The sequence below is a fragment of the Lentzea sp. NPDC005914 genome (assembly GCF_040629405.1).
GTDB lineage: Bacteria > Actinomycetota > Actinomycetes > Mycobacteriales > Pseudonocardiaceae > Lentzea.
Genome location: NZ_JBEXVQ010000003.1, coordinates 315,281 through 430,623, shown reverse-complemented (window position 1 = coordinate 430,623; position 115,343 = coordinate 315,281). Strand labels below are relative to the sequence as shown.

Annotated in this window: 96 protein-coding genes (2 of these 96 running past the window's edge); 41 read left to right on the top strand and 55 right to left on the bottom strand. The window is 69.4% G+C overall.

The window, feature by feature from the left end; all coding sequences use genetic code 11:
- The 3 genes in view from ABZ345_RS06940 to ABZ345_RS06930 are tightly spaced (at most 27 nt apart) and all read left to right on the top strand, a layout consistent with a single transcriptional unit that may run on beyond the window.
- Positions 1-701, top strand: partial view of an acyl-CoA dehydrogenase family protein gene (locus tag ABZ345_RS06940; RefSeq protein ID WP_359843785.1) — the 3' portion only. Its footprint begins 514 nt before the window's first position; the window shows 701 of its 1,215 coding nt (coding positions 515-1,215); its start codon lies off the left edge, out of view; it ends in the stop codon at positions 699-701.
- 27 nt (positions 702-728) lie between these two features.
- Positions 729-2,414 (top strand): tryptophan 2-C-methyltransferase, encoded by a 1,686-nt coding sequence (gene tsrT / locus ABZ345_RS06935; protein ID WP_359843783.1) that lies wholly within the window; start codon positions 729-731, stop codon positions 2,412-2,414.
- Complete coding sequence (locus ABZ345_RS06930; protein WP_359843781.1) at positions 2,411-3,751, top strand: FAD-binding oxidoreductase; 1,341 nt, start codon at positions 2,411-2,413, stop codon at positions 3,749-3,751. Before tsrT ends, ABZ345_RS06930 begins: the two co-directional genes overlap by 4 nt.
- Here the strand turns inward: ABZ345_RS06930 and ABZ345_RS06925 are convergent.
- Positions 3,681-4,232: a hypothetical protein gene (locus ABZ345_RS06925; protein ID WP_359843779.1), complete on the bottom strand. Its 552-nt coding sequence runs from the start codon at positions 4,230-4,232 to the stop codon at positions 3,681-3,683. The genes ABZ345_RS06930 and ABZ345_RS06925 overlap by 71 nt on opposite strands.
- A gap of 62 nt (positions 4,233-4,294) precedes the next feature.
- On the opposite strand from ABZ345_RS06925, the gene ABZ345_RS06920 reads away from it, so the two are divergent.
- Positions 4,295-4,732: a GyrI-like domain-containing protein gene (locus ABZ345_RS06920; protein ID WP_359843777.1), complete on the top strand. Its 438-nt coding sequence runs from the start codon at positions 4,295-4,297 to the stop codon at positions 4,730-4,732.
- Here the strand turns inward: ABZ345_RS06920 and ABZ345_RS06915 are convergent.
- From ABZ345_RS06915 to ABZ345_RS06905, 3 genes are all read right to left on the bottom strand, one after another.
- Complete coding sequence (locus tag ABZ345_RS06915) at positions 4,717-7,431, bottom strand: GH92 family glycosyl hydrolase (protein ID WP_359843775.1); 2,715 nt, start codon at positions 7,429-7,431, stop codon at positions 4,717-4,719. The genes ABZ345_RS06920 and ABZ345_RS06915 overlap by 16 nt on opposite strands.
- 99 nt (positions 7,432-7,530) lie before the next feature.
- Complete coding sequence (locus tag ABZ345_RS06910) at positions 7,531-8,799, bottom strand: hypothetical protein (RefSeq protein ID WP_359843773.1); 1,269 nt, start codon at positions 8,797-8,799, stop codon at positions 7,531-7,533.
- Positions 8,800-8,912: 113 nt separating this feature from the next.
- On the bottom strand, positions 8,913-10,529 hold the full coding sequence (locus ABZ345_RS06905) for a glucosaminidase domain-containing protein (RefSeq protein WP_359843771.1): 1,617 nt from the start codon (positions 10,527-10,529) through the stop codon (positions 8,913-8,915).
- 95 nt (positions 10,530-10,624) lie between these two features.
- On the opposite strand from ABZ345_RS06905, the gene ABZ345_RS06900 reads away from it, so the two are divergent.
- Both ABZ345_RS06900 and ABZ345_RS06895 read left to right on the top strand, forming a co-directional pair.
- Positions 10,625-12,232, top strand: coding sequence for a hypothetical protein (locus ABZ345_RS06900; protein ID WP_359843769.1), 1,608 nt, complete (start codon positions 10,625-10,627; stop codon positions 12,230-12,232).
- 115 nt (positions 12,233-12,347) lie between these two features.
- The gene (locus ABZ345_RS06895; RefSeq protein ID WP_359843767.1) at positions 12,348-15,239 is read left to right on the top strand and encodes a BTAD domain-containing putative transcriptional regulator; all 2,892 of its coding nucleotides are present in this window, start codon (positions 12,348-12,350) and stop codon (positions 15,237-15,239) included.
- Here the strand turns inward: ABZ345_RS06895 and ABZ345_RS06890 are convergent.
- From ABZ345_RS06890 to ABZ345_RS06855, 8 genes are all read right to left on the bottom strand, one after another.
- Positions 15,184-16,131: a hypothetical protein gene (locus ABZ345_RS06890; protein ID WP_359843765.1), complete on the bottom strand. Its 948-nt coding sequence runs from the start codon at positions 16,129-16,131 to the stop codon at positions 15,184-15,186. The two genes, ABZ345_RS06895 and ABZ345_RS06890, sit on opposite strands and share 56 nt — an antisense overlap.
- Positions 16,128-16,598 carry a hypothetical protein gene (locus tag ABZ345_RS06885; RefSeq protein WP_359843763.1) on the bottom strand — a complete coding sequence of 157 codons (471 nt, stop codon included), beginning with the start codon at positions 16,596-16,598 and terminating at the stop codon, positions 16,128-16,130. The genes ABZ345_RS06890 and ABZ345_RS06885 overlap by 4 nt, the downstream gene beginning before the upstream one ends.
- A gap of 164 nt (positions 16,599-16,762) precedes the next feature.
- A complete protein-coding gene (locus ABZ345_RS06880; RefSeq protein WP_359843761.1) occupies positions 16,763-18,421 on the bottom strand; it encodes a cellulose binding domain-containing protein in 1,659 nt (552 codons plus the stop codon).
- Positions 18,421-20,700: a cellulose binding domain-containing protein gene (locus ABZ345_RS06875; protein ID WP_359843759.1), complete on the bottom strand. Its 2,280-nt coding sequence runs from the start codon at positions 20,698-20,700 to the stop codon at positions 18,421-18,423. Before ABZ345_RS06875 ends, ABZ345_RS06880 begins: the two co-directional genes overlap by 1 nt.
- Before the next feature lie 166 nt (positions 20,701-20,866).
- Positions 20,867-21,832 carry a hypothetical protein gene (locus ABZ345_RS06870; protein WP_359843757.1) on the bottom strand — a complete coding sequence of 322 codons (966 nt, stop codon included), beginning with the start codon at positions 21,830-21,832 and terminating at the stop codon, positions 20,867-20,869.
- A 10-nt stretch (positions 21,833-21,842) separates the two neighbouring features.
- On the bottom strand, positions 21,843-22,325 hold the full coding sequence (locus ABZ345_RS06865; RefSeq protein WP_359843755.1) for a poly-gamma-glutamate biosynthesis protein PgsC/CapC: 483 nt from the start codon (positions 22,323-22,325) through the stop codon (positions 21,843-21,845).
- Positions 22,322-24,160 carry a poly-gamma-glutamate synthase PgsB gene (gene pgsB / locus ABZ345_RS06860; protein ID WP_359843753.1) on the bottom strand — a complete coding sequence of 613 codons (1,839 nt, stop codon included), beginning with the start codon at positions 24,158-24,160 and terminating at the stop codon, positions 22,322-22,324. Before pgsB ends, ABZ345_RS06865 begins: the two co-directional genes overlap by 4 nt.
- Positions 24,160-26,235, bottom strand: a complete 2,076-nt coding sequence (locus tag ABZ345_RS06855) for a HAMP domain-containing protein (protein WP_359843751.1) — start codon at positions 26,233-26,235, stop codon at positions 24,160-24,162. Before ABZ345_RS06855 ends, pgsB begins: the two co-directional genes overlap by 1 nt.
- Before the next feature lie 26 nt (positions 26,236-26,261).
- Between ABZ345_RS06855 and ABZ345_RS06850 the strand changes: the two genes are divergently transcribed.
- A complete protein-coding gene (locus tag ABZ345_RS06850) occupies positions 26,262-27,116 on the top strand; it encodes a hypothetical protein (protein WP_359843750.1) in 855 nt (284 codons plus the stop codon).
- Between the two features lie 9 nt (positions 27,117-27,125).
- Here the strand turns inward: ABZ345_RS06850 and ABZ345_RS06845 are convergent, their stop codons facing one another.
- Positions 27,126-29,558, bottom strand: a complete 2,433-nt coding sequence (locus tag ABZ345_RS06845; RefSeq protein WP_359843748.1) for a CapA family protein — start codon at positions 29,556-29,558, stop codon at positions 27,126-27,128.
- A gap of 334 nt (positions 29,559-29,892) precedes the next feature.
- Between ABZ345_RS06845 and ABZ345_RS06840 the strand changes: the two genes are divergently transcribed.
- The gene (locus ABZ345_RS06840) at positions 29,893-30,840 is read left to right on the top strand and encodes a hypothetical protein (RefSeq protein ID WP_359843746.1); all 948 of its coding nucleotides are present in this window, start codon (positions 29,893-29,895) and stop codon (positions 30,838-30,840) included.
- Positions 30,841-30,903: 63 nt separating this feature from the next.
- Here the strand turns inward: ABZ345_RS06840 and ABZ345_RS06835 are convergent, their stop codons facing one another.
- The 3 genes from ABZ345_RS06835 to ABZ345_RS06825 form a co-directional block, all read right to left on the bottom strand.
- Positions 30,904-32,190 (bottom strand): hypothetical protein, encoded by a 1,287-nt coding sequence (locus tag ABZ345_RS06835; protein ID WP_359843744.1) that lies wholly within the window; start codon positions 32,188-32,190, stop codon positions 30,904-30,906.
- 27 nt (positions 32,191-32,217) lie between these two features.
- Positions 32,218-33,501 carry a hypothetical protein gene (locus tag ABZ345_RS06830; RefSeq protein ID WP_359843742.1) on the bottom strand — a complete coding sequence of 428 codons (1,284 nt, stop codon included), beginning with the start codon at positions 33,499-33,501 and terminating at the stop codon, positions 32,218-32,220.
- An 87-nt stretch (positions 33,502-33,588) separates the two neighbouring features.
- Positions 33,589-36,390 carry a BTAD domain-containing putative transcriptional regulator gene (locus ABZ345_RS06825; protein WP_359843740.1) on the bottom strand — a complete coding sequence of 934 codons (2,802 nt, stop codon included), beginning with the start codon at positions 36,388-36,390 and terminating at the stop codon, positions 33,589-33,591.
- 65 nt (positions 36,391-36,455) lie between these two features.
- Here ABZ345_RS06825 and ABZ345_RS06820 point away from each other — a divergent pair, with 65 nt between their 5' ends.
- Positions 36,456-37,580, top strand: a complete 1,125-nt coding sequence (locus tag ABZ345_RS06820; protein WP_359843738.1) for a hypothetical protein — start codon at positions 36,456-36,458, stop codon at positions 37,578-37,580.
- Between the two features lie 47 nt (positions 37,581-37,627).
- Complete coding sequence (locus ABZ345_RS06815) at positions 37,628-38,362, top strand: type 1 glutamine amidotransferase domain-containing protein (protein ID WP_359843736.1); 735 nt, start codon at positions 37,628-37,630, stop codon at positions 38,360-38,362.
- 7 nt (positions 38,363-38,369) lie between these two features.
- Here ABZ345_RS06815 and ABZ345_RS06810 read toward each other — a convergent pair whose 3' ends face one another.
- Entirely contained in the window at positions 38,370-38,876 is a 507-nt protein-coding gene (locus ABZ345_RS06810) for a group II truncated hemoglobin (RefSeq protein WP_359843734.1), read from the bottom strand.
- A 27-nt stretch (positions 38,877-38,903) separates the two neighbouring features.
- On the opposite strand from ABZ345_RS06810, the gene ABZ345_RS06805 reads away from it, so the two are divergent.
- Entirely contained in the window at positions 38,904-39,221 is a 318-nt protein-coding gene (locus tag ABZ345_RS06805; RefSeq protein WP_359843732.1) for a helix-turn-helix domain-containing protein, read from the top strand.
- A 45-nt stretch (positions 39,222-39,266) separates the two neighbouring features.
- Here the strand turns inward: ABZ345_RS06805 and ABZ345_RS06800 are convergent, their stop codons facing one another.
- Positions 39,267-40,604 (bottom strand): S8/S53 family peptidase, encoded by a 1,338-nt coding sequence (locus tag ABZ345_RS06800; protein WP_359843730.1) that lies wholly within the window; start codon positions 40,602-40,604, stop codon positions 39,267-39,269.
- Positions 40,605-40,857: 253 nt separating this feature from the next.
- On the opposite strand from ABZ345_RS06800, the gene ABZ345_RS06795 reads away from it, so the two are divergent.
- On the top strand, positions 40,858-41,418 hold the full coding sequence (locus tag ABZ345_RS06795; protein WP_359843728.1) for a sigma-70 family RNA polymerase sigma factor: 561 nt from the start codon (positions 40,858-40,860) through the stop codon (positions 41,416-41,418).
- Here the strand turns inward: ABZ345_RS06795 and ABZ345_RS06790 are convergent.
- Entirely contained in the window at positions 41,400-44,375 is a 2,976-nt protein-coding gene (locus ABZ345_RS06790) for a tetratricopeptide repeat protein (protein WP_359843726.1), read from the bottom strand. The two genes, ABZ345_RS06795 and ABZ345_RS06790, sit on opposite strands and share 19 nt — an antisense overlap.
- 193 nt (positions 44,376-44,568) lie before the next feature.
- Here ABZ345_RS06790 and ABZ345_RS06785 point away from each other — a divergent pair, with 193 nt between their 5' ends.
- Positions 44,569-45,540: a patatin-like phospholipase family protein gene (locus tag ABZ345_RS06785; RefSeq protein WP_359843724.1), complete on the top strand. Its 972-nt coding sequence runs from the start codon at positions 44,569-44,571 to the stop codon at positions 45,538-45,540.
- Between the two features lie 27 nt (positions 45,541-45,567).
- On the opposite strand, the gene ABZ345_RS06780 is transcribed toward ABZ345_RS06785, so the two are convergent.
- From ABZ345_RS06780 to ABZ345_RS06770, 3 genes are read right to left on the bottom strand one after another with little or no spacing between them, the layout of a single operon-like run.
- Positions 45,568-45,933, bottom strand: coding sequence for a hypothetical protein (locus tag ABZ345_RS06780; protein ID WP_359843722.1), 366 nt, complete (start codon positions 45,931-45,933; stop codon positions 45,568-45,570).
- A gap of 14 nt (positions 45,934-45,947) precedes the next feature.
- Positions 45,948-47,588 carry a hypothetical protein gene (locus ABZ345_RS06775; protein ID WP_359843721.1) on the bottom strand — a complete coding sequence of 547 codons (1,641 nt, stop codon included), beginning with the start codon at positions 47,586-47,588 and terminating at the stop codon, positions 45,948-45,950.
- A gap of 9 nt (positions 47,589-47,597) precedes the next feature.
- The gene (locus ABZ345_RS06770) at positions 47,598-48,146 is read right to left on the bottom strand and encodes a hypothetical protein (protein ID WP_359843719.1); all 549 of its coding nucleotides are present in this window, start codon (positions 48,144-48,146) and stop codon (positions 47,598-47,600) included.
- Positions 48,147-48,581: 435 nt separating this feature from the next.
- On the opposite strand from ABZ345_RS06770, the gene ABZ345_RS06765 reads away from it, so the two are divergent.
- On the top strand, positions 48,582-50,426 hold the full coding sequence (locus ABZ345_RS06765; protein ID WP_359843717.1) for a S8 family serine peptidase: 1,845 nt from the start codon (positions 48,582-48,584) through the stop codon (positions 50,424-50,426).
- A gap of 54 nt (positions 50,427-50,480) precedes the next feature.
- On the opposite strand, the gene ABZ345_RS06760 is transcribed toward ABZ345_RS06765, so the two are convergent.
- The gene (locus ABZ345_RS06760; RefSeq protein ID WP_359843716.1) at positions 50,481-50,927 is read right to left on the bottom strand and encodes a hypothetical protein; all 447 of its coding nucleotides are present in this window, start codon (positions 50,925-50,927) and stop codon (positions 50,481-50,483) included.
- Positions 50,928-51,100: 173 nt separating this feature from the next.
- Here ABZ345_RS06760 and ABZ345_RS06755 point away from each other — a divergent pair, with 173 nt between their 5' ends.
- Positions 51,101-52,021 carry a winged helix-turn-helix domain-containing protein gene (locus tag ABZ345_RS06755; RefSeq protein WP_359843714.1) on the top strand — a complete coding sequence of 307 codons (921 nt, stop codon included), beginning with the start codon at positions 51,101-51,103 and terminating at the stop codon, positions 52,019-52,021.
- Here the strand turns inward: ABZ345_RS06755 and ABZ345_RS06750 are convergent.
- Positions 52,018-52,413 carry a helix-turn-helix domain-containing protein gene (locus ABZ345_RS06750; RefSeq protein ID WP_359843713.1) on the bottom strand — a complete coding sequence of 132 codons (396 nt, stop codon included), beginning with the start codon at positions 52,411-52,413 and terminating at the stop codon, positions 52,018-52,020. The two genes, ABZ345_RS06755 and ABZ345_RS06750, sit on opposite strands and share 4 nt — an antisense overlap.
- Positions 52,414-52,804: 391 nt before the next feature.
- Here ABZ345_RS06750 and ABZ345_RS06745 point away from each other — a divergent pair, with 391 nt between their 5' ends.
- Together ABZ345_RS06745 and ABZ345_RS06740 are read left to right on the top strand one after the other, a co-directional pair.
- A complete protein-coding gene (locus ABZ345_RS06745) occupies positions 52,805-53,980 on the top strand; it encodes a hypothetical protein (protein ID WP_359843711.1) in 1,176 nt (391 codons plus the stop codon).
- A gap of 1 nt (position 53,981) precedes the next feature.
- Positions 53,982-56,054 carry a tetratricopeptide repeat protein gene (locus ABZ345_RS06740; protein WP_359843709.1) on the top strand — a complete coding sequence of 691 codons (2,073 nt, stop codon included), beginning with the start codon at positions 53,982-53,984 and terminating at the stop codon, positions 56,052-56,054.
- On the opposite strand, the gene ABZ345_RS06735 is transcribed toward ABZ345_RS06740, so the two are convergent.
- Positions 56,051-57,526: an FAD-dependent oxidoreductase gene (locus ABZ345_RS06735; protein WP_359843707.1), complete on the bottom strand. Its 1,476-nt coding sequence runs from the start codon at positions 57,524-57,526 to the stop codon at positions 56,051-56,053. The two genes, ABZ345_RS06740 and ABZ345_RS06735, sit on opposite strands and share 4 nt — an antisense overlap.
- A 144-nt stretch (positions 57,527-57,670) precedes the next feature.
- Here ABZ345_RS06735 and ABZ345_RS06730 point away from each other — a divergent pair, with 144 nt between their 5' ends.
- Positions 57,671-58,102: an SRPBCC family protein gene (locus ABZ345_RS06730; RefSeq protein ID WP_359843705.1), complete on the top strand. Its 432-nt coding sequence runs from the start codon at positions 57,671-57,673 to the stop codon at positions 58,100-58,102.
- A 33-nt stretch (positions 58,103-58,135) separates the two neighbouring features.
- On the opposite strand, the gene ABZ345_RS06725 is transcribed toward ABZ345_RS06730, so the two are convergent.
- A complete protein-coding gene (locus ABZ345_RS06725) occupies positions 58,136-58,861 on the bottom strand; it encodes a TetR/AcrR family transcriptional regulator (protein ID WP_359843703.1) in 726 nt (241 codons plus the stop codon).
- A gap of 56 nt (positions 58,862-58,917) precedes the next feature.
- Between ABZ345_RS06725 and ABZ345_RS06720 the strand changes: the two genes are divergently transcribed.
- Entirely contained in the window at positions 58,918-59,820 is a 903-nt protein-coding gene (locus tag ABZ345_RS06720) for an NAD(P)H-binding protein (protein ID WP_359843701.1), read from the top strand.
- Positions 59,821-59,894: 74 nt separating this feature from the next.
- Positions 59,895-60,371: a carboxymuconolactone decarboxylase family protein gene (locus ABZ345_RS06715; RefSeq protein WP_359843699.1), complete on the top strand. Its 477-nt coding sequence runs from the start codon at positions 59,895-59,897 to the stop codon at positions 60,369-60,371.
- 12 nt (positions 60,372-60,383) lie between these two features.
- Here ABZ345_RS06715 and ABZ345_RS06710 read toward each other — a convergent pair whose 3' ends face one another.
- From ABZ345_RS06710 to ABZ345_RS06680, 7 genes are all read right to left on the bottom strand, one after another.
- Positions 60,384-61,121 carry an aminotransferase class IV gene (locus ABZ345_RS06710; protein ID WP_359843698.1) on the bottom strand — a complete coding sequence of 246 codons (738 nt, stop codon included), beginning with the start codon at positions 61,119-61,121 and terminating at the stop codon, positions 60,384-60,386.
- On the bottom strand, positions 61,122-62,318 hold the full coding sequence (locus ABZ345_RS06705; protein ID WP_359843696.1) for an FAD-dependent monooxygenase: 1,197 nt from the start codon (positions 62,316-62,318) through the stop codon (positions 61,122-61,124).
- Positions 62,311-63,867: an AMP-binding protein gene (locus tag ABZ345_RS06700; protein ID WP_359843694.1), complete on the bottom strand. Its 1,557-nt coding sequence runs from the start codon at positions 63,865-63,867 to the stop codon at positions 62,311-62,313. Before ABZ345_RS06700 ends, ABZ345_RS06705 begins: the two co-directional genes overlap by 8 nt.
- 15 nt (positions 63,868-63,882) lie before the next feature.
- Complete coding sequence (locus ABZ345_RS06695) at positions 63,883-65,349, bottom strand: AMP-binding protein (protein WP_359843692.1); 1,467 nt, start codon at positions 65,347-65,349, stop codon at positions 63,883-63,885.
- Positions 65,346-67,535, bottom strand: coding sequence for an aminodeoxychorismate synthase component I (gene pabB / locus ABZ345_RS06690; protein WP_359843690.1), 2,190 nt, complete (start codon positions 67,533-67,535; stop codon positions 65,346-65,348). The genes ABZ345_RS06695 and pabB overlap by 4 nt, the downstream gene beginning before the upstream one ends.
- Before the next feature lie 31 nt (positions 67,536-67,566).
- Positions 67,567-68,211: a hypothetical protein gene (locus ABZ345_RS06685; RefSeq protein ID WP_359843688.1), complete on the bottom strand. Its 645-nt coding sequence runs from the start codon at positions 68,209-68,211 to the stop codon at positions 67,567-67,569.
- Positions 68,212-68,513: 302 nt separating this feature from the next.
- Positions 68,514-69,239 (bottom strand): phosphatase PAP2 family protein, encoded by a 726-nt coding sequence (locus ABZ345_RS06680; protein WP_359843686.1) that lies wholly within the window; start codon positions 69,237-69,239, stop codon positions 68,514-68,516.
- A gap of 113 nt (positions 69,240-69,352) precedes the next feature.
- On the opposite strand from ABZ345_RS06680, the gene ABZ345_RS06675 reads away from it, so the two are divergent.
- Positions 69,353-70,342 carry an ADP-ribosylglycohydrolase family protein gene (locus tag ABZ345_RS06675; protein WP_359843684.1) on the top strand — a complete coding sequence of 330 codons (990 nt, stop codon included), beginning with the start codon at positions 69,353-69,355 and terminating at the stop codon, positions 70,340-70,342.
- Positions 70,343-70,485: 143 nt separating this feature from the next.
- On the top strand, positions 70,486-71,937 hold the full coding sequence (locus tag ABZ345_RS06670; RefSeq protein WP_359843682.1) for an amidase: 1,452 nt from the start codon (positions 70,486-70,488) through the stop codon (positions 71,935-71,937).
- A 5-nt stretch (positions 71,938-71,942) separates the two neighbouring features.
- On the opposite strand, the gene ABZ345_RS06665 is transcribed toward ABZ345_RS06670, so the two are convergent.
- Entirely contained in the window at positions 71,943-73,004 is a 1,062-nt protein-coding gene (locus ABZ345_RS06665) for a questin oxidase family protein (protein ID WP_359843680.1), read from the bottom strand.
- A gap of 85 nt (positions 73,005-73,089) precedes the next feature.
- On the opposite strand from ABZ345_RS06665, the gene ABZ345_RS06660 reads away from it, so the two are divergent.
- On the top strand, positions 73,090-74,088 hold the full coding sequence (locus tag ABZ345_RS06660; RefSeq protein WP_359843678.1) for a DUF5937 family protein: 999 nt from the start codon (positions 73,090-73,092) through the stop codon (positions 74,086-74,088).
- 13 nt (positions 74,089-74,101) lie between these two features.
- Here the strand turns inward: ABZ345_RS06660 and ABZ345_RS06655 are convergent, their stop codons facing one another.
- The 4 genes from ABZ345_RS06655 to ABZ345_RS06640 all read right to left on the bottom strand — a co-directional run bounded on the left by ABZ345_RS06655 (position 74,102) and on the right by ABZ345_RS06640 (position 77,232).
- On the bottom strand, positions 74,102-74,605 hold the full coding sequence (locus tag ABZ345_RS06655) for a GNAT family N-acetyltransferase (RefSeq protein ID WP_359843862.1): 504 nt from the start codon (positions 74,603-74,605) through the stop codon (positions 74,102-74,104).
- A gap of 122 nt (positions 74,606-74,727) precedes the next feature.
- Entirely contained in the window at positions 74,728-75,192 is a 465-nt protein-coding gene (locus ABZ345_RS06650) for a YdeI/OmpD-associated family protein (protein WP_359843677.1), read from the bottom strand.
- Between the two features lie 14 nt (positions 75,193-75,206).
- Positions 75,207-75,929: a hypothetical protein gene (locus tag ABZ345_RS06645; RefSeq protein WP_359843675.1), complete on the bottom strand. Its 723-nt coding sequence runs from the start codon at positions 75,927-75,929 to the stop codon at positions 75,207-75,209.
- Positions 75,930-76,020: 91 nt separating this feature from the next.
- The gene (locus ABZ345_RS06640) at positions 76,021-77,232 is read right to left on the bottom strand and encodes an ROK family transcriptional regulator (RefSeq protein WP_359843673.1); all 1,212 of its coding nucleotides are present in this window, start codon (positions 77,230-77,232) and stop codon (positions 76,021-76,023) included.
- Between the two features lie 170 nt (positions 77,233-77,402).
- Between ABZ345_RS06640 and ABZ345_RS06635 the strand changes: the two genes are divergently transcribed.
- Both ABZ345_RS06635 and ABZ345_RS06630 read left to right on the top strand, forming a co-directional pair.
- Positions 77,403-81,044, top strand: coding sequence for a glycoside hydrolase family 3 C-terminal domain-containing protein (locus ABZ345_RS06635; RefSeq protein ID WP_359843671.1), 3,642 nt, complete (start codon positions 77,403-77,405; stop codon positions 81,042-81,044).
- Positions 81,045-81,074: 30 nt separating this feature from the next.
- Positions 81,075-82,211, top strand: coding sequence for a cellulose-binding domain-containing protein (locus ABZ345_RS06630; protein ID WP_359843669.1), 1,137 nt, complete (start codon positions 81,075-81,077; stop codon positions 82,209-82,211).
- A gap of 65 nt (positions 82,212-82,276) precedes the next feature.
- On the opposite strand, the gene ABZ345_RS06625 is transcribed toward ABZ345_RS06630, so the two are convergent.
- From ABZ345_RS06625 to ABZ345_RS06605, 5 genes are all read right to left on the bottom strand, one after another.
- The gene (locus ABZ345_RS06625) at positions 82,277-83,023 is read right to left on the bottom strand and encodes a glycoside hydrolase (protein ID WP_359843667.1); all 747 of its coding nucleotides are present in this window, start codon (positions 83,021-83,023) and stop codon (positions 82,277-82,279) included.
- 69 nt (positions 83,024-83,092) lie between these two features.
- Positions 83,093-83,482: a hypothetical protein gene (locus ABZ345_RS06620; protein ID WP_359843666.1), complete on the bottom strand. Its 390-nt coding sequence runs from the start codon at positions 83,480-83,482 to the stop codon at positions 83,093-83,095.
- Positions 83,479-84,465 (bottom strand): hypothetical protein, encoded by a 987-nt coding sequence (locus ABZ345_RS06615; protein ID WP_359843664.1) that lies wholly within the window; start codon positions 84,463-84,465, stop codon positions 83,479-83,481. The genes ABZ345_RS06620 and ABZ345_RS06615 overlap by 4 nt, the downstream gene beginning before the upstream one ends.
- A 90-nt stretch (positions 84,466-84,555) precedes the next feature.
- Positions 84,556-85,056 carry a MarR family transcriptional regulator gene (locus tag ABZ345_RS06610; RefSeq protein ID WP_359843662.1) on the bottom strand — a complete coding sequence of 167 codons (501 nt, stop codon included), beginning with the start codon at positions 85,054-85,056 and terminating at the stop codon, positions 84,556-84,558.
- A 35-nt stretch (positions 85,057-85,091) separates the two neighbouring features.
- Positions 85,092-85,559 carry a PPOX class F420-dependent oxidoreductase gene (locus ABZ345_RS06605; RefSeq protein WP_359843860.1) on the bottom strand — a complete coding sequence of 156 codons (468 nt, stop codon included), beginning with the start codon at positions 85,557-85,559 and terminating at the stop codon, positions 85,092-85,094.
- 120 nt (positions 85,560-85,679) lie between these two features.
- Here ABZ345_RS06605 and ABZ345_RS06600 point away from each other — a divergent pair, with 120 nt between their 5' ends.
- Positions 85,680-85,865, top strand: a complete 186-nt coding sequence (locus tag ABZ345_RS06600; RefSeq protein WP_359843660.1) for a hypothetical protein — start codon at positions 85,680-85,682, stop codon at positions 85,863-85,865.
- A 57-nt stretch (positions 85,866-85,922) separates the two neighbouring features.
- Here ABZ345_RS06600 and ABZ345_RS06595 read toward each other — a convergent pair whose 3' ends face one another.
- Positions 85,923-86,381, bottom strand: a complete 459-nt coding sequence (locus ABZ345_RS06595; RefSeq protein WP_359843658.1) for a DUF2076 family protein — start codon at positions 86,379-86,381, stop codon at positions 85,923-85,925.
- Positions 86,382-86,707: 326 nt separating this feature from the next.
- On the opposite strand from ABZ345_RS06595, the gene ABZ345_RS06590 reads away from it, so the two are divergent.
- Entirely contained in the window at positions 86,708-86,998 is a 291-nt protein-coding gene (locus ABZ345_RS06590) for a DUF4342 domain-containing protein (protein WP_359843657.1), read from the top strand.
- A gap of 86 nt (positions 86,999-87,084) precedes the next feature.
- On the opposite strand, the gene ABZ345_RS06585 is transcribed toward ABZ345_RS06590, so the two are convergent.
- On the bottom strand, positions 87,085-88,983 hold the full coding sequence (locus tag ABZ345_RS06585) for a hypothetical protein (RefSeq protein ID WP_359843655.1): 1,899 nt from the start codon (positions 88,981-88,983) through the stop codon (positions 87,085-87,087).
- A gap of 463 nt (positions 88,984-89,446) precedes the next feature.
- On the opposite strand from ABZ345_RS06585, the gene ABZ345_RS06580 reads away from it, so the two are divergent.
- Complete coding sequence (locus ABZ345_RS06580; protein ID WP_359843653.1) at positions 89,447-90,019, top strand: helix-turn-helix domain-containing protein; 573 nt, start codon at positions 89,447-89,449, stop codon at positions 90,017-90,019.
- Between the two features lie 6 nt (positions 90,020-90,025).
- A complete protein-coding gene (locus ABZ345_RS06575; protein WP_359843651.1) occupies positions 90,026-92,125 on the top strand; it encodes a tetratricopeptide repeat protein in 2,100 nt (699 codons plus the stop codon).
- On the opposite strand, the gene ABZ345_RS06570 is transcribed toward ABZ345_RS06575, so the two are convergent.
- The gene (locus ABZ345_RS06570; protein ID WP_359843649.1) at positions 92,038-92,391 is read right to left on the bottom strand and encodes a hypothetical protein; all 354 of its coding nucleotides are present in this window, start codon (positions 92,389-92,391) and stop codon (positions 92,038-92,040) included. The two genes, ABZ345_RS06575 and ABZ345_RS06570, sit on opposite strands and share 88 nt — an antisense overlap.
- A complete protein-coding gene (locus ABZ345_RS06565; protein WP_359843647.1) occupies positions 92,388-93,578 on the bottom strand; it encodes a hypothetical protein in 1,191 nt (396 codons plus the stop codon). Before ABZ345_RS06565 ends, ABZ345_RS06570 begins: the two co-directional genes overlap by 4 nt.
- 154 nt (positions 93,579-93,732) lie before the next feature.
- On the opposite strand from ABZ345_RS06565, the gene ABZ345_RS06560 reads away from it, so the two are divergent.
- Positions 93,733-96,651: a BTAD domain-containing putative transcriptional regulator gene (locus tag ABZ345_RS06560; RefSeq protein ID WP_359843645.1), complete on the top strand. Its 2,919-nt coding sequence runs from the start codon at positions 93,733-93,735 to the stop codon at positions 96,649-96,651.
- Positions 96,652-96,938: 287 nt separating this feature from the next.
- On the opposite strand, the gene ABZ345_RS06555 is transcribed toward ABZ345_RS06560, so the two are convergent.
- Positions 96,939-97,148, bottom strand: a complete 210-nt coding sequence (locus tag ABZ345_RS06555; RefSeq protein ID WP_359843643.1) for a hypothetical protein — start codon at positions 97,146-97,148, stop codon at positions 96,939-96,941.
- Between the two features lie 7 nt (positions 97,149-97,155).
- The gene (locus ABZ345_RS06550; protein WP_359843641.1) at positions 97,156-99,213 is read right to left on the bottom strand and encodes an NACHT domain-containing protein; all 2,058 of its coding nucleotides are present in this window, start codon (positions 99,211-99,213) and stop codon (positions 97,156-97,158) included.
- A gap of 388 nt (positions 99,214-99,601) precedes the next feature.
- On the opposite strand from ABZ345_RS06550, the gene ABZ345_RS06545 reads away from it, so the two are divergent.
- From ABZ345_RS06545 to ABZ345_RS06530, 4 genes are all read left to right on the top strand, one after another.
- Positions 99,602-101,167: a protein kinase gene (locus ABZ345_RS06545; protein WP_359843639.1), complete on the top strand. Its 1,566-nt coding sequence runs from the start codon at positions 99,602-99,604 to the stop codon at positions 101,165-101,167.
- Positions 101,168-101,237: 70 nt separating this feature from the next.
- Positions 101,238-102,272: an MFS transporter gene (locus tag ABZ345_RS06540; protein WP_359843637.1), complete on the top strand. Its 1,035-nt coding sequence runs from the start codon at positions 101,238-101,240 to the stop codon at positions 102,270-102,272.
- A 3-nt stretch (positions 102,273-102,275) separates the two neighbouring features.
- The gene (locus tag ABZ345_RS06535; RefSeq protein WP_359843635.1) at positions 102,276-102,479 is read left to right on the top strand and encodes a hypothetical protein; all 204 of its coding nucleotides are present in this window, start codon (positions 102,276-102,278) and stop codon (positions 102,477-102,479) included.
- A gap of 592 nt (positions 102,480-103,071) precedes the next feature.
- On the top strand, positions 103,072-103,350 hold the full coding sequence (locus ABZ345_RS06530) for a hypothetical protein (RefSeq protein ID WP_359843633.1): 279 nt from the start codon (positions 103,072-103,074) through the stop codon (positions 103,348-103,350).
- 7 nt (positions 103,351-103,357) lie between these two features.
- On the opposite strand, the gene ABZ345_RS06525 is transcribed toward ABZ345_RS06530, so the two are convergent.
- Positions 103,358-104,164: an SDR family oxidoreductase gene (locus ABZ345_RS06525; protein WP_359843631.1), complete on the bottom strand. Its 807-nt coding sequence runs from the start codon at positions 104,162-104,164 to the stop codon at positions 103,358-103,360.
- 66 nt (positions 104,165-104,230) lie between these two features.
- Here ABZ345_RS06525 and ABZ345_RS06520 point away from each other — a divergent pair, with 66 nt between their 5' ends.
- Positions 104,231-105,013: a helix-turn-helix domain-containing protein gene (locus tag ABZ345_RS06520; protein ID WP_359843629.1), complete on the top strand. Its 783-nt coding sequence runs from the start codon at positions 104,231-104,233 to the stop codon at positions 105,011-105,013.
- A gap of 5 nt (positions 105,014-105,018) precedes the next feature.
- On the opposite strand, the gene ABZ345_RS06515 is transcribed toward ABZ345_RS06520, so the two are convergent.
- Positions 105,019-105,837: a glutaminyl-peptide cyclotransferase gene (locus ABZ345_RS06515; RefSeq protein ID WP_359843627.1), complete on the bottom strand. Its 819-nt coding sequence runs from the start codon at positions 105,835-105,837 to the stop codon at positions 105,019-105,021.
- Between the two features lie 57 nt (positions 105,838-105,894).
- Between ABZ345_RS06515 and ABZ345_RS06510 the strand changes: the two genes are divergently transcribed.
- Both ABZ345_RS06510 and ABZ345_RS06505 read left to right on the top strand, forming a co-directional pair.
- Complete coding sequence (locus ABZ345_RS06510) at positions 105,895-106,797, top strand: class II glutamine amidotransferase (RefSeq protein ID WP_359843625.1); 903 nt, start codon at positions 105,895-105,897, stop codon at positions 106,795-106,797.
- 88 nt (positions 106,798-106,885) lie between these two features.
- A complete protein-coding gene (locus tag ABZ345_RS06505) occupies positions 106,886-107,101 on the top strand; it encodes a hypothetical protein (RefSeq protein ID WP_359843623.1) in 216 nt (71 codons plus the stop codon).
- On the opposite strand, the gene ABZ345_RS06500 is transcribed toward ABZ345_RS06505, so the two are convergent.
- The 3 genes from ABZ345_RS06500 to ABZ345_RS06490 form a co-directional block, all read right to left on the bottom strand.
- Positions 107,050-108,096: a hypothetical protein gene (locus ABZ345_RS06500; protein WP_359843621.1), complete on the bottom strand. Its 1,047-nt coding sequence runs from the start codon at positions 108,094-108,096 to the stop codon at positions 107,050-107,052. The two genes, ABZ345_RS06505 and ABZ345_RS06500, sit on opposite strands and share 52 nt — an antisense overlap.
- Before the next feature lie 11 nt (positions 108,097-108,107).
- A complete protein-coding gene (locus tag ABZ345_RS06495) occupies positions 108,108-108,662 on the bottom strand; it encodes an RNA polymerase sigma factor (RefSeq protein ID WP_359843619.1) in 555 nt (184 codons plus the stop codon).
- Positions 108,663-108,746: 84 nt separating this feature from the next.
- Positions 108,747-109,259, bottom strand: a complete 513-nt coding sequence (locus tag ABZ345_RS06490) for an RICIN domain-containing protein (protein ID WP_359843617.1) — start codon at positions 109,257-109,259, stop codon at positions 108,747-108,749.
- A 188-nt stretch (positions 109,260-109,447) separates the two neighbouring features.
- Here ABZ345_RS06490 and ABZ345_RS06485 point away from each other — a divergent pair, with 188 nt between their 5' ends.
- On the top strand, positions 109,448-111,994 hold the full coding sequence (locus ABZ345_RS06485; protein WP_359843615.1) for a tetratricopeptide repeat protein: 2,547 nt from the start codon (positions 109,448-109,450) through the stop codon (positions 111,992-111,994).
- A gap of 4 nt (positions 111,995-111,998) precedes the next feature.
- Here ABZ345_RS06485 and ABZ345_RS06480 read toward each other — a convergent pair whose 3' ends face one another.
- A complete protein-coding gene (locus tag ABZ345_RS06480) occupies positions 111,999-114,116 on the bottom strand; it encodes an FG-GAP-like repeat-containing protein (protein ID WP_359843613.1) in 2,118 nt (705 codons plus the stop codon).
- A gap of 108 nt (positions 114,117-114,224) precedes the next feature.
- Between ABZ345_RS06480 and ABZ345_RS06475 the strand changes: the two genes are divergently transcribed.
- The 3 genes from ABZ345_RS06475 to chvE form a co-directional block, all read left to right on the top strand.
- Positions 114,225-114,512: a hypothetical protein gene (locus tag ABZ345_RS06475; protein WP_359843612.1), complete on the top strand. Its 288-nt coding sequence runs from the start codon at positions 114,225-114,227 to the stop codon at positions 114,510-114,512.
- Positions 114,513-114,559: 47 nt separating this feature from the next.
- A complete protein-coding gene (locus ABZ345_RS06470) occupies positions 114,560-114,991 on the top strand; it encodes a nitroreductase family deazaflavin-dependent oxidoreductase (protein ID WP_359843858.1) in 432 nt (143 codons plus the stop codon).
- A 104-nt stretch (positions 114,992-115,095) separates the two neighbouring features.
- Positions 115,096-115,343, top strand: partial view of a multiple monosaccharide ABC transporter substrate-binding protein gene (gene chvE / locus ABZ345_RS06465; RefSeq protein WP_359843610.1) — the 5' portion only. Its footprint extends 835 nt past the window's final position; the window shows 248 of its 1,083 coding nt (coding positions 1-248); the start codon lies at positions 115,096-115,098; the stop codon falls past the right edge of the window.

The following is a 115,343-nucleotide window of genomic DNA, read 5'->3' as shown; positions in this document are numbered from 1 at the left end:
CGAGCCCCGACGGCAGCAACCCGCACGAGTCGCGCCAGTTCCTCCTGCCGCGCCACGAGGTCGAGCTGATCGACAACTGGGACACCACGGGTCTGCGCGGCAGTGGCAGCTGCGACTACACGGTCAAAGACGTGTTCGTGCCGGAGGAACACTCGTTCAGCTTCGACAACGTCCGCGGCCGCCGCGGTCCGCTCGCCCAGCCCGACGCGTTCACGCGCACGATGTGCGGTGTCTCGCTCGGCGTCGCGCGTGCCGCTCTGGACTACGCCCGTGAGTGCGTGTTGCAGCGCGTCGACCGGATGACCGGCACGGACTGGGCGGACATCTGGCGCGTGCAGGTGACGCTCGCCGAGTGCGAGGCGGACTTCAACGCGACCCGCGCGGGCGTCTACGGCGCGCTGGAACGGCAGTGGGAGGTGCTGGCCGCCGGTGGCGTGCTGGACGACCTCGACCCGATCGACCGCGCCGCCTGCCCGCTGTCGTGGGTGCACGCGTTCCGCATGTCGCGCTCGATCGTGAACCGCCTGTTCGACCTGCTGCAGACGTGGTCGATCCACAAGTCCTCACCGATGGACCGCTGGATGCGCGACACCGCCACGATCTGCCAGCACCTCGCCGCCCAGGACCGGATCCTCCAGTCCGCCGGCGCGTACCTGCTCAACGCCAAGCCCGAGTTCGGCATCGCCCTCGGCATCGTCTAGTTGCACCGACCAGCGGGGGAAGAACCGATGAGCAGAGGCCTGGTAACACTCGTCAACCCGAACAAGGTGCATCCGCCGATCGCGCCGTACGCGCTCGACGTGCTCACCACGTCGCTGGAGAGCGCCGGGTTCGAGGTCGAGGTGGTGGACCTGACGTTCCACCGCGACGACTGGAAGACGTTCCTGACGGAGTACTTCACCACGCGCGAACCGATGCTGGTCGGCATCACGGTGCGCAACACCGACACCGTCTATGCGTTCGAGCAGCGCCCTTTTGTGGGTGAGCACAAGGAGATCATCACCGAGATCACCCGCCTGACCGACGCGCCGCTGGTCGCGGGCGGCATCGGCTTCTCCACGATGCCGTTCGCGCTCGTCGACTACTTCGGTGTCGACTACGGCGTGAAGGGGCCGGGCGAGGTGATCGTCGTCGACCTCGCCGACGCCATCGCAACCGGCCGCGACACGTCCACTGTGGACGGACTGATCCGCAACACGACGAACGGGATCGTGCGGACCTCCAGTGTTCTCACGCCTGTTCTGCACGTCGGGCCGACCGTGGTCAAGACGTGGCAGGTCGACGGTGCCGGGGTGTACATCAGAAGATCCGGCGACAAGTACAAGGTGGACAACGGCGAGTACTACCGGCGTGGTGGTCTCGCGGGCATCCTGACCAAGTCCGGCTGCGTCTACCGGTGCGCGCACTGCGTCGAGCCCGACGCCAAGGGCGGTGCCATCGCACGCCGTGACGTCGCCGCCGTTGTCGACGAGATGCAGTCCCTTGCCGCGCAGGGAATTCTCGACCAGCACACCACCGACAGCGAGTTCAACCTGTCGATCTCGCACGCCAAGAACGTGTTGCGCGAGATCGTACGACGCAAGCACGCCAGTGCCGCCAACCCGTTGAACAACCTGCGGCTGTGGGTGTACTGCCAGCCCTCGCCGTTCGACGAGGAGTTCGCGGACCTCCTGGCCGCGGCGGGGTGCCAGGGCGTGAACGTCGGCAGCGACCACATCCGCCAGGACGTGCTCGCGAACTGGAAGGTCACCGGCAAGGGCACGACGTACTACACGTTCGAGGACACCGAACGACTCGTGCGGCTGTGCCGGGAGCGCGGCATCAAGACCATGGTCGAGGCGCTGTTCGCCATGCCCGGCGAGACCTGGGAGACCATGCGGGACTGCGTGCAGGCGTTCATGGCGCTGGAGGCGACGGTGACCGCGTTCTCCTTGGGGCTGCGGCTCTTCCCGCATCACCCGCTCGGCATCTCGATCGCCGAGCAGTGCGCCGGCGTCCGCACGATCCCGGGCCTGCAGTCGAACACCGCGACCGGCCCGATCATCCTCAAACCGTTGTCGATGTGCTCCGGCCTGGTCGAGTACGAGAAGCAGTTCATGTGGGACGACCGCGGCGAGTTCCGGCTCGTCTGCTACTTCTCGCCGGACCTGCTCGAGGACACGGGCACGAACACCGACCCGAACGGCCGTTGGTCGCGCACGGTGGAGTACCTCTGGTCGCTCGTGGACCCGGCTGACTACCACCGCGTGATGCTGCCGACGCTCGCGGGCATGAGCGAGTCGGAGAACAACTACGCCGACAACCCGTTCCTCATCGGCCTGACCGGCCTCGGCTACAAGGGCGCGTTCTGGTCGCACTGGCGGGAACGCGAGGAGATTCTGCGCGAGGCCCAGCTGGCGGGAGTCGAGGCGTGACGTTCGACGGCCTCGCGGCCCAGGTGGGCGGACGGGTGCTGCTGCCGGGTGACGACGCCTTCACCTCGAGCAGCAAGCCGTTCAACGAACGCTACGCCTCCACGATCCCGGCGGCGGTGCTGTCCGCCGCCGGTGCGGACGACGTCGTCACGGCGATCACGTGGGCGCGGGAGAACGATGTGCCACTCGTGGCGCGCGGCGGCGGCCACAGCTACGCCGGAACGTCCGTCTGCACCGGGCTGGTCCTGGACCTGCGCGGACTCGACGAAGTGCGGGTCGATCCGTCCACCGCGCTGGTCACGGTCGGCGGCGGAACGCGGATGCGCGCGCTGTACGAGGCGTTGCGGCCGCACGACATCGCGTTCCCGCTGGGCAACTCCGACGAGGTCGGGGTGGCCGGCCTGACCCTGGGCGGGGGAGTGGCGGCGGTGTCGCGGGCGTTCGGCCTGACGTGCGACTCGCTCGTCAGCACCGACGTCGTGCTCGCCGACGGCAGCACGGTGACGTGTTCGGCCTCCGAGAACCCGGACCTGTTCTGGGCGTGCCGGGGCGGTGGTGGCGGCAACTTCGGCGTCAACACGTCGTTCACGTTTCAGGCGCGCCCGGTCGTGGACAGCGCGACCTGTCTGCTGCTGTGGGAGTGGGAGCAGGCGGTCGACGTGATGCTGCTGGTGCAGGAGATCCAGCGGACCGCGCCGGACGCGCTGTCGTTGCGCATCGGCCTGGCCAGCGGCGGGATGGTGTCCGTGATCGGCTGGCACCTCGGTTCGGCGGACGAGCTGCGCGCGTTGCTCGGCCCCGTGCTGGCTCGCACCCGGCCGTTCCGCTGTGACATCGAGGACCGGACGTACTGGGAAGCCGTGGAGTACGTCCACCACGAGACGGCCGGTGGCGCGTTCGCGGGCCGCACCCGCACGACGTCCGTTCCGCTGCCCGAAGAAGGAGTGCGGACGCTCGTCACGGCCGTCGACAAGTGGCCCGGCAGTGGCAACCCGGACGGCGGTGGCGCGGCACTGTTCGGCTGGGGTGGCGCGATCAACGCGTTGAGCGCGACCGAGACGGCGTTCCCGCACCGCGACGCGTTGTTCCTGGTGTCACTGGACACCTCGTGGCTGTCGTCGGACAGCCCGCAGGTCGTGCGCGACAACCTGGAGTGGCTCACAGCGTTGCACGAGGACATCGGCGAGCACACGGACAACGCGTCCTACCTGAACTTCACCGATCCGGACCTGCCGGACTGGCGTCAGGCCTACCACGGCCCGAACCTCACCCGGCTGGCGGAGGTGAAGCGCCGGTACGATCCTGATCGCTTCTTCGACTTCCCTCAGGCGATCTGAGGTCGTCCAGCTCCTGCAAGGCGGTCTCGAGACGTACGCGGCGCCTGCGCTCGGCACGCCCGGCGATCCACAGGCACAGAACGCCGAGCGGCAGCTCGACGAACAGCGCTTGAGCCCAGGCGAGCGGCCGGTCACGGCGCGCGCTCGACATCGTGTCGAACCAGGCGTCGACGAACAACAGCGCGCCCGTCACCGCCGCGGGCAGCTGCACGTGGTCGCGCCGCCGCATGGCCAGCCAGCCCGTGACGACCAGCATCGTCGCGAGGGCGATGTCGAACACGACCCAGGAGAGCGTGTACTGGCGCAGCGAGGTCGTCAGGAAGGCGCCGCAGCGGATTTTGGTGTCCGGGCAGCGGGTGGGCACGTTCAGGAAGTCGGTGAACAGCACTCCCGCCCAGACGAGGGTGATCACGCCGGCGGCCAGGTAGAACGGGCCCGCCCAGCGCGGCAGCTCGATCGCACGCTTCTTCTTGCCGAACACGCGGCCAGCCTAGTGAAATCGCCACCGGGCCGCCGCGCAACCGCGCTACTAGGCTGGCGACCGTGCACCGGGAGGTGAGCGTCAGCGAAGTCGCGGCCCGGCCGACCGCGGTGGTCGCCGCGACGACGACCTGGGCCGAGTTCCCGCGGCTGTGGCAGCCCGCGCTGGACGAGGTGTGGGCCTGTCTGCGGGCGGGCGGCATCACCCGCGGCTGCCGCAACATCATGCTGTACCGCGACGACGTGCCCAACGTGGAGATCGGCGTGGAGCTGACGGTGCCGTGCCCGCTGACCGGCAGGGTGGTGGCGTCACAGCTCCCGGCCGCCCGCGTGGCCACCACCGTCCACATCGGATCGTACGCGGAGCTCGATGCGGCGCACCGGGCCGTGCTGGCCTGGTGCGCCGCGAAGGGCCTGCGGACCACAGGAACCCGTTGGGAGATCTACGGGCCTCACGATCCGGCCGAGTCGTGGACCGAGATCTGCTACGAGCTGGCGTAGACCTCGAACTCGTAGATCCGCGCGGCGGTGTTGCCGTTGTTGGTCGGCGTGGTGACGTTCAGCCGGACGTACCGCGCCTGCCGTTGCGTGATCGGGTGGTAGGAACGACTCGACCGCACCGAGGACACGTCCACGACCGTGGTCCAGTTCGTCCCGTCGACCGACGTCTGAACCGTGTAGGCACCGGTGTTCAGGCCGGTGCTCTCTCCTCCGAGCCCGGCGTGCTTCAGGACGAACGATCCGACGTTCTGCGCCGAACCGAGGTCGACCTGGAGGAACTTCGTGCCGGCCGCGAGCGAGCACCACTTGCCGGACAGGCTGCCGTCGAACGCCTTCGCCGCGGCCTCGGCCGCGTTGCAGGGTGCCGACGCCGTGGCGGGCTTGCCCAGCGCGAGGTTCGTGCCGAGCGCGGGGGCGGCCGGCGGGGGAGTGAACCCGTCGTTGTACGACGGCGGCACGTCCGCCGCGTTCGTACCCCAGGCGCTGGGCGACGATCCCATGGTGAAGTTCAGCGTCGCGCTGCCGGAGATGTCCCCGTAACGCAGCCAGCTCCGCGTCGTGGAGACCCCGTTGCGGTTGAAGCCCTGCACGTACTGGGCAGTCGGCCCGGCGCCGGAAGCGTTGATCTGCACGGTGCCGCCGGGCCGGGTGATCGTGACGGACGGGAACAGCGGTCCGTGCAACGCGAGCACGTCCGAGCCCGGCGTGGGCGGATACAGGCCCATCGCGGACCAGACGTACCACGCGGAGGTGGCGCCGAGGTCGTCGTTGCCGGGCAGCCCACCGGCGGCCGTCGTGAACGACTCGGTCATCACCCGCCGCACCGCAGCGCTCGTGCCCTGCGGGTAGGCGGCGTAGTGGTAGGCCCACGGCACGCCGTGCTCCGGCTCGTTGCCGATGTAGAAGTACGGCAGGCTCAGTCCGCCGTTGAGCTGCGTGAAGTGGTGGTCGAGGCGCTGGACCGCCGTCTTCGGGCCGCCCATCAGGTTGATCAGGCTGCCGAAGTTGTACGGCACCATCCACGTGTACTGCGACGCGTTGCCCTCGGTGTAGCCGCTCGGGCTCGCCGGGCTGACCGGCCACGCCCACGAGCCGTCGGCGTTGCGCTTCTGCACGTAGCCGGACTCCGGGTTGTACACGTTGGCCCACCACTGGGCACGCGTCATGTAGGTGTTGTACTTCGCCGTGTCACCAACGGCTTTGGCGAACTGGGCGATGGCGAAGTCGGACGACGAGTACTCCAGCGAGTCCGACGGGTCCTCGGTGACGTAGTGCCGGCTGAGGTACCCGGCCTGGCGGCCGCGGATCGTCTGGCCCTGCGTGGTGCCGCCGTTGGAGCTCTTGTCCATCAACGTCAGCGCGGCGGCCGTGTCGAACCCGCGCACGCCGAACGCGTACAGGCTGGACACGATGATCGGCCCGGGGTCTCCGGTCATCACGAAGTGCTCGTTGCTGTTGTGCGACCACTTCGGCAGCAGTCCGCCCTGCTGGCCGTCGAGGACCATGGACTTGGCTATGTCACTGGCTTCCGCGGGTGCGAGCAGGCCGATCAGCGAGGCCCACGAGCGGTAGATGTCCCAGCCCGAGTAGTTCTGGTACACGGTGTGGGACGCCGTGCGCACGGTCTGGTCGAAGCCGCGGTACTGGCCGTTCACGTCGCTGGCGATGTTGGGGTTCTGGAACACGTGGTACAGCGCCGTGTAGAACTTCTGCAGGTCCGCGGCGGATCCGCCCGTCGCCTGCACCCTGTTGAGCACGTCGTTCCACGCGGTGTCGGCCGCGGTCCGGACGCCGGGAAAGTCGAAGCCCGCGTTCTCGGCGGCGAGGTTCGCCTGCGCACCCGCGACGCTGACGTACGAGATGCCGACCTTCAGCTGCACCACGGGGTTCGCGGACGTGTCGAACGTGACGTAGCCGCCGGAGTTCACGCCGCTGGTGCTCGCGGACCCGGCGTTCACCGTGCCGCCGAGCCAGGTGCCGAACCCGGTCGGCGCGCGGTCGAACTGGATGGCGTAGAAGAGCTGGTAGGTCTTGGACGAGCCGCAGAAGCCACCGCCGGTGAACGTCCCGGTGAGCTGGCTGCCGTTGATCGCGATCGAGCCGGTGCGGTTGCCCGTGGCGCTGCGGCTGCTGTTGATCAGCACCCTGGCCGTGGGCGTGCTCGGGTAGGTCAGGCGCATGAACCCGGTGCGCTTGGTGGCGGAGAGCTCGACACCGGTGTTGTAGGTGTCGAGCCGGTTCTTGTAGTAGCCGGGCGAGGCCGACTCGCTGGCCTTCGTGTACCCGGCCGCGTAGCCGGTCCAGTTCGTGCCGGGAGAGGTCGCGAGGTTGCCGGTGACCGGCAGGATCCCGAGGTCCTCGTTGTTGGCACAGCCCGCGCCGTTGAAGTGGGTGAGGCTGAACTCCTGGATGCTGGTGTCGCTGTAGCGGTAGCCGGACGGCGAGGCGGTCGGCGTGTCCGGGCTGAACTGCACCATGCCGAACGGCACCACGGCGCCGGGATAGGTGCTGCCGCCCGCGCCGCCGGGGACGGGGTTGGGCGAGTTGCTGTTGTCGGTGCCGATGAACGGGTTCACGTGCTGGGTCAGGGCGAGCGGCGCCGCTGTGGCGGGCGTGGCGGTGACCACGCCCGCGGCCAGCAGGCCGATGAGGATCACGGGGAACGAGCGTCTGGCGTGTCGGTGCAGGGAGCCGAACATGACGATCCTTTCTCGGTTTGGACAACGTTGTCAGAGCGCAGGCGGGCACGGGATCGTGACACGCCGAACTTCGCAGGGGTAGCGCTTGGACCTGCGTTGTCAGCAGGCGGGGAAGAGCTTGCGGGTGCCGTCGGTGGCCAGGTGGTCGGTGAAGCGGCATCCGTAGCGCGGATCGTCCGTGCGCCGCACGTCGTCACCGGACGGCCGCTTGCCCCGATCGACCCACGCGGTCAGGTCCCGCCAGGCGGTCCCGACCTCGGTGGCGGAGAACTCGCAGTGGTCGATCGTGCGGATGGCGCGTTGCACCAGCAGGTGGGTGCGGCCGAACCGCGCGGCGTCGTCGCGGTAGTCCTGCTCCATCGCGAACGGCACGAACAGGTCGCCGATCCCGTGCAGCGACACGACGGGAGCGCTCGGCAGGCCCTGCACGGCGGGGATCTGGGTCAGGGCCCAGGTGTAGCGCGCTCCCGGGTTCGCGGGACGAACCCGTTGCACGGCGGCGTTCACGTCCACCGGTTCGTCGGGCCGGTACCGGGTGCCCGCGTTCGTGGCGATCTGCAGCGGGTTGGTCGCGAGGGTGTCACCCGGCGGTGTGGCGACGAGGTTGAACAGGAAGTTCTGCCAGTAGGCGTAGGCCGCCTCGGTGCCGGGCCGGGCGCCGCCGGACAGCGTCGCGACGATGGCGCGGAACTGGTCGTCGTGGCCTTTCAGCGCCTGCTGGATGCGCGGCACCACGACAGTGGCGTAGTCCTGCGGCAGCGGATAGGCGCGGATGCCGGTCAGCGCCTGCGCGACGAGGTGGTAGCTCAGCAGGTAGTCGAACATCTCGTGGTCGCCCACCACACCGCACATCGGCAACGCGCCCGCGTAGAACCCCGGGTACTGCTCCAGCGACCGGGCGATGACGTGCCCACCCATGGACACGCCGGCCAGGAAGACCTTCTTCGGCCGCTGCACCTTCTGCCCGAACAACGCAGCGAGCTCACGAGTCGTCGTCACGCCCGCACGGACGTCGTAGCTGTTGCCGTAGTAAGAAGACGCGGCCCAGGCGTAGCCCTCGTCCAACCACTGCTGCCGCAGCCCGTACGGCGGCGCGTCGACGGTGAGGACCTTGCCCTCGCCGCGGTAGCCGTGCGCCCACATCGCGAGCCGGCCGTTCCAGCGCGGCGGCACCTCGATGATGTAACCGGCGTGGCTGTGGACGCCCTGCAGGACCTTCGTGGGCTTGCCGCCGACCACGGCCGGGGTGAGGGGTGGGTTGACGATCGTGTAGCCGGGCAACGGCTTGTCGCCACCGGTCGCGACCGCGGGGTGCGCGGCGGCGAACACCAGGAGGAACGACAACGCGACGCTGAGCAGTCGTCTCATGGCTCCGGACGCTACTAGCGGTGCGCGTCTGGCGACAGAAATCTGTCCGGTGGCCAAACGGTAAGGTCGCGGGTCTCCTCTTGCCGAGGAGGCCCGCGACCTGATGGTGGGTGTCAGTTGGTGGCGGCGATGGGGGTGTTGTCGATCGGCAGCCAGTCGCTCCAGGCGTTGGTGTTGGCGGCGATGTAGGCGTGGGTGAGGTTGCCGTTGGTGTTGCGGGCGAAGGCTTCGGTGACGTTGCCGGTGTTCTTGTAGACCACCGACGGGGTGCCGGTGATGGTGCCGGTGCCGATGCCGGACCAGGCGGCCCAGTTGGACATGCCGTCGGCGAGGTAGGTGTGGGTGAGGTGGTTGGTGGTGTCGCGGGCGAACACCTCGGTCACGTTGCCCTGTGGCTTGTAGATCACCACCGGGTCGGACGCGAGTGAGGCGCCGGGCATGCCGAGCAGGTCGGACCAGCCGCCGGAGTTGTCGGCGATGTAGGTGTGCACCGGCGCGCCGGTGGCGTTGCGGGTGAAGACCTCGGTGACGTTGCCCAGCGGCTTGTAGACCGCAGCGGGAGTGCCGGTGATCGTGCCCGAGCCGATGCCGCTCCACGCCGACCAGTTCGACATGCCGTCGCCCAGGTAGGTGTGGACGAGGTGGTTGGCTGTGTCGCGGCCGAAGACCTCGGTCACGTTGCCCTGCGGCTTGTAGACGACCACCGGGTCGGACGCGAGGGCGGCGGCGGGCATGCCGAGCAGGTCGCTCCAGCCTTCGGAGTTGTCGGAGATGTAGGCGTGGACCGGCGCACCTGAGCTGGTGCGGGCGAACACCTCGGTCACGTTGCCCAGCGGCTTGTAGACGACGGCCGGGGTACCGGTGATGGTGCTGGTGCCGATCACCGACCACGGCGACCAGGTGGACATGCCGTCAGCGAAGTAGGTGTGCACGAGCCGGTTCGCCGTGTCCCGGGCGAAGACCTCGGTGACGTTGCCCGCGTTCTTGTGCACTGCCACCGGGTCGGACGCCAGCTGCACGTCACCGTGTGGCAACCACTGCGACCAGCCACTCATCCCGTCAGACAGATAGGTGTGGATCAGCTTGTTGTCCACACTGCGGGCGAACGCCTGCGTGGTGTTCCCGACCTCATGCCATGTCGTACGCCCGCCCGGGACGCCGACACCGGCGGTCGGCACGGGCACCGAGGAGTCGAAGCGGTACAGGTTGTAGGTCCGCATCTGGGTGAGGACCTTGTCGGCGTAGGACGGGTCGGTGGCGTAGTGCGGCGCCACCTTGCGGATGAACGCGTCCGGATCGTGGCGGTACGGCAGCGCGTCGGCGTACGTCGAGCTCGTCGTCAGCAGACGGCCGTAGTCGCGGAACGAGTCCTCCATGGACCTGTACACGCGGAAGTAGGCGTTCACGGTGTGGCACGGCGCCGGTACGCACTCGGTCGTCGGGTAGTTGTGGCAGCCGATCGCGATCGGGCCCGGCGACGACGCCGAGGTGCACTTGAAGCCGAAGTAGTTCTTGTCGTTGACCGACAGGCCGCTGCGTCCCCAGTTCGACTCCAGGGTCGCCTGGCCGACCGTCACCGACGCCGGGATGTCGTAGTCGGCACGCACGCGCTGCGCGGCCGGCCCGGCGGCGGCGAGGAAGTCGTCCCGGTAGTCGGCCTGCGCGGGAGTGGCGACGACGAGCAGCCCGAGCAGGGCGGCGATGCTCGCTCCGATGATCCTTCGAGTCATGCCGGTGAGTCTTGGAGCCGCTCCTTCAGACTCGCTTCAGATCGGGGCCGCGGCACTTGAAGCGGTTCTGAAGAGCCGCGATCGAACCTTTGGCCATGACGACAACACTGAGCCGCAGAGGTCTGGCTCGTCTTGTGCTCGCCGCCGCCTTCACGGTGGCCGCGGCCGCTGGGGCGGTCGCCACTCCCGTCAGCGCACAGGCATCCGACCTGGACGGGCCCATCACACGCAGCGAGGTGATCCAGCGCGCGCAGTACTGGGTCGACCACCAGCCCGGCCCGTACGACCAGGGTGGCTGGTCACCCGGTCCCGGTGACGGTCACATGTACCGCAGAGACTGCTCCGGGTACGTGTCGATGGCGCTGCACCTCAAGGACGTCCCGGCGACCGCGAGCTTCGCGAACTGGGGCAACCCGATCTCGCGCAACGACCTCAAGGCCGGCGACTTCATGTTGTACCCCGGCACCCACATGTTCCTGTTCGACCGCTGGGACGACGCCAACGGCACCTTCTGGTACTACTCGTTCGGCTCCACGCCCGTCCGGCACCTGCGCACCAACATCAACAACGCCAGCCTCGACGGCCACCCGAACAGCAGCTACCGCGCCTACCGGTACAAGAAGATCGTTGACGACGCGCCGCCGCCCGTGGCCGCTGGTGTGCAGGGTGGTCGTACGACGTGGCACGAGGTCGGGAACACGACTCAGGCGTTCGCTCGTGGCGTGGACAACAAGCTGATCCACACCTATCTGTCTGACGGGATGAGTGGCTGGTCGCAGTGGTTGCCGCATGGTGACGTGCAGCTGGCTTCCGATCCGGTCGCGGTGCACAAGAACGCGGGCAACGTCACCGAGGTCTTCGCTCGCGACACGGCGAACCGGCTGGTGCACACCTACTTCGGTGACGGCATGTCCACCTGGTCGCCGTGGGCGGTGATCGGCAACTCGACCATCACGGGTACCCCGGCAGTGGTCTACAAGCCGCTGGGCAACGTGACCGAGGTGTTCGCCCGTAATGCCGATGGCGCTCCGGTGCACGCTTACATCGCGGACAACTCGGGCGGTTGGTCTGATCTGCTGGGCATGCCAGGTGCGTCGCTCGCGTCGGACCCGGTGGCGGTGTACAAGCCGCAGGGCAACGTGACCGAGGTGTTCGCCCGCGACACCGCCAACCACCTCGTCCACACCTACCTGGGCGACGGCATGTCGAACTGGTCGGCGTGGGCCGGGATCGGCTCGGGCACGATCACCGGCACCCCGGCCGCGGTCTACAAGCCGCTCGGCAACGTCACCGAGGTGTTTGTTCGCAACGGCTCTGGCGCGCCGGTGCACGCTTACATCGCCGACAACTCGGGCGGCTGGTCCGATCTGCTGGGCATGCCGGGTGTGTCGCTCGCCTCCGACCCGGTGGTGGTCTACAAGCCGCAGGGCAACGTGACCGAGGTGTTCGCCCGCGACACCACCAACCACCTGACCCACACCTACCTCGGCGACGGCATGTCGAACTGGGCCGCGTGGTCCGGTATCGGCAGCGGCACGATCACCGGCACCCCGTCGGTCGTCTACAAGAACACCGGCAACGTCACCGAAGCCTTCGCCCGCAACACCAACGGCAACCTCACCCACGCCTACATCGCCGCCAACACCAACGCCTGGTCCGACTGGCTGCCCATCGACAACACCCCCATCGCCACCACCAACTGACACCTCAGCCGAACGAAGACCGCGGGCCTCCTCACCACGTGAGGAGGCCCGCGGCCGTGGAAACAGGCGACTCCCGCCCTCCCATCACGTAGCCTCAGCGCGCTGGGGGAGGCAGATGGAGCTGAGGCTACTGGGGTCGGTCGAAGCCGTTCAAAACGGTCAGACCGTGGCGTTGGGCGGACCGAAACCGCGATTGGTGCTGGCCGCGTTGGTGCTCGCGCGTGGACGTCTGGTGTCCGCGCACAGGTTGATCGACCTGTTGTGGGAGGACGATCCGCCCAAGAGCGCGTTGGGTTTGCTGCACACCTACATGTCCGGTTTGCGCAGAGCACTGGGACCAGAGGCCATCGTCACCGACGAGGGCAGCTACCGGCTCGACAGCACCGGGATGCGGGTCGACGTCTACGAGTTCGAACGCAAGGCGCAGGACCCCGCCGAGGACGCCGAGGCGGAGTGGCGGGGTCCCGCGCTCGCCGGGCTGACGGGGTCGTTCGCGCGATCTCAGGCCAAGCTGCTCGAAGAGGCGCGGCTGGCCGTGGTCGAGCGGCGCGTCGTCGCCGGTCTCGACCGGCCGGGAGAGGTGCTCACCGAGCTTCGGCAGTTGGTCGAGCAGCACCCGTTCCACGAACGGCTGCGCGCGCACCTCATCACCGCGCTCGACCGCACGGGGCGCAGGCGTGACGCGATGGCCGTCTTCCACGAGACACGGCGGTTGCTCGCGGAGGAGCTGGGCGTCGAGCCCGGCCGTGAGCTGCAGGAGGCGTACCGGGCGCTGCTCGAGGAGCACGAGCCGCAGGCGGTGCCGGACCTGCTGCCCGCGGACATCCCGGACTTCGTCGGGCGCGAGGACGAGGTGCGCCGGATTCACCAGGCGCGGATCGTCGCGATCTCCGGGCCGCCGGGCGCGGGCAAGACGACACTGGCCGTCCACGCCGCACGGACGTTTCCGGTGAACTTCCCCGGTGGCCGGTTGTACGCCGACCTGCGCGGGACCCTGCGGCCGCTCGACCCGTTCGACGTGCTGGGCCGGTTCCTGCGCGCTCTCGGTGTGGCCGCGGGAGATCTGCCCGCGACGCTCGACGAACGGGTCGAGTCGTACCGGATGCTCACCGCAGCCTGCGGTGTGGTGGTCGTGCTGGACGACGCGGCCGACGAGCGGCAGGTGCGGCCGTTGCTGCCGGGCGGAACCGCGTCCCGGTGCCTCATCGCGAGCCGGGCACGGCTGGCCGCCCTGGAACCCGCCGAGCAGATCGGGATGCCGCTGCTGGGCGAGGAGGAGGGTCTGGCGTTGCTCACCGCGACGGCCGGCGGTGGTGCCGATCCGGCTGCCGCGCGCGAGATCCTGCGGCTGTGCGGCCATCTTCCGCTGGCGGTGCGGATCATGGCCGCCCGGCTCGCGGCACGACCGGACCGGCCGATGTCGTCCATGGTGGCGCGGTTGCGGGAGCAGCGCAGAATCCTCGACGAGCTGCGGGTGGGCGACCTCGAGGTGCGCGGCAGTGTGGCGTTGAGCTACGACGCCCTGCCCGCGCCCGCGCGCCGGGCACTGCGGCTGCTCGGGTGGCTCGGCGTCGCCGACTTCGCGCCGTGGGTCGTGGCGGTGCTGATGGACGTGACCCTGATCGACGCCGACGACGTGATCGACACGCTGGTGCACGCTCATCTGCTGGACGTGAGCGGTGGACTGCGGTTCCGGCTGCACGACCTGGTGCGAGTCTTCGCGTGGGAGCGCGCTCATGCCGAGGAGGAACGCGAGGAGCTGACGTCGGTCGCGACCCGCGCCGGTGAGCTGTGCCTGCTGCTCGTGGAACACGCTTCCGGTGGCACGCCGATGAGAACGCTGCGGCCACCGCGCTCGGGTGAGACCTCCGGCCTGGACCGCTGGCAGGCGTTGCTGCCCAAGCACCCGCTCGACTGGCTGGACGTCGAGCAGGGCACGCTGGTGCACGTCGTCGAACGGGCCGGCGAGCTCGACCTCGCAAACGTGGCGACCCGGCTCGCGACCGCGCTGTGCTCGTCGTCGTTCGCCGTCGAGAACCGGTTCCACCACTGGTGGCGCACCCACACCGCGGCCCTGGAGTCGGCTCGCCGCGCGGGCGACCGGTCCGGGGAGGCACTGGTGCTGTCCGGGCTCGGCTGGCTGCGCGCCGAGCAGGACCGGCTCGACGAGGCCATCGACTACTACCGCCAGGCGCTGGAGTGCGACGAGAACCCGGTCACGCGGCTGCTGCTGGCCAGTGTGCTGCGAGAACGCGGTGACCTGGTCGCCGCCCTGGCCACCGCGGACGAGGTGCTGCCCGCGCTGACCGACCCCCGTGCGGTGGCCCGCGCCGAGCACGGCCGGGCGATGACACTGCTGGAACTGGGCGACTTCGCCGCCGCCCGCGCGGGCCACGAGAAGGCCCTCGCGGCCTACCAGGCGCTCGGCGACGATCACGGTGTCGGGCTGGTGCGGCGCTCGATCGGCATCGTCTTCCGCGCGGAGGGCCGGCTCGACGAGGCGGCGCGCGAGAGCGAGGAGTCCTTGCGTCAGCTCAGTGCCGCGGGCGACCGTCTGATGATCGTCTACGCCACGCAGTCGCTCGCGAAGGTCCGGATCCGGCAGGGCCGCGGCGAGGAGGTGCGGGCCGAGCTGCTGTCCGCATTGGACACCTGCCACGAGATGCAGGACGGCTTCGGCGAGGCGCTCGTCCGCCGGACGCTGGGTGAACTGGAACTGGCGGCCGGGCGGTTCACCGAGGCGATCGGCCACCTGCGGCAGGCGCTCGACTGGTGGGAGTCGCTGAACCTGACGCTGTGGCGGGCGAGAACGTTGCGGGACCTGGCCACCGCGCTCGCCGGTCGAGGTGCGGCAGCGGAGGCCGACGCGACACACCTCGAGGCGCAGCGCCTGTTCATGCACCACGGCAGCCGGGAGGCAGGGGAGCCGCGCCGGGTCGTGGGTCACGCGACTAGGACGGCCGCAGTTCCGCGCATCGTCGAACGACCTGGTCGTACTCCGCGGTGAGCCTCGAGTCCTCGGGTCGCTCGCCGTACGGATGCACCTGGTTGTGGAAATCGGCGAGCAGCCGGTAGCGAACGAGGTTCGTCGCCGCGACGAGCCACGGCTCGATCCGCTCGGGCCTCGTCGGCGGGAACTGGCCGAGCGCGTTCTCGAACCAGGTGGGAAGGATGAGATCGCGGGAGATCGCCTCCTCGATGCGCTCCCGGATCGTCTCGCATGCGGAGTTGTCCGCTTCTCTCGATCGTGCGGCGACCACCTCGGCGGACTCATGAGCGCGAGCCGCGTCGTCACGCTGCCGGCGTGCGCGCTCCTCGTCCTTCACCGGTCGTGGCCCGCGGTCGCGGAAGGCGAGCCAGGTCCGTGCTTCCTTGCGCCACGCGCGTTCCGCCACAGGAGGCATGTCCGCCAGCATCCGAGCGGCCCGGATCGCTGCCCGCTGTGCCTCGTCCCAGTCGGCGAGCTTTTTCTTCGCCCGTTCCTGTTTTGTGCGCAACTGCTGCACGTCTGCGGCGGACACCGGCGCCGAAGCCAGCCCCGCCAGGATCGACTTGATCATCTCGGGCGGGATCTCCTGCTGCCAGTTGTCGAAGTCGGCTCGGGGCAACCCGCTGCTCACGCGGATTTTCCGGTGCAAGGCTTCAACGTTGCGGCGCAGTTCCGCGGCCTCCCTGGTCAGTCGTTTGTCGGTCGTGCGGAGATTCGTCCCGACGGTGTCGATCTTGGCCTGGACCGCGCTGATCGAGTGGTCACCGACCTTGGTCTCCAGCTTGCGCAACCGCTCGCGGATGTCGCTGAGGTTGCCTGATTTGTCGCGCAGCTTCTGCTCGATCGTCTCGAGGCGCCGATGATGGCCGTCGGCTTTCGTCGCCAACTCGAGGTACGGGTCGTTGTTCATCTCCGGTACCTCCAGGCCCACCATCCGATTCCCGCGAGGACGAGCAGCACCGACCAACCGCCCACCAGCGGCGTCAGCAGCCCGCTCAGCACCGCCGCGACTCCCGCGAGTCTGCGGGCACTGGGCTCCCAGTCGCCGTGCAAGGGCGGGTTGATCACGAGCGCGCTGCCGACAGCGAGACTCAGCAGGAGCGGCACCACGTTCCACGCGCTGAACCAGAAGACGAGTCCGACAACCGCGATCACCACCGCGGCCGCGCCGAGGACGAGGGTGTGGAGCCGAAGCTCGGCCGCGTCGATGTCGCGTCGCGCCTGGAGAAGCCTCCGCACCTCGTCGTGCACCTCGTCGGTGAGCTTGGCGCAGCGCGGGTCGTCGGGAGCCGTCGCCACGAGGGCTTCGAGGGCGTCGAGCTGTGTTCGCAGGGTTGTCTGGCTGGTCGTCAACCGGGAACGGGAATCATCCGCCATGGCAGACGATGGTCAGTCGCCGCGCCGGGCTGATCCAAGGCCTACTGGGCGGAATAGGCCGCTTGCCGATCAACGTCACCCTTGCAGCCGCCCCCTGACCCGATGTGCTCGTGATCCTCGGCCGTGGTGGAGCCGGACGCCCGGCGGTGCCGGGCGTCCGGGCGCTACGGGGTGACCGGCGCGTTGGTCAGGCCTTTCACCGCCCCTGTCACGGTGTTCGAGGCGTAGACGACGTTGGGCATCGCCGAGCACTTCGACACCGAGGTGATGTTGATGGCGTACTGGCCGACGCCGCCGAGGTCCGAACGGTTGTTGCGCCAGACGTTGCCGCAGCCGTTGGGCAGGCTGGGGGTGGTGCTGGTGTTGTGGGTCTCGTAGCCGTTGGCGAACGTGCCGGGGCTCGAGAACGTACCGGTGTTGTCCTCGATGAGGTAGCCGATGCCCTTGACATCGATCCAGGAGTCGGCCGAGTTCTCGCCGGTGATGCCCTGACCGTCGAAGGTGTTGCCGCGGATGATGCCCTCGTAGGTGCCCTCCTTGACGTCGATCGGCTCGGCCGCGATGTTCGGGCCGATCCTGTTGCCGAGCACCTGGACGCGGTCACTGCGGTCGATGCCGCCGCTGTTGCCGTGGCAGGCCCAGTTGGAGTTGGCGGAACCGAGGTACACGCCCTCGCCGTAGCCGGGCTGGACCAGGCCGGTGTCGGTGATGGTGGAGTTGCGGATGACGCTGTCGGCGGAGGAACGGCGGAAGTGGACCGCCTCCTCGTCGACGTGGTGCACCGAGACCGAGTCGATCGTGGTGTGGTGCGAGTTGTCGAGGACGATGCCCTTCTTCGACTCCTGCACGGTGAACCCGGTGAGGTTCCAGTGCGGGGAGTTGAAGATCCACAGGCCGTAGCCGGAGTCCCAGCCCGCGGTGGGCGCGGGGCAGGACGGCGGGTCGCCGGACGGGCCGTCGTTGATGAGGACGGCGTCGCGCGGGCCGGTGAGAGCGATGGGTTGGGACGCGGTGCCCGCACGGCCGTTGACGACGAACGAGCCGTGGTAGGTGCCGGCGGCGAGCTTGATCGTCTGGCCGGGGGTGGCCGCGGCCAGTGCCGACTGGAGCTGGGCAGGTGTGGAGACGTTGATGGTGTCGCCGCCGCCGGTGTCCGGACTGGTCGTGACGCTGACCGCCGTGCTGGCCGCGGACCTGTTGCCCGCGGCGTCCCTGGCGCGCACGGAGAACGAGTACGCGGTGGCGGGGGACAGGCCGCTGACCGTGGCCGAGGTGCCGGTGACGGTCGCACTCACGGCGCCGCTCTGGAGCACCTCGTAGCCGGTGACGCCGACGTTGTCCGTGGAGGCCGTCCACGACAGCGTCACCGAGCTGGATGTGACGCCCGTGGAACGCAGACCTGTTGGCACGGTGGGAGGTTGCGTGTCAGCGGGTGGGGTGGTGCCGCTGCACGAAACACCGTTGATCGTGCAGTTCGTCGGGAGGCTTCCGCCGGATGCGTTGAAGCCGAACTTCGCGGAACCCCCTGGCTTGATGGCGCCGTTGAAGCTCGCGTTGGTGAACTTGTGGTGCTGGCCGGTGGAAGTGCGGACGGAGCTCCACGAGCTGGTGATCGTGGTGCCGGACGGCAGGTCGAACTCGAGCGTCCACGAGGTCGTCGTGGCGTCACCGGAGTTGGTGATCGTCACGTCTGCGCCGTACCCGCTGTCCCACACCGAGGTCTGGGTGACCGCCGCCTTCAGCACCGGTGCCGCCTGGGCGGTCGCGCCGCTCAGCAGTGCCGCGACCGTCGCGGTTGCCGCGGCAAGTGCCAGTGTTCTCATCAGTTGCCTCCGCAGGGGTTGCCGTTCACGGTGCAGCCGGTGGGAAGACCGGCACCCGAGGCGTTGAAGCCGAACTTCGTGGAGGCGCCGGGTTTGACGGCACCGTTGAAGCTCGCGTTGGTGAACTTGTGGTGCTGGCCCGTGGAAGTGCGGACGGAGCTCCACGAGCTGCTGACCTTGGTGCCCGGCGGCAGGTCGAACTCGACCGTCCACGACGTCGTCGCGGTGGCACAGCCGTTGGTCAGGGTCACGTCGGCGCCGTAGCCGCCGTTCCACACCGAGGTCTGGGTGACCTTGGCGGTGAGGCACGAGCCCGACGGCGGAGTGGTCGTCGTGGTCGTGGTCGTGCTGCTGGTGGTGGAGGTGGTGGTGCTGGTCGGCGGAGTTCCGTCCACAGAGGACAGGAACAGCGACGCCGCCGATTCCGTCTTCGTGGCGTCCACGCCGTGACCGCCGGTGTAGTCGCGCTGCTCGTTCAGCGCCCAGTCCGCGATCGGCGTGCCCCCGGCGTCCAAGTGCTGGTACGACGTGCCGTTCCAGCCGAACTGGTAGATCCTCGAGTGGTCGGCGTAGTAGTCGTTGAATGGGCCGCCGGTCGCGGTTTGCTTGGTCATCGTGTTGTTGAAGAAGACGTTGCGCGGACCGGACGCGCCGGACCACTTGACCGCCTTCTTGCCCGCGCCCCACCAGATCGGGAACCAGTTGGACGTGTCGGGACCGCCGCCGCCCTCCTCGCCGCAGTTGGCACGGCAGTTGGCCGAGCGGTGGGCGTAGGGAACCCGGACGGTGTTGAGCTCGAACAGGTTGTTGCGCTCCCAGCCGCCGTGCAGGTTGAGGTCGGAGTCGAAGTCGTTGCCGATCACGACGTTGCCCGACGCGGACCACTGGAAGGTGAAGTGGCGCAGGTTGCTGGAGGTGTTGCCGGCGTAGAGCGAGTCCCACACCCGCGAGCCGCGGAAGTAACCGTTGCCGCCCTTGCCCTTGTTCCACGACCCGTTGAGCTCGTTGTTCACGATCTGGAGGTTCTTGGCCTCCTGGGTGACGATCGGGTGCGACCCGGTCATCTCCGCCTTGATGCCGCGCACCCACGAGTTGGCCGCCCACTTGAAGACGATGCCGTGCATCTCGGCGTTGGGGGCCATGTTGCCGTAGTTGTTGATCGCGTCGGCCTGGTTGAGGCCGGGCATCGCCTGCGTGAAGCCGAAGTCCTCGAAGCCGACGCCGACGACCGGGTCCAGCAGCGGCGACACCTTGGAGTCGTACGTGGTCCCGTCGATCGGCGCGGAACCGTCCGAAGTGGAGTTGACGGGAACGTCGAACTCCAGCGGCTTGTCGAGCGTCACCGTGGTGCCCGACACCGAGACGACGGTGAAGATCTGCTGCCGCATGTGCATGTTCAGCAACGGGAACTCGGTGCCGGTCGCCTGCTGCTGCTCGTAGAACTTGACCGAGTTCGCGGCACGGACGTTCACGAACTCGCCGGCCTTGATCTTGGCGGCCGACTGCACGCTGATCGTGCGGTCTCCGATCTTGGCGGCGGCACTGACCTTCGCGCCCGCCTTCCAGTGCACGTTGACCGTGCCCTCGAAGATGTCCTTGCGGTTGGCGGGCGCCGAAGCGTAGTCGCTCGCGTAGCTCGGGTCGACGCCCCGCGACTGCACCCGGAACAGGCCGCGGCCGGGCCACAGCCAGCCGCCCTTGCCCGCGCCCGAGGTCATGCCGTCCTCGTCCCAGTCCGAGCCGTCCGGGGTGAGGGTGTCGTAGAGGGTGTTCGCGTCCGGCCGATAGGTGATCTTCGTGGCGTCCTTGCCAGCGCCGCGCAGGATCAGGTAGTCCGCGTCCACCTTGAGCTCGCGCGACACGGCCAGCTCACCGGCGGGCAGCGTGATCAGGCTCAGCTTGGTGTAGCTGGCGGACGGCGAACAGGTCGTCCTGATCGAGTCGATGGCCGACTGCAGTCCCGCCGAGTCGTCCTGGCCGTCGTCCGGCTTCACGCCGAACTGGCTCGCCAGCTCGGCCGCGGTGATCTGGCAGGCCGCGCTGGGGTTGACCTCGTTCGCGCCGGGCAGGTTCTGCCCACCCCGGTACCCGGCCCTGCTCCAGTCGTACAGTCCGCCCACGGGCGCCCGGCGGTTGGCCGCCGAGGTGTCCAGCCCGGTGAGCGCGCCGGGGCCGGGAGCCGCGTCGGCCGCGTTCACCAGCACGACGATGCCCGCCGCCGCGAGTGCGCCGACGAGGCCCTGCACCGCGCCTCGACGTAAGCCTTGTCTTCTGGACACGAATTCCTCCAGGGGATACGCGGCGGCGTACACATCGGGCTGGAATTGTTAATAGCTTCGCGCGCCCTCGTCAATGATTGGCGATAAAGTCGTGACGAGGTTCGAGTATGTGAAAATCAGATCTGTGAAATAGGGAATCAGAAACGTTTGCAAAAATCCGGTTCTGCTAAAGGCGGCGCACGCTGCGCAGGACCGGGCCCTTCCTGGTGCCCTGGTCGAAGAGAGGCATGTCGTCGCTGAACGCCGGTCCGTCGGTGCGCTTGCGGCTGGACAGGAACCGCGGCCGGCCGTTCTGGTCGAGGCCGAAGAAGATGCCGACGTGGTCGACTTCGGTGCCCGTTCCGGAGCGCGAGAAGAACAACAGATCACCGGGTTGCAACGCGAGGCGGTCGGCGGGAACAGCTGCGCCCGCGTCGAGTGCGGCCATTGCCGCCGGGGTGCGGGGAAGGCCCGTTCCGGCGCCGGACGCGGAGCGCAGCGGATAACCCGCGCGATAGCCGTAGACCAGCCGGACATAGCCCGCAGGATCGAGTGCGCCGTAGCCGTCCGGCGCGGGCTTTTCCGTCGGTCCGCCGGGAAACGACCACGTGACCCCGAGATAGTCGGAGAAGTCGGCGTGACCGAAGCGCGCGTCCCCGCGAAAACGGACCGCCTTCGCGTCCGTGGCCGCGGCCGCGCCGTTGAGGTACTGCGTAGCCACGGCGAGCACGTCGTCACTGCGGTCCGCCACCGCCGCGTCCAGCCAGGGACGCAGCCACGCGGCGCGGTCAGCGCTCGCCGTCCACGGTTCGGGTGTCAGGCGGACCCACGCGGGAGTGGTCACCTGGGCCTGCGTGCGGGTGGGGTTCTGGAACGTCCGGGTGGGCCCGTTGATCACGGCGGTGCGGGCCCCGTCGGTGAACGTCGCGACGATGACCCCTCGCTCGTCACGGACGACCGTGCGCGCGGGAGCCGTGAGCCGTTCGAAGCGGTACGCGCGGGCCGGGTCCGCGGTAGGCGTGATGCGGATGCCGGCCCCGGTCTGCCGGAACGCCCGGTGCCGGTCCTCGGTAGCGAGGTGCGCGACCGCCGCGGCGGACGACGCGATCACCGTGCACAGCACGACGACGTGGATTGCGAGTCGACGGGACACCACGCCTCCTTCAGGTGGCAGGGACGAGACCGACGAGGACACCGCTGGCGAGCACGCCGTAGGTGACGAGGCTGACCGACCCGGTGGCCACCACGGTCGCGCCCGCGGGTTGCCGGACGAGCTGGTAGGCGATCAGGCCGGGCACCACGAACCCGAGCGTCTCGTGCACGTAGAGCAGCGGGTAGTCGTTCTGGATGAGGATGAACAACGACGTCTGCAACAGCACGCTGAGCAGCACGACGGCCGCGAACAGCCGCTTGCCGTAGAGGATCACGACGCGCTGCAAACCCTTGGTGCCCAAGTAGGTCAGCGCCGTCATCAGCACGACGATCGCCGCGCGCCGGTAGTCCTCGACCAGCGTCAGCGCGAGCCAGCCGGGCGTGATCATGCCGCCGGGGGAGAGGTTCGACGTCAGGTAGCACAGCAGCGAGAACACCAGCCCGATCGCGAGGCCGAGCGTGGCCACCTCGGGCTGAAGGGTGCCGGTGATCATGGGGTGGTCCGTTCTGGGCGGGTGGGCTGATCGGGTTGGGGTGGCGGGGTGGAGGTGGTGGTCCGTTCGGTGCGGAGGTGCTGGCTTGGGCGGGGCTGCAAGATGTTGTCGTGGCTGGGGCTGCTGGGTTCGGCACGGGTGGGTTGGCCTGGTTGGGGTGGGGTCTGGTTGTGGCTGGGGGCGTTCGGTTCGGCGCGCGTGGGTTGGCTGGGGCGCGACGGAGAGACGTTGCCGGGGGTGGGGGTGCTGGGTTGGGCGCGTGTGGGTCGGCTGGGTCGGGGTGGCGAGGTGTGGTTGGGGGTGCTGGGTTCGGCGCGGAGGTGCCTGTTGAGGCGGGGCGGTAAGACGTTGCCGGGGTTGGAGGAGCTGGGTTCGGCTTGGGTGGGTTGGCCTGGTTGGGGTGGGGTCTGGTTGTGACCGGGGGCGCTTCGTTCGGCGCGGTGGCGCTGGCCGGGGTGAGGCGGCGGGATGTCGCCCTGGTTGGGGCTGCTGGGTTCGGTGCGTGCGGGCCGGCTGGGTCGAGGTGGTGGGGTCTCGTTGTGGCTCGGGGCGCTTCGTTCGGTCCGGAGGTGCTGGCTGCGGCGGGTCGGCAAAACTTCGCTGTGGCCAGGCGAGTTCGACTCGGCGCGGAGGATCCCGTCGTGGTCAGCGGCGGTCCGTTCTGCGCGCGTGAGCCGGTCGAGTTGCGCGAGCAGCACCTCACCGTGGCCGTGGATGTTCCCGATGGCGGCGAGCGAGATCGACTCGCCGTCCGAGCCCAGCACGCCCCGCAGCAGCTCGTCGGGATCGCGCCGCCCGCCCAGGTCGTCGAGGCGGCCCCGCCACGAGCGCGGGATGGCGAGTGCCGCGCTGCGGGTGGGTTCGCCGATGAGCACCACCCGTTGCGGGTCGAGTTTGCCGACCAGGGCGCCCATCTGGCCGTTGCGCTCGACGCGGTCCGGGCGGCAGTTGATCAGCAGGTGCAGCGGGCGTTCGATCACGCCGCGTTCGAGCAGGAGTTCGATGTTCATCAGCGTCGACTCGGGGTCGTTGGCGGCGAAGACGTTCGCGAACCGGACCTGTCGTGAGTCCACTGTGTACCGGTGCACCTGCAGCACGCCGGGGTCCGGTGGGGCGTCCCACATTCCTTTGACGGCTTGGTTCCGGTCGACCCCGCACAGCTCCGCCACGGCGATCGCGATAGCGACGTTCTCCTTGAACGTGATCCAGCTGAACCCGCTCATCTCGGCGTCGGTCACCGACTCGGGGTCGACCTCGACCAGCTCGCACCGCCTAAGAGAGGCCTCCGCGCGCAGGATCTCGATCCGTTCCGTCTCGGCGGTGACGCAGATCCCGCCGACCGGCATCGAGCGGCACAACGAGCGGGCGACGTCGTCGAGTGTTGGGCCCATCTCGGCCAGGTGGTCCTCGCGGACGTTGCACAGCACGCCGATCGTCGACCGGATCAGCTTGCTCTGGTTGATCTCCTGCAGGTCCGGCATCACCGCCATGCACTCCATCACCAGCGCGTCGGGGCGGTACGCGGCCGCGCGCCGGACGATGCCTATCTGCTCGACGACGTTCGCGATGCCGAACTTGCGGTGGACGGGTTCCTCGGTCGCGTCCGGGTGGATGAACCGCGCGGCGGTGCCGGTGGTCTTCGCTACGGTGACAAGAGATCCGCCGCGCAACGCCCCCGCGCACAGCCGGGTGATCGAGCTCTTCCCGCGGATGCCGTTGACCAGGATCCTGGTCCGGATCTGGCGCAGGTTCCGGTAGTGCCTGCGCTGCTCGACGACACCGCCGGCGAGGAGGGTGACGCAGGCGAAGAGGTAGACAGCGTGCAGGAAGTGCATCACGACCGCCTTTGTTCGACCGACTGGCGACGGAGTTCTAGACAGCGGGCGACGGTGCCGATCTCGTCGGGCCGCTGCGGGTGGACGACGGTGCCGAGGTCGCCCGCGGCGAACCGGTCCGCCGAGGCCGCGAGCCTGCGCAACGGCAGCACGAGCACGAGCAGGAACCAGCCGAACCCGCCCAGCGCGGTCACCGTCGCGACCAGTGCCGCTAGCCACGCCGTGCGCCGGATGTGGTTGCCCGGCAACGGAAGCTGGCTCACCGGCTGCTCCACGACGACGGCCCACTGCAGGTCGTTGAAGTCCTTCGAGCCGTAGAGAGCGGCCGAGGCGACCACGGACGTCCGCCCGTCGACCTCCCAGACCGCCGGGTCGGGGACACCCTTGAGCGCCTCGCTCACGCTGGCGCGCAACGGGTCCGCGGCGAGCGGCTCGTACGCCTGGTAGCCGACGGTCGCGGCCACGGTGCGCAGCTCCGTGTCGACGAGGCGGCCGACCCCGCCCGGCAGGCGCACCAGTGCTGACAGCTTCACCACGTCCAGCTCACCGACCACGACATACCGAGTGCCCGGCAACGGCGCGGTCGCGTAGATCACCGGCACCCGGTGCGAGACGCTCTGCTGGTGCAGGCCAGAGCCGGGTGGCGGCGGTTCCTCGGTGCGCAGCGGCGCCCGTCCCGCCTGAACCTGGGACCGCCCGTCCTGGTCGACGACGTAGACGCTGCGGTACCGGTCGCGCCGCGAGGTCAGCTCCTGCAACGCGGGCCGCAGGTCCGCGAGATCCGTCCCGCCGACCAGCGCCGCGAACGACCGCAGATCCGTCAGGCTCTGCTGCAGGCTGCGCCGCAACGCGGTCGCGGTGGTCGCCGCCAGCCGCTGGGTGACCTGCACGGCCTGTCCCGGCACCTGCACCTCGTGGCGCCCGATCGTGCCGAGCACGGCCCCGGACCACGCGAGCAGCGCCGCCGTGGCGAGCACCACCGCGACCACCGCGGACGGCCGCCGGCGTACCTCCGGTGCGCCGGAACGGAAAGCGACCGCGATCCGGTGCGTCTCGGAGATCCACTGCCGCCGCATCCGCGCGCCGGGCTGCCCGGACGCGACCGCCAGCGCGTCCTCGCGCAGCCTCCGCACCGGACCGACCAGCCCCGCGACGAGCAACGTCGCCGCGAGCACCAGCACGCCGAGCAGCGCCGCCACCGCGAGCAGACCCGTGCCGGCCCCGGTTGCCTCCGCCTGCGGGGTGGCACCGACCAGCAGCAACGACATGCCGAGACTGATCCGCCCCCTGGTCAGCGGCGCGTACGCCACGATCGGCACGGTCGCGCGGGCGTCCGGTGCGGGTGGTCCGGTGCCCGCCGTGCCCACGAGATGACCGCTCTCGCCCTTCGCGGCCACCGCGGCGGCCCGCCGGACCAGGTCGTCGTCGCCGTAGTCGACGACGGCGGTCCCGCTGTGCGGCTTGACCACCTCGCCGCCGTCCGTCACGAGCAGCACCGTCTCCGGCAGCCGCAGGCTGTCCACGGAGACCGGGGGAATGATGAGATCACTCGACACCACGACCACCCGGTCGCCGCCGGGCAGCGCGCTGGCGGTCACCGCCTGCACCCCGCCGTACCGGTCGGCCATCACCCGCACCGGCACGGACGCGATGTCGTCGAGCGGCACCGACTCGATCGGCACCGGCTCACCGGCCGTGGCGCGCAGCCCGCCCGCGGTGTCCACGACCGCGACTCCCCGCGCGTGCGGGCAGTTCTTCGCGAAGAACGCGATCGTCTGCTCGTCGGTGCGGTCGGCCTTGCCGCTGTACAGCTTCACCGCGGTGGCGAGGTCCGCGACGGCCTCGTTCACCGACGCACCGGCCGAATGGGCGAGGTTGGCGGCGAACCACTGGTGCGACCGGGCGACGACCTCGACCGGCGAGCCGTCCGGCGTACCGGACAACCTGATGGCGCAGAAGCCCATGAGCAGGGCGAGAACGACCACCATCATGACGAGCGGCACGCGCACTCCCGACGGGAAGCCCGCTTCCGCGCACTGCCTCTCCAAACTGGTCCGGTCGACGGTGGTGCGCACTACCTCACCGCCCTACGTTGGGACACGTGAAGATCGCGCTGCTGGCCCTGCTGCTCGCCGGGTGCACGGCGGCCTCCCAGCCGAGAACCGACCTCGAGCAGCGTGTCGTGACCTTCGCCGAAGGTCTGTCGCCCGGTGCGCCCTACCGTGCGCCCGACCCAGGCGAACGCGACACCGCGCTGGCGGGCCTGATCCCGCTGCTGGACGGCACCGAGACCTCGGCAGAGGGGTTGCGCCCCTTGGGTTTCACAGTTGACTCCGGAGTGGACGAGGTGAGCGGTCGTTCGTTCGTGCTCGCCACCACGAAGCCCGGAGCCGAACAGGGCTGGGGCATGTACATCGCGGACCGGTCCACCGCTCCCAGACTCGTGATCGAGGTGCCGCACCCGAACGCGGACCTCCACACCGAGGCGCTCGGCATCGAGCTCTACCGGCGGACACCGGGTGCGGTCGTGCTGATCGCGGGAGCACACCGCCGTGCCGCGGGGGAGCAGGCGGACGTCGCCCACCACACCGACGCGCTTTTTCACGCCGTCGCAACGGAACTCGCCCAGCGCGGGCTGCCGCAGGTGCAGCTGCACGGCTTCGACGAGCAGAGCCTGCCCGGCTCCGACGTCGTCGTGTCGACGGGTCAGGCGCGCCCGGGACCGGCCGCCCGGCGGGTCGCCGACCGGGTCGCCGCCGCGGGCCTGGCAGCCTGCCGCGGCTGGGACGACGAGTGCGGCAAGCTCGAGGGAACGAGGAACGTGCAGGGGAAAGCTGCTGCTGAACACGGCTTTGTGTTCCTCCACATCGAAGTGACGGGACGACTGCGCGAGTCGGTTGCATCGCGCGCCGAACTCGCACGAGCACTGGCGGAAGCGGACGTTCCGGCGGCGTGATCAGTCCACTCAGGACGGACGTCTGACCTCGGCGGAGAACTGTCTCGGCGCGTCCGTCAGGTTGCGCGCCAGGTCGAACGCGCCGAACGAGCCGGTCATCCCGCTCGCGGCGCGCCACTCGACGAAGCGCACGTCGTCGAGGTCCAGCGCGCCCGCCCGCCCGTCGGGAGCGCGGTTCAGGCCCGTGTACATCATGATCATGTTGCCCGTGCCGTCCGGCGTGGTCAGGTCGCTCGTGGTCAGGTCGATCGCGACCTGGTGCCAGCCGCCGTCGGACGGCACGTCCACGGCGCGGGTGATCGTCGTGAGGACGACCGACTCCGGGTCCTCGGTCGGGTCGCTGTCGTCGAAGTGGTAGACGTCGAACCGGAAGTAAGCGGTCTCCGAACCCGTGCCGCGCACCATCGCGCGGGCCGAGTACGACGGTTCCGGATCAGCCGGCACGGAACCGCCGGGCGCGTAGAACCTGTGTCGGGGGACCGGGATCCGCGCGATGGCGCGGGTCTGCACCGCCTTGCCGGCGGCCGCGCTCAGCCGCAGGAACCGCTGTCCCTGCGGAGTCGGCCCGACCTGCGAGGTCTCGGTCGTGCCACCGGTCTTCCAGTGCGTGGCCGAGTCGACGCCACCGTCGGCTGTCTCGTCCTCGAACCGGCCCCAGCCGAAGAGGTCGCGGCCCACCTCGATGCCGTCACCACCGACCGGCCGGGTAAGCGTCCCCGGCGCGGCGAGATCCACCACCCCGTGTGCCGGTACCTGCACCGTTCTGGTCTCCGCGACGGTGCTCGCGGCGGTGATCCGTCCGGTGTTGTGCTCGACGACCACCTGCGCGGGCACCACGTCCGGCGCCGGCTGTTTCAGATAGGCGCGCACGGCACCGGTGCGGTCGCGGTCGGTGGACGCGGGCTGCAGACCGAGCTCCCAGATCCGGCCGAGCACCCGCCGTGCGGCGTCGCCGGTCAGCGGCACAGGACGGTAGTCGACGAGCTCCAGCGGCAGCAGTCGTGCCTCCAGCAGGTGGTCGCCGTCCCACACCGTGCGCACGACGACGCTAGCGAAGGTGGCCAGGAAGTTCTGGTCGAAGACGAAGTTGCCCAGGCTGTAGACGATCAGATGGCCCTTGTACCACTCGATGCCTTGCAGCACATGGGGGTGATGCCCGATCACGATGTCCGCGCCCGCGTCGATCGCCGCGTGGGCCATGGCCCGCACGTTGTCCGACGCCACGTCCTGGAACTGGAAGCCCGCGTGCAGCTGCACGACGACGAGCTGGTTGCGCGCCGCGAGCCCGGCGATCTGGGCGGGCGAGGTCACCGGGTCCCACCGGGTGGCGCCGCCGTGGCCGCGGCGGGCGACCCAGTCCTGCAGCTCGGGGTAGACAATGACCAGCGACTTCCACATCTCGGCCTGGTCCGGCGCCCTGCTCTCGGCCTTCTGGTAGGCCTCCCAGGCCTGGCCGATGGTCCGCCGCGCGGTCGTCACGCCGCCGAACCCCCACAGCCGCTCCTGGTAGCGCCAGGCGTCGTCCGGCGTCGAGTCCGGCGGCCGGGGCGCGGCCGGGTACGCGCCGTTGACGAAGTCGCCGTCAACGCTGGTGAAGCCGGCCACGGCCACCCCGGTGCCGTTGACTGTTTTGAGGAACGGCACCGCGGCACCTTCCGCCGTCACGTCGGCGCCGGCCATCCCGATGCCCGCTTTCGTGAGCGCGGCACGGGTGTCGGCGACGCCCTGCTCGAGGAAGTCGCGCGAGTGGTTGTTGGCCAGCACCGCGCAGTCGACGCCGAGCGCGCGCAAACCGGACGTCGTCGCCGAGGCGGACTTCAGGATGAACCGCTTCTGGGGATAGGCCCTGTCCGCGGGCAGGTCGCTGACGACGCTCTCCAGGTTGACTGTGCGCAGGTCCGCCGCGGCGAACGCTGGTGCGACCGCGGACACGACGCGTTCCGCGCCGCGAGCCGCGTCCTGGTCGGGGACGAGTGCCGCAGCGCCGCCGTCGTCCGGTTCCGCGTACCGCCGCCCGAACATGACGTCACCGGCCGAGTGCATCGCGAAGCGGCCCTGCTTGCGGCTGAACAACTTCACGGTCACGGGACCATCCACATCGGACTTGCCGAGCGGTACCGGTTCCGGGAGGTGGCCGGGCGCCTCCACGACGGCGAGCACCGGCCCGCGCAGCACCGGCGTGCTGACCGTTCCACTCGCATCACCGTTGAGGTGTATGGTCTTCTGGTCGTGCAACGTCACCGTCGCATCGGGAACACCTCTGCCGGACTCGTCGACCACGTTGAGCCGCAAGGAAAACCCGAGCACGCTGCCCGGGTCCTCGCACGGGTCACATCCGCTCACGACGTCTATCGCGCGGAACGCGGCGACGAGAACCATGATCAGAAAAACGACCAGTGCCAGCGAGAGCATCGCGGACCTGGTACGCCAGAGTCGACTCATCCGACCTGTCCAAACTGTCGACTTTCGTTCTGGCGGCGTGCTTCACATGGTGGCGCTTCGCCGTCTCGAAAGCACCGGCCGTCCGGGGGTGCCGGAAATAGGATACTTCCAGTACTATTCCCGCGCGTTCGCGCGTTTCCGCAGGTAGAGGCCATGTTCGGCGCGAATGCGACACGGCGGAAATGACCTGCTCGTCCATTGTGGACGGCTGATGGCCCCTCTGTTTCCCGGTCTTGAATCCGAGGCGAGTGCTTCTTGACCGAGGTCGCCACAGCGAGTATAGGTCTTTGTTAGGAAACTTTCCTAACGGTTGCGAAGGGGTGAGGCAGAGGTCATGAAAACGTTGCCATTGCTCGTTCTCGCTGCTCTCGTCGCACTCCCGCTGCCGGCCGCGAGAGCGGAACTGTCACGCCGCTACGACTTCGTGCGCGTCGACGACCCTCCACGCACGTTGGTCCTCACCGCACTCGGGGACCGGGTCGCGACCCTCACCGACGGCGCGCGCACCGGCGTCTTCCGCGGTCCTGCCCGTATTTTCGCCGAGCCCGAGGTCACCACGGCGACGGTCACCACACAGGACTGGGTCCGCGTCGCTCCTCAGCCGTGGCGGCCCGGCGGTGAACAGGACCCGGTGCTCGGACCCTGGGTCATGAACGCGCTGAACGACCGCACGCCGGACGTGCTCGACATCTCGATGCAGTACCGCAGAAACACCCCGGATCTCCACGACGACAAGGGAATCCGCTACGCCGGCCGCGCGTTCTTCGGCCCGCTCGTCAACGGCGAGCGCGTCAGCGACGCCGACTTCAGCGACTACCTCCGCGTCCCGTGGACCTACGACGACGGCACCGTGCGCCCACCCGACCCCCTCCGCAAGGACTCGCTGGACTGCAGCGGCTATCTCCGGATGGTGTTCGGCTACCGCTCGGGCTACCCGCTGGGATGGGAACCTTCGCGCCTGCGCCTTCCCAGACAGGCCAAGGACTTCGCGGCGGGGTCTCCCGGCGCGCTGATCGTCGCGGACACCGGCGCTCGGCCACCGGCCGAGCAGCTGGAACGTCTGCAGGCAGGCGACGTCCTGGCGTTCGACCTCGACCCGTTGGACGGCCCGCTGCTGGACCACTCGGCGATCTACCTCGGCGCCGACTCGGCGGGGCAGCCGCGGTTCATCTCCAGCAGGAAGACCTACAACGCGCCGACCATGGGGGACAAGTACGGAGCCTCGACGCTGACCGGGGACGGCGTGCTCGCGCAGGCCTTCCGGTTGGCCAGAAGGCTGTGATCCCCTGGTGACAAGCGAAAGGGGCGCGTCCACCGAGGTGAACGCGCCCCTTCTGGTTTTCAGTTACACGGGCCGGTGGTTGCTGTCGCCGAGCCGCCAGGTCGGCTCGTACAGGCCACCGTTGTCGAACAGGACGTGGAACGAGCCGTCGGCCGGGTTGTAGACGCCGTAGTCGCTGTTCCCGTTGCCGTTCCAGTCACCCGAGACGGGCAGGTAGCCGGGGCCACCGAGACGCCATTCCGGGTGGTAGGCCGCACCGCCGGTGTCGAACAGAACGTGGAACGAGCCGTCCGCCTGGTTGTAGACCCCGTAGTCGGAGTTGCCGTTGCCGTTCCAGTCGCCACCGACCGGGACCGAGCCCGGTCCACCCAGTCGCCACGTGGGTTCGTAGAGACCACCGTTGTCGAACAGGACGTGGAAGGAACCGTCGGCGGGGTTGTAGACGCCGTAGTCGCTGCTGCCGTTGCCGTTCCAGTCACCCGAGACGGGCAGGTAACCGGGGCCGCCGAGCCGCCAGGTGGGGTCGTAGCTGCCGCCGTTGTCGAACAGGATGTGGAACGAGCCGTCCGACGGGCGGTACACGCCGTAGTCCGAGCTGCCGTTGCCGTTCCAGTCACCGGTGACGGGCACATCGCCGGGCTGACCGAGACGCCACGTCGGGTGGTAGGCCGCGCCGCCGGTGTCGAACAGGACGTGGAACGAACCGTCCGAGGCGTTGTAGCTGGCGTAGTCGCTGCTGCCGTTGCCGTTGAAGTCGGACGAGTACTTGGCCGCACGGGCGTTCTGCGCCGCACCATCCCACAACGCGTCGGCGATGACCTCACCGTCGTGTGCCTGCGGGTAGTAGGCGTCCGGCGTACCGGAGTGCTGCACGTCCTGGCAGACCTGACCGATCGGTTTCCCGTGCCAGTCCGCCACCTTGAGCAGGTGGTTCACGAACTCGTTGGTGGCGTGCACCGGGTCGACCACCTGCTCGGGCGTGCCCCAGCCCATGCTGGGTCTCTGCTGGAACAGGCCGCGCGAGTCGCGGTCGCCGCCGTCCAGGTTCTTGATGTTGGACTCCACGATCGTCGTGGTGATCGCGATGGCCGCGGCGTGCTCGTCGAGCCCGCGGGACTTCACGGTGCCGACCACGGCACGGGCGCAGGAGACCTGGTAGGCGTTGACCCCGGCGCGCAGACGGCCGTTCAGCTTGCCGTTCAACGAGGTGGCTGTCGCCTGGTCGGACTGGGTCGGGTTGCCGGACTGGCAGGGCAGGTTGTTCCAGGCCAGTGCGGCCGGGGCGGTGGTGAGCGTGAGGCCCGTGGCGAGCGCGGTCGCGGCGAGGCCCAAAGCGAGTGCGGATTTCATCGGAGTTCTCCGTGGGTCTCGGGAAGGTCAGACGGGCCGGTGGTTGCTGTCGCCGAGGCGCCAGGTCGGCTCGTAGAGGCCGCCGTTGTCGAAGAGCACGTGGAACGAGCCGTCCGCGGGGTTGTAGACGCCGTAGTCGGAGTTGCCGTTGCCGTTCCAGTCACCGCTCACCGGCAGGTAGCCCGGTCCGCCGAGACGCCATTCCGGGTGGTAGGCCGCGCCGCCGGTGTCGAAGAGGACGTGGAAGGACCCGTCGGCGGGGTTGTAGACGCCGTAGTCGGAGTTGCCGTTGCCGTTCCAGTCGCCGCCGACCGGGACGGAGCCGGGGCCGCCGAGCCGCCAGGTGGGGTCGTAGTTGCCACCGTTGTCGAACAGGATGTGGAACGAGCCGTCGGCCGGGTTGTAGACGCCGTAGTCGCTGTTGCCGTTGCCGTTCCAGTCACCCGAGACCGGGAGGAAGCCGGGGCCGCCGAGGCGCCAGGTCGGCTCGTACAGACCACCGTTGTCGAACAGGATGTGGAACGAGCCGTCCGACGGGCGGTACACGCCGTAGTCCGAGCTGCCGTTGCCGTTCCAGTCACCGGTGATGGGCAGGTCACCGGCCTGGCCGAGGCGCCATTCCGGGTGGTACGCGGCGCCGCCGGTGTCGAACAGGACGTGGAACGAGCCGTCCGAGGCGCTGTAGGTGGCGTAGTCGGAGTTGCCGTTGCCGTTGAAGTCCGAGGAGTACTTGGCGGCACGGGACTTCGGCGGCGCGGACTCGACGATGTTCTTGTAGCGCTTGGCCACGTACTGGCTCGTCGGGTGCCCGTCGAGGCTGGAACCGGTGAACGTGCCGACGCTCTCGCGGACCGGCGTGGAACCGAAGGTGAAGAAAGTGAAATGGACGCCGTCGGCGTGGTATCCGCCGAACAGGAAAGCGTGGCCGTCGAGGACCAGGAAATCGCCGGCCTTCAGGTCCGCGCGGCTGATGGTGAAGAAACGGGAGTCGGTGAGCATCGCCGTCGAGTTCGGCGAGTTGGTCAGGTGCAGTGCCATCGACACGTAACCCGAGCAGTCCGTCCGGTACAGCTTGCCCGACGAGTCGGCGACCCAGCCGCCCTGGTCGTACTTGAGCCCCTTGTTCAGCCAGAACCTGGCCCGCTGGATCGTCTCGTCACGGCTGATCTGGCCGCCGACGTCGGACGCCTGAGCAACACCCGCCATGACCGTCGAGGTGACCGCGGTGGCGGCGATGGTGGTGCCGGTCAGAGCCAGAACCAGTGGCAGCGCGGCCGCTCCGAGCCAGCGCATCTTGTTTCGCAGTCGCATTTCTCTTCCTTCCCCAGTTGCCCTCTCGGGCTGACAGGAAGAAATCTAGAAATGCGTTCTGGCGATAACCTGGTGACAACCTGGCAGTCAGGACCGGGCTCGTGCCAGACCGGCGAGGGCCGCCTCCAGCTCGGCGCGGAACTCGATGCGCTCGGCCAGCTCGCGGGCCCGCGTGTGGTGCGCGACCGAGGCCGGCAGGTCGCCGCGGTCGAACGCGATGTCGCCCAGCACGTTGTGCGCGGTGGCGAGGAAGTCCGCGCTGCGGCCGTGGCCGAGCATCGTCATCGCCTGCTCGCCGAACGCCGACGCCGCCGCGACGTCACCGGCACGGCGGCGCGCGTCCGCCGACTTGATCAGCGCGCGCATCTCGTAGTGGGTGTTGCCCGCTTCCCGTGCCAGCGTCAACGCCTCCTCGAGCAACGCGGCCGCGCGGTCGTGCTCACCCAGCCTGGAGTGCACCGCGCCGAGTGCCGCGAGCACCGAGCCCTCCTCGTTGTGCTCGCCGATCTCCCGGCTCTTGATGAGCGCCTTCTCCAGCTGCTCGCGCGCGTCGGTGAGCTTACCGAGACTCAGGTGGACGCGGCCCTGGTTCGCGATGCAGATCGCGGCGTGCCGGTAGTTGTTCTGGTGCTGCTGGATCGGCAGCGCGGACTCGTACGCGGCCAGCGCGCCCGCGTGGTCGCCGAGCCGGTGCCGGAGCATGCCCTGCACGACCAGCGCCATGCTCTCCCGCATCGGGTCGCCGGCCTGCCTGGCCAGCGTGAGCGTGCGGTCCGCGTGGGTGAGGCCCGCCCGGTACCGGCACTGCACGTACCGGGTGAGCGCGAGGTGGTACTGGCTGCGCGACTCGGCCACCGGGTCGCCGAGCCTGCGCGCGGCCACCCCGGCGGGCTCCTGCAGCGCCACCAGGTCGTCGACGCGTTCGGTGATCATCAGGAAGTGGCCGGTGTGCACCGGCAGCTCGGCGGCCACCCGGTCGAACCCGGACGACACCGCTAAGCGGGCCGCGGCGATGAGGTTCGGATGCTCGGCGGTGAACCAGTCCATCGCGGTCCTGTTGTCGCGCAACCGGGGGAGCCGGTCCGGGACGTGGGCGACCTCGGGTCCCGGCTCGCGGCGACCCGGCTGCAGCAGGTCGGCGGCGAAGTGCGCGACGTGCAGGTAGTAGTCGAGCAGTCGGGCGGTGGCCCCGGCGTCCGGCTCGGTCAGCGTGCGCACGTGGTCGCGAACGAGGTCGTGCAGCGTGTACCGGCCGCGCGTGCGTTGCTCGACGAGGTGCAGGTCGAGGAGATCCTCCAGTACGTAGTCGGCCTCGCGGAACGGCACGCCCGCGAGTGCCGCGGCGGTGTACGCGTCGATGTCGGTGCCGGGATGCAGGCCCAGCAACCGGAACATCCGCTGGTGCGCCGCGCCGAGGTCCCGATAGGACAGTGCGAACGCGGCGGCGACCTCGTCCGCGCCGGAGTCGCGCAGCCGGTCGACCACGTCCTCGATCATCCACTGTGGACGGTGCTGCAGCCGGGCCGCCGCGATGCGCAACGCCAGCGGCAGACGACCGCACAACCGGATGAGCTCGCCCGCCGCCTCGGGCTCGGCCACGACCCGGTCGCCGAGCATCCGGGAGAGCAACGCCAGCGCGTCGTCCTCCGGCAGCACGTCCAGCGACAACAGCGCGGCGCCGTGCACGGTTCTCAGCCGCCGCCTGCTCGTGACGATCACCAGGCAGTCGCGCGCACCGGAGATCAACGGCCGCACCTGCTCCGAGTCGGCCGCGTTGTCCAGCACCACCACGGCTTTTCGCCCGGACAGCTCGGTGCGCCACGCCGTCATGCGCTGGTCGAGGTCGTTCGGGATCTCCGCGGCGGGCACGCCCAGCGACCGCAGCAGCACGTCCAGCGCCGCGAAGGGATCGACCGGCTCACGACCGGCCGTGAACCCGTGCAGGTCGGCGAACAGCTGCGCATCGGGATACCGGTCGCGCAGCTGTTGTGCCAGATGCACCGCGAGGGTCGTCTTGCCGACGCCGGCCATGCCGTCGATCAGCACGACTGCCGTGGCACCGGGTCCCGGCAGCTCGTCCAGCACGTGGCCGAGCTCGCGCGAACGTCCGGTGAAGTCGGCGACGTCCAGGGGTAACGCGCTGCGCGGCCGCACCGGTTCGGGTGCCGGCACCTTGTCCGGGTGGAGCAGGTCCTCGTCGCCGCGCAGGATCCGTTCGTGCACCGACCGAAGCTCGCCGCACGGGTCGAGGCCCAGTTCGTCGGCCAGCCGGGCGCGGGTGACGTCGTAGCACCGCAACGCGTCCGCCTGCCTGCCGTCGCGGTACAGCGTGCGCATCAACGCCGCGACGAGCTTTTCCCGCAACGGGTTCTCGGTCACGAGCGCGGAGAGCTCCGGAAGCACCTCCCGATGCCTGCCCGCCGCCAGCTCCTGGTCCACCCACTGCTCGGCGGCGACGAGGCGTTCCTCGGTCAGCGTGGTCCGCATGCCGTCGAAGAACGTGGTGTGCGGCGTGCCGGCGAGGGGTTCGCCCCGCCACAACGCCAGCGCGTCCCGCAACCGCCCCTGGGCCACGAGCGAGCGGAACAGCAGGACGTCCACGTCGTCGCGTTCGGCTTCGAGGACATATCCGGGACCACGCCGGGAAATCTCGACTCCGGCGGGGCGGATCATCTTGCGCAAAGCGGAGACGTAGCCGTGGACGAGACCGCGTGCGTCCTCCGACGACGCCTCGTCCCACACGACGTCGATGATCCGTTCAACCCCGACCGGTTCCCCGGCCTGCAGAGCGAGTAGCGCGAACACTCCGCGCACCAACGGCCGGTTGACGGTGAACGCCGTCCCGTCGCGATGCGCTTCGACGGCCCCCAGCAGCCTGATTCGCGTCACAAGCCCACACAGTAGGTGATTCGCGTTAGCATCGTCCGGCTCAATTCATGAACTGGGGGAATTGCGTGTACAGACGTATTGTGATGTCCGTTTTGCCGTTGATGGCCGCCTTGCTCGTCGTCCCCGCGCCCGGCGCGGTCGCGAGCGAGGAAGGCCCCGAGATCTGCGCGAAGCACGCCCAGAAGGCCGGCTTCCGCGGTGAGGATCTGGTCGAGGCCATCGCCGTCGGCATGGCCGAGTCGAAGTGCAAGACCTACTTCTACGATCCGCAGCCGGCGGACCAGGGGATGTGGCAGATCCAGGTCGACCGCAACGACCCGTGGCGCAACGGCACCAACGGCAACCTGCAGGACCCGGCCTACAACGCCGTGGTGGCGAACCGCATGTCGTCGGGCGGTGCGAACTGGAACGCCTGGAGCACCTACAAGAACGGCACGTACCGCCAGTACCTGGCCGTGGCCAGGGACGCGGCGAACGACTACTTCCCGTCGCGGCACTCGGCGGACTTCAACGGCAACTCCAGCTCCGACTACGCGACCTACCGGCCGTCGGACGGGTCGTTCCACGTCCTGTTCGACACCGGTGGCCTCTACGAGCCGAGCTGGCGTCTCGGCCAGGCCGGCGACCTGCCCGTCACGGGTGACTGGAACGGCAACGGCCTCAGCGACTACGGGGTCTACCGGCCGGCGGACGGCTCGTTCCACGTGCTGTTCGACAACGGCGGCAGCTACGAGCCCACCTGGCGGCTCGGCGGTCCCGGCTTCGTCCCGGTCGCGGGGGACTGGAACGGCAACGGCAACTCCGACTACGGCGTTTACAACCCGGCCGACGGGTCGTTCCACATCCTGTTCGACAACGGTGGCCTGTACGAGCCGAGCTGGCGTCTGGGCGGGCCGGGTGACCTGCCGGTGGCCGGCGACTTCAACGGCAACGGTCTCAGCGACTACGGCGTCTACCGGCCTGCCGACGCGTCGTTCCACATCCTGTTCGACGGGGGTGGCCGTTACGACCCCACGTGGCGTCTCGGCGGACCGGGCTACCTGCCGGTGAGCGGTGACTGGAACGGCAACGGCAACTCCGACTACGGGGTCTACAACCCGGCGGACGCGTCGTTCCACGTCCTGTTCGACAACGGTGGCCTGTACGAGCCGAGCTGGCGTCTGGGCGGCGCGGACCAGAGGCCGGTCTAGCGTTTCGCGGCGGTGATTCTTCACCTGGCTGGTGGAGAATCACCGCCGTGCGCATCCTGATCCCGCTGCCCGACCACGACTTCGACGTGACCGAGGTCGCCGTGCCGTGGCGCCTGCTGACCGACGCCGGCCACGAGCTCGTCTTCGCGACCGAACACGGCGGCCGCCCGCCTCAGGCCGATCCTCTGCTGCTGACCGGTGTCCTCTTCGGACAGTTGGGTGCCGAGCCCGAGGCGAGGAGCTTCTACCACCAGCTGACCGAGGCTGCGGCCTACCGCGCACCGATCGCCTGGTCGTCGATCGATCCTCAGTCTTACGACGGACTGGTCCTGCCCGGCGGCCACGCTCCCGGCATGCGCCAGTACCTCGGTTCCACCGCGCTGCAGGCGAAGGTCGCCGAGTTCTGGGCCTTGGAACGCCCCGTCGGCGCCATCTGCCACGGCGTACTGGTGCTGGCGCGGGCAACGGACCCCGGCACCGGCCGCAGCCTCCTGGCCGGCCGCCGCACGACGTGCCTGCCGAAGTACATGGAACGCTCGGCGTACTACCTCACGGCCTGGCGCCGCGGCCGCTACTACCGCACCTACCCGGCGTACGTGCAGGACGAGGTGACGGCAGCCGGGGCGACCTTCGAACGCGGTCCGACCGAGCTCTCCCGCCGCGGCACCGCGACCGACGACACACCAGCTTTCGTCGTCCAGGACGGCAACTACGTGTCCGCGCGCTGGCCGGGCGACGCCTACCTGTTCGCCAGGACGTTCGCCGGCCTGCTCGAACCGTGAACGACCGTCATCCCCGGTACGGCGGCGCCTCGCCCCAGCCCCACTTCGGCACGGGCGCCCCGTGGAAGGGCTTGGCGTCCGGCGCGGAGTTCTGCACCGCCAGCCGCGTGCCCCACTCCAGATAGGACACGAACGCGGAACGGAACTCGGGGTCGGCGGGCAGTCCGACCTCGTCCGCCGCGTCCATGATCAGGTTCAGCCAGCGGCGGCGCTGCTCCTCGGTGATGGCCCGGCCGAGGTGCTTGGCCAGCATGAACTCGTACCCGCCCCGCTCCTCGCTGTAGGCGGCGGGCCCGCCGAACACCTCACCCAGCCACAACGCCACGTAGCGGGCGTGCCCGGGATCCATGCCAGCGAACACCGGCGCGAGCAGCTCGTCCTCGGCGACGTGCCGGTAGAACGCCTCGGTCAGCCGCAGCAGTGCCTCCGCGCCACCGGCCCAGGTGTAGAGAGAAGGTGTTGACTGGTCGTTGATCACGACGCCCACTCCAGCATCCAGCGCGAGACCCGGCAAGTACGCACCTTTTGGTGAGGAGCGCCCATGTACCACTGTCCTGTCGAGCTCGCCCTCGACGTCATCGGCGGCAAGTGGCGCGCGGTCATCCTCGCCCACCTCAAGGAGCGCCCGCACCACTACGGCGAGCTGCGCCGCAAGGTGCACGGCATCAGCGAGAAGATGTTCGTGCAGCGGTTGCGGGAGCTGCAGGACGCGGGGTTGGTGGCGCGGGCCGAGGTGCGGCCGCACGTCGAGTACTCGCTCACCGAGGAGGGGCGGAGTCTGGGGCCCGCTCTGCAGGCCCTCTACGACTGGGGTCTCCAACGCGCTGCCCGCACCGGTGTCGTCATCGCCGAGTCGTAGCCGAGTGAGTCCGGCGGTGTGGCGCCGGACCCACTCGATGCGCGTTCAGCTCACGCGGACGGGCGGCGGCTTCAGGCTTCCGTACCACCCGATGCCACCGTTCTCATCGGGGGACGTGCCCTTCAGCTCCTCGATCACGTCGGCGGCGGACTTCTCGACACCTTCGGCTTGCGCGGCGATGAGCTTCGCGGCGATCGCACCACCGACCGTGGCCGTGGCGAACGAGCTGCCGCTCCACATGGCGTAGCCGGTGAACTTGGGGTGCCAGTCGTCGGGCTTCGGAATGCCCTCGATCTCCACGTACTCGATCTCGCCCGTCACGGACGTGCTCACCACGTCGATTCCGGGGCCGGCCAGCTGGATCCAGGAATCGGCACGCTTGGGGCTGAAGGTCGCCTGGAACTCGCCCTTCGTGTCCGTTGCCCCCACCGAGGTGGCCCCGGCGCAAGCGGCGGGGTAGCCCTTCCACGTGTTCGTCGGCTTGCCGTCCTGCGGAGGGTTCTCGCCGTGGTTGCCCGCCGCGGCGATCACGGAGATGCCGTGGCGGACCAGCAGTGTGACTGCCCGCTGCAGGACGAGCGGCGGTTTCATGTCAGCGGTGAAGCACAGCAGCGGCAGGACGACCAGTTCCACGTTCTGGTCGAGGAACTCCGTCAGCACCGAGGCGACGTCCCAGACCGTTGCTTTCGCGAGGTCGTGGCGCAGCACCGACTTCACGACGACTTCGGCTGTCGGTGCCTTTTCGAGGATCAGTCCCACCGTGAACGTCCCGTGGAGGTCCAGGTGGTTGAACGGCTCGACCGGACGAAGCTCGCCGAGGCCGATGAACTTCAGCCGATCGCCGAAATTTTCGTGCTGAAAGATCCGTGTGTCGACCAGGCCGACCCTCACCTTCGAGTGCGGCTGGGTTTCGGGACCGAGCGTGAACGCACAGAGTTGCGTCGGGTCGGGTGCCGTCGGGTAGCCGCCGCCCCCGATGTGCGGTGTGCCGTGCACGCCCTGGACGGTGCGGCACTTTCCGATCGGGATGTCCCATTCTGGATCAATGCGCCGGAACTCCTGGCGAAGCCAGACGAGGACTTTGTCGAGATTCGACTTGGGAGTGTCTCTCGGTTTGAACAGCTTGAGCCTTTCCGGGGTATCAATCTCGACCCGGTCGGCCACTTGCTTGATGTCCCGCACGACGACCACGCCGAGGCCGAGGGCGGGGCTCACTCTCTCCAGGTCCGGGTCGGCATCCACGTCGAGCTGGCGAAGGAGACGGGCGGTGAGGCCGACGTAGGGCAGGTCGACGACGATGTCCTCCTGTCCCGCGTCGGTCAATTCGCCCTCCGTCCTGTCGACGTCGACGGCGTTGGACTTGGTCGTGCCGGTATCTCCCATGGTGTGACACCTCCACCTTTCCTGGTGGCCGCGGCGGCCCCACTGGTATGTAGCGCCGCGTTGTCGCCGTGATACAGGCATAGGTGTGAGAAGTGGCGGTGTATCGGTCCAGTGACCCATTGGTGACGTTCCCGTAGCGGAGCGCACAACAACATCAGGACAAGACCACGGCAAGTTTTTTGCAGGACAGGCGCACGACCCTGAGACATCGGTGATCGAGGAAACCGAAATATTCCGTCTGAGGGTGGAAAACATGCGCGACGAGATGGCCATGAAAATTCTGGTGGACGACGCTGTTCAGGGTGACGAGTCGGCCTGGAACACGATTGTGCGGTCGTACACGCCGCTGATCCGGTCGATCTGCCGCCGGTACTGCCTGTCTCCGGAGGACAGGGACGACGTGGCGAGCAGAGTCTGGATGCACCTGCTGGCCGACATCAGACGCATCCGCGAGCCGGCGGCGTTGCCGGGCTGGTTGCGGACGACGGCGCGGCGGGAGTGCCTGGCGGTGGTGTGGAGGACGACCAGGGACATGCCGTTCGGCGAGGACGAGTTCGTGCACCTCGCTCTGCTGCCCGCCGACGCCGGGTTGCTCGCGGAGGAGCAGCGGATCGTGTTGCGCGAAGCCATTTCCTCGTTGACCGAGCAGGACCGCAGGCTGCTGTCGATGTTGTTCTGCGACCCGCCGATGTCCTACGAGGAGATCAGCGTGGTGCTGGGCATCAAGCGGGGTTCGATCGGCCCGACCAGGCAGCGGATCCTGCTGAGGCTGCGCAAGGCCGAGGTCTGGAGGGCTTACGAGCCGACTTTCTGATGAACCGCGTCGAGTGCGGCGAGCTGGGCCTGTATCGCATCCGCCTCAGGTACCCCCAGGCTGCGGTACATGGCCAGCGCCGTCTCCCAGTGGCGGCGGGCCTGGTCGAGGTCCCCGACGGACTCGCGGACGACGGCGATGCCCGTGTGCGCTCCGGCCTGTTCGTAGCGTTCGCCGATCTCGGTCGCCACGGCGAGCGCTTCGGCGTGCCGGGCGACCGCGTCGTCGAACGCTCCGCTGGCGCAGAGCACTCGCCCGAGGCCGTTGAGCGCCTCCGCCTCTCCCGCGCGTTGACCGATCTGACGGAAGCGGTCGAGCGCCTGCTCGAGCTGCCGCACCGCCTCCGAGGGCTGGCCGAGCAGCAGGTGCACGGTGCCCAGATCGTTCAACGCGTAGGCCTCTCCGAGCCGGTAGCCCACCTGCTCGAAGCGGGTGAGCGCCTGCCGGTGGTGGTCCAGCGCGGCTTCGAGCTGACCGAGCCGCTCGTACACCAGTCCGAGGTTGCCGAGGGCTTCGGCCTGCCCGAGTACGTCGTCGAGCCGCCGGTAGGTGTGCAGCGCCTCGGTCAGGTGTTCCGCGGCACGGTCGAAATGCCCCTGGCGCCAGAACACCACGCCCAGGTTCTTGTGGGCGGCGGCCTGTCCGTCGTCGGCGCTGAGGTCGGCGTAGTGGCCGAGAGCCTGCTGCAGGTGTTCCACCGCCTCGGTGTGGCGGCCGTGGTGCCAGTGGATGAGCCCGAGGTTGATCAGGGTGCGGGCCTCACCGGCGCTGTCCCCGATCCGCACGGCCGCCTGCCTGCCGAGGCTGTGGATGACGAGCGCGTCCGCGTTCAGCCCTCGGGTGTCGAGGTAGCGGAACAGCGTGCTCGAGAGGCGGACGGCGTGTGAGGGCCAGGCATGTGCCTCGGCGTGGACGCACATGGCGACGAGGTTGGCCCGTTCGGCGTCCAGCCAGGCCTTCGCCAGCTTGGACGTGGTGAAGTCGGGCGTGGGCGTGCTCGGAGCGGCGATGCGCGGGCGCCGGTGGCGCTCGGCGGGATGGAGCTTGTCCATTGCGGACGCCGCCGTGGCGAGGTAGAAGTCGAACAACCGGGTGCGCGCGGCGTCTCGCTCGGCCGCCGAGCACACCGCGTTGGCGAGGTCGTTCGCGTAGGCCCGCAACAGATCGTGCATCTTGTAACGGCCGTGCGGATGTCCGTCGATCAGGTGCACGCGTGCGAGTCGGTCGAGCAGTTGCCGCGCTGCGGTGAGGCTGACGTCGCAGAGCGCGGCCGCCGCGTACGGATCGAAGTCCTGCCCGGGATGCAGGCCGAGCATGCGGAACGTCGCCGCGGCGTCCTCCGCGAGGTTGCGGTAGGACCACGAGAAGACGGCGCGGACCGCGGTGTGCGGGTCGAGTCCCGCGTCGAGCAGGTCGAGCCGCCGTTGCTGGTCCTCCAGTTCCTCGACCAGTTCCGACAGCGGGATCTCCGGTCGCGCGGCGGCGAGCTCCGCCGCGACGCGCAGCGCCAGCGGGAGGCGCGCGCATTCCTCGGCCAACGCCTCCGCGGCCTCCGGCTCGGCGCTGACCCGCTTCCCGATCAGCCGGCCGAGCAGGTGCACGGCGTCCGCGAGCGGCAGGAGATCCAGGTCCAGCCTCCTGGCGCCGTGCCTCGCGACCAAACCTGCCAGCGAGTCCCTGCTCGTCACCACGACCAGGCAGCCGGGAGCGCCGGGGAGCAGTGGACGGATCTGGCCGACGGTCGCGGCGTTGTCGAGCAGGATGAGCACTCGTTGCCCGTTGAGCTCCGTGCGGTACCGGGCGGCCCTGTCGTCCACGTCGAGCGGAATGTCGTTGCCCACCAGGCCGAGCGCGGACAGGAAGCTGGCCAGCGCGTCCGAGGCGGTCAACGGCCGTTCCGCGTCGTAGCCGCGCAGGTCGACGTAGAGCTGCCCGTCCGGGAACCTCTCGCGCACTCGATGCGCCCACCGGAGTGCGAGTGAGGTCTTGCCCACGCCCGCTGTGCCGGACACGGCGGAGACCACCACCGCCGTCGAGGTGTCACCGGACTCGGGAAGCAGATCATCCAATGTGGACAGTTCGTGCTCGCGGCCGGTGAAGGCGTACACGTCGGCGGGCAGCTGCGCGGGCACGCGCCGGGCCGGTGCCGGCGCCACGGTCTCGGGTATCGGAGCTTGCCGATCCGCCGGCGAGACCTGCCTGATCTCGCCGCGCAGCAGCGCTTCGTGCACCGCGCGCAGTTCCTGTCCGGGGTCGGCACCGAGTTCGTCCGCCAGCCGTGCACGGGTCGCCGTGAACAGTTCGAGCGCTTCCGCCTCACGCCCGCACACCGCCAGGGCACGCATCAACGCCGCGACCAACGGCTCGCTCAACGGATGTTCGGCGACGAGCTCGCGGGTCGCGGCGATCACTTCGCCGGGACGGTCGAGGCGCAGCAACCCGCCGGCCCACAGCGTGACGGCGTCGAGCCGTTCCCCGGTCAGGCTGTCGCGCACTCGGTCGGCCCAGTCGCCGGAGGTCCCGGCGAGCGGATCGCCCCGCCACAGGTCGAGGGCCGCCTGCAACGACGCCACGCGCTCGGCCTCGGTCTGCGCGGGCGCGCGGGCAAGCCTGCGAAAGCGGTGCAGGTCCACCCAGTCCCTGTCGACGTCGAGCACATATCCGCCGGTCCGCCGCACGAGGCCGACCTTCGCGCCCGCGTCGGCGGCGCCCAGTTCGACGGCCTGGCGGATGCGGGCCAGGTGCGCGTACAGGGAGGTCCGCGCACCCGCGGGCTGCTCGTCGCCCCACAGCCGGGTGGCCAGCGTCTGCAGGGAGACCGGCCTGCCGGCCTCGATCGCGAGGCAGGCCAGCACCGTGCGCTGCTGCGGTGGCCCCAGTTCCACCGGCCGCCCGGCGACGCTCATCTCGACCGCACCGAGCAGCCGGAAGGCCAACGCTGCATCCGGCATGGTCATCGCTCTACCCCGCCCCGGCACGACAAGATGCTGACAAAGATATCGCGCGGTGCCCGGTGTGAGACGGATATTCCAGCCTTGGCACCCGGTCGTGGACGCGAAGCGCCGACGGCTCGACGTGATCGGCCACGTATCAAAGGTCCGCGCGAGCTCCCTTTCCTCGTGAGACGCGGATGAGAGAAGGGGGAGCACGGTGCTTGAGGCAAAGTCAGTGGACCTGGTGCTCGAAGGCGGGGGGGTGAAGGGCATCGGGCTCCTCGGCGCGGTGCTCGCCCTGTACGAGGCGGGTCACCGGTTTCAGCGGATCGCCGGAACGAGCGCGGGCGCGATCGTCGCGGCACTCGTTGCGGCGTACCAGAAGGACGGCCGGGATCTCCGCCAGCTCGTCGACGTGATGCACGACCTGGACTACAGGCGGTTCGCCGGCGAGCCGTGGCCGCAGCGTGCCGCCGGCGTGCTCGGCGACCTGGTGTCCGGTGTTGTGCACGGGGGATCGCACAAGAGCGATTACCTGGTGGAATGGCTGACCCCGTTGCTCGAGGACGCGGGCGTGCGCACGTTCGCCGACCTGAGAATTCCAGACCACGGCGGATCGTTGGAGGACTACCAGAAGTACTCGCTCGTCGTGCACGCCAGCGATCTCACGCGCCGCGCGTTGGTGCGACTTCCGTGGGATTACCCGTCGTACGGACTGAAGGCGGACGAGCAGCGCGTCGTCGACGCTGTCAGAGCGTCCATCTCCATCCCGTTCTACTTCCGGCCGATCCAGGTCGCCACCGAACGGGGAACCTGCACCTGGGTCGACGGTGGTCTGCTGGCCAACTTCCCGATCACGGTGTTCGACCGCACCGACGGAGAGGCCGCTCGGTGGCCCACCTGGGGAGTCAAGCTGTCCGGTCAGCCGGTGCCGGGCGAGGACCGTCCCGTGCGCACGTCACCTGGAATCGCGTTGAGCTGCCTGTACACGTTGACCGGCGACTGGAACCGCCACCGGCTCGACCGCGACGGCGTCAACGCCCGGACGATGTTCGTCGACACCGGGACCGTCTCGCCGCAGGACTTCCACCTGTCCAAGAGCGACCAGCAGATGCTGTTCGAAAGCGGGCAGCGCGCGGCGCACCTGTTCCTGGAGGGGCTGCACCCGGACCATCGGCTCGCAGGTTGACTCACGCGACAGCGGGCCGGGTGGTGGTCAGCTGCCGAACGCCGAGTCCACCGCCTTGGTGATCTCGCCGACCGTCTCGACCAGCGGGGCGACGGGCTTCACCAGGTTGGTGAGCCGCTCGAGCGTCCGCGCGATCACACCGCGATCGGGCTCGGGCGCGTCCAGCTCGTCCTGCAACTCCTCGGCGGCCGCGTCGGCTTCGTCCGCGGCGTCGGGGAGTTCCGCGCGGTGCCGTTCCAGCAACGTCATCAGCTCGGCCATCAGCTCGCCGGGCGCGGCGGTGAAGCTCAGGCCGTGGCTGATCGCGCGGGCGTGCGGGCCGACGGCCTGGTTGCCGACGTTGCTGACGCCGCCGGACTGCTGGATGCCGTAGTTCGGGGAGTTCTCCGGCACTGGTTTCCCTTCTGTCACGCCGGTTTTCCGGCGGCGGGCTCGGGGGAGGGGAACTGCACCGTCGCGGTGGCCTCGCTGCCGACGGCCTGGTTGCCCACGTGGCTGATGCCGCCGGTCTGGATGACGCCCTGGTTGAGGATCGTCATCTGGCGGTTGCGGAACTCGGTGGTGTCGACGCCGCGCTCGTCGAGGAAGTCCAGCAGTGTGGCCAGCACGTGCCGTTCGATCAGCTTGAGGTGTTTGGCGGCGTCGGTCTTCTGGAAGTAGTTGTGGTAGTTGGCATCCGTGGCGTCCTCGCGGACACTGAACCGGGCGCCGTAGTTGTAGCCGAGGTCCTGCCGGGCGATCGCCCGTTCGACGGTGCGGCGCCGTTCCCAGCGCCAGTGGAAGGTGGCGTCGCGCAGCACGTGGACGGGAGCGCGCGGCACCGCGCCGGCCACCCCGCTCGCCGCCCTGGCCAGCAGACGGGCGACCGCGCCCACGGTCAGCACCGGGCTGATCCGGTCGACGTCGTGGTACTGCTTCCACAACGGACCCAGCACGGTCCGGTCGCACTGCAGGTAGAGCAGCCGTCCGTCGGTGGAGAAGTGCAGGAACGTGCTGGCGACCACCTCGCCGCCCCACGACGGGACCTGCGCGCAGAGGTAGTGGCGTGCCGAGCCGTGCGGGCGGGCGGCGAGCTGGGCGAGGTCCTCGTCGGACAGCCGCTGCCGGGGCGCCTGGTCGCGCTCGGGCAGCAGTGCCGGGTGCATGGTGAGAGCGTTGCCGCTGACGAAGGCGCGCTCGCTGAGGATCAGTCCCGGCAGCTCGTCGGGCTCCACGCCGACGCCGGCCAGCTGGTCGCGGACGTGGGCGACCAGGTCGGCGGTGTCGAGCGGTACCACGTTCTCCGCGTCGGAATCACGTTGCAGCAACGGCAGGGCGAACGACCACGTCGACACGAGCGGGCCGTGACCGATGAACGGCGTGAAGCCGTCGTAGACCGTCACGTTGCCGCGTTCGGCGTCGTCGATCGCCTCCAGCCGGTCGGCGAGCCACGCCAGCCCGGACGGCAGCGGCGGCGCCTCCTCGGGACGGAACGCGGGCCGGGTGAGCCCGCTCAGCAACGTCTGGCGGGTCTGCCACTCGCTCCACACCATCAGCGCGTACATCACCACGCTCGTCAGCAATGCGAGCCACGGCAGGCCGACCAGCCATTCGTCGACCGGTGGCTCCGGCGTGGGACGGCTGCGCGTCGCGTCCGGGGCGTCGCCGAGCGCGGACACGATCGAGACGGACACCAACAGCAGGATCACCAACGCCACCAAGGCGAACGCGACGTCACGCAGCCGGCGGGACTCCCCGGCGCGCCGGGCGAGAGCTCCGCCGACCGGCAGGATCACCAGCAGCGCGAGGATCGTCCACAGTGGAGAGACGACGAGTGCCAGCGCCATCGCCACGAGCAGGGCCCAGTCCCGCACCCTGCGTTGCCGGAAGCCCGCCAGCGCGTGCAGCAGCACAGGGCGCAGCGAGAACCCGACCGACGGCGCCGCCGCGTGCAGGTCGTCGTTCAGCAGCGCCTTGGTCATCCGCTCGGCGAAGCGCTCGTCGGTCCTGGCCGCGACGCACAGGTACCGAGTCGTGTCGTCAGGCGAGAACGCGGTCGGCTGGGTCATCTGTCCCCTTCACCAGAAGGACTTCGGTGCGGTGACACGGCGTTCCCGGCTCACGGGGCTGGGACGGTGCATGACCGCGACGGCGCCGAGCACCAGGCCGAACATCAGGCCGAACGAGGCCGACGAGCCGAGCTGGGCCAGCAGGAACTCCTCCGGCCGGTCGGAGGAGATGAACGGCAGGACCGATCGCGAGTCCAGCAGCGTCACCGCCGCCGTCGCGGAGACGAGCCCGGCGGTCACCGCGCTGAGCGTCGTCATTCCCACGGTGGTGACGAACAGGCCCACACCGCCTGCAGCCGGGCTGACCCAGCGCGGCACCTTCGCCAGTCCCGCGATGGCCAGCGCCACGAACAGCACGGTCCGCAAGTTCATGAACCAGAACAGGAATGGACCGACCCGGTGGTCGTTCACGTGCCAGCTCGGATAGGAGACCAGCACGTCGGCGATGCGGATGGACGATTCCACGTCGGACAGCGCGAGGATGATGTCCCGGTTCAGCCACGGGTTGCCGACCACCAGGACGAAGCCGAGCAGCACACCGACGCCCGGTGTGAGCAAACGCGGTAAGTGAGGTTCCCCCTGGCCTGTCACACCTGCAAACCTAGATCCTCTCCCGGTCGCACGGCGACGGCCGATCGGCGTAGGGGTAAGGAAAAGGTTGCCCCGTCGCAAATGCGCGCGTTCGTCGTGCACAGCGAAAGGACCAGATCTCTCGCTGCTGTCTGCGCCGGGACGCGACGGGCACCTCGCGTAACCAGGTGGTCCCGACGGAGTCATTTGGGCCGATACCCAGATTTTCCGGTTACGAAACCTCGGCTGCGACGACTTCCTGTCGGGTGCGCGGTTCCGTTCCGCGATCGGCCGATCGCGGTCCGTGCACCTGCACAAGGCTTGTCTCGGATGAGAGGGGCGTTTGTGAAGACCTCGGGCAGACGCGCCATACGGCGTGCGCTTGTAGGGATCGTCGTTGCGGCGACCGGGCTTTCGACGGGCGTGGCAACGGCTTCGGCGGCAGAAGGCGTCGTCATCGCCGCACCGGCGGGAAAGGCGATCGCGGACCAGTACGTGGTCGTGCTCCGCAACGGTGTGGCGGCGGCGAGCTCGAGCTCGCTGGCCAAGCAGTACAACGCGAAGGTGACCGCGAGCTGGCAGCACGCGCTGCAAGGTTTCGCGGTGAAGTCCAACGCGGCCAACGCGAAGTCGCTGGCTCGTGACCCCCGTGTCGCGGCGGTGTACCAGGACGCCGTGGTCACCGCGGACGCCGTCCAGGTGAACCCGCCGTCGTGGGGCTTGGACCGGATCGACCAGCGGAACCTCCCGCTGGACCAGCGCTACAACTACGGGCCGACCTCGGCGGGCGTGCACGCCTACGTGATCGACACCGGCATCCGCGTGTCCCACACGACGTTCGGCGGACGTGCGAGCTGGGGCACCAACACCACGGGAGATGGCAACAACACCGACTGCAACGGCCACGGCACGCATGTGGCGGGCACGATCGGTGGCGCGGAATACGGTGTGGCCAAGGCGGTTCAGCTCGTCGCGGTCAAGGTGCTGAGCTGCTCCGGCAGCGGCAGCTTCGCCGGTGTGATCAGCGGTGTGGACTGGGTGACCGCCAACGCGGTCAGGCCGGCGGTGGCGAACATGAGCCTGGGCGGTGGTGCGTTCGACCCGCTGGACACCGCGATCCGCAACTCGATCGCGTCGGGCGTCACCTATGCCGTGGCATCGGGCAACTCCAACGCCGACGCCTGCCAGACCTCGCCTGCCAGGGTCGCGGAGGCCCTGACGGTGAACGCCACGGGCACCAACGACGCCAGGGCCTCGTTCTCGAACTTCGGTGGCTGCACCGACCTGTTCGCACCTGGCGTCGGCATCACGTCGTCGTGGAACACCAACGACACGGCGACGAACACGATCAGCGGCACCTCGATGGCCACCCCGCACGTGGCCGGTGTGGCGGCGCTGTACCTGCAACGGCATCCCGCGGCCCCTGCCCAGCGAGTGCACGACGCCATCGTTCGCAACGCGACGCCCGGCGTGGTCGGCGATCCCGGCCCGGGATCGCCGAACCGGCTGCTGTACTCGCTGTTCACCCGCTGGGGTCCGGAAGGCGACTACAACGGTGACGGGACGACGGACCTGACGGTGTGGCGCCCGTGGGAGGGCAACTGGTACGTGCGCGGGATCAGCACCACGCAGTGGGGCATCGGCGCCGACATCCCGGTTCCCGGTGACTACAACGGTGACGGTGTAACGGACTTCGCCGTGTGGCGTCCGTCCGAGGGCAACTGGTACGTGCGTGGCATCGGCACGGTCCAGTGGGGCATCGGCGGCGACATCCCGGTTCCCGGTGACTACAACGGTGACGGTGTAACGGACTTCGCCGTGTGGCGTCCGTCCGAAGGCAACTGGTACGTGCGTGGGATCAGCACGACGCAGTGGGGCATCGGCGGTGACGTTCCCGTTGCGGCTGACTACAACGGCGATGGCATCACGGATCTGGCTGTGTGGCGTCCTTCTGAAGGTAACTGGTACGTGCGTGGGATCAGCACGACCCAGTGGGGCGTCGGCGGTGACGTTCCCGTTGTGGGCGACTACAACGGCGATGCCGTCGCGGATCTGGCTGTGTGGCGGCCTTCTGAGGGCAACTGGTACGTGCGTGGGATCAGCACGACCCAGTGGGGTGTCGGCGGTGACGTTCCGGTTCCCGGTGACTACAACGGCGACGGAGTGACCGACCTCGCCGTGTGGCGTCCGTGGGAGGGCAACTGGTACGTGCGCGGCCAGTTCACCACCCAGTGGGGCGTCGGAGGTGACATCCCGCTCGCCTCGTAGGCACCAGACCGCCCGGCTGGTCATCGACCTGCCGGGCGGTCGGCGCGAGTGCTCCTACTTGTGCAGCCGGACGCAGGAGCTCCACGCGATCAGGTCGGTGCTGTCCTCGTGGTTGCACACGTCGAACCACACGTCCTTGTATCCCGTGCGCTCGAAGTTGGGCCTGAAGCCCCAGCCGTCGTCGACCGCCGTGGCGAGGACCTCCGTGAAGGTGCCTCCCGAGTCCGGTTTGTAGTGCATGAACAGCTGGCCGCCCCACCCGTCTCCCCGCCACTTGTCCGCCGAGCCGTCGGACACTTGCGCCTCCTGGACGGAGATGTGGCAGTAGCCGTTCTTGTCGCACTTGTCGTAGTGGTAGCGCACCAAGGCGCTGGCGGCCTCGTTGTTGGTCAACGCGTAGAAGGTCGTGGCGGCGGAAGCGGGTGCGGCGACGGTCAGGGACAGGACGAGTCCTGCGACCACACCCGCGTCGGCCATCCGCGTTCGAAGGCTTCTGAACACAATGATCCCCTCAGTACGAGATAGTTCTTGCCGAGAGCTCCCGTTCGCCACAGCGTTGGGGGGCGGGGGACGGGAACGCATTCTGTTCGGCCTGAGCCGAACGGTGGCGCGACCAGAGGGCATCGGGGGCGGATGTGCTTCGAGTTCGTTTCACCGCTGAGGATCTGCTGCGCGTGACGGTCGCGAGCGAGCCCGCGCCGCTGATCGAGTTGACGCTCGCGACGGCCGCGCTACGTCGTCACGACCCGCTCTTCGCCCAGTGGCGCCGGCGCACGCTGCCGCGCGCGATGGGGCCGTTGCTCGACCTTGTGCCCGCCACGGCCAAGGGACCGCTGTTCCTGGACCCACCGGCCCGCCGGCTGGACGAGGGGCTGGACCTGATCCAGTCGGCTTCCACCTCGTCGGTGCGGGCCGAGTTGCAACGCGTCCACGCGCCGGGCCGCCGGCCGCTGCCGTGGGTGCGGCTGCTGGCCGACGGGGACAGGGAAGCCCGCCAGGACCTCGTCCGCGCCGTGCGGACCGGATACCGGCACCTGGTGGGAGAAGCCTGGGAACGGATCCACGCGGGCTTCCACGCCGAGCAGGCCTGGCGCGGCCGGCTCCTGGCCGAGCAGGGCCTTCGCGTCACCCTGGCGGGACTCGTTCCCGGAGCGCGCTGGCAGGGCACCACCCTGGAGATCGACCGCCCCGACGAGGCCGAGCTCCAGCTGGACGGCCGCGGCCTGATCCTGCTGCCGTCGGTGTTCTGGACAGGACGGCCCCTGGCCGGCCGGTACCCCGAGGGCGATGTCCTGGTCTACCCGGCTCTCACGTCCCTGCCACTGCTGGACGGCTCACCGCCGGACGACGCCCTGGCGGCTCTGCTCGGGCGCGGTCGCGGGCGGATCCTGCATCAGCTCACTCAGCCCCGCACGACCACCGACCTCGCCCGCGGACTGCGGATGGCCAAGTCGTCGGTGTCCGAACACGCCAAGACGCTGCGGAACTCCCACCTGATCACCAGCCGGCGTGACGGCAAAGCCGTCTGGCACACGTGCACCCCACTGGGACTGAGCCTTTTACGAGGATGCGGTGGAATTCCGGCGAATGCCTAAGTGATGATGGCGCAGAGCTTGCTCGTGAGTTCTTCCAAAGCGCGCACCACGCCGTTCAAAGCCGCAATTTGTTCCATGTACTGCCGGGCGACCCATTCCAGGTCAGCAGCGCCCAACGGTGTTTCGGCCTGCAGCGAAGTGAGAACCCGTTGCTGCGCGCGATCAGCCATGGCGGCGTCGTAGAGCTGCTTGAGGTAGTTGCCGTCCGGTCGCAGAACCTGGACGTAGGTGGACATGAGATCCGGCGGCGGGATCCGGATTCCCCTTTCGTAGTCCACCATCCCGCTGTGCGCGGTCATCCCCAGCTGTCGTGCGAGCTTGCGGAGCGACAGTCCGCGCTCGAGCCGCAGACGGAGCAGTTCCTGGCCCAGCAGTTTGTTGACGACCCCCAATTGTTTCCCCTCCCCGGTTCGACGCGCCTGATCCTGACAGTCGGCCCCAAACGTGACATCAGCCGAACGGGGGACGAGGTAGCAGGATCTTCTATGGGTACTGTTCAGAGGGCGTATCGGGGTGTTCTCCTCCTGTTCTGAACTTGTTCTGCTGCCGCAGAACGCGGTGGACGGCGTGTTAGGAATTTGGTGCGGCCGAAATTCGCGCCGTGTGATTTCGAGGGAGGAAACCCCATGAAGACGACGACCAAGATGAAGAAGATCACCGTCCGCCGCACCGGCGACGTGCGCCTGACGACGGCCACCTGCAAGTGCCCGTACAGCGTCGAGGCCTGATCAGCTGAGCCAGCCGGGGGCCGCGCACAGCGGCCCCCGGCCATCGGGAGGCGCAATGAGCGGCGACACGCCCGTGCTTTTCCACGACCTCAGCTTCGTCCCCGAGGGTGACGAGACGGTCGTCGGCCGCCTGGACACCGGTTCCTACGCGGTACTGCCCGCCGACGGCGCCGCGCTGCTGGGGCAGATGGCCGGCGGCATGTCGCCCGAGACCGCGGCCCGGTGGTACGAGTCGGAGTTCGGCGAGCCGATCGACATGGAGGACTTCCTCGAGACGTTGCGGGAGCTGGGGTTCGTGCGGGACGGCGAGCCCGTCGCGGTGGCACTCCCGGTCCGGTTCCAACGGCTGGGTGCGGCGGCGTTCTCGCCGTTGGCCTGGGTGCTCTACCTCGCGATCACGGTGGCGTGGCTGATGCTCGGCGCCCGGCACGACGACCTGCTGCCCGACCCGAGCCAGTTCTTCTTCGTCCAGTCCGCGCTGGTCGTGCAGCTGGTGATCACCTTCGGCCAGTTGCCGCTGATCTTCCTGCACGAGGGCTTCCACACCCTGTCGGGCCGGCGGCTCGGCCTGCCCAGCAAGCTCGGCATGAGCAACCGGTTCATGTACGTGGTGTTCGAGACGCGGATGAACGGCCTGTTCAGCGTCGCGCGCGGCAAGCGGTACCTGCCGTTCCTGTCCGGCATGCTCGCCGACGTCGTCGTGCTCGGCCTGCTGGGACTGCTCGCGCACACGACCCGCGACGCGAGCGGTGCGCTGTCGCTGACCGGCAGGGTGGCCATCGCACTGGGGTTCACCGTCGTGATGCGCCTGGTCTGGCAGTTCCAGCTCTACCTGCGCACCGATCTCTACTACGTGTTCGCCACCGCGCTGCGCTGCCACGACCTGCACGACGCCAGCGTCACGTTGCTGCGCAACAGGATGTGGCGCGCGCTCGGCCGTCCGGAGCGAGTGGTGGACGAAGGGCAGTGGACCGAGCACGACCGCAGGGCCGGTCGGTGGTACGGGCCGTTCGTCGTGCTGGGCATCGCGGTGATGTTGTCGCTGGCGGTGTTCGGCTCGCTGCCGATCGTCCTGCAGTACGTGGAGATCGTCGGCCGCAACCTCACCAGCGGCAGGCTGGACCTCTACTTCTGGGACGCGGTGGTCTCGCTGGTGATCAACGTCGGCCAGCTGGTGCTGGTCGCCCATCTCGCCCGGCGCAAGCGCCGGATCGGAAGAGAAGTGAGCTGACATGTCATCACCTCAGCGGCATCTGCGGCTGCGCGGCGCCCGGCGTGCCGACCGTCAGCGGCACCTCGTGTCGATGCTGGGCGACGCCGGTGTGATCACGGCGGTCTGCCACCACCGGCTGCGCGGCCCGTACACCGGAGTGGACACGATCCTGCGGGCGCTGCTGCCCGACGCCCTGCGACGGTGGCCCGAACTGGTCGCCCAGCACCACGTCGAGCTGCTGTACGGAATCCCGGAGCTGGCGGAACTGATCGGCCCTGCGCCGTCGACACTGGCGTCGGCGGGGCCGTTCTCCCAGCGCACGCGGTTCTACGGCGCGCAGATGATCCGGTGCATGAGCCAGGGCGTGGTGACGTTCCTGATCGACCTGGCCGCTCGCCGGGCGGAAGCCGGGGATGCACCGCTGTGCCTGGTGTTCGAGGACATGCACGCCGCCGAGCCGACCACGAGCGAGTTCGTCGCACTGCTCGCCCGGCGTTGTGACCCAGCCACCTTACGGGTTGTCGTGTCCACAGTGGACCGGATCGCGGACGAGCTGGCGGAGGTGCTGGACCGCGTCGCCGACGAGATGTCCTGCGAGGCCCGGCCGGAACAGGACGACCGCAGCCAGCAGCAGTTGGTCGCCGCGTACGTCCGATCCGACGGGACCAGCGACAGCCAGGCGGAGATCGACGCCTATCACGCGGCCGACCCCGCTGTGCTGCAACGGCTTCACGACGAGCGCGCCGACGAGCTGGAACCAGGCGCCGACTGGGGCACGGTGATCGGCGCCGTCACCTATCACCGCGAACGTGGCGAGGACCCGCACGGCCGCGGCCAGGAGGTGCTCGACAGGGCGTTCCAGTTCTGCGTGGAGACCGGGTTCTCCGCCGCCGTCGTGGACCTGGGCATCCGGGGCCGCGTGGTCACGGACCCGGTGAGCCAGGGCAAGCAGTACCTCAGGTTCACCCAGCACGCGGCCTCCGCGCTGGTGGCGCTGGACCGGCTGACCGAGTCGCTCGAGCTCTACATGGACCTGCGCGCCCGGTACACGGACGCCAAGGTGCACATGACGGCCAGCTACGGCATCGCCATGCTGCACACCAGGTTCTTCGTCCCGCGAGACCACGAGGCCGCGGTCGGCTGGCAGAACAACGCCTACGCGCTGGCGTCGTTGTTGCCCGACCCCGCCGAGCGCCGCACGTACGAGGTGTTCCAGGCCAACGGTTTGGCCCTGGTCGAGATGCACCGGGGCAACCTGGCGCGGGCACTGGAACTGGTCGACGGCGGCATCGCGCGGCTCGACGACGAGCTCGACGACCAGGAGTGGGTGCTGCACCGCTCGCAGCTGTTCTACAACCGCGCGCGCCTGCACGCCGCGCTGGGCCGCTCCGACGAGGCCTACGCCGAGTTCACCGAGCTCATCGACCTCGATCCGCTCTACACCGACTACCTGAGCGAACGGGCGAAGATCTCCCGCAAGCGCGGCGACCTGGACGCCGCGCTCGCGGACTACGACCGCGCCGTGCAGATCGGCCCGCCCTTCCCCGAGCTGTACTACAACCGGGGAACCGCGCGGCTCGCGGTCGACGACGTCGACGGCGCGTTCGCCGACTTCGCCTACGTGCTGGAGATGGAGCCCGGCGACGTCGACACCCGCCTGACCCGCGCGGAACTGTTGCTCTCCAACGGAGATGTGGCGGCGGCGCACGCGGACGTCGTGGCGGGACTCGTGCTGGCCCCCGACGAGCCACGCCTTCTCGCCATGCTCGGCACGATCGAGCTCGAACAGGACCAGCCCGAACAGGCGTTGCCCCACCTGGACGCCGCGCTGGCGGGCGACCCGCGCTATCCCGCCGCACTGGTCAACCGCGCGGTCGCCCACTTCCGGCTCGGCCACGCCGCGACGGCCGTCGACGACCTCACCCAGGCGTTGGACGTCGTCGGCGCGGACCCGGACGTCCTGCTCAACCGCGGCATGGCCTACCTCGCCTGTGCGCAGGCGGAGCTGGCGATGCGTGACTTCGACGCGGCCCTCGCGCTTCCCGGCGCGGACCTGGAGGAGCTGAACCACCAGCTAGAGCTCTGTCGCTAGAACCACCGGCGGACCGCGCGTTCGAACGAATCCTGGTCAGGCACGCGATCACCTGCCCAGGCGACGACGCCATCCGGCCGGATCAGCACGGCGCCGAGCCCGAAGTCGTTCTCGGCGGGTCCGGCCGCGTACCGCAGTTCGCGCTGCCAGGCCGCGGCCGGACCTTCCAGGCGCTGTTCGGAGCTGAAGTCGAGCACGACGCCTCGACCGTCCTGCATCAGGTCGGCGAGGCGCGTGCCGTCCAGGAGGCAGAAGTCCGGGGCGTTGTGCCCGACCAGCGGCTGCTCGCTCCCGAGGTCGTACCGGGCCGACAGCCCGGACATCTTGCGGAGCACGTAGGTCGTTCCGTCGCGGGTCGCGAGCAGGTCCCGGACCACCGCCTGGATCGCCTGGGCGTGCGGGTCGGGCCGCATGATCGCCACCTGGGCGCGCGTCCAGTCGAGCGCCCAGGCGCCGACGGGATGGCGTTCGTGGTGGTAGGTGTCGAGAAGTCCTTGCGGCGCTTGATTGTTCACGGTCGCGGCGAGCTTCCAGCCGAGGTTCACGGCGTCGCCGATGCCGGTGTTGAGGCCCTGTCCGCCGAGCGGGGACATGATGTGCGCGGCGTCTCCGGCAAGCAGGACCCGTCCCCGCCGGTAGGTCGTCGCCTGCTTCGCCCGGTCGGTGAAGCTCGAGGCGAGCCGGACGTCGGTCAGCGTCACGTCGAGGCCGGACACGCGGCGCAGCACGGCCTGGAGGTGGTCGCGGGCCGGTTCCTGCGAGCGGTCGAACGCTCCGCCGTCGAAGTCCATCATTCCGATGTGCCCGGTGGTGGGCATGTGGACGTACATGCCCGCCGGCGTCAGGGTGAACCCCGGCGCGAGCTGTCCGGGATCGGCGACGGTGGCCAGCATGACGTAGCCGGTGAAGGTGGGTTCTGTGCCGGCGAAGTCGAAGCCGGCCAGCTTGCGCACCGCGCTGCGTCCGCCGTCGCAGCCCACGACCCAGCGCGCCGCGTACTCGTCGGTGCCGTCACCCACGACCACGGTCTCGTCGTCCTGGGTGACGCTGGAGATCGAGACGCCGTACCGGATCTCCACGCCGAGCTTGACGGCCCGTTCGGACAGCACCGTCTCGACCGCTTCGAGGGTCGTCATCACGACCTCCGGCACCGTGCTGGGCAGTCGGAACGGCAGCGCGTCGATGTCGACGTTGGCCGCGTCGAGCACGATCCCGGCGAAATGACCTGCCCCGCCAGGCCGCCCCAGCCCCGGCACGCCCGGTGTGTCCAGCAACGGCTCCGCCAGCCCGCGACGGTGCAACGCCTGGACCGACGCGGGGAACAACCCGCGCATCCCGAGGGGCGCGGCCCGCCACGGGGAGCCGGGCTCCGGCTCCCGTTCGAGCACGAGGACGGAACAGCCCCTGAGACCGAGCTCGCAGGCGAGCAGAAGACCGACTGGGCCGGCGCCCACGATCACCACGTCATGCATGTGAAATCCCTTTCCCGAAGCCGGATCTCGGCGACACGCCAAGACTGCTGCGGGGCGCTGGCACAGCACGCACGGGCCGCTGGCACGGAGCGCACAAGCACTGGTTCCGTGCGACCATCTGGCGAACCAGGAGGTGAGTGAGCGATGACCGTGGACGTCCGCCCGGAAGTGCTCGTGCACCGGCCGCGCGACGAGGTCGCCGCGTTCATGTTCGACCCCGCGCACGATCTCGAGTGGACCGGCGGCATCACGTCCAGCCGGCCCGCGCGACCGGGGCAGCTCACCAGCGGCGCGACCGTCGAGCGCACCGCGAAGTTCCTCGGCCGCGAGTTCGTCTACGGCTACGTCGTGACCGAGCACGAACCGGACCGGCTCGTGGAGATGAAGGTGGACCGCCCGTTCCCGATGACCGTGCGCTACGAGCTGGCCGACGCGCCGGACGGCACGCTCGTCGCGATCCGGGCGAGCGGGTCGCCGGGAAGGTCCTTCGGCTGGGCGACGCCGCTGATGGCCCGTCAGGTGCGCAAGAACATCACCGCGGACCTGCACCGGCTTCGGACCTGCCTGGAACGCTGAACGCGGCTCCGCTGCGACCGCGTGGACGTCGGCTCATCCGCGAGGTGACTGGCCGTCCTGCATCCGGCTGATGGAGCGGGTGAGCCACTCGGACAGAAGGGTGCGTTCCGCGTCGCTGAGCTCGGGAAGCCGGGGCAGGGCGGCCAGGAACGCGACCGCGACGGCGATGGGCTCGAAGCCGTGCCGGACCGGTGCGGAGGTGAGGATCTCGCCGAGCACCGCGTCGAGCAGTGCGTCGGTGAGGCCGGGATCGCGGTGTTCCTCCGGCCGGCCCAGCTGTGCGAGCGCTGCTCCGGTGCCGGCGGCGTGGATCATGTCGACGGCCCGTGTCTCGGAGACCTTCAGCAGTCCCGCGGCCGCGACCCGTGCGACTCGGGCCCGCAGTACGTCTGTGCCCGCGGTGGTGGCGGGGGAGCGTTGCAGCCGCGCGGGGTCGACGAGGAGCAGGAACACGTCGGGATTGGTGAGGTTGAAGGCGATGTGTGCGCGCCAGGCGGCTCGCAGGTCCTCGACCGGGTCGCCGTTCTCGTCGGACGCCTTGGCCGCTTTGGTGGCGACGTACTCGGCCAGCACGTGTTCGGCGACGGCTTCCAGCAGGCCGTCCTTGTCGCCGAAGAGCCGGAAGATCGTCGGAGTCGGTACGCCTGCTTCCTCGGCGACGGCACGGGTCGTCACCGCTCGGGAGCCGCCGGTGCGGAGCAGGCGTGCGGCGGCGGTGACGATCTCGGATCGGGTGTCGGCGGGGGGCGACTCCAGCATGAATCAACGATATCAAAATCTTGATACCGGTGGTTCGGATCAGTGGTAGCGTTTTGATGAATCACTGGTTCATGCTGGAGGAAGCCATGATCATCGTCACCGGAGCCACCGGACGGCTCGGCCACAAGATCGTCGAGAAGCTGCTCGACCACGTTCCCGCTGACACCGTCGGCGTCAGCGTGCGCGACCCGGACAAGGCCGCGGTGCTGGCCGCCCGCGGGGTTCGGGTGCGCGCGGGCGACTTCACCGAACCGGCGAGGCTGGACCACGCCTTCGAGGGCGCCGACCAGGTGCTCGTCGTCTCGGCCTCGATCCGGGGTCCGCAGGCCGCCGGGGCGAACAGGGCCGCGATCGACGCGGCCGTGCGATCGGGTGCGGCGCGCGTGCTCTACACCAGCCATCAGGTGGCTTCGCCCGACTCGTTGTTCGACCCGGGGCGTCAGCACGCGGAGACGGAGAAGCATCTGGCCGATCAGGGTGTCGCGTACACGGCACTGCGGCACGGGTTTTACGCGAGCACCTTCGAGCACTACGTGCCCGCCGCGCTGCGGACCGGTGAGTTCTGGCTCCCGCAGGACGGACCGGTCTCGTGGACCGCGCACGCCGACCTCGTCGAGGCGGACGTCATCGCCCTGACGCGCCCTGGCGTGCTGGACGGGGTGACGCCACCGCTGACGGCCGCCGAGATGCTCGACTTCTCCGATGTGGCAAGGGTTCTCAGCGAACTCGCCGGGCGCACGATCACGCGTGTCGTGGTGGGCGACGAGGAGTGGAAGGAGGCGGTGATCGGCCAGGGCATGCCGGCCGCCGCGGCCGAATTCACGCTCGGCATGTTCCGCGCGGCTCGAGCGGGTCAGTTCGCGGTCACGGACCCGACCCTGGAGAACCTGCTCGGCCGGCCGGCCATCTCGGCACGCGCCGTGCTCGCGTCATTCTTGACGCAGCACGACGAGCGCTGAGTCCACAATGGATACAGCGGACGATTCTGTTGTCTACCAACGGAAATCTCACAAGTATTCGCTATGGTTGAGGTATGTCGACCACCGCTACTGAGTCGCGGGTGAACCTGAAGTCGGTCACCCCGGACGTGTCCGCCGCGATGCGGGCACTGCACCTCGCGGCCGCGGACTCCGCGGCGAAGGCGGGACTGCCCGCCCCGCTGCTGGAGCTGCTGCGCCTGCGCGTCTCGCAGATCAACGGGTGCGAGTTCTGCCTCGACCTGCACGCCCGTGACGCCAGGACCGGCGGCGAGTCGGCGGAGCGGCTCGACGCGCTGTTCGCCTGGCGGTCGTCCACGCTGTTCGACCCGCGGGAGAGGGCCGCGCTCGCACTGGCCGAGGCGATCACCCTGGTGCACGACGACCGGGTGCCGGACGACGTGTACCGGGCCGCCACCACCGAGTTCGGCGACGACGGGACCGCCGCGCTCATCTGGGTCTGCACCGTGATCAACGCGTACAACCGCATCGCGATCAGCACTCGCATGGTTCCACCCGCTGCCCAGTCCTAGACAAGCCCAGTCCTAGACCAGTCCTGGACCGGACGGGTCGAGCGGCAGCCGCAGCCGTTCGACCCGTTCCCGCCACGACGTGAAGTGCTTGCCGTTGTCAGGAACGGCGTCGCATCCGACGAACGCGGTCACCAGGCGAATGCCGTGCAGCGCGTTGAGCAGCCACACCTCCCGGCCCGCCAGTTCGTCGACGCGACGGGCGCGCCGCGCTGTCCGGATTCCCAGCGCTGTGGCCAAGTCCCGCACGAGCCCGGCGGTCGTCCCCGGCAGCGCCGGGATCTCCTCGGGCGGTGCGCACAGAACGTCGTCCTCCCACCACAACAAGGACGAGCTCGACGCCTCGACCACGATGCCGTCCGCGGTCCGCAGCAGCGCCTCGTGGGCGTTGTGGTTCTCCGCCAACGCTCGCAGGTCGCCCAGCGCCAGGAGGTCAGGTCCTTTGCGGGCCGGATGAAGCCGGTGGTCGGGCACGTCCGGCACCCACACCCGCACGTGGTCGCCTCTGGCGGGTGCGGGCCGGATCCGCAGGCGCAACGACGGCGGATCGCCCGCGAGCTCCACCCGCGGGAACCACGCACCCGTGCGCGGCACGGCGGAGATCGTCTCGTGCCAGAACCGTTCCAGGTCCTCGGGCGTGACGACACCGAGCTCCAGACAGGACCGGGTGAACCTGCCGATGTGCCGGTCCAGCGACCGCACCGACCCGTCCAGCACCAGCCAGGAGTCGGCCACCAGCAGTTCCTCGGCCATTCAGCGCCTCACCGCGGCACGCGGCCCGTACGGGGCGTGTTCCAGCCACTCACCGAACCGGGGCACCACGGGCGCCAGTGACGCTGCCGCCCGTCGCCGCCACCGAGCCGCGGTGCCGGGCGGCCGCAGGTGCCGCAGAGCCGCGCCCGCGGCGGCGCTGTTGACCTCGGCCGCCGCACGCCTCGCCGTGGCGAACTCGGCGACAGCGCCCGCGTTCACCGCGGGAGACCGCCGGCCGACGGCGATGGCCACCGCCGCCGCGTGCGCGTCGACGAAGCCGCTGTTCATGCCGCGCGCACCGAACGGCGGGAACAGGTGAGCGGCCTCGCCCACGAGCAGTATCCGGCGGTGCGGATCGGTGAAGTCATCGGCGATCAGCTGCAGGAACCGGTAGACCGAGAGCGCCGTGACGCGCTCGGGCGGCGTCGGTCCGATCAGCTCGGGCAGCCACCGCTCCACCTCCTGCGGCGAGGCCATGACGTCCGGATCATCGCCGGCCCGGCTCTGGACGTCGACCTGGAAACCCTTGGCGTACGGCACAACGAGCACGCCACGACCATCCGCGGCGGGGTGCTCGTAGTGCATCACCCGTTCCAGACTCGGTGTGCCGCCGGGCTCGTCGCGGACGTCGACGACCACGTGGAACCCTTCGGCCGCCGAACCTCCCAGCGAGGTGCCCGTGCACTTGCGCACGATCGACCTGGCGCCGTCGGCTCCCACGAGGTGGGTTCCGGACCAGGTCTCGCCGTCGGCGGTGGCGACGGTGACGCCACCGGAGTGGGCCACGACCTCGGTGACCGGGTGGTTCCACCGCACGTCCACGCCCGCCCGTGCGCAGGCGTCGAGCAGGACCCGTTCGGTCTCGCTCTGCCGCAGGCTGGTGAACGGCGGCAGGCCGCGCGCGGGGTCGTGCGGCGGGAACTCCCTGGCGTAGACCTCCCGCCCGCGGTACAGCGTGCGGCGGACGTTCCACAGCACGCCCCGTGCCGCGAGTTCCGATCCCAGTCCCGGGCTGATGAATTCCAGCAGTGTCAACGACTTCCCGTGCACGTAGAGCGCGCGGCTGCCAGCGCGGTGCCGGTCGGCGGGGTCGGCTTCGAGCAGCACGACGGGCACCCGGTGAGCACGCAGGGCCAGTGCCGCGAAGAGCCCGACCGGACCGGCGCCCACGACGATCACCGGGTCCTCGTCAGCCATGGGCCACCACGCTGTCGTCGGCGGCGATCAACCGGGCGAGCGCCACGCGCTTGATCTTCCACGTCGACGTCCTGGGCAGGTCGTCGAAGTCCCACTGCCGGGGTGCGCCCAGGGCCGGGAGGCCGGCCGTCGCGCGTTGCCAGCGGTCCGGTGCCAGCGGCGCACCGCTGCGGGTGCACACCACGGGCACCGCGACGCCGTCCGGGCCGGGAACCACGACCACCTCGCGCAGCTCGTCGAGCCGCGACATCAGCACGTCCTCGATCCGCAGGTTGCTGTCCACCTCGTCGATCTGGTCGATCTCGCGGTCGATCAGGTTCAGGCCGCCCCACCAGTTGCGGGTGCCCATGTCGCCCATGCGCCACCAGCGTCCGTTGACCTGCGCGTCGTACCTGTCCTGAGCGCCCTGGTAGGTGACGATCCGCCCACGGGTGCGGGCCTCGATGTGCCCGGTCGTGCCCCGCGGTACCGGGGCGCCGGAGTCGTCGGTGATCCGGACCTGGGTGAAACCGGGGATGCCGACGCCGACCAGTCGCCCGTTGCCGCGCGCCGCACCACGTTCGGTGAACACGCGCACGGACACCGGTCCGGTCTCGCTCTGCCCGTAGAGCTGCATGAGGTACTTCCCGCGTCGTTGCGACGCGCCGAGCAGACGCTGCACCGTGCGCGGGTGGATGGCGTCGAAGGTGCTGCTGAAGCACCGGACGTTGCGCAGCGGCGCTCCAGGGGCGTCGGCCAGCTCCTCCCACAGCACGAACGTGTTGGGGTGCGTTTCCACGACGCCCGGCCGCCAGCGCGCCAGCAGCGGCCCGACCGAGGCGGGGTCGTGGTCCACCAGCAGGAGCAGGCGGCTTCCGCTGGACAGGAACGTGCCGAGCGCGTGGTAGAAGCGCGAGTGGACGAACGACATGCAGAAGGCCGCAGTCTCCCCACGCACGGGCAACGCCATGACCTTCTGCGGCACCAACCTGTTCCACAACGCGCGGGCGCAGTGCACGGCGAGCTTCGGCACGTCGGTCGTGCCCGAGCTGTGCGTGATCAACGCGGGCTCGTCGGGATGCAGCCGGACCGGTGTGGCACGCCGGGTCACTTTCAGGTCGGCGAGCGAGCTGACGAGGACGCGCTCGCTGGTCAGCCTGGCGATGTCCGTGTCCTCCATCAGCCGGGACAGCGTCTCGGCGTCCGTGACGAGCATCGGCCGGTCGAGCCTGCCGAGCAGAATGCCCACGGCGGTGGCGTCGAGGCCCGGTGACAACAGAACCGGCACCGCACCAAGACGGGACACGGCACAGCCGAGCAACGCGATGTCCGCGTTGTCGCGCTTGTGGATCACGACGTGGCTCGCTGGTCTCGCTCCGGCCGTGTAGAGCTGGTCCGCCAACCGGTCGACGAGATCGGCGAGTGAGCGGTAGGTGTGCTGCAGTCCGGTGCCGGGAGCCACGTCCAGCCGGCGATCGAGGATGACCGGTACGGCACCGTGACGGATGGCCGCCTCGCGGAACATCTGTCCGATGTAGAAACCGCTGCCGGCGAAGAGCTTTTGCTGCAAGGGGAAACTCCTTGGTTACCAGGATCCGGTGCGCACCACGTGCCGGCGCAACTTGCCGGTGGCGGTGCGCGGCAGCTGCCGCACGAGCCGCACGGTGCGGGGGACCTTGAATGCGGGGAGCCGGGACCTGGTCCAGGTGATCAGTTCGTCCTCCAGCCCCGGTGAATGGTGTGCCGGGACGACGAACGCCCGCAGCCGGGAGGCGTCCTGGTGGTCGAGCACCGCGGCGACGGCGGCCTCGCGCACCAGCGGATGTGCCGCCAGCACGCCCTCGATCTCCAGCGGGGACAGGGAGATCCCGCCGACCAACTCCATGTCGTCGGTGCGGCCGAGATGGCTCAGCGTGCCGTCGGGGTTGCGGCGAACCCGGTCGTGGGTGGCGAGCCAGCCGTCGACCAGCGTGCCGCGGGTGAGGTCCGGCTGGTTGAGGTAGTGGGAGAACAACGTCGGGCCGCGCACCCACAGTTCGCCCTCCGCCGCAAGGGCCTGCCCGTCGCGCACCTGCATCTCCCAGCCGGGCACTGGGTGGCCCAGCGTGCCGGGAGTGTTGTCGCCGATCCCGTTGGCGCAGAACGCGTGCCCGGCCTCGGTGGACCCGATCTGCTCCAGCACCTCGATTCCCAGCTCGTCGCGCAGCCGTCCGCCTAGTGACTCCGGCAGGGGCTCGCCGGCGGACACCGCCGCACGCAAGGAACTCAGCGCCGCGTGCGCCTCAGCGGACGCCAGTGCGGCGTAGGAAGAGGGCACGGAGTACAGGAGGTTCACCCGGTGCCGGGCTATCAGGCTGACGATCTCGTCCGCGCCCGGCCGGTGTGGCGTGAGCACCGCGGACGAACCCGAATGGAGCGGGAACGCGAGTGCGTTGCCCAAGCCGTACGCCCAGAACATCTTCGACACCGAGAGCGCGACGTCGCCGATGCCGATGCGCAGCACCTCACGTCCCACCGAGGTGCCGTACAGGACGAGGTCCTTGTGCGTGTGGACAACGCCTTTCGGGTGACCGGTGGTGCCGGAGGTGTACTGCACGTAGAGCGGGCTGGACGGCGTGACGTTGGCGGCGGGTCCGGCCGCGGTCGTCCAGGCCTGGTCGAGCAGGTGATCGACGTCGATCCACCCGTGGCCGGAGAAGCGTTCCTCCAGTGCCGGGTCCGTCACGCAGGCGCGGGGGACGCTGTCGGCCAGCAGCAGCCGGTGGTCGGCGGCGGTGAGCTCGGGGTTCACCAACACGGCCACCGCGCCCAGCCGGGTGATCGCCAGGAAGGCGACGACCCACGCGGCACTGTCCGGCGCGGCGAGCAGCACGTGATCGCCCCTGCTGACCCCTCGGTCGTGCAGAACGCCGGCAGCTCGTGCGGCGAGATCGTGGATCTGGCCGTGCGACCACACGTCGTCGCCGGCGAAGTAGGCGGGCCGGTTCGACCAGCCGGCCCGGTCGGCGTGCGTCGCCAGTGCGAGGGCCGCGTTGTGGACTCTGCTCATCATCCGGCCTCCACCTCCGCGCCGATCGCGGTGGCACGGCGACGGCGGCGCGCGTGCCTGCCTCGCCGGTGCACGCGTGGGTCGGCGGACAGCACGGCGGCGGGCCGGTGCGCGCCGGAACTCCAGTACGCCCGCATCGGCGCGGCCAGCTTGAGCAGCATCTCCTGGTACTCGCCGTCGGGGTCGGAACCCAGCACGACGGCGCCGCCCGCGCCGATCCGCACCCGCCCGGCCGAGAAGACCGCGGTGCGGATGACGATGCTCAGGTCGGCGGATCCGTTGCAGCTCAGGAAACCCAGCGCGCCGGAGTACACGCCCCTGGCACTCGTCTCCAGGTCGTCGATGATCTCCATCGTGCGTTCCTTGGGCGCGCCGGTCATCGACCCGCCGGGGAAACAGGCGCGCACGCAGTCCAGCGCGTCCAGTCCCGGCCTCAGCTCGCCCCGCACCGTCGACACGAGCTGGTGCACGGTCCGGTACGTGCGCGTGGCCATCAGCTCCGGCACTTGCACGGTGCCGACCTGGCACACGCGTCCCAGGTCGTTGCGCAGGAGGTCGACGATCATCAGGTTCTCCGCGCGTGTCTTCGGGTCGACGGCCAGTCCGTCGCGCAGTGCGGCGTCCTCTTCCGGGGTCGCCCCTCGGGCAGCCGTGCCCTTGATCGGTTCGGCCTGCACGACACCGTCGGCGCCGACGCGGAGAAACCGCTCCGGCGAGGAGCTGGCCACGTCGACCTCGCCGAAGCGCAGGTAGGCGGAGTACGGCGCGGGGTTGACCCGGCGCAGCATCCGGTAGTAGTCGGCGGACGCGCACGTCGCGGGCAGTTCGACCGCCGTGGTCAGGCAGATCTCGTAGCTCTCGCCGGCGCGCAGTTGTTCCTGGCAGGCAACGACATCGGTGCGGTAGTCGTCTCCCTGGCGCAGCAGCCAGCGTTCGGTGACCTCCACGGCGTCCTCGTCGTGCGGCCACGACCTCACCGGCGCCTCGTGCGACGACAGCGAGGAGAGGAAAGCGAGCGTGGCGTCGATCCAGCCGGCGGCCTCGTCGTGGGCCGAACGCGTGTCCTCGGCCAGGCAGAGCAGATGTGCCGTGTGTTCCTGATGGTCGATGACGATGACGCGGTCGGCGAACAACCAGGCTGCGTCCGGCGTGCTGCTGCGGTGGGCGGCCTTGCCACCGAGTGCCGCCTTGAGCTCGTAGCCGAAGTACCCGACCCATCCGCAGGTGAAGTCGAACGGGAGATCCGGCTGGGCGTGTGCGCGATCTTTCAGACCGCGCCGCAGGTAGGCGAAGATGTCGTCGCGCACACTGGTCTCCCGGCCCGCGCGCTCCGCGGTCACCACTCCCGTCCGCACGTCGTAGCTGCAGTACTCGGCGAGCGGGCCGGTGTCGTCGCCCAGGTAGGAGAACCGCGCCCCGCGCTCGCCCGCTCCGGCGCCGTCGAGCCAGAACGCGCGGTCCGACCCGGAATGCAGTGCCGCGAACACCTGCTCGGGATCGACGACCCCTTGGTGCACAGCGGTGTGCAAACGATGGCCCGTGTGCCGGGGCACCACGCTCTCGTTGTCCGCCAACGGTCTTGCCGGACCGCGCACGGTGACGGACGGTCTGGCCGCCTCGGACAGCTCGCGGAAGTTGGCGAGCAGCCGGGTGCCCCACTCGGTGAGGATCGACTCGGGGTGGAACTGCACGCCCCACTGCGGCCGGGAGCGGTGCCGCAGCCCCATCAGCACGCCGTCCTCCGCCCACGCCGTGGCTTCGAGTCCGGGCGGCAGCGGTTCGGGCACGTGTAAGGAGTGGTAGCGCACGGCCGTGAACCCCTGCGGTATGCCCTCGAACAGGTCGCTGCCGTCGTGCGTGATCACGGTCGGGTGGCCGTGGCGGGCCTTCGGTGCCAGCGTGACCCGCGCTCCCGCGAGGAACCCGAGGCCCTGATGGCCGAGGCATACGCCGAGCACCGGCAGCACGTCCTGGTCAAGGAACCTGGTCGCCCCGGCGAGGTCCCGGCTCCTGCCCGGCCGGCCGGGGCCGGGGGAGATCACCACGTTGTCCACGTCGCCGAACGACAACCTGGCGAGCTCCGGGTCGTCGTTGCGCAGCACGAGGGGTTCTTCCCCGTTCACGCTCGCGACGAGGTGGAACAGGTTGTACGTGTAGGAGTCGTGGTTGTCGATGAGGAGAGTCCGCACGAATACGCTCCGGTGCTCGGGGGCGGCGGGTTCAAGGGGACTGAAGGCCACGCCAGGTCGAAGTGGACGAGATCGAGGTGGGCGCCGCGTCGGGCTGGTCGGGTTCAGGTGCTCGGTCCGCCGCTGCGGGGACGCCGCTCCGGCGCAGCCACGGGCCGAGCACCTTCATCACCTGCGGCATGAGCACCCAGGTCATCAGCCCCGTCACGCACACGCACAGCACGAGCGTGCGCACCAGGAGCGGCAGGCCCGTGACCCGCGGGATGACGGTGACGTTGACCAGCAGCACCGCCGGGAACACGCCGATCAACGTCACCAGGGCGGTCTTCCACCGCGGTGGAGGGCTCGGTGGTGCGGGTGCCTGCGCGGGTGGTGCCGGCGGTTCGACTCGGGTGGCGAACCGGCCGACGTACTCGCGCCACGTCGCGTGAGACCGCGAACGGCTCCACTCGGCGGCGCTCTCCGCGCTGTCGAACCAGCAGATGACCAGCCAGGTCGCGTCGGATGCTTTCTCCATTCTGCCATCGAGATACCCCTGTGATCTGGAAGCGGCGCCCAGCAGTCCTTTTACCGACGTGGCGAAACTCGCCATCCTGCCCGGTGTCACGCGGTGGCTGCTCATGACGACGCCGTCTTTTCCGTCGAGCTCCGGATCGGTCGTGTGCGTGGAACGCATCCGGGATCACCTCGCACGACAGAAAGGGGCGTACAAGGATTGATACGGCCATGCGCACGGGTGGGTTCAGACGACTTTGTGAACGCTAACTTCACGCGGGCCACACATCTGCGGGCGGAGTATCGGCGCTTCCGAGCAGGTGTCGTGCGCGGTGATTGGTGGGCCCGGCGCAGTCGCGGTACCCATCCGAGCCAGGCCTTCGCAAACTAGTTGATCCATTGTGGATGGATACTGTCCGGCTATTCCCGGAATAGCATCGGGATTTCCCTGTTTTGTGGAAAGAATATCTCCGGGTGGATTCTTCATTCCCGCCGTGCGGTGAAGCGGCCCCACGCCGACGCTGCGACGACGGAAAGACCTAGCAGCGCGACGCTGCCCACGATGTCGAGAACGTAGTGGTTGCCCGTGCCGAGCACGTCCGCCGCCATGGCCAGCGGGAACAACCACGCCAACAACGCCAGCCGCGGATGCGTGCCCCGCAGCGCGGTCCACACGGCGAAGGCGCACCACAGCGACCAGCCCACGTGCATGCTGGGCATGGCCGTGTGGTGGCTGGGATGTGTCCACCGCTCCTGCGACGCCTGGTGCAGGATGTCGTACCTGGCAACAATGTCGACGGCACCCGGCAGTGCGAACCGCGGCGGCGACATCGGCACCGCCCAGTACACCGGCAGGACGAGAGCCATCATCGCGACCATCGTCCGGCGAACCTTCCGATAGACCTCGGCGTGCTGGACGAACGTCCACACCAGCACGCCGAGGACCACCGCGTAGTACAGCCGGTACAGGTACACCGCCAGCTGACTGAGGGCCGGATTCCCTGCCAGCCAACGGTTCGCGCTCAGCTCGACGTCGATGTGCAGCGCGTGTTCCGCGGACTGGAGGGTCTGCGCGTTGGCGGTGGCGGCCGCGAAGTCCTTGCCCACAGCGGCATCCAGCCGCAGGAAGACCAGAAACCAGAGCACCAGGAGGACCAGTTCGACGAGCACTCCGGGCCGTCCGCCAACACCTCGCAGGAGCACGCTCACCCAAGGACGTTTCCCTGCCAGCGGCGGATTCACGCGGCCACGATAGCGCTACGGCTGTGCTGTTTCGGTGAGAACGGCCGATGTCTGCTGCGGGCCGACAGCAGGGTTGGGCTGTGGACAGAGTCGCGGGATCGTTGTACGGGTTGGCTTTCGGGGACGCGCTCGGCCGGCCGACGGAATTTCTGGCCGTTGCGGAGATCGATCGGGAGTTCGGTTCCGCCGGGCCGGACGATCTGGTGGGTGATCCCGCATTGGTCACCGATGACACGCAGATGGCGCTCGCAGTCGCGAGGGCGCTGCACGGCGTCGACCGGTACACCGCCGACGCACTCGAGCCGCGGTTGCGGAAGCAGTTCGTCGCTTGGGCGCACAGCCCGGAGAACAATCGTGCGCCTGGCATGACGTGTCTACGGGCGTGCGGTGGGCTGGCGGAAGGTGCGCCGTGGGTGGAGGCGACCATCGCAGGGTCCAAGGGATGCGGCGCGAACATGCGGGTGACCCCGGTGGGGTTGGTGGCCGGGCTCGACCTCGACGTGCTCGCCGGGGTGTCGCAACTGCAGGCCGCGATGACCCACGGTCACCCCACGGCGCTGGCCGCGTCCGAGCTCACCGCCTACGCGACGCGACTGCTGGTCGACGGCGCCGACCTGACCGACGTGCCCGCCGCGTTGCTGGCCCGCTGCGGTGAACGACGCTCGATCTACCTGGAGGACTGGCTGGGATCCCTGTGGCAGATGCCGGGGGCGACCACACCCGCGGACTTCATCGCCCGCGGCTGGGACGAGTGCGTCGCGGTCCTCGAGCGGCTGGTAACTGCCCTCGCCCGGCCTGACGACGGCCTGGACGCGTGCCTTGCCACCGGCGAGGGCTGGATCGCCGAGGAGGCGTTGGCGACCGGTCTGCTCTGCGCGATCCGGCACGCCGACGACCCGGTGCGATGTCTGGTGCGGGCCGCGCGAACCAGTGGCGACTCCGACTCGATCGCCGCGCTGGCCGGGGCGTTCGCGGGCGCCGCACACGGTCTGGCTGCTTGGCCGGCGGACTGGATCGCACGCATCGAATACGCGGACCAGTTGGCCGCCCTTGCTTCCGGACAGAATTGAGACGACCATCCTGTTGCACGACAAGGAATTTCATGGCCTGGGCCGGGAGAGTCGACCCGCCGGTGAAGGCGGCCCGGTTCGGCTTTCCTGTTGTGTGAATCGGGATTTTGTGGCTGCAGCGGCACGCCGATAGCGTCGAATCCATGGAATGGAATCTTCGTTCAGCCGAGGAACTTCTGACCGCGTTGCGTGCCGGCGAGGTGACCTCGGTGGAACTGACCGACGAGGCGATCGCCCGTGCCGAGCGGGACGACAAGGTGATCAACGCGATCTGCGTGCCGGACTACGACCGTGCGCGGGCCGCCGCACAGGATGCCGACCAGGCGCGCGCCCGCGGCGAGGACCGGCCGCTGCTCGGCGTTCCGGTGACGGTCAAGGAGTGCTACAACATCGCCGGGCTGCCCACGACCTGGGGCATGCCGCCGCATCGGAACTACGTGCCGGCCGAGGACGCGGTACAGGTGTCGCGGCTGAAGGCGGCGGGCGCGGTGGTGCTCGGCAAGACCAATGTTCCGTTGGGGCTGCAGGACATCCAGAGCTACAACGAGATCTACGGCACCACCAACAACCCGTGGGATCACGCTCGCACCTCGGGCGGGTCCTCCGGCGGATCAGCGGCGGCCCTGGCGTGCGGATTCGGCGCGCTGTCCATCGGTTCCGACATCGCCGGCTCGTTGCGCACCCCCGCGCACTTCTGCGGCGTCTACGCGCACAAGCCGACGCTCGGGCTGGTGGCGAACCGCGGCATGGTCGCGCCGTCCGAGCCGGCGTTGCCGGTCGACCTGGACCTCGCCGTGGTCGGGCCGATGGCGCGCACTGCCCGCGACCTCACGCTCCTGCTCGACGTCATGGCCGGGCCGGATCCGTTGACGTTCGGCGTGGCGTACGAGCTGGCGCTGCCGCCCGCGCGCCACGAACGGCTCCGCGACTTCCGGGTCCTGGTCCTCGACGAGCATCCGCTCATCGGGACCGGGTCCGCCGTGCGGGCAGCGGTGAACCGAGTCGCCGACGCGCTCGTCGACGGCGGCGCCCGCGTCGAACGGCACAGTCCGCTGCTGCCCGATCTCACCGAAGCAGCGACGCTCTACACGCAGCTGGTGATTTCGGGCTCTGTAGCGCGTTTCCCGGTCGAATCGGGTGAGCAGCTGCGGACCCACGTCGCCGGACTGAGCGCGGACGACCAGAGCCTCGACGCGACCCGGTTGCGCGCCATGGTGTTCAGCCACCACGAGTGGATGGAGGCGAACAACCGCCGCGAGCTCCACCGCCACGGCTGGCGGCAGCTGTTCGCCGAGTTCGACGCCGTGGTGTGCCCGATCACGCCGACGCCCGCGTTCCCGCACGTCCACAACCCCAACCCGCTGGAACGGCGCATCGACATCGACGGCGTCGAGTACCCGTACGTCGACCAGATCGTCTGGGCCGGCCTCGCCACCATGCCCGGCCTGCCCGCCACCGCCATACCGGCGGGCCAGTCTCCCGAGGGCCTGCCAGTCGGCGTTCAGCTCATCGGCCCGATGTTCGAGGACCGCACCCCGTTGCGGCTGGCGGAACTGCTCGAGGAGAAGATCGGCGGCTTCCAGGCACCGAAATAGGGCGTTCAGGGTGAATCTATGAGTCGTGTGGCGTGCGCGGCGGCGGCAAGCACGCCCAGTTCGCCGGTCTGCTCGAAGACGTCGAGGACAGTGTCGGCGAACTTGATGACGTGCTCGTCGCCGTGCCGCGCGGCACGGTCGAGCACCTCTGTCGCCGGGTCGGACCCGAGCGTCGGTGCCGGCTGGAGCTGTGGGTGCGCGGGGGCGTAGGTCGCGGTGATGGCCGCGCTGGCACACCAGACCGCGGCGAAACTGGGCACCCACAACGACGTGGGAAGCACGGGCAGGACGTGCCGGACCGCGTTGGGGGCGGTCGCGGTGTGGACCAGGAGCACCGGGCTCGCCGGGCCGTGGGCGAGATAGCCGAGCGCGGCGGCCTGGGTCAGGTCGGACAGGTGGTCCGGCACGTCGTCCGGGCTCGTCGCCGGGTGCAGGGCGGCCAGCGACGCCGGCCATCCGGGAAGCTCGGCGAGCCGGTCCAGGCGGTGCGCGATGAACCCGCTCTGCTCGGCGAGCCGGGGCACCGCGGCCAACGCGGCATCGGCCGGCAGGAGACCGGCGGGAGCGGCGACACCGGGAATGGGGCGCCACCGAGCAGCCCAGAATGCCAGGCCGTAGCCCAGTTCGGTGGCCGCGACGCGGTCCTCGTCGACGGCGCGCAGGGCACGCACCGCGTGTCCGACCCGGATGACGCCGTGGGTCGAGCCGGCGACGATGCCGGGCAGCAGCCGCGGCCACCACGTGGCGAGCACCTGCCGCCACGGGTGCTCCGCGATCTGCCGGGTGAAGTAGTCAGTCCAGTCACCGATCCGCCGCCCGTCGCCGAGGGCCGCACGCCAGTTGTGCTCGGTGATCGCCTCGACGGTGCCGGGCAGTTCGGTCAGCCGGTCGAGGTAGCGGTCCAGCCAGCGGTGCACGTCCAGATCGAGACCGCGGCGCACCATCACCTCGACCGCCATCGGACCGTGGTTGGTCAGCCCGTGGTTGCCTTCCTCGTCGCCGCCGAACTCCGGTCCCTTGCCGTGCAACCGCTCGTACGCCTCATCGAGAACCGCGTTGGAAGTCATCACTCGCCTTCACCGTCGTGGTGTCACGAGCATGCGCAGCCACCGCCAGATGGCCCAGGATTAGCCTGAGGCCTAATCTCACAAGATGATCAGACTGCGGTTCACCGTCGAGGACCTCAGCCTGGTCCGGTTCTCCATATCGCCGCTGTGGGAGGCCGTGACCAGCCTCCGGACACTCACCGCCGGTTCGCCGACCAGCCTGCACGCACCCTGGCTCGCGCAGATCCGGCCCCACCTCGACGACCTGGATCTGCTCACCACAGTGGTACGCCCCGCCGGCTACCTCCCGGACTTCCTGCACCCGCTCCCGCCGCACCGCGAACCGAGCTTCGACACCAGCCTGACCGCGCTGGCCGCCACCGATCCCGGCCTGGTCGCCACCGAGCTGGCGCACCTCGCCCAGCACCCGATCGCCATGCGCGGACCGGGACTCGGTCACCGCCGCGCCGTGCTGAACGACCTGATCGCCGACCCCCGATCCGGACTAGCCCGAATCGTGACCGCCCTGGACGGCTACTGGCGGGCGTGCGTCGCGCCCCACTGGCCACGCATGCGGGCCCTGCTGCACGCCGATCTCGCCCACCGGCTGCAGGAACTCGCCGACGGCGGCGTGCACCAGCTGTTCCGGACCCTGCACCCGGCGGTCAGCTTCACCAGCAACACCCTGAACATCGTCAAGTACTACAACGGAACCGCCGACCTGCGACGACGCGGCCTGCTGCTGATCCCTTGCGTCTTCGCCTGGCCCGACGTCATCGTCCGCACCGCCGACCCGCAACCGGCGGTCACTTACTCTCCGCGCGGACTCGGCCGCCTGTGGGAGTCCCCTTCCGGCACACACAGCCTCTCCGCGCTGGCCGGCGTGCTGGGCGACAGCCGCGCCGCGATCCTCGCCCAGCTCGACCTGCCGATGTCCACCACCCACCTGGCCGGTCAGGTCGGCCTGGCCGCGCCCACGGTCAACGCGCACCTCAAAGCGCTAAGCCGGGCTGGCATCGTGACGTCTCACCGCGACGGGCACAACGTGCTGTACCAACGCACTTCTCTCGGCGACCAGCTCGTCTCCGCCGCAGCACCTCAGTGACTGCCAGGTGCGGTCAGCACTCCTTCGACGGCACGAAGCCGGCCAACGACAGCAGGTAACGATGGCCAGTGCGGCCCTCCAAGAGGACCTCCTCTCCAGTCGGGACGAACCCGAGGCGGCTGAGCACTGTCCGGGAGCCGACGTTGTCGGCCGCCGCGGACGCCCGCAGGTTCCGCAGCCCGTAGTCCCGCACCGCCATCGTGCACAACTGGCGCACAGCGGCAGTGGCCAGCCCTTGGCCCGCAGCCTTCTGCGCGACCCGGAACCCCAGTTCCGCGGAACCGTCGGCCACGTCGACCAGGTTCACCCGGCCCAGCACCTCACCGGTGCCGGCGACCACCACGTGAAAATGGCACACACCAAGGTGCTGTTCCGCGAGCAGGCCGTCAAATCGCGCCTGGAATCCCGTGAAGTAGGCATCGCCCCGGTCGGGCACCGACGCCGCGAAGTAGGCGCGGTTCTCCCGCTCGAACACGAGCACGGCAGCGGCATGGTCAGGCCGAAGGCGTTCGATCATGGGCACCGGGAGCACGGTACACACGGGCTGCACTGTCATCGGCATGTGCGAGCAGGCCCTCGTCGTACCGCCGCGCCGACAGCGGCCCTCCGCCGCCAGCACAACGGGGCCGACAGACCGGGTCAGGTCTTGGGGCGTTGCTTGATGCCGGCAGCGAGCAGGCCGACCATCTCGGCGATCCGTGCCGCGCGCAGTTCCGGGCGCCGGGTGGTGCCGTCGACCCAGCGCAGGTAAGCGCGGCGATAGAACTGGGCGAGGGAGTCGAAGAACGCGGCGGCCGCCGGCTCGGCGTCGAGCGCGGCCGCTATGTCCTCGGCGAGGTCGGCCCGTTGCGGGCCTTCCGGGGCCAGTTCGACCTCGACGTGGTCGCCGGGTGCCAGTCCGTTGTCGCGCAGCCAGGCGGGGGTGAGGACGATCCTGTGGTCGGACGCCTCGATGACGCCGCGGAAGCGCACCTGGTTGACCGTGCCGGTGACGTGGTGCCGGGACTTGACGCCCCAGACCTCGTCGGGGTCGAACGGAACGGGCACCACCACGCGGCCACGGTCCTCCGCGCGCGCCGTGCCGGTGAAACGGCGTGCCGTCATGGCAGCGATCGTAACTAGTCCGGGGCGAAACTCTTCGGCGCCCGGACGACGAGGATTCCTTCGATCATGCCCTCGTTCACCTCGACGGCGGCCATGAGCTCGTCGATCTGGGACGACACCGTGGCATCGAGGTCGACACCTGCCTTTTCCAGCTTTTTCAGGTACAGGGCGGTGTCGTTCTCGCTGGGTGGCGTCAGCTTGGCGATGGCTTTTCGGACGGTCCGGCTGCCATAGGTCGTGACGTAGAGATCCCGCTGCGCCGCCCGGCCGTCTTCCATGGTGGCGAATACGGCGAACGTTCCGCTGGCGCCCGGAACCTTGGCGATCGCGGTCGGCGCTGCCCGGAGGTTTCCCGGGTTGTTCGCGCGCCATGCGAGACTGCCGCCCACCTTCACAAAGGTCTCGTAGGCCACGAACCTGCGGAACTGCTTGGGCACTTGCAACGCAGCCTCGTTGATCTTCACGATCATGACCGGTGTCAGTGGTTCCCCTGCCGCGAACGCGCCCGAAATCCTGAGCACCGGCGCCTTCGACCCACTTTGCTGGCGCTGCACCGAAGCAGCGGGCGACCCAGGCCGGTGAGAAGGTGCGGTAGTGCCCGTCACCGCGTCCGAGACCGCGGCATTGCCGGCGAGCTTCTGCAACGCCAAGATGTCCGTTGCACACCGGTGCGCCGAACCGTGCTCATGGGGTCGAGCCGCATCGGTGGTCTCATGATTGGTCGCGTGGCTGTGCACACCTTGACAGTGCGTGTGCCGCCCCTGCGCAGCAATGGCCTTACGGGCAGTATCTCCCTCCCCGCAGGTCCGGCACCGTTGTCCGCGGAGGTCAACCGGCGACGAGCACGGCCAGCCGTTCGGGCGCGTCGGCCAGCACGAGCGCCGCCGCGCCGCGCACCCCGGCGCTGTCACCCAGCGCACCCGGCACGACGCGCAGGTCGCTGGTGTGCCAGCTCATCGCGTTGCGCTGCACGGCGCGACGGACGGGCGTCACCAGGATGTCGCCGGCCGCGGCCAGTTCGCCGCCTATGACGACCAGTTCCGGGTTGACGATCGTGACCGCCTGGGCCAGCGCGCGGCCCACCGCGTCGCCGGCGTCCTCCATCGCGCGGATCGCGCCGCGGTCGCCGCCGCGCACCAGGTCGATCAGTTCGGCGGTCGACGCGGGCTCGGCGGTGCCCGTGGACAGGAGCTTCGCTATCGCGGCCGGGCTCGCGACGGTTTCCAGGCAGCCCCGGTTGCCGCAGCGGCAGATCGCGCCGGACGGTTCGACGATGACGTGGCCCAGTTCGCCTGCCAGGCCGCCCGCGCCCAGCAGCAACCGGCCGTCCGTGATGACGCCTGCGCCGATGCCGGTGGACAGTCTGATGTAGACGACGTCGCCGCAGTGTTGTGCTACGCCGTAACGATGTTCGGCTAGCACGGCGGCGTTGGCGTCGTTGACCAGGCGCACCGCGAACCCGGTTCGCTCGCGCAGTTCGTCGGTGGGGCGCACGCCGATCCAGCCGGGCATGATGCCCTCGGCGAGCAACGTGCCGTGCCGGTCGATCGGGCACGCGATGCCCATGCCTACGCCCAGGATCCGCTCCGCCGGGATGCCGGTGACGCGTTGTGCCTCCGCCATCAGCTCTGCGGTCTCGGCGAGCACTTCGTCGGAGTCGTTGTCCACCAACCGGTGCAGGTCGCGGTCCCACACCGGCTCGCCGAACAGGTCGCACAGCACGACCCGGACGTGGTCACGGCCGATGTCCACGCCCAGCGCGTAGGCGGCGTGCGGGTTGAGCGAGAGGGTGCGTGCCGGTCTGCCGGTGCGCAGGCCGTCCGCGCGGTTCGCGTCCTCGTCGGTCACGACGCCGGCTCGGATCAGGTCGGCGATCACCGAGCCGACGGTCGCGCGGGCGAGGCCGGTGCGGCGCATGAGATCGGGCCGCGACAGCCGACGCGTTTCGGTCAGCGCCTCCAGGACGCGCACCTTGCCGAGGCTGCGCAGGTTCACCGGCGGATCGGGCGTCGGCCGGACAGCGGGCACCGGGTGCGGCATCCGGTCACCGTAGCAGGACAGTTTGGCCGACTTTGACGTTAAGTGACCGCCGGGAGACCCGGATGGACCTTGTTTACCGGTCAAGACCGGCGAACTCTGTGGTCCGCGCTAGCTGTCTCCGCCCAATGGCGTTGAAACGACGAGAGCCACCTGCGATGTCGGAGGTACTCATGTCCGCAGTCCCCAACGGTCGCCGCCGTGGGTGGGCAGCCATAGCCGCGGTGCTGGTCGCGGCACTCGTGGTGCCCGCCGTGCCGGCCCAGGGCCGAAGCGAGCGACCGGTCTACCTGGACACCCGGCACACCTTCGCCGAGCGAGCCGCGGACCTGGTGTCGCGCATGACGTTGAGCGAGAAGGTGCTGCAGCTGCGCACCAACAGCGCTCCCGCCATCCCGCGGCTCGGCGTGCAGCAGTACACGTACTGGAGCGAAGGCCAGCACGGGCTCAACCTGCTCGGCGCCGACACGAACAACGGCGGCGCGGTCGGCGGCGTGCACGCCACGAGCTTCCCGACGAACTTCGCGAGCTCCATGTCGTGGGATCCCGAGCTGATGTACCAGGCGACGACGGCGATCTCCGACGAGGCCCGCGGCGCGCTGGACAAGTCGCTGTGGGGCGTGGCGCAGAACAACATCGGCCCGGACAAGGCGAACTACGGCTCGCTGACCTACTGGGCGCCGACCGTGAACATGGACCGCGACCCGCGGTGGGGCCGCAACGACGAGGCGTTCGGGGAGGACCCGCACCTGGTCGCCAGGATGGCCGGAGCGTTCGTCAACGGCTACCAGGGTCAGACCCGCAGTGGACAGCCCCTGTCGCGGTACCTGAAGGTCGCGGCCACCGCGAAGCACTTCGCGCTCAACGACGTCGAGAACGACCGGCACGCGGACAGCTCGGACACGACCGACGCGAACATCCGCGACTACTACACCGCGCAGTTCCGCAGCCTGATCGAGGACGCGCGCGTCTCCGGGCTCATGACGTCGTACAACGCGGTCAACGGCACCCCGGCCCCCGCCGACACCTACATCACGAACGCGTTGGCGCAACGGACTTACGGCTTCCACGGCTACAGCACGTCCGACTGCGGTGCCGTCGGTGACGTTTACGCGCCGGGCAGCCACAACTGGGCGCCGCCCGGCTGGACCACCTCCACCGTCAACGGCACGGCGGTCTGGACGAACACCGCGACCGGGGCCAAGGTCTCCGGTGCCGCGGGTGGCCAGGCGTACGCGTTGCGCGCGGGCACTCAGCTCAACTGCACGGGCGCGGAAGCCACTGTCGCCAACATCCAGGAGGCGATCAACGCGGGCGTGCTCAGCGAGGCCGTCATCGACGACGCGCTGGTGCACGTGTTCACCACGCGCATGCGGACCGGCGAGTTCGACCCGGCCGGCAGCGTGCCCTACACCAAGATCACCAAGGACGAGATCGAACACCCGTCGCACCAGGCACTGGCCGCCAAGATCGCGGCGAACTCGTTGGTGCTGCTGAAGAACGACGCGGTGCCCGGCACGAGCGCCAAGCTGCTGCCGGCCGACCCGGCGAAGCTGAACAACGTCGTGATCGTCGGCGACCTGGCCGGCGTGGTCACCCTGGGCGGCTACTCCGGCGACCCGTCGGTCCAGGTGAGTCCGGTGCAGGGCATCACCTCGGCGGTCAAGGCCGCGAACCCCGGTGCCACCGTCACCTTCGACGCCTGCGGCACGTCCACGACAGCGACGACCCCGGCGAACTGCAAGGCGGAGACCCTGGCCGCCATCTCCTCCGCCGACCTGGTGATCGTGTTCGCCGGCACCGACACGAACCTGGCGACCGAGGGCAAGGACCGCACCACCATCGCCATGCCGAGCGCCTACCGCTCGTTGATCGACCAGGTCGGCGCCGTCGGCAACCACCGGATGGCGCTGGCGATCCAGGCGAACGGCCCGGTGACCGTCGACGACGTGAAGGGCACCTTCCCGGCCATCCTGTTCAGCGGCTACAACGGGCAAAGTCAGGGCACCGCGCTGGCCGACGTGCTGCTGGGCAAGCAGAACCCGAGCGGGCACTTGAACTTCACCTGGTACAAGGACGACACGCAGCTGCCGGACGTGAAGAACTACGGGCTCACCCCGTCCCAGACCGGCGGTATCGGCCGCACGTACCAGTACTTCACCGGCACACCCTCGTATCCGTTCGGTTTCGGCGGCAGCTACACCACGTTCGCCTACTCGCACGTGACGACGAACGCGCGGACGGCCACCGCGGACGGCCGTGTGACCGTGCACGCCGACGTCACCAACACCGGCTCGGTGCCGGGCGCCACCGTGGCCCAGGTGTACGCGGCGACGCCGTTCACCGTGCCCGGCGTGGAACTGCCGCGCAAACGACTGGCCGGATTCCAGAAGACGGCCGTGCTGGCACCCGGCCAGACGCAGCACGTCGCGGTCCAGGTCCGGATCAGCGATCTGTCGTTCTGGGACCAGCAGCAACGGAAGCAGACCGTCTACAACGGACAGTACGTGTTCGGGGCGGCCGCGGACGCCGAGCACGTCGTCACCTCGCGTCCGGTGGCGGTGACGGGGAAGATCAAACCGCACGTCCAGTACGTCACCGTGCAGCCCGCCCAGGTGGTGTTCGCGCCGGGCCAGAGCATCGACCTGGCCGGCAAGAACCCGTGGATCGCCGACACCACAGGGCATCCGGCTGACCACGTGACCCCGGACAGGATCGTTGAGGCGGTCAACAACGACGAGTCGTTCGTCGACCTGACGAAGGCGCACGTCACCTACCGCAGCAGCGACCAGAAGGTGGCCACGGTCAGCCGGACCGGCAAGGTCACCACGGTGGCACCCGGAGTGGCGACCATCAGCGTCACCGTCAACGGCGTCACCGGCACGACACCGGTCGTGGTCAAGCAGCCGTTCACGCTCAGCGCGCCGACGCGGGTGTCACCGGGCACGGCCTTCACCGCCACCACCACGTTGCCCAACCCGGCGAACGCCCGGCCGCTGCGCGACGTCGTGATGTCGCTCGACGCGCCGACCGGATGGACCGTCCAGGCCACCACACCGTCGAGGTTCGCCACCGTCGCACCGGGGCAGACCGTGCGCACCACGTGGCAGGTGACCGCGCCCGCCACGACACAACCCGGCAAGTTCGCCGTCACGGCCAAGGCGGCGTTCACCTCGGTCAACGGCCGCGGCGACTCGAGCGACTCGGCCGCCCTGATCCTGCCGCACGCTCCGTATCCCTCGCTGGCGGCGGCCTTCGACAACGTCGGCATCACCGACGACGCGAACACCGCCCCCGGCAACCTCGACGGCGGCGGCGCCAGCTTCTCCGCCCAGGCACTGGCCGCCGCCACGCCCAGTCTCACCCCCGGTGCCACGTTCGTCCACAACGGACTGACGTTCACCTGGCCGAGTTCTCAGCCGGGCACCAAGGACAACGTGGTGGCCGGTGGTGCGGCCGGTGGTCAGATCATCGAGATGTCCGGCTCCGGCAAGACCCTCGGCCTGATCGGCACCGGTGACTACGGCAGCCCGTCGGGCAGCGCGACGGTGACCTACACCGACGGCACCACCGAGTCCCACACCGTCTCCTTCGCGGACTGGTGGGCCAACGCGGCCACCGGCGGCGACATCCTCACCACCGTGCCGTACCTGAACAACAGCAACGGCCAGCAGAACCAGCGGGTGAGTCTCTACTACGCCCCGATTCCGCTGCAGGCGGGCAAAACGGTGCGGTACCTGACTTTGCCGGACATCAGCAACGGTGCGAACAAGGGCGAGGCGGCGATGCACATCTTCAGCGTCGCCATCGGCTGACCAGGACAGGAGAGGCACATGCACCGAAGCATGAGCGGTGTCTTGATCATGGCCGCGGCGGCTGTGGCGGGGGCGGCCATGATCGCGAGTCCCGTCTCCGTGCACGCGGTCGACGCGCCGGCGTGCGTGGTCGGCTACCAGGTCGACCAGTGGAGCAACGGTTTCGTCGCACAGGTGAAGGTGACCAACAACGCCGCGCCTGTCGACGGCTGGACGCTGACGTGGACCTTCGCCGGTGACCAGCACGTCACCTCCGGGTGGAGCGCCGACCTCGCGCAGTCCGGCAAGGTCGTGACCGCGCGAAACCAGGCGTTCAACCGCGGCATCGCCACGGGCGCGTCCGTCCAATTCGGATTCCAGGCGACCTTCCAGGGCACCAACGACACACCGACGGACTTCGCCCTCAACGGCGTGCGATGCAACGACACCAGCCCGCCGACGACAACTACAACAACTACTACTACGACACCACAACTACCACCACCTGGTTGTCCGAGCGGCGGGTTCTGCGACGGCTTCGAGAACCAGACCGGGACGACGCCGGGCGGTGACTGGTCGCTGATGTTCCCGAACTGCCAGGGAACCGGGACCGCGAGCGTCGACAGCTCGACGGCACGCAGCGGCACGAAGTCCGTCCGGATCGACGGCCGGGCCGGCTACTGCAACCACGTGTTCCTCGCGATGTCCAAAGGCACGAGCGGATCCGGTCTGTACACGCGGTTCTACGTGCGGCACACCACCGCGCTGCCGGAGCAGCACGTGACCTTCGTGGCCATGAAGGACACCGCTGACGGCGGCAAGGACCTGCGGATGGGCGGGCAAAACCGTGCCCTGCAGTGGAACCGCGAGTCCGACGACGCCACGTTGCCCGAGCAGAGCCCCGCCGGGGTCGCCCAGAGCACCCCGCTGGCGGTGAACCAGTGGACCTGCGTGGAGTTCGGGATCACCGGCTCGGAACTGCGGACCTGGGTCAACGGCACCGAGGTGGCGGGTCTGCGCGCGGACGGCGTGCCCACGCCGGACGTGGACGCGCAGTGGCTGCGCCGCAGCGGATGGCGGCCGGCCCTGAGCAATTTCCGGCTCGGCTGGGAAAGTTACGGCAGCGGTGACGACACGCTGTGGTTCGACGACGTCGTGATGGCGGCGTCGCGGGTCGGGTGCTCCTGAGGCTTCACGCGCGGCCGGCACGGTCAGGTGGGCGGGTTCTGACCGTGCCGGCGTTGGTCACGCGGTCAGTTCACCGTGGCCGAGAAGTTGTCCACGGCCAGGCCGACGCCGCCGTTCCACGGCTCGAATCCGGCCTGGATGCTGGTGAGATACCAGGAGTTGGTGATCGCTCCGCGGGCGCGCACGTCGTTGATGAAGTCGAGCACGTTGAACGACCACGAGTTGAGCGGCGACGGCGCGACGTAGGAGATGACGTTGTTGGACCCGTTGCTGCCGCGCCACACCTGCCAGCCGCGGCCGCCGATCGTGGTGTTGCCGACGACGCTGCCGATGGGCTGGATCGGCCCCTGGCGGTTGAACCAGATCATGATCTCCATCTGGTTCACGCCGTTGGTCTTCGGCGTGGGGTCGAGCCAGATGTCGTACGCGGCGTCGTAGGTGCCGCCGGTGTACCGGTAGGAGATCGAGGACGAGGCGTTGCGGATCCGGCTGACCTGCATCGGCAGGGTCGAGCCGGGGGAGCAGTTCGTGTAGTGGCAACCGAGGAAGACCGACGGGTACGACACCGGGGCGCCGTTGGTCGGGCTGGAACCCTGTTGCGTGGTGATCCGGAAGCCGGTCGACGTGACGTTGATGCACTGCTGTGCCGAGGTGCCCCACCGGTTGTTCTGGACCACGTAGCGGCCCTGGATGGTGGTCGAGCCGTACTGGTCGCAGATGGTCGTGTCTGCTTCCGCCGAGCCTGAGGTCGCGACGAAGATGCTCGCGACCAGCGCGCCCGCGGCAGTGAGGGCACGGATGTTCCTTCGCATGAAGACTCCTCTTGCAGGGTTCTGGGAGCGCTCCCAGAATACCGGGGCGTCAACGCCTCCTGCGCGGCTTCATGCTCGGGTCGGTGCTTCGACGAACCGCCGCTCGTCCGCGTCCCAGGACAACCGGGCGCCGTCGAACCACGCCCGCCACCGCGCGTGAGCGGTCTTCCCGACGGTGTCCCACCAGTCCGGGCGCCCCTGGAAGCTCTCGACGAGCTTCTCCTCACGGCCGGTCATCGCCGCGAGGAGAACCTGGGCGGCCCAGGCCCGGGACGGGTCTTCGAGCAGCCCAATCAGCCCTTCGGCGACGCTGATGTCGCCTGACTCGGCCAACTCCCGGAGTTCGGGCGGGCCGAGGACGACCACCCGCCGTTCGAGCGTGGCCGAGCTCGATCCGTGCGGTCGCATGGTGGCGAACACGACCTCGTCGCGGCCGACGACGTCCAGTCGCCCGTTCACGGTCGGCCGCCCGCGTCCGGCACGCCCGCGTCCGCCGGGGCGCGGTGCAGGTCTCGGTACTGCCTCATGTAGAACTCCTCGGTGGTGAGGCCGCGGTTGTTGCCCGACGTGTACCGCCGCCGCAGCACCTGGTCCACCAACTGCGCCTGGGTCAGCCGGCCGCTTTCGATCTGACGGTATTCGGAGACGTAGTTCTCCGCGTCGTAGCGGTTCAGTCGGCGACCGCCGCCCATCGCCCGTTTCGAGTCGAGCCAGACCCGTGCGGTCCGGAGCATTCCTTCGACTTCCTGCTCGATGTTCCTCCTGGCGAACTGCCGCGCGGTGATCGTGCCCGCCGTCGCACTGGCGTCCAGCGCGGCGAACGCCGGTCGGCGGATGGCGTTGTTCAGCTCGAACAGGAATTTGGTCATCTGCACGACGGGATCGGTGTGGGCGCGCGGCACGTACACCTGGTTCCCGACGGTGTACGCCCACGCGTTGTGCGCGGGACCGTCTTCGGCGAAGCCGCCGAAGTGGACACCCGCGACCTCCGCCTCGCGCACCAGCCGCAGCGCCTCGTCGCCGCGCCTGACCAGCTCCGCCGCGTCGCGGAAGCTCCCCGCGAACTCGCTGAGCAGGTGAGGTGTCAGCAGAGCGAGGTTGGAGCCCGGTCCGACACCGGGACGCGCGACCGCCGCGTCGTGAAGCTGCCTGACCTGGGCGACGGTGCGTGCGGCCAGCCGCGTGCGGATGTCGTCGGGGCTGCACCCGTTGAGGTGGAGGGCCGCGTCCGACCAGTTCGGCGACGCGTTGGCGACCTCGGCGTCGTAGCTCTCGCGGGCGGACTGACGTTGCACCACGATCTCGCGCTGAAGAAACGCGGTCAGGTTGCGGTTGCCGACGGCCGACCCGAGGTGGGCAACCGCGTGCGGTAGCGCGTGCACCGCTCCGTGTGCGCTCGCTGTTTCGGGCGCACGACCGTGGTGGCGCAAGTGCTCGGGCACAGCTCTACGGTGGTGGCCGGTCCTGCTGATCGAACCGTCCTGCCGCGCGCACTTGAAGGCCGGTCGTATCGCCCTTTCGGGCACTGCCGGTCAGGTCTCCAGCCACTCCGGACGCGTCGCGGAACCGGGATCGAGCCGGCCGAGGATGCGTTCGTGGGCGTTGTGCAGCTGGCCCAGTTGCGCCGGGTCGAGGGCGTCCACGACCAGTTCGCGGACCGTGGCGAGGTGACCGGGCGCGGCCTGCTCGACGGCGGCCATGCCCTCGTCGGTGAGGACCGCGCGGCTGGCCCGGCCGTCGTCGGGATCGGGTTCGCGGCGCAGGAGGCCGCGAGCCTCCAGCCGTTTCACGACGTTCGACAGGCGTGACAGCGACGCGCTGGTGAGCTGCGCCAGCCGGCTGAGCCGCAGGGCCCGGTCGGGAAGCTCGGAGAGCATCGACAGGACGTGGTACTCGAAGAACGTCAGGCCGGCGTCGCGTTCGAGCTGGGCGTCGAGCGTGGCGGGAAGCCGGGTCAGCACGCGCACCATGTCGAGCCAGGCCAGGCGTTGCTCGGAGGTCAGCCACCGGGGGCTGGGGGAGGCCGGGGTCACGCGCCCAATTTACTTGACGCTTGAACCAAACGTACTCACAGGTAAGCGGCGGTGCTGCCGCCGAGGGGGAGCGGAGGCAGGCCGAGCTTGCGGTGGTCCCACGACCGCGTCCGTGCGACGTCGACCCGCACCGCGACGCGTTTGGTGAGCATGAACTCGACCATCGGCCGTGCTTCCTCCGTGTAGGGCCCGGTGTAGCGCTCCCACACGCTCACGCCGACCGCCCACAACGCGTCGGGATCGTCGACGATCGTGGCGTGGCCTTCCAGCGAAACTCCGCGCAACGTGTCGTAGGTGTGGCCCGTCTCGATCATCACGGTGACCCTGTCGTCGCGCCGCAGGTTCACGGCTTTCTGCGACTTGGCCTTGGTCTCGAACCACACGACGCCGTCGATCACCGCGTACCACATCGCGACGAGATGGGGCTGTCCGGACGGAGTGACCGTGGCGAGCGTCGCGACCCGTTGTTCGTTCAGGAACTGGGCGATCTCCTCGTCGGACATCACGATCTGCTCGCGCTGCTTCACTCTCGCAGTCAACCGGAGGAGCCTGACCGTCCGCAAGAGGCAGCGCTCAGTCCACTGTGGACTCATCGTCGCGGGACCGCCGGTAGGCTGCGCGACATGAACAGAAAACTGGTGGTCGGACTCGGGGTCGTGCTGCTCCTCCTCGGCGGGGTGTGGACGGCGCAGGGTCTGGGCTACCTCAAGGGCAGCTTCATGACGGGGCAGCAGCTCTGGACGACGATCGGGCTGTTGTGCGCGTTCGGCGGTCTGATGCTGCTGATTCCCTGGCCGAAGAGGAAATGACGTGGGGAGACGGCCTCGGAGGGGGAGATTCCGAGGCCGTCAGCTCAGGGGCCGCCGCTAGAACAGGTCCCAGCCGCTGTCGCCGCCACCACCCTCGGCCTGGTGCTCCGGTTCGTCGCTGAACACCTCGTTCAACCCGGCGAACAGCAGCGCGCCACCGGCCACACCCGCCGCCGCCACACCGGCGGTCTTCAAGAAGCCGTTGCCCTGCCGTGGCTGCTCGGCCGGGTATCCGTCGTGGCCTTGCCGCGACAGGAAACCGCCCGTCGTCTGAGGCTGGCCGTGGCCGGTGTTCTGGGAGAACGCCGGGTTCGGCGCCTGGGCCGCCCGCGCCTGAAGCGTGCGCAGCGACTCTTCCTGCACCAGGACCGTCTGGACGAGCAGGTACAGCGAGTCCGGCTGAGACGCGATGTACTGCGCGATCAGCTCCGCCGCCTGCGGGTCCTTCGGTGCCGGATGGGCCTGCCGCAACCGGTTGGCCAGGCCGAGGATCAGTTCGCGTTCCTGGTTGTCCACAGGAGGACTCCTTTCATCACCACCATCCTCGGGTCGCGGCACCGTCCGCGGACACCGGTGACCCGGCCTGAAATCCCCGCCACCTGGCCAGTGCCGTCCAGCCGATCGGGGGAGAGCCACCTGGTTCGGCTGTGGCGCCGACGTCTGATGTGGACGGATTCGGCACCGGACACCGCCCTGACCGAGACTCGCGCCCACGTCAGTCCTGAACCCGGGGTGTCTTGAGGGGCAGATCACGGGCAGAGTCAGGGGGAACCCTGATGGCAGCGGTGCCCGGCTGCGGCACGCTGGAGTCGTCAAGGGAGATCCGCAGTTCGAGGAGAGTCATGAGCGAATCCAAGCCGGAGTCCGCCCGCACCGCCGTCGACTCCGTGGTCGACGCAGTTCGCGGCCTGGTCAGCGAGGGCATCAACCGTCGTGTGGTTGTGCGTGACAGCAAGGACGACGTGGTGCTGGAGGTGCCGGTGGCTCTGGGATTGGTCGCAGCGCTGGCCGCCCCGGTGGCCACGACGATCGGCGCCGGTGTCGCGCTGGTGGGCAAGTGCGACATCAAGCTCGAAGACCGCCGCAAGCCCGGCAGCCAGCCGGCGACGACGGTCGAGGCCGACCAGGTGTAGTCCGCGCGAGCGGTGGGGGAAGCAGCAGGTGCCGTCGTCACTGGTGGCGACGGCACTGCTTCGTCTCGGTGGAACGCCGGACGAGCTCACTCCCAGACCGCCCGTGCGAGAGCCTCGTCCAGTCCCGCGGTCGACCAGGGATCGGTGACCAGCAGCTGCGTGGTCGGCAGGTGCCAGTCGCGCTGGACGAAGGACTCAGTTGAAGGTTGCTCCTGATTCGTACAAGAGATTCGCCACCGCAGATAATTCGCCTTGCGTGAGCCGATGTCGGCCAAGCGGCTTTCCTGTTTGACGGAAAGGCCTTCGAAAAGAGTGCTCGACGGCTTTGACGTCACGCAGAGCTCCAGCCCGCGTCCTGGGTGGTACGGCCCTTCAGGGTGGTAAGCCCTCGGCCTGACTCCGTGAGAGTCCTCGATGATGATGCCGGGGCCGAGAACCTTGAAGGCCGGGCACAGCGAATATGTCGACTGGTAAGGGCCTTCCACGGGGTGGCAGGCCGCGGTGGTGCGGACCACGTAGCCGTCCACCGTCCCGTCGAGATCGCGGATCGCCTCGGGTGCCCACTCGGGCCTCAGTGGGAGGACGAGTCCGCGGAACCGCAGGACCTGCCGGGTCACCGTCACGGTCACGGTGAAAGCGGCCGGCGGCAGGGACAGCGTCGCGATGATGTCCACCGCGGTGAACGCGGCTTCGGCGATCAGGAGGTACCGCGTCAGCAGCTTCTTCGCCGCGTTGGCGATGCTGTAGATGGCAGGAGACCTTGCCTGCCAGGCAGCGGGTTCCATCGCCTTCCGCGCCACGTCGAGGATCGTCTCCGGTTGTTCGACGGCACAGCGCGCGAGTGAGGTGAGCGTCTTCGCGATCGCCGGTGCGGTGGGCTGCACGTCCGCGGCTGTGCCCTCAAGGCAGGCGCCCATCAGCACGAAGTCCCACCACCTGGTCTTGTCGTCGAGCACCGACGAGATGGTCCTGCTCACGAGCCCGACCGCGATGGTAGCCAGGTTGATCTTCGCGGCGATGACCGCCTGGCCGGCCAGGGAGTTCTCGTCGAAGCCGAGGTGGACCTGCTGACCGGGTGGCAGCAAATACGTCCGGTTGGTCTCGGCCTCGGGCACCCCGACGGTGCGCAGCGCGTTCACCACGAGGTTGGGCACCCAGGACTCGGCCTGGTCGCCCAGAACGCTTTGCCACGCCCAGGTCGGTGCGACAGGAGCCGTCACGAGCATGGCGGCACCGCGGTTGTTCGCGATCTTGACAACCGCCACTTCGGCGTTCGCGGGATCCGCACCGACGCAGACGCGCATCGGACCGTTCTGGTCATCGAGGAACACGGTCTGCTTTACCCACCTGGGAACCTTGCCCTGGCACGAAGGAGGATCCGCTCTCTGGCCGAAGAAGTCGTTGATCGCGTGGTAGACGTTGCCCGCCACGTCGGTGATCCACTCCTTGAAGCTGAGGTGCGTCACCTCGACGGTGCCCGACCTCCTGTCGGCGGACATGACGGCCTCACGCACCGTCGCCGGCTGGATGTCGCTGGACGCGGTCGCCGGACTCGCGCCGTAGGCCTCGCCGTTGCCGGAGTCGTCGAGCAGGAAGAGCTGTTCTCCTTGCGGCAGCGGCGAGGAGAAGTGGTACGAGAAGACCCAGGGCTTGGCGGGTTGTCCGGTCGACAGCTCGAACACGGCCGCTGCGAGCGAGGTCGGCCCGGTCGGGCCTGCCGATGCGTCAACCGGGCGCACGGTCATCGTCGCATCCGACGACACGCCACCTTCCGGGATGTGGATCGACCAGGTGTCGCTGACCACGACATCCGCGCTTCGGCCGGGCGAGAGGTCGAACGTACGTGGCGGCTCCGGCGCGTCCTGAGCGGAGGCCCTGCCCTGCACCGGGCCGCTCGCGGCGTGAGTCCAGTACGCGTCCAGCGCGGCTGCCATCACGACGAGCACAGTTCCCAGCACCACGCTTCTTCGCGACGGTCTCGCCATGGTCAGCTCCCCACTCGTGTCGGTCACGCACGTCGTCGAGTGACGAGTTGGTGTTACCTGCGAGCCGGAATCCACAGTGGACGAGATGACAGCTGGCGGCGAATTCGGACGAGTTTCGGTGACTGTCAACGGCTTGGAATAAAGGCATGTTCCCATTGGCACCAGATCGTGTGACACGTGGGCGCTGGGAGTCCGTTACCGCGCTCAGTATCGTCTTGTCCGGCCACCCGCCGGAAACCTGCGGGGTTGTCGTCTGCCCGTGACCGTGCTCTCAACGCTTTGCGTTCGTTGCGCCTGAACAGGTGAACTACAAGTCCCTGCGTCCGGCCGTAACAGGAGCAAAGCCTTGTCCGATTGCACGAGTACGCATCATCCTGACCTGCACGCGGTGCGTGACCTGCGAGACCGGGGGGCTCCGACGATGCCAGGGGACGGCGAATCAAAGTCTCAGTCCGATGTGCAGTTGGACTCGTTTCAGGACCTTGAGGCCTATCAGCCCGCGCTCGGCAGACATCTGGTGCGGTTGCGGGAGAGTTCCGGTATCGCCCGGGAAGAGGCCGCCAGCATGATCGGCGTCAGCACTGACACGTTGCGCTCGTTCGAAGACGCCACCTGGCGCCCGTCGATGACGCGTGTGGTGCGTCTGGCGCGGCTCTACGGAACCGATCCGCTGGAGATGCTCGCGGAGGTCACCAAGAGCATCCGCCCTCAGACGCCGAACGACGACCGGTTGCTGCACGGGTTGTTGCTGTTCTGCGGCATCACGCCCGAGCAGTTGGCGAGCGATTTCTCGATTTCGGCGGCGGAGCCGCAGCCCGGCGACCAACCGCTCGGCGACATGCTCAGGCACCTCCGCAGCGACCATCCGCTGCGGCTGCGCGGCGGCCTGATGATTCGCCGCGAATACGAGGCCGGCAAAAGCATTCGGGCGCTCAGCAGGAAACACGGGCTGTCGTTCGGCACGGTGAGAGCACTTCTCGTCGAAGCCGGCACCAGGTTGCGCGGTCAAGGTGGAGCCCACACCGGCGGTCAGTGAGGCGCCGTGCCGGAACGAACAGAGGTCCAGAACCACGCCCAGGGCGTCGTCCACGGTTCTGTCGTGCAGGCCGGGACGATTCACGGTGGTCTGCACATTCATGAGAGAGCCGGCACACCGATCCCGCGGCAGCTCCCCGCTCCGCCGGCGCGGTTCAGCGGGCGGGGCGACGAACTGGCTGTGCTGGAGGCCGCGCGGCGGGCGTCTGGCGGCGAACGGCCGGCGATCGTGGTGCTGACCGGTCCTGCCGGCGTGGGCAAGACCGCGCTGTCGTTGCGCTGGGCGAGGTCGCTGGACTTGCCGGACGGCCAGTTGTTCGTGGACCTCAACGGATTCAGCCTCGACGAGCCGACCGATCCCGGTGACGCGCTCGGATCGTTCCTGCGCGCGCTGGGGACACCACCGGATCGGGTGCCGATCCACTTGGCAGAGCAGGCGGCGCTGTACCGGTCGCTGACAGCGGACAAGGCCTTGCTGGTGGTTCTGGACAACGCACTCTCCGCCGCGCAGGCGCGAGTGCTGTTCCCGGCCTCACCAGCGAGTGTGGTGGTCGTCAACAGCCGGAGCAGGTTGACCGGACTGGTCACCGACGGTGCCTGCCTCGTCGAAGTGGGACCGCTCCCACCGTCGGCCGCCGTGTCGATGCTGACGGCGACCGTCGGCGAGAGCCGGGTGTCCAAGGAGAGAAAACGATCCGAAGACCTGGTGGCGTTGTGTGGTGGTCTGCCCATCGCCATCCGTGTCGCCGCAGCACGTCTGCTGGTCCGGTCGCGATGGTCCGTGGGCAGGATCTACGACGAGCTCGCGGCCGAGCAGTCGAGGCTCGCGAGGTTGTCAGCGTCCGGGGAGCTGTCCGTGCAGGCTTGTTTCGATCTCTCGTACAAGATGCTCACACCCGCCGCGGCGAAGTTGTACCGCCGGCTGAGCCTGCACCCCGACGGGGAGTTCTGCGGCGAGGTCGCCTCCGCCGCCGTGGCCGGTGACGCGGACGCACTCCTGGAGTCGTTGCTGGAGGCCAGTCTCATCGAAGAACCCGCGGAAGAGCGCTACAGGTTCCACAACCTCCTGCGCCTGCACGCCCAGCAACAGCTGCAGCTGGACGAGTCTGCGGAGGAGGTGCGGGCGACGCTCCGCCGCATCGCCGAGTGGTACCTCGCCACGGCGCGAAAAGCGGACGAAGTCCTTACGCCGTACCGAGAACGACTTTCCTATGCGCACTCGGAGCCGCCGCTGAAGGTGCGTTCGTTCTCCGGACGCGACGAGGCACTGGCCTGGCTGGAGCAGGAGCGGTCGACCCTGATCGCGGTGAGCAAAGCCGCACTGCACAACGGGTTTGCCGAGCTCGCCTGGAGCCTGGCGGACGCGCTTTGGCCGCTCTTCCTGCTGTGCAAGCACTATCGCGACCGGCTCACGGTGGACGAGCTCGGCGTCGAAGCGGCCCGGTTGTGGGGTAACAGGTTCGCGGAGGCGGACATGCGCAAGCGCCTCGGCCGGGCTTACACGATCGCGGGGAGGTACGACGACGCGGAACACGAGTACACCGCGTCGATGCGGTTGTGGGCGGCTCTCGGCAACCAACGCGCACTGTGCGACACCGGCAGGAGTTTCGCTCGCCTGTACTGGGACACCGGCCGGCTGGAAGAGGCCCGCGCGCAGTACGAACGAGTAGCCGCGACGGCTGAGGAACTCGGCGCGCCGCGGCTGCTCGGCCTGACGTTGGTCAACCTCGGGCTGGTCCTGCTGGACCTGGACCGGCCGGAGGGAGCGGTGGCCGGTCTCGCCCGTGCCCGCCAGATCCTCGGCGAGGCAGCGGAATCCGACCCCTACAACGCCGCACGGGCGCTGGTCGCGTCAGCGGTGGCGCTGTGCCGCACCGGTGCCCTCGCTTCCGCTGAGGAGGCAGCGGCAGAGGGGATGCGGGCGATGACCTCGCTCGGCTCCCTGCACGGCCAAGCCGAGGCTCATCTGGCCCTCGGCGAGATCGCCGGTGCTGCAGGAGAAACAGCACGCGCACGTGGTCATTTCCAGGAGGCGGAGGAGGCGTTTCGCTCGCTGGGTTCCGCCACGGCCGGCATCGCGCGGGAACGGCTGGACGCGCTGGGCTGACCGGCGCCTGCCCACCACTGGTACACGTCCTCCACCAGCCCTGCCCGCGTGCGAACGGTGAAAGCCTGGCCCTGTCGTGAGACGAATGCGGTGAGGCCGCCGTGTAGCTCCACCACGACCAGCGTGAGACCGGGCAGTTGGGCGAACACCCCGCGCGCCCAATCGACGTCCACGCTGGGCGCGGACGTCAGGATGACGTCCGCGAGTGCGCAGGCTCGTGGCAGACGGCCGTCGACCGCCTCCAGCACCACCGGGTCGGGCGTCATGGCCGGTGCCAGGCGTGCGGGACGGGCACGGGGGCCGGTCCGCGGTGCGCACCAGGTTGGGGCAGGTCCAGCAACCGGTAGAGAGCCCGCCGCAGGTTGGCCGCCGCACGAGTGGGCCGTGCGGACACTGCCTCCGCGATGGCTGTTGCCGCCTCGGCGCTGTCCCGCAGCTGGTCCAGGACCGGTCGGTCGAGCCGGAGCCGTGGCGCGAGCCCGGCGAGCCTGGCCTGGGGCGCGATGTCGGCCACCGCGAGCTGCGGTGGTGACTCGACGAGGAGCACCGGTCTGCCGATAGCGGCCGCGTAGGTCGCAGTGGAGCCGTGGTCTCCCAACGCGTAGTCCGCGGCCACGAGCACCGCCCGCCAGTCGAGGTCAGGCGGAAACAACACCAACCCGGCGTCGACGCAGTCGGACAGCCAGGCCCTCACCTGCCGCGGGCCGTGGCCGAACCACACGGCGGGATGGATGAGCACCGCGACGCGAAAGCGGTCGGACGGTAGTTCACTGAGCAACCGCGGCAGCAGATCGAGGTGCATGCCGAACAGCGACCCCGCGCCCCAGGTGGACGCCACGACGAGGAGCTCCTGCTCGGGCGTCACCCCCAGGGCCTCGCGGTAGTCATCACGGCGAGAAAGACTCGCGACGAGCCGGTCGTAGCAGAGGTCCCCGATCACCTCCGCCACGTCGACGGCTTCCGGGCACTGCTCCCTCAGGACGTCCAACTGCTGGTCGTGGGACAACACAACCAGTTGCGCGACGGGCTTTCCGTTGTGCAGCAGACGCTGGCCGTCCAGGCCGTAGGGACGCATGGTCCCGGAAACCGTCCGTCCCTTCGCATACCCCGCCCCGTGCGGCATCACCACGACCGGAGCGTGCACCTGGTGCAGCGAGCCGTACGCGCAGGCGAGAGCCAGGTCGAAGCTCTCACGCCTGGCCTGTTCCCACGGCAGCACGACTCCGCCGGTGGACCGGAGGAAGTCGGCCACGCCGTTGCCGAACGCGTCGGGTGCCTGCGTCCACACCACCTGCACGCGCCAGTCGGACTCCAGAAGTTCCACCGCTTCGAGCAACCGCTCGCAGCTGGTGACCGTGTGCCCGACGGCGAGCACCGTCCGGCAGTTCCGCCGCGTGACCCACCGGTCCGCGTTGATTCCCACCGGTACGTCAAGCCACTCCGTTGCGCCCATGCCCGACCTGCTTTCCATATCGAGGAGAAATCCAGGAGTCGATGGAGAGCATCCGGGTGACTTTTGCCGGTGAACTTGCAGTTCGGTTGCAGAAAGGTTCCTCGTCGCTGGCGATCGCCGTTAAGGTTTGTTGCGCAAAAAGGGAGGTGGCTTTGTGGCGTTCACGATCCTCGGTCCCACCACCCTGCGCGTGGGCACCAAGCCCGCGAACCTCGGAGCGCTGAAACAGCGTGCACTCCTGGCCGTGCTGCTGCTCAACGTCGCCCGTCCGGTTTCGGTGGACACCCTGCTCCAGGTCCTCTGGCCGGACCGCGACCGGGCCAGCGCGCGCAAGAACCTGCAGGTGCAGATCAGCCGAATGCGAAAGGCGCTTGTCAATTCAGGCGTCCAGTTTCGAGTTCGTCGCGAGGGCGACGCATATCGCCTGGATCTGGATTCCGATCTTGTCGACTATCACCGATTCGGTCGTTTGACCGCGGCCGGCCGGGCCGCGAACTCGGCCGGTGATCATTGGCGGGCGAAACGGCTTCTGTCCGAGGCGATCGACCTGTGGAGTGGAATTCCGCTCGCGGACGTGCGTGGTGAATGGGGGACCGAAAAGCGGTCTGCAATGGTGGCCAACGACCTGTTGCGCGCCTACCACGCGTTGTTCGAAGCTCAGCTGCGGCTGTCTGAACACGTCGATGTCCTGCAGCAACTGGTGGTGCTGACCGAGCAGCACCCGCTGGACGAGACGCTGGCCCGGTTCCGGATGCTGGCGATGGAGGGCTTGGGCGACCGCAACGGCGCGACCGCGTTCTACGTCCAGTTCCGGCGGCTTCTGCTCAGCGAGTACGGCAGCCCCCCGGCGCTGGAACTGGAACGCCTTTACACCCGGATGCTCGAAGGACCCTGCGACGCCCAGGACGAACCGAAGCCACCGGACCCGCCGGCACACGACTTCCCCAGCCAGCGCGGGCTGTTCACGGGGAGGGTGGCGCTGCTGGACCGGCTGGACACCTTCCTCGACACGCGGACGTACTCGCACCCGCCCGCCGTCGTGCTGCACGGCATGCCCGCGGTCGGCAAGACCAGGCTGGCGGTGCACTGGGCCAACCTGCGCCGAGAGCACTTCCCGGACGGCAGGGTGATCCTGGACATGCGGGGCTACGGACCCGACGAACCGCTCACCGCGGGCAACGCGCTGTCGCTGCTCCTCGAACGGCTGGGGGTGCCCGCGGACCAGATCCCGATCGCCGCCGAGCACAGGTCGCGGGCGCTGCGCAGGGCTCTGGCCGGCCGCAAGGTGTTGCTGGTGCTGGACAACGTGCGCGACCCGGAGCAGGTGCGGTCACTGCTGGACGCGGCCGCGGAGTCGTTCGTCCTGCTGACGAGCCGCGACAGGCTGCCCGACCTCGTGATCAACGAAGGGGCGTACGCGATCACCGTGCCGGAGATGGCACCCGACGAGTGCGCGGAACTCCTCCAGAGCATGATCGGGCACGAGCGCGTGGCGCAGGATCGGCCGGGGTTGTACGAGCTCACGCGGTTGTCCGGCGGTCTCCCACTCGCCTTGAAGATCATCGGACAGCACGTCGCCGACCGCCCGCAGGAGACACTGGCGGACCTGGCCGGGCAGTTCCGGGCGCACCGCGTGCTCATCTCGGGCGACGAGGACGACTCCGACACGCACAGCCTGCACGCGGCGTTCTCCTGGTCGTACGAGGCACTCGCGCCGGATACCGCACGGGTGTTCCGCGCTGTCGGTCTGCATCCCGGGCCTCGCCTGCACGAGGACACCGCCGCCGCGCTCGCCGACATCACGTCCTCGAAGGCGAACCGGTGCCTGAAGCTGCTCGCCAGAGTGCATCTGCTGGACCACGACATCGCCAACCGGTTCCGGTTTCACGACCTGCTCCACGAATACGCGGGTGAGCGCGCGCGAGAAGTCGATGCGCCGGGGCAGCGGCATCAGGCGATTGAGCGGTTGCTGACCTGGTACACGCAGACGGCCATCGACGTGTTCGCCCAGCTCTCCCCGCAGAGCCCTCCGGTGCCGCCTTTGCCCGCCTCGTGCGCGGTGGTGGACCGCGTGATCTTCTCCACCGACGGGGCGGTGCTGGAGTGGTGTGCCCTCGAGCGGGAGAACGTCGTCGCGGTCACGAAGCTCGCGGCGGACAACGAGCTCCACGAGCACGCGTGGCGGTTGCCCGCGGCGTTGCAGGAGGTGTTCGAGCGGTCGGGGTACCACGACGACATGCTCGCCTGTCACGAAATCGCGCTGGAGTCCGCGAAGTCCACCGGGGACGCGGTGGCCGAGATGGGTACGCGGAACAACTTGGGCCTGCTGTATTTCAACGTGCATCGACTCGACGACGCGTACCGGCAGTTCACGGCGAGTCTGAAGATGGCCAGGCAGGCCGGCTTCGAGTGGTGCGAGGCCGTGAGCCTGAACAACATGGGCATAGTCCACTTCGAACGCGGCGATGACCGCACGGCGCTTCGGTACTACCAGGAGTCACTTCCGATTCACCGCCGGCTGGGGTTGCGCGAGGGCGAGGGGTTCCAGTTCCACCGCATGGGCATGGCGCTGCACCGGCTCGGTGAGTTCGAGGAAGCGAGGGCGTCTTACCTCGAGGCGTTGAGGATCCGGCTGGAGATCGGGCACGTGCGGGGCCAGGGCACGACGCTCACGGCGCTCGCCGCTCTGCACCAGGAACTGGGTGAGCCGGAGATCGCCTTGGAGTACTGCCACCAGGGACTGCGGGCGCACCGCACGACCGGCGACCGCGTTGAGACGTGCCGGGCGCAGTGCACCCTCGCGGCAATCGAGTACGACCTGGGCGAACTGGACCTGGCGCGCGAGCACGCGGGCCAGGCGGCCAGCCTGGCTGAGCAGCTCCACGAGCTCGGCGAAGCCACGAAAGCACACCACCTCATGGGGCACGCGTTGAGTGTTCTGGGTGATCAGCAGGCTGCTGCTGCCGCGTGGTTGCGGGCATTGGACCTCTGCCCGTCTTCCGCAGCGCTGACGCGCGACACGCTCCGCGCGCACCTAGGCTTCGAAGATCCACTGAATGGCGGCACCGCCTAGGTCCGAATGGCTCAAGCTCCTGGTATGCAAGGGTTTCTGGCCGCGTCCATGATCGGATTCGCGCACCCCGGTTGAGGGGTCCAAAAGAGACACGCCTAAGCTCGTTCTCGTGACCACGATCAAAGCGACTTCTTGCGCCCCGAGCGAGTGCGACTGGTGGGCGTGGTGGATCAAGTGCGGCTGACTCCTCGTGGAGGGGCGTGTCCTTCCGGTTGAACCGGCAGGGCACGCCACTCCGCTGTGGACCGTCCTGCTGCCACGGGTTCCGGTCGTAGCGTCCACATAGGTCAGAACGAGTACCGGGCGAGGAACGCGTCGAGAACGGTCGGTTCGCCGAGGCGTGGGGAGTCGACCATCAGCCCCGCCGAGTCCGCGACCTCGGCCACCCGCAGCAGTTGGCCGAGGTTCTCCACATCGTCGTCGATGACGGCACTGAGCTCGTCGGCGTAGGCCCTTCGCGGGGCCGCCGGGGACCGTTTCGCTGCCCGAGCGGGCAAGGCCGGTTCAGGACGCGCGGGTCAGCAGCCAGTCCTGCAACGCCCGGTGCCGGAACTGGTCGTCGTTGCCCGTCGCCCGGATGAGCCCCGCTGTGTGCGCCCAGTCCAGGAACGCGGCCGGCCGGGCAGGGAACAGGAAGTTGCGCGTCAGCAGGTGGATCAGGCAGGCCACGACGTACGTGGGCCAGACCGTCGTGCCCACCGCACCGAGCCCGGCGAGCAGGCCCAGGCCCGCGCACATGCCGAGGAGGTCCGGGCGGAAGAACGCACCGGCGAGAGCGCCGATAGCCGTGGCCCCGCACAGCATGACGGCCGTGCAGACGAGTCCCTGGGCGACGAACTCGCGACGGCCGCGCGCCTGGGGGTTGAGGTCGACACCGCGAACCAGGCCGTACACGGTCCCGGCCGCCGCGAACTCCAGGGCGGTGTACCCGACCGCCAGGCTCAGGTTGGAGCTGTGCCGCAGGAGTCCGAACACCAGACCTCCGAAGGCACCTACGGCCGCGCCCGCGACGAGCCACTCACCTACCGATCGCAGCAAGCGGGTCCACGTGTGGCGATGACGCAGCTGCCGCAGGTCGAGCCGGGGCGCGGTGGAGTTTCCGAACATCGGCAGAACTCCGCCGAACGCGACGAACCCGCCGATCGTCCGGTACAGCTCTTCATTTCCGTGCAGCTCCGGCGGCACGAGCGGCACCACCACCTGACCGGCGACGAGAACCGCGATCGCAAAGCCGGCCAGGACGGTCACCACACGCACGAACCGGCCCAGCACGGCGCGCCGCAGGTCCGTCACGTTGAAGCTGTTGCCGACCTGGGTCCGGCCCGGCCGCGTCGCGAGGTGGTGCGCCACAACAGTGAGCCAGCGGGCCACCTGCGCCGGCGTGTACCGGCCGTCTCGCCGGGCCACGGTCCTGAGGTACCGCTCGAAGATCGCCTCTTCGATTCCCTCCGAGGTGTCCGGAACAGGTGAGCCGGCCAGTCGGAGATCAATCAGCAGCGACAGGTGCAACGGCGACCGCAGCGTGTCGGCGAAGCGATCGCCGGGCTCCTGCCGTCGAAGCCGCTCTAGAACCGCCTGCCAGGGTTCCAGCGCTCCGGCGAACCGCCGTTCGATCTCGGCGATCACGGTGGCGGGCTCCAGCGGCAGGATCTCGATCACCCGCGCGTCGGCCAGCCAGGTTCGCTGCTCGCCGGAACCGCGCGCGAGGTCGATGTACCTGCTCGTCTGACACGTGAGCACGACGGGCCGCCGCCCGAGCCGCCCGGACAGCGGGTGGTTCAGGACGTCGATGATGTCCATCGCCCGCTGCGGAACGGCCGCCGGGGCGTCGACCTCGTCGAGCCCGTCCAGCACCACGACGATCCGGCCGTCCTCGACCAGCCGTCGTGCGAGTGCCCGCAGCACACCCGCCTGGGCGATCTTGTGCACCAGCCAGTCGTCGAACAGGCCGGCCGCCCTCGGCAGGTCCCGATGACCGCCGCCCTCGAACAACGGGGGAGCGTCGACCAGGTTCACGCGGACCGGAAAGCAACCGCCTCCGGCCATCGCCCTGGCGGCCAGCGACTGGGTGAGCTGCATGGCCGTGATCGACTTACCGGCGCCCGCCGCGCCCAGGATCACCAGACGCCGCTGCGACAACAACTCGTCGAACCCGGTCCGGTGATCAGGCAGCGGTCCGCCGGGCTGCCAGTCCGCCCACCGGACGTGCAGCTGCTGGTCGCTCTCGTCCTGGCCGTACCGGGCGAGCGGGTGCCGCACGAGCTGGTCGAGCGCGGCCTCGTCCTGCCGCCACACCGTCTCGGCGAGCCGCAGCCCCGCCTCGAGCACCGGGTCGCGGTCAGCCGATCGCTCGGAACCGGCCGACGCGGTCTCGCCGCCCGCTCCCGACAGCACTTGAAAGGCGACTGCGAGCGCTACCAGGCCGAGCAGGCCACCGGCGAGCCACCAGCTGAACCCGCCGCCGGTGAGGATGTTGGTCACGAGCCCGATGAGAACCGTCAGCACCAGGAGCACGCTCGGACCGGCGGCGACGATCCGTCGTCTGCGCGCCCGATCCGGCATGGACCGAGTCTAGGACGACTCTCGCGGGTCGAGTGCGAGCGTTTCCCGTCGATGAGCTCCATGCGGCCGTGCTCCCTCGCCTTCTTCCGGCATCCGGACGCGAACCAGGAGGTCGTCACGAGAACACCCCAGCCATCAGGTCAGGCCGGGCGTCCAATGTGGACACAGCGTCGAATCCCTTGACGAAGGAGTATCGACACGACGGCGTTCAGGTGCCGTGTGCACGCTTCCGTTCCTTGCCGTCGGCGTCCGCCACGTGAGCCATCGAGGTTCGGGTCTGTGATGCCGAATCGCACTGTGCGTGACTTTGTAGGCTGCCGCGGGTGGAACCCGTGGCGGTCGGCGCGCGTCGACTCGAACGGACAAGGGCGCTCGGGACACGAGGACGATGACGGAAGAGACGTTCGGGCCGTATCGGATCGAGCAGTTGCTCGGCCGGGGTGGAATGGGCGAGGTGCACCGGGCCTACGACATGGCGCACGACCGGTTCGTGGCGCTCAAAAGGTTGTCGCCCGGCTACCACGACGACGAGGAGTACCGCGCCCGCTTCCGTCGTGAGGCGCGGATCGTCGCACGGCTGCGCGAACCGCACGTCATCCCGATTCACGCTTACGGCGAGATCGACGACCGGCTTTACCTGGACATGCGGCTCGTGGAGGGTCGTGACCTGTCGGAGGTGATCCGCGAGGGGGCCGTGGAGCCGGCGCGTGCCGTGCGCATCGTCGAGCAGGTGGCGAGCGCCTTGGACGCCGCGCACGCCGACGGGCTCGTGCACCGCGACGTGAAGCCGTCGAACATCCTCGTGACCGCCGGCGACTTCGTGTACCTGGTGGACTTCGGCATCGCCCGCAGCGTCTCGCCGTCCGCGACGGGTCTGACGGCGACCGGCTCGGTGGTCGGCACCCTCGACTACATGGCCCCGGAACGCTTCGAAAGCGGCCCGGTGGACGGCCGCGCGGACGTGTACGCCCTGGCCTGCGTCCTGTTCGCCTGCCTGGTGGGCAGGCGCCCGTTCACCGCGGAGGGCACCGCGGCCCAGATCTGGGCACACCTCAACGAAGCGCCGCCCAAGGCGTCCCCGCTGAACCCGGCGGTCCCGGCCGCGCTGGACGACGTCATCGCGAGGGGCATGGCCAAGAACCCCGCCGACCGTTACGCCACCGCGGGAGCGCTCGCACGGGCAGCAGCCCAGGCCCTGACTCCTGTGCCCACGCCGCAGTTCCCTCAGCCACCGGCCTCCCAGACCGTCCCCGTGCACCACCAGCCGTACCCGCCCACTCGCACCCAGCCCAGCCCGGCCAAGCGGGCAGCCCTCGTCGGCGGCGTCCTCGCTGCGGTGGTCGGGATCGTCGCGACGGCGCTGATCATCGCCAACGGCGACAAGACGCGCGGGTCGGGCACGTCCAGCAGCACGACGAGCAGCAGCACCACCAGCAGCACGACCAGCAGTGCGTCTGCGACCACCACAACGCGGTCGCCACAGGTCGACGCGCTGCTGGCCGCCCTGCCGGCCGTCTACCGGAACACGGCCGAACCCTGCGTGCCCACCACTCCCGACAGCGGCGCGGTCGCCGCCGTTCGCTGCACCGGCACGACCTCCTGGGCCCCCAGGTATCCGCCGCCGGACGAGGCCGAGTTCCGGCTGTTCGGCGACCGCGCCACCCAGGACGCGTACTTCCAGGCGTTGGTGACCAGCCGGGGCATCCCGCGGATCGACGAGCGCGGCGGGTGCCGGCCCAAATCCGATCCCATCCACTACGCGCTGTACTACCGCGACACCTCCGGCCCGCTGCCCGGCGAGTTCACCACGTGCTTCCTCGCCGACGGCAACGCTCAGGTCTGGTGGGTCGACACCCGCACCCTCACGATCGGCGCGCTGAAAAGGCCGGGTGGCATCGACGTTCTCGACAATCTCGACCTGTGGTGGAACCTCACGATCCTGTCGGAGCTCTGAAACGTCGAGCCCGCTTCGCGGACGCGACCAGCGCCCGCCGGACTGATCACGAAAGCCATACGCTGTCGGCGTGGCGGGCATCGGAAACCTCGAATCGTCCGAACGCGACTTCAGTCGTTACCTGACCGCGCGGGTGTTGTCGGTGACCGGTGCGGTGGTGGCGGCGGTGACGATGCCGGTCCTCGTCTACCAGCTGACCGGGTCCGCGGGGTGGACCTCGGCGGTGGCGGCGGCGGAAGCGTTGCCGTACCTGGTGTTCGGGCTGCCGGCGGGGGCGCTCGCGGACCGGCTGGATCGCCGGAAGATGATGGTGGCGCTGGATTTCACGGTGGCCGCGGTGTTGCTGACGGTGCCGCTGGCGTGGCTGGCGGGGGCGTTGGTCGCGCCGCACGTCGTTGCCGTCGCGTTCGCGGCGCAGACGGCGTTCGTGTTCTTCGACGCGGCGAACTTCGGTGCGCTGCCGGCGTTGGTGGGCAAGGATCGGCTGACCGCTGCCTATTCGACGATCTACGGGCGGACGACCGTGGTGGAGCTCGTGGTGCCGGGTCTGACAGGCCTGTTGGTGGCGGTCGTGGCTCCTGCGGCGTTGTTGGCGGTGAACGCGTTGACCGGTGTGGGGTCGGCGTTGTTGTTGCGCGGCATCGTGGGCAGCATGGCCACCCCGCGGCCGGTGCGCGGTGCGGGTGAACTGGTCGGCGACGTGCGGGAAGGGTTGCGGTTCCTGTGGAACGAGCCGGTCGTCCGCACGCTCACGCTGGTGGGTGCCGCGCATTCGGTCGGGAGCGGCGCGTGGGTCGCTGTGCTGGTGCCGTTCGCCGACCGGGTCCTGGGCGTCGCGCCGCGCGGTGACGTCCGGCTCGCCGCGTTGTTCAGCTGCTGGGGCGTGGGGGCGATCATCGCGTCCCGGTTGCTGCCGAGGCTGACCGAGCGGCTGGGAGAAGCGCGGGTCGCGCTGACAGCGTTGCCGTTGTCGTTTCTCGGCGGACTGTTCGTGCTGCTGAGCGGGCATTGGGTGCTGACGTGTGCGGCGGCGGTGTACTGGGGCGCCGCGCAGGCCGTTGTGGTCATCAACGGGATCACCTACCGCCAGAAGGTGTGTCCGTAGGGGTTGCAGTCGCGGGTGAACACGACGGCCAGGATGCTGGCGTGGGGTGCCGGCCAGCCGCTCGGCGCGTTCCTCGCCGGTGCGGTGTCGGTCGCGGTGGGAGACCCGCGTGCCGGGCTCGCCGCTGGTGTGGTCGTGGTTCTGGGTGGTGTGGTGACGGCGTGGGCGACACCGGCGCTGCGGCGTGCGGTCCGGCGTGACGCGTGAACTTGCCCCTGAGTGCGGACACAAGGGCAATCATGGCGGCACCCGCGGGCCTTCACGATTGATTCGTGGCCGACGTACGCTCCTTTTCCGATCGTCCGGCGGATGGGTGGATCCGGTGTGCGCACATGTTTCAGGCCGGGAGGAACGTTCACCTCAGGACGCGGCCAGGAATCATCCGCGCGCGCTCAGCCCAACGGTTTCCGAGGTGCCCGCTCCTGTGCTGAACGGGATTCTCCGCCTTCAACGTCTGGCGGGTAATTCCGCGGTGGTCGCGTCGGTGCAACGGCAAAGCCGGGACGCGGGGTCCCAGAGCGCCGGGGTGCACGCGGGTCGCTTCCTGAACTCCGGAACCAGCCTTCTGGGGCGGCAATTGGGCTTCCGCAGCTCGGGACCCTATTACGTCAACGGGGTAGAAATCGTTTTCGACCTCGATCCCGGCGCCAGGTCGCGGTATTCGGTTCTTCGTCCCCGGCAGTGGTCCGGGCCCGAAGCCGTGTACTTCAAGACCGGCACGCCACTGGGTTCGCCTTGGCAGACCCGTTCGCGCGGGAACGGAGCAGGGCCTGATGACCCACAACCGGAGAGCCAGCGAGTGGCGGACACCGCGGTCTTCTACGACGACAGTCCCGGTCCGTCGGTGCTCGGCCATCTCGGGCACACGTGGATCCACGCCGTGCAGAACTTCACGGGCTGGGTCGAGGGCAGGCCCAGGGCGGGCGGCGACTTCCGGCGGCTGACGGAGGTGGTGGCGTGGCACAGCGTGATCAGCGTCGTCAATCCGGAGGCAGCGGACGGCGGGACGGTCTATCAGCCGATGGGGTTCACGACGAGCGGGACGGGCTGGGTTCCCACGGCGCCTCCTGGGTTGTGACGTCGGGTCATGCCATCTCGGCCAGGTCGCGCCACTGCTGCCAGGTGGCTAGCCGCTGCTGATAAACCCTTTCGGCGACCGGGTACGGGTAGCCGCCCAGGAACAACCGCAGCGGCGGTTCTGGCAGGTCGACCAGCCGGAGGAGGACGTCCGCGGTGACCGACGGGTCGCGCGGCGCGCGGGCGGTGGCGCCGGCCTGGCGGGCCTGCCGGATCGGTTCGTAGGCGGCGATCGGGGTCGTGTGGGCCGCCGACGCCCCGGCCCAGTCGGTGCCGTACGGGCCTGGCTCGACGATCGTCACCTTGATGCCGAGCGGGCCGACCTCCTGGGACAGCGCCTCGCTCATCCCCTCGAGAGCCCACTTGGAGGCGTTGTAGAGGCCCAGTGTCGGGAAGGCGGCGATCCCGCCGACGCTGGAGACCTGGACGAGGTGCCCGCCTCGTTGCGCCCGCATGATCGGCAGAGCGGCCTGGGTCACCCAGAGCGGGCCGAACAGGTTGGTGTCGAGCTGAGCCCTGGCCTGCTCCTCGGTCGTCTCCTCGATCATGCCGAACAGCCCGTAGCCGGCGTTGTTGACGACCACGTCCAGGCCGCCGAAGGCTTCGCGGGCGCGGTGGACGGCGGCGAACACCTGGTCCCGATCGGTCACGTCGAGCGTGATCGGCAGGAGGCGGTCGCCGTAGGTTCCGGCCAGTTCTTCGAGCGTCCCGGTCTGGCGCGCCGTCGCGGCGACCCGGTCACCGCGCTCGAGTGCCGCCGCTGCCCACGTGTGCCCGAAGCCGCGGGAGGCCCCGGTGATGAACCATGTCTTCATGGCCTCGACCATGCCGCCGCGGTGATCCTCCAGCCAGCACCCTGGCAGGGATACCCTCGGCAGGCGATGACACGCGACAACGTTCTCGGAGAGTTCCTCCAGGCACGCCGTGCGCGCGTGCGGCCGAGCGAGGCAGGGCTCACCACCTACGGCCGGCGCCGAGTGCCTGGACTGCGCCGCGACGAGCTGGCTCAGTTGGCGGGCGTCTCCGTCCAGTACCTGACCAGGCTGGAACAAGGCGTGGACCGCAACCCGTCACCTCAGGTCGTGGACGCGCTGGCGACTGCATTGCGCCTCGACCCGGACGCCGCGGCCCACCTGCGTGCCGTGGCCATGCCATCCGAGCCGCCCAAGCCAGGCGAGGCCGGCGCCGAGGTGCAACACCTGCTCGACTCGTGGGGCAGCACACCGGCGTACGTCCGCGACCGCTGGTTCGACGTGGTGATGGTCAACAAGGCGGCCATGGTCCTGGCCCCGATGTACCACCCCGGTCGCAACCTGGTCCGCGACGTGTTCCTCGACCCCATCGCCCGCACGGTGTTCCCGGACTGGCCGGACATCGCCGCGCAGACGGTCGCCGCTCTACGGGCGACAGCCGATCCACGCGACCCGCGCACGGCCGCACTCGTGGCCGACTTGCTGCCCTGCAACGACTTCCGCTCGCTGTGGGACCGCCATGACGTACGCCCGTCCCGTGACGAGGTCAAGCGGTTCGACCACCCCGACGCCGGCCGTCTCATCCTGCGCCGCCAGACCCTCACCATCGGCGGAGCCGAGGACCACGTGATCATCGTCTACCAACCGGAGCCCGGCAGTTCCTCGGCCGACGCCCTGGCAAGACTGCTGTAGCCGGCTCAGGGCTGGGGTTGCAACCGGATCCGGTAGCGGTGGTGGTAGTGCCGCCCGGTGATCCAGAGCTGATCGGTCGCGCCGGCGGCGGCGATCCCGCCGATCACCTGGTCCGCGCCGGTCGGCTGTTCGGCGACGGTTACGGCGGTGAGGTCGGCGACCGCGGTGACGGTGGCGGCGGTGAGGTCGGCGCGGACGAGCCAGTCCGTGCCGGTGACGGACGCCCACACCTCTGGGCGGCCGTTGACGGTCGTGCAGTGGAGTTCGCCGAGTCGTGCGGTCGACCATACGCGGGTGTCGAGACGCACCGAGCGGATCAACGCGGCGGTGTCGCGGTCACGCAGCAGAAGCGTTGTGGTGCCGTTGGACTGCACGAGGTGGGTGCCGTCGTCACACAGGCCCCAGCTCACTTCCGGCAGCGCCGTCTGCAGTCGTGGCGCCAGCGTTCCCGGATCCCGCAGCGTCACCGAACCGGCGCCGGCCTGCCACAGTCCGGCAGGGGAGAGCGCGATTCCGATGCCCGGTGGCACGTCGCGGCGGGCACGGACGTCACCGGTCGAAGGCGTCACCGCCCGGATCGCTTGACCTGTGTTCTCCATCAGGACGTCGCCGACCAGTTCCAGACCTCGGGCGTCGGAGCGGTCGGTGCGGACGCTTTCGAGCACCTGCGCGCGAAAGTGCCGTGACGGGGAGCGGGCCGCCGTGGCCGACGTCGAGACGGCGAAGTCGAGGCGCTGGTGAGGGGGAGGCGGAGGGGGAGAAGGAGGGGGAGCCGCACAGGACGTGACGGCGAGCGCCAGCGCCAGCAAGCCATTGACACGCAACGGATTCATCATCCCGATCGTGGCGGCGGGCCCGCTGCCGCACCTCGCCCGCGGCGGATGACCTGCAGGTCGCGGTTCATCCGGTCCGGGTGGGTCGGCACGTCCACGCCGGGCACCAGGCTCGACGGCATGTGCAGATGGCTCGCGTACTCCGGTTCCCCTGTCCTGCTGGAAGAACTCCTCTACAAGCCGGCGAACTCGCTCGTCACCCAGAGCAGGCACTCGCGCCTGGGAGTGGAGACCACCAACGGGGACGGGTTCGGCGTCGGCTGGTACGGGACCGAGGCGACACCGGGACTGTTCGTCAGCACGGAGCCGGCCTGGAACGACCGCAACCTGCTCGACGTGTCGAGCCAGATCACGGCCGGCCGCGTCTTCGCGCACATCCGCGCGTCCACCGGATCGGCGGTCCAGCAGACCAACTGTCACCCGTTCCGGTACGGACGCCGGCTGTGGATGCACAACGGGCTCATCGCCGGATTCCCGGTGGTGCGCAGGGAACTCGCGCTGGCCGTCGACCCTTCGCTCTACCACCGGATCGAGGGCTCGACGGACTCGGAGATCTTCTTCTTCCTCGCGCTGACCTTCGGTTTGGAGGAGGACCCGCCGGCGGCCGTCGCTCGCGCGGCTGGTCTCGTCGAGGCGGTCGGCCGCAACCACGGCGTGGTGTACCCGCTGCAGATGACGGTCGCGACGACGGACGGCGAGACCACGTGGGCGTTTCGCTACTCCAGCCGGGGCCGTTCGCGGAGTCTCTTCCGCAGCGGCGACGTCATGACGTTGCGCCTGCAGTATCCGGACAACCCGGTGCTGCACGGCCTTTCCGCCGACACGCGCCTGGTGGTGTCGGAACCGCTGGGGGATCTGCACGGCGCGTGGCTGGAGGTGCCGGAGTCCACATGTGTCGTCGTGCGCGGAGGGGGCGAGCGCCTGCTGCCGTTCGTGCCGCTGGCCGTGTAACCGAGTGGTGAACGCCCGTTAACCTCGGTTTCACGCTGCCAGAACGGCCCCTTACGTCGTGACGACCGCGTGCCACAGGGTGGCTGACATGACGAGTACACCGATCTTCGATGCGCTCGCCGAGGAGCTCGACGTCACGTGGCGGAGCTCTGGTGAGATCCCCGCACAGGCCGGTCCCGACGAGCAGGACGAGCCGCGGAGCGGACGCCTGGAACCGCCGCTGGAACGTCCAGCGGCGGTTCGACAGACGGATCAGATCTTGCCCGCCGACACGTCGGCCAGCGTCACGCGGGACGACTTGTAGGTCACCACCGCGTACTTCGACGGCTGCGGCGAGTTCTTGGCCGGGAAGACCTCGTCACGGATGGGCAGGCCGTTGTCGGCATTGAGGGTGAGCACCGCCGAAGCGTCGCCGCCCAGGATCTCGGGGCTCGTGTTGATCGTGAGCGCGCGCTGGCCGTCGACGTCGGTCTCGGCGACGGTCACCTCCTTGAGGGTCGCGAGGAGCTTCAGCACACCCGCGCGGATCTCGGTGTTGGCGGCACCGATGAACAGCGCGTACGTCGTGTTGCTCCACAGGTGGTTGCCGATGAGGTTCTCCAGCTCCTTGCCCGTCGGCCGCGGCCTGGGAGCGGGAACCGGCTTGCCAGCCTTGCGGAACGTCTCCGCGACCTCCGCCCTGGCGTCCGCCCAGGCCTTGTCCGCCTCTGCGGGGCTCAGGCCGAGTCCAAAGGGGTTGCCGGCCGCGGTGACCATCGCGATCCTGGCCTTCTCCACGTCGCCGGTCGCGGCCTGGCGGGCCGCCGCCATCACCTTCGCGTCGAACGGCCGGGCCTGGTCGTCGTTCTTGATCACCGAGGTCGCCAGCGTCTTCGCCGAGTCTCCCTTGAAGATCTGGCCCGTGTCGGAGTAGACGGTGTAGTAGACGTACGGCGAACCGTCCGGCGCGGTCTTCGTGCCGATGATCAGCGACGCGTCACCTGGCAGCGCTGCTCCGGCCTTGACGTCGGAGGCCAGTTTCACGAGCGGTGACTCGACCACCGGCGGGGCCGCCGCCTCGGGGGAGGGGCCGTCCGGGACGCTGCCGCCCGTCGTGCCCATCACCACGGCCGCAGCGACCGCTGCCGCGCCCACGGCGGCCACAGTCGCCCTGGGCCAGGAAAACCAGCGTTTCGGTCGCACGACCGTGGTCACGGGCTCCGCCATCGCCGTCTGCAGCGCCGTGCGGGCACGGTCGTAGGCCTCAGGACTCGGGGATGGCACATCACTCAGCTTCTTCATCAGATCCATTTCATCCATGAGTCGTCTTCTCACGTCGTCGGGACTTGCAGCAGCGCGGCCACTTCCGGTGCCTCTCGCAACGCCTTGCGCGCCTGGTGCAACAGACGGCGAGCCGTGCCTGCGGGGATGTCGAGCACTCGCCCGGCCTCCGCGACGGTCAGGTCCTCCCAGGCGACCAGGCCCAGGACCTCCCGTTCCTCCGGTTTCAGCCGGGCCAGGGCCCTGCGCAGCAACGCCTGCGTGTCCACGCGGGCGTCCACCGCCGGCCAGGGGTCCCAGTCGCTCGCCACTCCGGTCAGGTCAGGCGCCGGCTCCTCGGCCGGCTCGGACCGCCAGTGCCGCCGCAACCTGTTCAGCGCGACTCCGTAAAGCCAAGGCCTGGCTTCGGGATACGAGCGGTCGTAGGTCGCCCGGGACTCGTAGGCCGCCACCCACACGTCGCCGAGCACGTCCTCGGCGGCCTGGCGGCCCACTCTGCGCGCGAGGTAGTTCCCGATCGCCGCCTCGTGACGGCTGATCACTTCCACGAAGGCATCGGTGTCTCCGCGCAGCGATCTGCCGATCAGTTCCGCGTCTGACGACATGAAGCTCCTCGGGTTTCGCTTTCCCTTGCACCCCCTCTTTGCCAACGCGCGGCGAAAGTGTTCAGGTTGCGCGAAACCCGCTGCTCAGGTGCCCGCCGGCCGGGGTTGCCAGATCTGCGCCGAGGTGGTCGCGCAGTCGGCGATCCCGATGCTGGTGCCGTTGCTGTTCGAGAACGGCAGCAGGGCCAGACAGGCGCTGCCTCCGGCGGGAGGGGTCCTCAGCACGAGGTTCCCGAACGGGTCCGCGCTCTCCCAGCGCCACCACAGGCGCTGGTCGCTCCTGTCGTTGCAGGACCGGATGTCGACGATCAGCGTGCCCCACACGAGGCTCAGGCACAGACCGCCGGTCCGGTTGTGGAGCTGGATGAAGCCGTTGCCGAGATCGGTCGACGACCACCGGCTGGACTCGCTGCCGCAGCTCCACTGGTGCACGCGGGTGCCGGTGCTCGTGCGCCCGTCGACGAGGTCGACGCACTTGCCGGTGGCGGTGTTGACGATGTGCTGAAAGCCGGCGGCCTGGGCGGGAGCGGCGACTCCGACGGCCACGAGCAGTGCGACGACGATGGCCGTGAAGCTTCTCGATCCGTGGATTCTCAAGTGCTCATCACCTTTCCGTGCGGGATGTCTTCGGCCGATCGTCGAGTGGCCGCAACGGAAGCGGTGCGATCCCGGACGATTCCGGACGCCCGATCGGCGTATTTGTGAACGAGGCCCGCACAGCGCGGCACTTCGGTGCTTTGCTGTGGGGTCTCGGGTGAGGGACACAGGTCCGGGGGGACTGACTCATGGCTGAGCCACAGCGGGACGGCGAGTGCTTCGTCCCACCGGATCCGGGCAGTGCCGGGACGCTGCAGGAGCTGCTCGACCGGTTGCGGCTGCTGAAGATCTGGGCAGGGGACCCGTCCTACGACGCGATCAAGGACCGGGTCAACGCCGCGTGGACCGAGCAGGGGCGGCACGGCGGTGAGCTGACGGGCCGCTCGACCGTCGCGGACTGCTTCCGGCGTGGCCGGCGGCGCGTCAACGCCGACCTCGTGACGGCGATCGTGACAGCGCTGTACCCGGACGTCGGGTACGTGGCGCAGTGGCGGCAGGCGCTGCGCGTGGTCGCCGGAGAGGTGCTGGCGGGTGCGCAGGTCGGGGTGCAGGACCGGTTGCCGCCCGACCTGCCGGGGTTCACCGGCCGGTCCGCCGAGCTGGACCGGTTGCGCACCGCGCCGTGGCGGGGCGGGGCGGTGGTGATCGAAGGGATGGCCGGCGTCGGCAAGACCCGGCTCGCCGTGCACGCCGGGCACCTGCTCGCCGCGGACGGGCTGGTCGACCGGGTGCTGTTCGTCGACCTGCGCGGGTTCCACCCCGACCCGGCCCAGCCGCCCGCCGACCCGGCCGCCGTGCTGGACGGCTTCCTGCGCCTGCTCGGGATGCACGGCCAGCAGATCCCGCACGGCTTGAAGGACCGCGCGGCCGTCTACCGGGCCGAACTGGCCGGCACGCGGACGCTGGTGGTGCTGGACAACGCCGCGGACGCGGGCCAGGTGCGCCCGCTGCTCCCGCAGACGCCGGGCTGCCCGGTGCTGGTCACCAGCCGGCGTGACCTCGCGGACCTGCCCGCCACCCACCTGGCGGTGGACGTGTTCCGCCCCGCCGAGGCCGTGGCGTTCGTGACCCGGTCCGTGCCCGAGGTCCCGGCCGGTGACGATCCGGACGCCGCCGCCCGCATCGCCCACCGCTGCGGCCATCTGCCGCTCGCGCTCGGACTGGTCACCGCCCACATCCGCGGCACGCCGGGGTGGACGCTCACCGATCACGCCGACCGGCTCGACGAACGCCACGACCACCGGCGCCTGGACACCGGTGTCGAACTGGCCCTCGACCTGTCCTACGAGGCACTACCGGCGGACGCGCGACGGCTGCTGCGACTGGCGGCGCAGCATCCCGGCCACGACCTCGACGCCCACGCCGTCGCCGCGATGACGTCGACGGGCCTCGCCGACGTCCAGCGCGTCCTGGATCACCTGTGCCGGGAACACCTGCTGCACCAGAACCTCCCCGGCCGCCACGCCCTGCACGACCTGGTCCGCGCGCACGCCCTGGGCAGATCCGCCGACGAGGACGCGCCAGGCGACCGCCGGGCCGCGCTGACCCGCCTGTTCGACTTCTACCTGGCCACCACCACCGCCGCGATGGACACCCTGTACCCGGAAGAATCGGACCGCCGGCCGCGGGTCGCCGCCGTCAGCCCCAGCCCGGACCTGTCCGATCCGTCCGACGCACGTGCCTGGCTGGACACCGAACGTCCCACGCTCGTCGCGGTCTCGGCCCGCACCGCCACCCACGGCTGGCCCACGCACACCACCCGGCTGTCCGCGACCCTGTTCCGCTACCTCAACGGCGGCTACTACACCGACGCGCTGGCCATCTACCGCCACGCCCGCGACGCGGCCCGTCTCAGCGGCGACGTGAGCGCGGAGGCCCACGCCCTGACCAGCCTCGCCACGACCAACTCGCAGCTGAACCGGTACGTCCCGGCCGGCGAGCACCTCCAGCGCGCCGTGATGCTGTTCCGCCAGATCCGCGACCGGGCAGGTGAGGCCCGCGCGCTGAACAACCTCGGCGTCGTCGAGTCCAACCTGGGGCGCAACCGGCAGGCCGCGGACCTCTATGCGCGTGCCCTGGCCGTGCACCACCAGGCAGGCAACACGGTGGGGGAGGCGTGGGCGCTGACCAACCTGGGCGAGGCCGAGTCACGCCTGGGCGAGCACGGCCGGGCGACCGGCCAGGTGGAACGGGCGCTGACCCTGTTCCGGCAGGTCGGTGATCGCACGGGCGAGGCCTGGACGCTGACCACCCTCGGCGATCTGGAGACGCGTCTGAGCCGCCACGCCCAGGCGGCGGACCATCTGGACCAGGCGCTGACCCTTTACCGCCGGCTCGGCAACCGCGTCGGCGAGGCGTGGGCGCTGAACAGCCGAGGCACGCTCGGCGCCCACCGCGGCCAGTCCACCCGAGACCACGAACAGGCCCTCGCTCTCTTCCGCGAGACAGGCGAGCGTTCAGGCGAGGCCAGCGCGCTGAACGGCCTCGGCGAGGCCGGCGTCGACGCCCTGCGGCACCACACCGCCGCCCTCGCGGTCGCCGTCGACATCGGTGGGCTGGAGGAGCAGGCCCGCGCCCACACCGGGCTCGGCCACGCCTGCCGCGCACTGCCCGACCTCGCCCGCGCCCGCCGCCACTACCAGCGCGCCGTCGCCCTCTACACCGCCCTGGACATGCCGGAGGCCGTCTTGGTCCGCGCTTTCCTGACGGCCCAGCTGGACACATCCGCGCCGTGACGGATTACGACCGGTAGTACCAGACGCCGGCGTTCCCGAAGCCGACGACGTCCGCACGCCCGTCGCCCGTGGTGTCGGCGAGGAACCGCGGGTGCTGCTCGACGCGCCAGCCTCCGGCCGTGTAGGCGAAGTTGGTCACGACCAGTTGGGGCGCCTCGAACTTGCCGGCACCGAGGTTGCGCGAGACCCACACCCCGCCGTCCCCGAAGCCGACGATGTCCCTGCGCCCGTCGCCGGTCGTGTCCGCGAGGAACCGCGGGTGCTTCTCCACCCGCCAACCTCCTGCGGTGTAACCGAAGTTCTGCACCTCGAGTTCCGGCGCCGAGTAGGAGCCGTCCGGCTGGGCGTAGGAGATCCACACGCCGCCGTCCCCGAACCCGACGATGTCGGCACGCCCGTCACCGGTCATGTCGGCGACGAACCGCGGATGCTTCTCGACGCGCCAACCGCCTGCTGTGTAAGCGAAGTTGGCGACGACGAGCTGGGGCGCGGTGAACGTGCCGCCCGGCTGGGCGCGGGAGATCCACACGCCACCGTCCCCGAACCCGACGATGTCCGCGCGTCCGTCGCCGGTGGTGTCGGCGAGGATCCGCGGGTGTTTCTCGACGCGCCAACCGCCCGCGTCGTAACCGAAGTTGGCGACGACGAGCTGTGGCGCGGTGAACGTTCCGCCCGGCTGTGCCTGCGAGACCCACACACCGCCGTTGCCGAACCCCACGATGTCGGCGCGCCCATCACCTGTGGTGTCGGCGAGGAACCGCGGGTGCTTGTCCACGCGCCAGCCACCGGCGTCGTAGCCGAAGTTGCCGACCACCAGCTGTGGTGCGGAGAACGAACCATCCGCCTGTGCCTGGGAAGTCCAGACACCGGCGTTGCCGAAGCCGACGATGTTCGCGCGTCCGTCGCCGGTGGTGTCGGCGAGGATCCGCGGGTGGTTCTCCACGCGCCAGCCGCCCGCGTCGTAGCCGAAGTTGTTCACCACCAGCTGCGGCGCGTCGAACCGGCCGGTCTCGCGAGCACGGGACGTCCAGACGCCCGCGTTGCCGAAGCCGACGATGTCCGCGCGTCCGTCACCGGTGGTGTCGGCCAGGAACCGCGGGTGCTTCTCGACGCGCCAGCCACCGGCGTCGTAGCCGAAGTTGCGCACGACGAGCTGCGGCGACCAGCCGAGGTGGCCGGGCGTGAACTCGCAGAGGCTGAAGTCGTTGGCCTTCATCAGGCACGCGACACCGGAGTCGGCGGCACAGTTCGCGCAGTTGCTGTTGGGCAGCCCGAACCGGCCCCACTGGCCGCCGCAGTCGCATCCGCTCGACGCGTACTCGTCCGGACAGCCGAAGATGTGCCCGGTCTCGTGCGCGAACACGCGGTCGATGTTGTCCGGGCCCCAGCCGTCGTTGCTGTACTGCATGACGAGCCGCGGACCGCCGATGCTCGCGTACGCGAAGTGGAACAACGGGTACTTCGTGAAGAACCCGCAGTAGGTCCAGCGCGTGCCGAACCGCGCGCGCAGGTCCTCGACGTAGGCGGTGACGCCGGCCCAGTCGGCGCTGAAGCCGATCATGCCCATGGCGGGGTTGCGCCACAACGCTTCGAGGTCCGCGGCGTTGGGGTCGGGCTGCACCGCCAGCGTCACGTTCTGGATGTCGTAGGAGAAGCTCAGGCCCGCGAGCGGGTTCGCCGTCGCGTAGAACCCGAGGCCGTTCTGCACCTCGGCGACGACCTGCACGAGCTCCGCGTCGGTGAAGCGCAGCGCCGGGGTCGGTCCCTGCACGACGACGATGCCGACCGCGACCGTGCCCTCGAGGTACGAGCTGGTGGGCCCGGCCGCGGCCAAGACCTCGTCCGCGGGCGTGGGCACGACCGACGTGCAGTCGGGCATGTCCCACTCCTCGCCCGCGCGGGGGCGGCTCTGTTTGGCTTCGACGTAACCCGCGGACTCCCGCAGGCGCAGCGCGGCGATCCCGAGCCGTTCGGTGTCGCTCAGGTCCGCAGGCAGTTGCGGTGGTCCTGCTGCTGCGACAGGGCCCGTGCTGCGCGCGACACCGAACCTCCCGTAGCGGTGAATCGTGCTGTCGTCCGGCGTCAAAGTGATCTGTTCCGCGATGCGGAGATCGCCTGCCATCTCACACCCACTCGGCGGTAGTCGGATTGAGGCCGAAAACATTAATTCTGCGACACCCGAAAAAACAGGGTCCTTTCGGCAGGAAAAGTACCCGAGTAGGCTCGTGACATGCGCGAACGTGCGATAGTCGTTCCTGATGGCACGCGGTTCGCCGAGGTGGTCGCACTGCTCGGTGACGCGGTCGTCCAGCTCCTGCCGCCCAGAATTCTGCTGATCAGTGCGTCGAAAGAATCATCGGAACTGCCCGAAGGGGCATTTTACGCCGATCGGGTGGAATTTACGCCGACGGCAGCGGAGAAACTGTTCATCGAGGCATCGCGAAAACGTATGGAGGCCAAGGACCGGCCCGGCGACGGCCTGCCGTGGGACGCGCCGGGGTACACACCTCCCGGCTGAGGGTTGCGGCGGGAATGAGCACGGCCTGCCACGTGTTGATCACGGACATGGCAGATGACACCGTTGAGCTCAGCCCCACCGACTGGGTCCAGGACCAGACGAAGAAGATCCTCGAGTCCGGCACCACCGAGGGCATCCTGGTCCTCGGCAAGCCGATCGTGCTGCTGACCCTGCGTGGCGCGAAGTCGGGCAAGCTGCGCTACACGCCCGTGATGCGCGTCGAACACGACGGCAGGTACGCGGTCGTGGCGTCCAAGGGCGGCGCCCCCGAGCACCCCACCTGGTACTACAACATCAAGGCGCACCCCGAGTTCGCGCTGCAGGACGGTTCCGTCGTGAAGGACTACGTCGCGCGCGAGGTCGACGGCGCGGAGCGGGCCGAGTGGTGGGAGCGGGCCGTCGCGGCCTACCCGTCCTACGCCGAGTATCAGGAGAAGACCGACCGGCAGATCCCGGTGTTCGTGCTGGACCCGAAATAGGAAAACTGGCCTCGATTCTCTGGTTGATCGGCCCTCCCTCGCTTGTTAACGTTCACAACCGCCGTGGACGTCGACATCGGTGTTGATCCGCGCGAGGAGCCCGCATGAGGTTGTCGAGATCAGTGTTGCCAGTGGTTTTAATGCTGCTGGCGGCGTGCGGTACGCCCGCGGCCAAGCCTCCCGAAGGCGTGCTCGTGGGCGTCACCATGCCGACGACCTCGTCGGAACGCTGGATCCACGACGGCCAGAACATCAAGCGGGACCTGGAAAAGCAGGGACACCGGGTCGACCTGCGGTACGCCGACAACGACGTGCCCAAGCAGGCCGAGCAGATCGAGGACCAGATCGCCAA

Bases quoted from the DNA above. Each gene is read 5' to 3' on its own strand.
- ABZ345_RS06790 (WP_359843726.1), bottom strand. From the start codon at position 44,375: ATGACCATGCCGGATGCAGCGTTGGCCTTCCGGCTGCTCGGTGCGGTC.
- ABZ345_RS06520 (WP_359843629.1), top strand. From the start codon at position 104,231: ATGACACGCGACAACGTTCTCGGAGAGTTCCTCCAGGCACGCCGTGCG.
- ABZ345_RS06500 (WP_359843621.1), bottom strand. From the start codon at position 108,096: ATGGATGAAATGGATCTGATGAAGAAGCTGAGTGATGTGCCATCCCCG.
- ABZ345_RS06915 (WP_359843775.1), bottom strand. From the start codon at position 7,431: ATGTTCGGCTCCCTGCACCGACACGCCAGACGCTCGTTCCCCGTGATC.
- ABZ345_RS06585 (WP_359843655.1), bottom strand. From the start codon at position 88,983: ATGGCGAGACCGTCGCGAAGAAGCGTGGTGCTGGGAACTGTGCTCGTC.
- ABZ345_RS06705 (WP_359843696.1), bottom strand. From the start codon at position 62,318: ATGGCTGACGAGGACCCGGTGATCGTCGTGGGCGCCGGTCCGGTCGGG.
- ABZ345_RS06600 (WP_359843660.1), top strand. From the start codon at position 85,680: ATGAACAGAAAACTGGTGGTCGGACTCGGGGTCGTGCTGCTCCTCCTC.
- ABZ345_RS06730 (WP_359843705.1), top strand. From the start codon at position 57,671: ATGACCGTGGACGTCCGCCCGGAAGTGCTCGTGCACCGGCCGCGCGAC.
- ABZ345_RS06725 (WP_359843703.1), bottom strand. From the start codon at position 58,861: ATGCTGGAGTCGCCCCCCGCCGACACCCGATCCGAGATCGTCACCGCC.
- ABZ345_RS06720 (WP_359843701.1), top strand. From the start codon at position 58,918: ATGAATCACTGGTTCATGCTGGAGGAAGCCATGATCATCGTCACCGGA.
- ABZ345_RS06685 (WP_359843688.1), bottom strand. From the start codon at position 68,211: ATGCGTTCCACGCACACGACCGATCCGGAGCTCGACGGAAAAGACGGC.
- ABZ345_RS06735 (WP_359843707.1), bottom strand. From the start codon at position 57,526: ATGCATGACGTGGTGATCGTGGGCGCCGGCCCAGTCGGTCTTCTGCTC.
- ABZ345_RS06590 (WP_359843657.1), top strand. From the start codon at position 86,708: ATGAGCGAATCCAAGCCGGAGTCCGCCCGCACCGCCGTCGACTCCGTG.
- ABZ345_RS06885 (WP_359843763.1), bottom strand. From the start codon at position 16,598: ATGGCGGATGATTCCCGTTCCCGGTTGACGACCAGCCAGACAACCCTG.
- tsrT (WP_359843783.1), top strand. From the start codon at position 729: ATGAGCAGAGGCCTGGTAACACTCGTCAACCCGAACAAGGTGCATCCG.
- ABZ345_RS06565 (WP_359843647.1), bottom strand. From the start codon at position 93,578: ATGGGCGCAACGGAGTGGCTTGACGTACCGGTGGGAATCAACGCGGAC.
- ABZ345_RS06485 (WP_359843615.1), top strand. From the start codon at position 109,448: ATGGCTGAGCCACAGCGGGACGGCGAGTGCTTCGTCCCACCGGATCCG.
- ABZ345_RS06910 (WP_359843773.1), bottom strand. From the start codon at position 8,799: ATGAGACGACTGCTCAGCGTCGCGTTGTCGTTCCTCCTGGTGTTCGCC.
- ABZ345_RS06670 (WP_359843682.1), top strand. From the start codon at position 70,486: ATGGAATGGAATCTTCGTTCAGCCGAGGAACTTCTGACCGCGTTGCGT.
- ABZ345_RS06605 (WP_359843860.1), bottom strand. From the start codon at position 85,559: ATGTCCGACGAGGAGATCGCCCAGTTCCTGAACGAACAACGGGTCGCG.
- ABZ345_RS06740 (WP_359843709.1), top strand. From the start codon at position 53,982: ATGTCATCACCTCAGCGGCATCTGCGGCTGCGCGGCGCCCGGCGTGCC.
- ABZ345_RS06630 (WP_359843669.1), top strand. From the start codon at position 81,075: ATGAGCGGTGTCTTGATCATGGCCGCGGCGGCTGTGGCGGGGGCGGCC.
- ABZ345_RS06640 (WP_359843673.1), bottom strand. From the start codon at position 77,232: ATGCCGCACCCGGTGCCCGCTGTCCGGCCGACGCCCGATCCGCCGGTG.
- ABZ345_RS06650 (WP_359843677.1), bottom strand. From the start codon at position 75,192: ATGACGGCACGCCGTTTCACCGGCACGGCGCGCGCGGAGGACCGTGGC.
- pgsB (WP_359843753.1), bottom strand. From the start codon at position 24,160: ATGCACTTCCTGCACGCTGTCTACCTCTTCGCCTGCGTCACCCTCCTC.
- ABZ345_RS06800 (WP_359843730.1), bottom strand. From the start codon at position 40,604: ATGGGAGATACCGGCACGACCAAGTCCAACGCCGTCGACGTCGACAGG.
- ABZ345_RS06655 (WP_359843862.1), bottom strand. From the start codon at position 74,605: ATGATCGAACGCCTTCGGCCTGACCATGCCGCTGCCGTGCTCGTGTTC.
- ABZ345_RS06890 (WP_359843765.1), bottom strand. From the start codon at position 16,131: ATGAACAACGACCCGTACCTCGAGTTGGCGACGAAAGCCGACGGCCAT.
- ABZ345_RS06510 (WP_359843625.1), top strand. From the start codon at position 105,895: ATGACCTGCAGGTCGCGGTTCATCCGGTCCGGGTGGGTCGGCACGTCC.
- ABZ345_RS06895 (WP_359843767.1), top strand. From the start codon at position 12,348: ATGGAGCTGAGGCTACTGGGGTCGGTCGAAGCCGTTCAAAACGGTCAG.
- ABZ345_RS06835 (WP_359843744.1), bottom strand. From the start codon at position 32,190: ATGAAATCCGCACTCGCTTTGGGCCTCGCCGCGACCGCGCTCGCCACG.
- ABZ345_RS06470 (WP_359843858.1), top strand. From the start codon at position 114,560: ATGGCAGATGACACCGTTGAGCTCAGCCCCACCGACTGGGTCCAGGAC.
- ABZ345_RS06570 (WP_359843649.1), bottom strand. From the start codon at position 92,391: ATGACGCCCGACCCGGTGGTGCTGGAGGCGGTCGACGGCCGTCTGCCA.
- ABZ345_RS06775 (WP_359843721.1), bottom strand. From the start codon at position 47,588: ATGACCCAGCCGACCGCGTTCTCGCCTGACGACACGACTCGGTACCTG.
- ABZ345_RS06480 (WP_359843613.1), bottom strand. From the start codon at position 114,116: ATGGCAGGCGATCTCCGCATCGCGGAACAGATCACTTTGACGCCGGAC.
- ABZ345_RS06745 (WP_359843711.1), top strand. From the start codon at position 52,805: ATGAGCGGCGACACGCCCGTGCTTTTCCACGACCTCAGCTTCGTCCCC.
- ABZ345_RS06795 (WP_359843728.1), top strand. From the start codon at position 40,858: ATGCGCGACGAGATGGCCATGAAAATTCTGGTGGACGACGCTGTTCAG.
- ABZ345_RS06900 (WP_359843769.1), top strand. From the start codon at position 10,625: ATGACGACAACACTGAGCCGCAGAGGTCTGGCTCGTCTTGTGCTCGCC.
- ABZ345_RS06550 (WP_359843641.1), bottom strand. From the start codon at position 99,213: ATGCCGGATCGGGCGCGCAGACGACGGATCGTCGCCGCCGGTCCGAGC.
- ABZ345_RS06865 (WP_359843755.1), bottom strand. From the start codon at position 22,325: ATGATCACCGGCACCCTTCAGCCCGAGGTGGCCACGCTCGGCCTCGCG.
- ABZ345_RS06625 (WP_359843667.1), bottom strand. From the start codon at position 83,023: ATGCGAAGGAACATCCGTGCCCTCACTGCCGCGGGCGCGCTGGTCGCG.
- ABZ345_RS06545 (WP_359843639.1), top strand. From the start codon at position 99,602: ATGACGGAAGAGACGTTCGGGCCGTATCGGATCGAGCAGTTGCTCGGC.
- ABZ345_RS06505 (WP_359843623.1), top strand. From the start codon at position 106,886: ATGACGAGTACACCGATCTTCGATGCGCTCGCCGAGGAGCTCGACGTC.
- ABZ345_RS06475 (WP_359843612.1), top strand. From the start codon at position 114,225: ATGCGCGAACGTGCGATAGTCGTTCCTGATGGCACGCGGTTCGCCGAG.
- ABZ345_RS06830 (WP_359843742.1), bottom strand. From the start codon at position 33,501: ATGCGACTGCGAAACAAGATGCGCTGGCTCGGAGCGGCCGCGCTGCCA.
- ABZ345_RS06660 (WP_359843678.1), top strand. From the start codon at position 73,090: ATGATCAGACTGCGGTTCACCGTCGAGGACCTCAGCCTGGTCCGGTTC.
- ABZ345_RS06715 (WP_359843699.1), top strand. From the start codon at position 59,895: ATGTCGACCACCGCTACTGAGTCGCGGGTGAACCTGAAGTCGGTCACC.
- ABZ345_RS06710 (WP_359843698.1), bottom strand. From the start codon at position 61,121: ATGGCCGAGGAACTGCTGGTGGCCGACTCCTGGCTGGTGCTGGACGGG.
- ABZ345_RS06525 (WP_359843631.1), bottom strand. From the start codon at position 104,164: ATGAAGACATGGTTCATCACCGGGGCCTCCCGCGGCTTCGGGCACACG.
- ABZ345_RS06880 (WP_359843761.1), bottom strand. From the start codon at position 18,421: ATGAGAACACTGGCACTTGCCGCGGCAACCGCGACGGTCGCGGCACTG.
- ABZ345_RS06840 (WP_359843746.1), top strand. From the start codon at position 29,893: ATGAAAACGTTGCCATTGCTCGTTCTCGCTGCTCTCGTCGCACTCCCG.
- ABZ345_RS06495 (WP_359843619.1), bottom strand. From the start codon at position 108,662: ATGTCGTCAGACGCGGAACTGATCGGCAGATCGCTGCGCGGAGACACC.
- ABZ345_RS06695 (WP_359843692.1), bottom strand. From the start codon at position 65,349: ATGATGAGCAGAGTCCACAACGCGGCCCTCGCACTGGCGACGCACGCC.
- ABZ345_RS06635 (WP_359843671.1), top strand. From the start codon at position 77,403: ATGTCCGCAGTCCCCAACGGTCGCCGCCGTGGGTGGGCAGCCATAGCC.
- ABZ345_RS06805 (WP_359843732.1), top strand. From the start codon at position 38,904: ATGTACCACTGTCCTGTCGAGCTCGCCCTCGACGTCATCGGCGGCAAG.
- ABZ345_RS06845 (WP_359843748.1), bottom strand. From the start codon at position 29,558: ATGAGTCGACTCTGGCGTACCAGGTCCGCGATGCTCTCGCTGGCACTG.
- ABZ345_RS06665 (WP_359843680.1), bottom strand. From the start codon at position 73,004: ATGACTTCCAACGCGGTTCTCGATGAGGCGTACGAGCGGTTGCACGGC.
- ABZ345_RS06905 (WP_359843771.1), bottom strand. From the start codon at position 10,529: ATGACTCGAAGGATCATCGGAGCGAGCATCGCCGCCCTGCTCGGGCTG.